Origin of the sequence: Massilia scottii (assembly GCF_030846495.1) — a bacterium.
Lineage (GTDB): Bacteria > Pseudomonadota > Gammaproteobacteria > Burkholderiales > Burkholderiaceae_D > Telluria_A > Telluria_A violaceinigra.
Genome location: NZ_JAVCWM010000017.1, coordinates 57,672 through 143,066, shown reverse-complemented (window position 1 = coordinate 143,066; position 85,395 = coordinate 57,672). Strand labels below are relative to the sequence as shown.

Sequence of the window (85,395 nt, the reverse complement as noted above, 5' to 3'; positions counted from 1 at the left end):
AGTAACGGTTTCTTCCTGCATCCATACGATGTCGGTGGTCAGCTGGGCCATCTGCTGCTCGGACAGCGCCACGCCAGGCGTGAGCTGGAACTGTCTGGCGTAGGCCACGCCCGAATCCATCAGCGCCTTGAACGCCTGTTCGTTGTTTTCGTAGCCGGACAGCTTGTTGCGGCCGGTGATGTTGATCAGCTGGTCGGCAAACGCGCGCTGCTCCACGAAACCATCGCCGTAGCGCTTCAGGGTGCGCTGTGGATCGAGGTCAAGCTGGTCCAGGAAGTAATCGCTGCCGGTCCATTTGTTTTTGTCGGTGAACAGCGGGTCGGTCTCGACCAGATAGCCGGCGCCCTCGCCCGGTTTCAGGGAGAACAGATTGCCCGTCGGCGCTTTCCAGTCGGCGTTGCTGGTCAGCGTGACGCTCGGGACGTTCGGATCGGTGGCGCGGCCGTTGACGTCTTTGGCGTTGAGGCCGAATACACCGGCATCCACTTTTTTATCGGCCACCGTCACGGGACGAGCGGCGGCGAACTTGGCGAACGAGGTCGTCAGGTCACCGATAGCGGTCTGCTGCGCCGCGCGGGCATTGCCCGCAATGACGCTGCCGGGCAAGGCATTGCCAGCCACCTGGCCCTTGACGACGGGTTGGGCGCTCGTGCCAACCGTAACGTCCGTCGCGCCGCCGCTGCCTTGTTGCTGGGCGTCCGCCGAAACCGGGCCGCGGCTCCGGTACCAGTTACTCGCGTGCCGAGCTGCGCACCGCGACCCGCACCGTGGTGCCGACCGCAGGTTCGCCGTTAATGGTTACAGGCTGGGTTGCCGCCTCCTGTACGGCGACGTTCGCGCCGACTGCGGCCACATTGACACCGTCGGTGGAAGTGCCGGGCGTAAAGCCGTTCCGCTGATGAGGCCCTGTTTGAAGGTCAGCCCTGACACCGTTCTCATGACATCGTTCCCGCAGCGGTAGCGCACATGGTAGCCGAAGTCAACTTCCACTCGAAACGACATTGGACCCCGGCAACCTGGTTTTCGTCGGCACTATGCGTATCCGAATTGGGCTTATCGTTGCGCTGTTTGCCCCGCCACATCTCCGAGAACAAATCCGCTGTTGTTTACCCATACTCGCCGTTAAATCATCTCAAATAAAAAATAATCTTCCTCGTCACTTTCTATTTGTCGAACAAATTTTGGGGAAGAATCATCATCTGCGCAGATCCAAATATTAAAATAATCACTCGGAATATAACAACGAACCTTATGTTTTTTAGCGATCTAGATTATCCGACCAACAACAACCGAGTCAGCTAATTTGTATTTGTACACCTGCAACATTTGAGAGGCATCGCCTTTAACTGGAATACACACACAAACACAATCCAATGCAAAATCATCCAACTCCTCAGTTAAAGAATTGAATTCGTCTATATCAAAAACCTCGATACGTTCAATCGAACAATCAAAAATTTGCGATAAAAAATTTTTGATCTCTAAAGATGAATGTGGATACCCCAACAAGAAATCTATCATTTTTTGACTACCTTATATACTTCAAGCGCAGCAGCTTTCGTCTCTGCAGAAACACCCATACTATTCATGATAATTCTTGCCTGAGGCGTATCCCCAAACTTGTTTAGAACTCCCAACGCCTTGTATCCGCCCCGATCCAATGTATAAAGCCCTGGGCCTGACATTGGATAGAGAGTTCCATCATGCATCCCGTAAGTACGCCCATTTGCGACGAAGGTGTCGCCATTTCTTTGCGCTTGGCCTGATCTAATAGCAGCGACATCTTCCGACATATCAACGACTGATCGGTCAACCACTGCATTAACGTTCTTCGCTACTGACGATTGCGTTACAGTGTCCGCGTAATGCCGCGTTGCCGGCGAATTCAACGACGCTAGCGATTCATCAAGGAAAGTTGTTGAACGCGGCGCCCCGCCCGTCTTCCCGCACTTTTGTAAACAATTATGAACGAATGCTTTTTGCTTTCCAGCAAAGTAAGTATGGAGGTCGGCAACAGTAAAATTATACGTGATATCAGAACGGCCAGCTAAATCAAGTCGAGCGATGGTTTGCCACCCTCACCGAAAAACAGATTCGTCGCGGTACGCACCGATCGACTCGCCAATTAGAGAATGCGATTCGCGCCTACCTCAAGATCAACAATGCCGACCCGAAGCCCTTCGTCTGGACAAAATCCGCAGACGCCATCCTGTCGAGCATCGAACGATTTTGTCTGCGAATTTCCAACTCAGAACACTAGGTGCCCTACAGATAATAATATACGAGATCTTGCAGTATGTCTTTGTCATGCACGCTAAATTGATCATTAAAATGAGGGGTAAGAGCCGCTAAGACACTCTTTACCGGGACCTCTTCGATCTCGAGAAATCCTAGCAATCGCTTTTTTTCTTCCTCGTTCTCTATAAATTTTTCAATCCAATGCTTCAAACACGCTCTCATTTCATCATTACTCATCATTCCTCCACCGCCTCACATGGCATTTTGCCCCCCGCTAGCCTTTGGGCATTAATTAGCTCCAGCTCCTGCAGCACCAGCCAACTTACACGACCACTAAAAATTGGCATAGCAGCATTAAAATTAATCATATTATTTTCTTAATTTCCATACTCAATATTTATACGTTTCGTGCCAAATGAGATACTGACCTTCCGGCTAGAGACATCACTACGTCCCTATGGCCGAGCTCTATTTACTAATACACTTTAGCGCAAATGGTTAATCAATCGCTGGACATCCGCGCTTCGAGGACTCTTGCTCGCCTCCAAATGAGTCAACAATTCTCGGAGCACGTGTTCAAAAACTCTCGGAAGCTGTACCGATAAATTATCAAGCTCACTTGCTACAATTCCGGACACGGACTTGTACGGAGAACCAAGCAAGATAATCAACGTACGTACACTTTCATCACTTTCAATGCACCCAACTGACTCAGCACATCGCTCCTGCCAATAAGCCGGCTTTGATAACACAACAGCCCGCAAATTTCCCCAATCAAGTGTCGAAAATTCGGACAGCACCTCGGCCGCGACCTGAAGATTATATTCATGCCATCCGCTGTTTTCATCACCTATAGATCTTTCAAACGCAGCACTAACTCGGTCGCTCATTTCACTTTCCCTCAGGCACTATTGGGCGCCCGCCCGTTGGAAAAGATGACGTTACAACACCATTTTCCTTGAGCACTTGCCATTGAACTCCATTATAAACACTTGTGTGCAACGTCGTTTCGACGCCGTTGATGTTGCGAAGCACAACTCCCGGAGTATTAGCTGTAAATTGTCCTGCCAGCAGTATATCCACGTTATCCCAACTTGGAGGCGCTACCGTCTGAATATTTGGCGACTTTGCTTTCGACAATCCAACTGTTCCATCTTTTCGCAGAATCGTTCCCTTAAAATCAGTAAGTGAAATCGTTCCATCCGGGTTTACGACTTGCTTCGGATTCATTTCATATAAAGGTGAAGTGAGAACCTCAGGAGAATGCCCACCTATAATTTTATTTGTTCCTGGCTTTGATGCTCCGAACAAAATCTTCGAATCAATTTCTGTCAACGGACCAATAAACTCGCTTCCACCAGGAAGAGATACATTATTGGCCCCACCATCTTTCCGTGCAGCATCGCTCGCCCCAAATCCAATCACATCGGCGTCGTTTGAACTCCCATAGGGCTGTATTCTTGCCGCATTCCCCGCTTGATCTGGACTGCCGCTTGGGTTTTTCAAACTGGCGGGGGCACTGACCTGTGCTTTTACAGTCGACACCGGCACCGGCACCGGCAGGCTTAATATATCTGGGAGACGAGTCGGTCCGTTGACGCCATTCAACATAGGAGCGGTCTCCGGAAGCACCACAATGCTGTCAAATTTAACTACGGTACCACGTGCCGCAGGTAACAGCTGCGCCGCGCCACCTGCGCCATACTGAGGATACGCACTAGTAAAGGGTTCTAGGCTCGGCCCTTTATCGCCAAGTGACATTGGCACTCTAGCATTGACCACACCGTTTGGTCCAAACAGCTGCAATGTATCAAATGTGCCCAGCAAGCGTCCATCGCTCCATGACGCGGGATTGCCTGGCTCATAGAAAATTTGAAACGCGTCCCGGACTGCAGCGCCGCTGTCCAATTTAACGGATCCGAAATAACTTAGAGGTGCAGACATCGTGGCGATGGTCTGAGCCGCATATTTGCTCCCACTATCCATATAGCGATAACCCGTCGCAGGCAAAGCTATTCCGCTTGAGTTGACGTAGTAATCCGGTGCTGCGATCCGCGCAGCTGGCGTATATTCCAGTTGGAGCGGAGCGACGTTCGCGTTGTTTGCACCCGGTTTGATCGTTGTAGACGTGCCTGGGGAACCTCCCTTGCCCGCTGGTGCCGGGAGCGCGGCCCTCGGCGCATTTGTCGTACCGGCCTCGACCACCTCGTAGATGCCTTTCGCGGGATTCCACACCACGTCGGAGACCTCAGGTGGCGTCCCTGACCACTTGCCTGCGGCCGGCTTAGATCCCGGTTTAGGTCCGACCAGCTCAGGGACGGGCTTCGGCATCACTACCTCGAGCTCGACAGCACCTGCGGCCCCCTTCGTCGTCGCTATGAAATCCTTAACCCCACCAATAATTTTGGTTGTGGCAGGCCCAGTCACAGGTGCTATTGCCACTTGGAACAACATACCGCCTATTTGTTCGCCTTCGGTTGAGTATTTAAGTACTGCCGGAACCTTAGGAATCGGTGTTAGCTCATTCCCCGTAGCGAAGTTATATATATTGTAATAACCATCGCCAACCATAATAAAAGTGTTGACTGCATCGCCCGGCAAATTAACAAGCGCCTTGCCAGATGCCACAGTTAACTCTGTGACCGCAGCCATGCCCTTTTTCGTGACGGGAATCGGCATTGCCTGATCAGCGCGGTTCTTACCAATAATGCCCAGATCCTGCTGTACTTTCTGGCAATCACTACTACCAGGCGTTTTGCAAGCCGTCACCGCAGCACTGAGCAAGACAGCCCGCTGCGCGAAGTAATTCGCATCGTCACGATTGTTGCGGCCAAGGCCACTCGCAAAGGAAACACATGCGGCATCCGAACCGCACAGACTGCGAACTTCAACGTTCGGAATATACAAGCCGCCATAAGCTTGCGATTGAGCATTCTTACAATCCTCAGGGGTTGCGCAGCTCTTCTGCGACGCATCGATCTTGGCGTACAGCGCTGTTGTCTCTTTAATGCAAGCGGGATTGCCATTGCATTGTTTCAACTTGCTGGTGAAGTCACCCATCTGTTTGTGAGACAGATAGTTGTTGGTCGCCGCATTCGCGGCAATATTGCCGCCCAATGCTGCGTCCATTAAGGATCCGCCAGTGGCGCCAGCAACCAACGATCCCACCGCCGTCGCCAAGGCAACTACGGTATTGCTTTGTTCTGCAGTCAACCGGTCAGGATGGAAACTACCGTCGGTGTCATAAGCTTGTGGATATAGTTCGCGGCTTATCGCTTGCGCCGCAGCTTCGCCCGCAACGCCTGAAGCCGCACCACCTGCCACACTGCCACCATTGGCGGCAGCCAGAACACCGCCCAATAGAGCGTGACTCAGCAACTGAAGCTTTGGATTTTCATTACCGGGCTTGGTGAAATAATCGCCGATCGCGGTCGCTGCATATGGCGCGCTGGCGTTTGCGGCAAGCTGACCAATACTCTGACCGGATAACCCGCCTACCAGCACACCCGTAACCACGCTCAATGCTTGCGAATAATCACCCTTCGGCCCCCAGTTCTTCGCGTCACCCTTCGCAGCATCTGCGACCAGCGTCGCAGTTGTCCTGATTTGCGTGGCTACAGCCAAGTCCCCTGTTGCCCGCGTGCGCTGCTCCGCTGTACTGTTCGGGTCGTTCAGCACCGCTTGCGCCCGCCCAATGCCAACGTCGGCCGCGGCAAGGTCTTTGAGCGCCTGGGTAGCGCGTTCGGCCGCCCCTTTCGCAATGTCGCCGGCGATCTGGGTACTGGTGGCAACCACCGTACTGCCTGCCGCGCCCATTGCCTTCAGATCGGCCGCCACTGCCTTCATGTCTTTCAACGGATCAATTGCCTTATTCGCGGTCGCCAGGTCGGTGTGCGCACCGAGGTCGGCCGCACTGCTCATCTCCTTGCCGCCGATGTTGATCTTGCCGTCCGTCAGCGTTGCATAGGTAGTCGAACTGTCTTTACCCTTGTCCTGCATCGGCAGGCCGGGCGTGACGTTCGGGTTGCGTGCGCCGGTACTGGTCTGCGTTTCCGGCGCGGCGCCCTTGACCGCACCGGTGGTGAATCCGCCTGACAGGCTGACCGACTGGGCCTTGTAGTCCATCTGGTTATCCAGATTCTCGAACGTGATGGCCTTCGCCGTCAGGTCCGAATTGGCCGCGTTGGTACTGCCGATTGCGCCGCCTTTCAGGGCAATCGTGTCGGCCTTGACGTGATAGCCGCCGTCGCCCGCAAACAGGCCCGACTGCTCCAGCACGACCTTGCTGCTGCCATCGGCCGAGGTATGGCCGATGTTGCCCGACGCTTCCCACGCGGTGCCGAACGACAACTGCACCCGAGCACCGATATTGGTTTGCTCGTTGTGCTGCTTGTTCGTGTCCTGCACGGACTCGATCGCCAGCTTGCCGCCCACATTGGCGGTGATGCTGTCGCCCTTGACGACCGCGCCCTTGAGCGTGGTGTCGCCTTTAGAGGCAATATTGACCGTAGCCCCGGTCAGCTTGGTATTGGTGTTGACCGTGGCGTTGTTGTCGTATTCGCCCTTGCCCACATTGGCGGTGGCGTACACATAGGTGCCGGTCTGCGCACCGACCTGAACGCCCACGCCCACCTCGACGCCGGCGTTATTGTTGCTCCCCTCGCTGCTCGTCTGGCTGGTGGCCGATTGCAGCACGATGTCGCGCGCCGAGTCGAGTTTCAGTTCCTTGCCGGCGGTTATGCCAGCGCCGGTGGCCTTGATATCGCCTTCGGTCGTGGTCAGCGTCACATTGCCGTTGGTGCCCGTGAGCGTGCTGCCGATTGCCACGCTGCCACTGCTCTGGTCGCGGCTCTTGGCGGTGGCAATGCCAATGCCAGCCTCGGCCTTGAACAAGGTGCCGCTGCCACCGATCCCCGCAGCAACCGCTTGATACGCGTTGGCAGCCGCAGCCATGTTCTGCATGGTCGACAGGCGTCCGTCGGATTCCTTGGCCGCCTTGCGGTTGTTGGCCAGGTCGATCAACGGCGAGCTGATACGCGCAAAGCCGCCGATCTTCAGGTCCGAACTGTCCTGCGCGCTATTGCTCGTATTGAGCGCCGTGCCAATCTCGATCGACTTGGCAGTCACGCTGACATCGTTTTTCGCCAGGACATTGCTGCTGGTCTGGGTGTATTTCTCCCCTGCCGTCAGGGTGATGTTGCCGTTGATGCTGGCGACGCCCGACTGCACCTGGGTGACCGCATCATTGCTGCCGTTCTTCTTGATGTTGTTGTATCCGGCAAAACGCTCGGTGTCCGACACGACCACCTTGCCGATGGCCTTGTTGTTGCTGTGGTTATCGTTCGAGACGGTATCCTGGCCGCTTTGAATGGTCAGGTTCCGGCCAGCCGCAATGTCGACATTACCCTTGTCGGCGACCACCGAAGCGGCCGTGAGAACAATGTCGCCATCCGTGCTCTTGAGCGTGGCGTTGCCGCCCACCGACAAGGTGGTGCCGCTGATCGTGTCGGCACTGCCTTTGCCGTTGTCCTTGTTGTTGAACATGCCGACCGGCAGGCTGCCGCGCGAATCGATGCTCCAGCCCTTGGCCTTGTTGTCCTGCCCTTCGCTCTCGGTGCTATGTGCGACGTCGAGGATGATGCTGTCCTTGGCGGTCAGCTTGGCATCGCCTTCGGCCTTCAGGGTCGCGCCTTCGCTGGTGATGCTGCCGCCAGTCGCGTCAATGCTCAGGTTGCCGCCCGCCTTGAGCGTGCTGACCTGGGCGGTGCTGCTGACGTGATCCCTGGTCCCGGCCGCACTGCGCGAACTGCCTTGCAACACCACGCCGCCAATTGCCGCCAGGAGGCCTTCCCCCACCCCGTCCGCGCGCTTGGTGAGTTTGCCCACGCCGCTGTCGGCGCTGTTGCCCTTTTCGCTTTCATTGCGCGCATTACTGAACGCCGCCTTCGGATCGAGCGTCACCCCAACCGAAAAGCCTTTCGATGCCGTCTTGTACGCGCTGTGCTCGTCGCTGGTATTTTGCGCCGCGAGCAGGTCGACCGTCTTGCCGCTCAGGGTCAGGTCGGTTTTGGCGTTGAGTTCCGACGCCGCCACCTTGATGCCTTCGCCGGCCGTGACGCTGACTTTGCCGGCGGTCGATTTGATGGTCGATCCGGCCTGGCTGACCAGATCAAGGTTCGACTGGCTGGAGCCGCTCGACTTGTTGTAGCCCACGCTGGCCGCGCCGCCGGCATAACCGGCCGTGAAACCGGATTGCTTCTGGACCGCGCTATTGCGCTCCTTGTAGATTTCCTCGGCCGACTTGATCGTGACGTTGCCTGCGACCGCTTTCAGCGATACGTCGTTCACGCCTGCAATCAAGCTGCCGCTGACCGTCAGGTCCTTGCCCGCCTCGGCCAGCACGCTGTCGCCAACGACCCTGCTGCCCGTCACCTGCTGCAAACTTTCCGTGCTGGTGCTGCTCGACATCCTGCTGCCGCCAAGCGTGCGGCTCTTGCTGTAGCTCTCGCGCAGACTGTCGTGCTCGGTTGTGATGGCCTGGACCGTCAGGTCGTTGTTCGCCAGCAGCTTCGCTACGCCGGTTTCGGCCACGATCGTGCCCGCGTTGAGGACGAGGTTGCCCGTACCCACCTGGGCAATCGCCTTGCCGTCCTTGTCTTTCTGGCCCGTGGCAACGCCGGTCGCGCTGATGGTGACGTTGTTGCCGGCGCTGACGACGCCGCCGCTGAGGCTTTCGTCATCGTTCATGGCACGGTTGTACTCCTTGCGGCCCGCCGTTTGAACGTCGACGAGGGTGCGGTCCTTGACCGCGGAGATGGTGACGTTGGCGCCGCCAATGCTCACGTCGTTGGCCGAGGCAACCTGGCTGCCGCTGAGCGTGACGTCGCCGGCTGCCCTGATGGTGACGTTATTGCCGGCAGTCAGATTGCTGCCGACGTTCGATACGCTCGCCTCGTTGGTGTAGCCGGTGCGGCCCATCGTGCTGCCGCCGAGCGGCACGAACAGCGCGTGCTTTTCTTCCACGCCGGCGATGTCGATGTTCTTGCCCGCCAACACAGTCAAGTTCGCGGCCGCGTCGACCTGGGCCGCGCGCGCCGTGAAATTGCCTTTGGCACTGATGAACACGTTGCCGCCGGCAATGGTGGCGACGCGGTCGATGTTGGTGCGGCTCGATGTGCTGGTGCCGTTGTTGCCGACAGTGTCAACGCTGCGCGTCTGCGTGGTGCTGGCGACGAGAATGTCGCGGCCGGCATTGAGCGTGACCCGGCTGTCGTCGGTGGCGCTGCCGTCGACGCCCTTGTTGGACAGGCCGTTAATGCGCCCGCCCACGTTGGCGATATCGTTCGCTGCCTTGATGTCGATCGCATTACCGGCGACGGTGCCGCGATTGGTGACATTCTGGGCGTCAAGCGTGACGGTGCCGTGCATGTCGGTCGGCTTCGCATTGGCGTAACCGGCCAGGATGGTGCCGCTGTTGCTGATGCCGCCGTTCTGGTTACGGATGGTGACGTTGTCGCCGGCAATCAGCGCGCCGCCGGTCGACAGGTCGCCCTGTTGCGGACGGCGCAGGTAGACCTTGGGCACCAGGGCCGTGGTCGTGCTGCCGTCCGGCAGGGTGACCGTTTCTTCCTGCATCCATACGATGTCGGTGGTCAGCTGGGCCATCTGCTGCTCGGACAGCGCCACGCCAGGCGTGAGCTGGAACTGTTTGGCGTAGGCGACGCCGGAATCCATCAGCGCCTTGAACGCCTGTTCGTTGTTTTCGTAGCCGGACAGCTTGTTGCGGCCGGTGATGTTGATCAGCTGGTCGGCGAACGCGCGCTGCTCCACAAAGCCATCGCCATAGCGTTTCAGGGTGCGCTGCGGATCAAGGTCGAGCTGGTCCAGGAAGTAATCGCTGCCGGTCCATTTGTTTTTGTCGGTGAACAGCGGGTCGGTCTCGACCAGATAGCCGGCGCCCTCGCCCGGTTTCAGGGAGAACAGATTGCCCGTCGGCGCCTTCCAGTCGGCGTTGCTGGTCAGCGTGACGTTCGGGACGTTCGGGTCAGTGGCGCGGCCGTTGACGTCTTTCGCGTTGGGGCCGAATACACCGGCATCCACTTTTTTATCGGCCACCGTCACGGGACGTGCGGCGGCGAACTTGGCGAACGAGGTCGTCAGGTCGCCGATGGCGGTCTGCTGCGCTGCGCGAGCATTGCCCGCGATGATGCTGCCAGGCAGGGCATTGCCTGCCACCTGGCCCTTGACGACGGGCTGCGCACTCGTGCCGACCGTGACGTCCGCCGCGCCGCCGCTGCCTTGTTGCTGGGCGTCGGTGGAAACCGGGCCCGCTCCGCCGGCAGTACCGGCTGCTTGCGCGCCGATCTTGGTGCCGCCTGCGGCGACGGAAGTGTCAACCGATGGCGCGCCGCCGGCGATAACGCCTTGAGCTGCGACGCCCTGCACTGCGGTATCGGCGTTGATCGCGCCGACGTTGATGCCGACGGTCGTGCTGCCGGTCGTGTAGGTGGCGACCTGGCCCGTCTTGGGTGCTGCCGCGTCGCCCGCCGCCGTGTTGCCGCTGCTTGGGGTGAGATTGCCAGCTACGCCGGTGCCAAGGGCACCGACGACCTTTGCCGGTTCGGCAGGCGTAATGACAGTATCCGCTGGTGCGAGCGGCACTGGTGCCGCCCCGCCGCTATCGTACAGAACGCCGGCGACATCGATCGAGGTCGTTGGGCCGACATCATCGAAATTGGACGTGCCCCCGTAACTACGTTTATGTTTGCAGCTTTGCCACGGCTTGCAATGATCGACGCTGGTATAGAACTCGCTTCCAGTTTCGGTAATTTGTTGCGAACCCTGGGTCGAGATATTGACACTGTCACCGACAGTCTTTTCAATGCCATTGCCAACCTCGGATCCCCCACTGATCAGTACACTGCCACCGGCGACGATTCGGCTGTCAATATTCTGCGCCGAAGCAGCATGTATAACGCCCGCAGCGGTAACCATGCCCGGGTTTGATGTGGCGATGACGCTGGCCACGGTCGTCTTCGTACTGTAGGTTCGCTGGACGTAGTTTTCGATCTTATGATCTTCGCCCGGAACTCTATAGTGGAACGTATCGTCGGCATATACCATCACCAGATCGTCCCGATCGTGCACCAGATTGGTCTGAGTGTCGGTCAGCGTCACCTTGTTTACAGGGGTTACCGTGGTGACATCGGTCAGCGACACACCGCCTTGCAGCCCGTAATTGCCGCAATCCGAGGCGCCCACGCCATTGCCGCCACCGCCGGTAACGCAGTTAATGTTACGCAGGTTGCCGACCTCGAGATTACCACCCGATTCAATCCGCGCACCGGCATTGACCACGCTGCCCAGCTTCATATTGCCAAGGCTGATCACATTCGCGCCCGGCTTATTGATCAGGAGACCGTTCACGGTGAGCATGTCGCGCGCGCCGATGGTGGCATTCGCCTCATTCGTCACCGCGCCGCCCATCACCACGTTGCCGCCGTAAATGCGCCCGCTATTGAAAGTGTTGCCACCCGTGACCGCCGTGGTACCGATCGAATTGACCACGCCGGTGCCGGCATTGTTGAACGTGCCGACATCGAGCGTGGTATTGGTCGCGCTGATCGTTCCGTAGTTATTCAGTTCCGTGGCCGACAGGCTCAGGTCCTTGGCCGCGCTGATCGTGCCGTTACTGGCGTTGGTGTACTTGCCGTTATTGAGAACAATCTCCAGATTGTTCTCGGCCGCCACCGTACCGCCGTTGGTGAAATCACCATCCATGGCCAGGCGCAGCGTGCCGGTGGACGCCATCACGCCGTCGGCGCTGAACTTCTTCATGTTCGCCGTCAGCTTGGTCATTGCATCGGTACGGCCGCTGGTATTGATGAAGTCAGCCGTGTCGATGGTGACTTCTTCGCCGCTCAGCTGGCCGCCGCTGTTGTCGATGCTTGTCGTGCCAGCCACCTTGAGGTTCTTCAGCGCCACAATCGCGCCGTTCACGTTGCCCACCGTGGCCGCATTCACGGTCACCGTGTTCGATGCCAGCAAGCCCTTGTCGAACGCACCGTTGTTGGTATTGCTGTTATCGATCGCCGCCGCATCAACCAACAGGTTGTTGTGCGCAAATACCGTACCGCCTACGTTATTCAGTACCGGCGTCTTGAGCGTCGTATCGAGCGCCGACTTGATATTGCCGCCCTGGTTATTAATGCCGCTGGACCCGGTCAGGCTCAGCGATTTCAAGGCCAGCATGGTCGAGCCGCCGGCATTGTCGATGCTGGTGCCGTCGATGGTCAGCTTGCCGTCGGCGCCAATGTAGCCGCCGTTCTGCTTCACGCTGCCGCCGGTGATCGCGATATCGCCGTGGCTGACGATCCCGCGCTCGGTGCCGCTGTGATCGTTGGTGAGGGTCTTTGCGGTGATGGCGATGCCGCCCACGCCCGACTCGATCACGCCGGCATTGTTGCTGACGCTGTCGGCATCGACCTTCGTCGATTTCAAGCCCGACAGCACGCCGCCGGCATTGTTCACGTCCTTGGCCGCCACGATCAGATCGGTACCCGAGCTGATCACGCCGTCAGCATTGTCCAGCTTGCCCTTGAGGCTGCCGAGCTTGACTTCACCCTGGCTGGCGATCCGGCCGCCCTGCATGTTCAGCAGGTCGGCGTCGGTCTTTGCCTGCACGCTCGTCACGCCATAGATATCGCCCTTCTGGTTCCAGATGCCCTTGGCCGCGTCGATCTCGACTGTCGACTTGTCGCTCTGGATCGTGCCGTCCTGGTTGATGAGGATGCCGGCGCTGCTGGTCAGCACCACCTTCTCCGTGGCGCCGATCAGGCCGCCGGTATTGTTCACGCCATTCTTGCCGATGATGGTCGCGTCGGTGCCGGCGACCAGGCTGCCGCCCTTGTTGCTCACTTCAAGTTTGGTCGTGACATCGAGCGCCGTCTTGGCACTGACCACGCCGCCATTGTTATCGAAGGTGCCGACGTTGATGGTGACCTTGTCCTTGTTGCTGACCACCTGGCCCTTGACGTTGCCCAAGGTGCCGCTGTAGAGGCTGACTTCGCCATCGGCCACGATATTGCCGCCGGCATTGTCGGCCAGGCCGATCGTCGACACATTGACCGTGTCGGCGGCGCTGATGTTGCCGCCTTTATTGAGCAGGTCGCTGCCGGCGATGCCGATCTTGCCGGCAGCGCTGGCGATGGTGCCGCCATCGTTGATCATGGCACCCATGCCCGAGTCGAGCGAGACCAGATTGTCCGCCGCGATCAGGCCGCCGCTGTTGATCATGCCGCGGGCCTTGAATTCGATCACGCCGGTGGCGGACAAGGTACCGTAGGTGTTGTCGAGTACGCCGGTGCCGGCGTCGAAGAACAGGTTGTCGCCACTGATCGCCACGCCGCCGGTACGAATGCCCATGGCTTGCACCAGCAGGTCGGTACCGAACTGATACGTGAAGTCGAGCGCGCTGAAATCGACAGCCTGCTGCCCCATGCCGAACGACAGGCGCTTGCCGGCCGCGAGCTTGGCGCCGGACGTGGCCACCAGGCCACCGCCGTAAATGGCGGCGTTATTACCAGCAGCGAACTGCCCGTTGCGGTAGTCGAGCGTATTGGATGATTGCAGGGAAATATCGCCCTGCGTACTGATGTCGATGCCGGCAGCCTGTACATCGGTGCCGCTGACATTGACGGCGGTGTTGGCCGCCAGCGCCGCGTTGTTCAAGCCCACTTTGGTGCCGGCCACGGAAATCGTATTGCCTGCCTGCAGATTGCTGCCGTTCAGGGCCACATTCGCGCCCGTCATGGTGATGTTCTTGGTGACGGCGATCTTGATGCCGTCGGCGTCCAGGCGCGAATTCGCCCCAAGCGAGTCGATGCCGAAACTGTCGCCGGCGGCAATGGTGCTGCCGGTCAAAACAGCGTCGCCGGTGGCCAGGGTCACGCCGCCATTGCTGGCAAAGCGGCCGCCCGAACCATCGAAACGCGCACCCTGGGTGTTGATCGACAGCGATTGCTGGCCGATGACCTCGCCCTTGCGGCCATCGAAGGCCGCGGTGGTGAGGCTGGCGCCGCCCTGCGCGCTGACCAGGCCGCGCACATTGTCGAAGGCGCCGGTGGTGGCGAGCAGATTGGCGCCGGTAGTGATCTTGCCGTCGGTATTATCGAAGGCGCCGACCGAGCTCAGCTTGGTGGTGCCGCCGCCGGAAATGACGCCCTTGCGGTTGTCGAACGCGCCCATGCCCGCATTGGCGGTCAGTACGCCGTTGCTGAGCATCGAACCGTTGACCGACGTGATGCCATTGGCGCTGACAGCCAGCGCGTTGGCGCCGGTCAGTTTGCCGTTGTTATTATCGAGCGCGCCGACCGCCTGGATGCTCAGTTTATTCGCCGCCACGATGCTGCCGTCGCGGTTGCCCAGCGCGCCATTGGCGACAATCGTCACGTCCTTCCCGGCCGCGATCATGCCCCCAACAGCAGGCGTGCCGGTGCCAATGGCACCATTGAGCAACTGCCCGCCCGTCAGGCTGACGCTGCCCTGCGCGCTGCGGATAGTACCGGCGCTGTTGTCGAGCGTGCCGCTGTTGTCGGCCACCAGGTTCAGGTCGCCGTTCGATGCGAGCGTGCCGCCCACGTTCTGTACGCTAGCCGCGCCCAGCGTGAGCGAGTCGCCCGCCAGCATGCTGCCGCCGCTGTTGACCAGGCTGCCGCTGCCAGCCTGCACGGTCATGCTCTTGCCTGCGCTAAGCAGCGCGCCGCTGTTGTCGATCCCCTTGCCCTGCACGGTCGCGTTCGCGCCGGCCGTGATGCGGCCCTGCGCATTGCCGAGCGCTCCCTGCGCGACGAGCGACAGGTCCTTGCCCGCGCTGATCAGGCCCTTGCTGCTGTCGATATTGCCACCGGCAATCGTCAGGTCGCCGGCCGCCACGATGGCGCTGTCCGCGCCCTGGCTGGCAATGTCGCCGGCGTCGATTGCGACCGATGCCTTGGCGCTCTGCACGATGCCGCCACGGTTGTCCAGCAGCGCCTTGCCGGCGTCGAGCACCAGATCCTGGTTGGCGATGATGATGCCGTCCACGTTGCCCAGGCCCTTGGCCGCGATGCTGGCCTTGCCGCTGGCCTGGATCTGGCCGCCCTGGTTGTCGAGCGCGCCGCCAAGGGTCTTGACGTCGACCGTCAGCTCCTGGCCTGCGCTAATCAAGCCTTTCTTGCTGGTGAGCGATGCGGCATTGATGCCGAGCGCGCCGTTGGCGATCAGCTTGCCGGCATCGTTGTCGATGCCTTTGGTCGTGCCGATCAGAATGTCGGTGCCGGCCTGGATCGCGCCGCCCTGATTGGCGACCGGACCGTTGACGCTCAAGCCGATCTGCTTGCTGGCAACGATATTGCCGGCCTTGTTGAGCAGCGCGCCCAGGATCTGCGCGTCCAGGCCCTCGCCCGCCGCGATGGTGCCGCCGCGGTTATCCAGCTCGCCCGCGCTTGCCAGGGTCATGCCGCCATCGCTGGTCAACCTGCCCTTGACGTTCGTGATGGCGCCCGCCGTACCCGTATCGATGGCCAGCTTGCCGCCGGCCGTGACCTGGCTGGCGCTGTTGTCGAGTCCCTGGGTATGCAACGTGATGTTGCCGTTACTGCCGATCAGCGCCTTGGCGCTGCTGTCGACCTTGCCGGCTGTCAGTTCGATGCCGGTGCTGCCGACCAGCGTGCCGGCGCGGTTGTCGATGTCGCCTGCCTTGATGTTCAAGCTGGTGCCGGCCTGGATCTTGCCGGCCTGGTTGTCGAGCGCCTGCACTTGCATCGCGAGCGCCGTGTTGGCCACCACGCTGCCGCCCGCGTTGCCGAGCTTGCCGGCCACGACGTCGAGCTTGCGCAGGGCGCCAATCGTGCCCTTGCTGTTTTCCAGGGTGCCGCTGACACTGTTGATGATCAGGTCGCCATTGCTGACGATGCTGCCGCCCGTGCTGTCGATGCCATTGCTGGTGAGCTTCAACGCCGGCGCATTGGCGGTGGCATCGGTGGCGAGAATGGTGCCGCCACGATTGCTCAGTACGCCGTTACCGACGTCGAGCGTGACGTTCTTGCCGATAGCCCGGCCGTCATCGAGGATGAGGCCCTGCGCTTTGACCGACAACGCGGCGTCGGTGAGGAAAGCGCCGCCCTGCGCGCCCGGCAAGGTGCTCTTGCCCAGGTCGATGCCGCCGGTAGTGACGACCGTCAGGTCCTTGAAGGCCGAATACTGGCCGCCCTTGAGCGAGGCCGCGGTCACGTCCAGCTTGCCGCCGGCGCCGATTGCCGCGTCCTGTGCGTTGATCGCCGCGCTGCTGCCGATGGCGATATCGCCCCCAGCCTGGATCTTGGCCTGGCGCGCGTCGAGCGCCGCGCTGGCAATGCTGGTGTTGGCGCCGCTGGCCAGATTGGCCTGCGCCAGGTTGGCCGTGCCTGTTTTCAGGCTCAACTGGCCCGAGGCCAGCATGTCGGAACCGCTGGCGTCGACATCGCTGCCCTTGCTGTCGATCAGCAGGTCGCCGGCGGCGGCGCTGATGGCCGTGCCTTTCGCCATGATGGCGTCGCCGGACATGGTCACGCCCTTGCCTGCGCGCAGCTGACCGCCGCTGAGGTCGATCTCGCGCGCCGTCAGGGTCAGTGCTTTCTCGCTCAGCACGCTGCCTTTGGCACCCTTGAAGTCGCTGTTGCCGAGGTCAAGCACCAGATTGTCGCCACTGGCAATTTTTCCGCCGCTATTGTCGATGCTGCCGCTGTTGATGACGGCGCCACCGACGCCGACGATCGAGCCGCCTTTGTTGTTCAAGTCGGTGGCACCGCCAGCCGCCACCGGCTTGCCCGCGATGCGGTCGAGGCCAGTACGGGTCTGCAATGTCAGTTGGTCGCGCGACAGAATGCTGCCGCCGCCATTGTCGATGCCGCCGTCGCGGGCGACCAGCTTGACCGCGCCGTTGGCGGCGATCGCGCCGCCGGCATTGTCGATGGTGGCGCCGGAGAGCGTCGCGCTGCCCATGGCCGATACCGCGCCGCCAGCAGTGCTGATGCCCTTGCCCGCGTTCAGCACCACATTGCTGCCGGAAGACACGCTGCTATTCGCGGCGTCGATCAGCCCGCTTGCATCGAGCACGATGGCGCCCTTGGCAATGAAGCCGCTGTTGGCTGCCAGCCCGGCGCTGCCGCCGGCGTGGATGTTGTTGGCCTTGACCGTGATGCCGCCAGCCTCGCTGCGATGCACGCTGCCGTCCGCTGTGTAGTCCGCGCCACGGGTATCGAGTGCGATATCGCTCTTCGCCGCCAGGGTCGCGTTGGCGGCGTCGATGCCTTTGCCGTCGATCTGCAGGCGCGCGCCGCTGGCGAGATGGCCGCCATCGAGCACAATAGCGCCAGTGCTCGCATGCAAGGTCAGGTCGCCAGCGCTCGACAGGCGGCTGGCGCCGGCATCGATGTTCGCGGCATTGATTTGCAACTCGGCGTTGGTGGCAATCTGCGTGCCCTGCAGGCTCGCGCCTTTGCCGGCCTTGACCGCCACCGCGCCGCTGGCGTTGATGTCGGCGCCGGCAAGGTTGACGCTGTCGCGTCCGTTGACGGCGATGGCGCCGTTGCTGATGATGGTCGCGCCGCCGGCTTGCACCCTGTCGGCGGACAGATCGACGCTGCCGCCGGCCTTGATGTCGCCCTTGTCCAGGTCAATGCCCTGGCCGGCGGCGATCACGATCTGCGCTTGCGACGAGATCTGCGCACCGGCCGCGTCGAGGCGCTGGGTGCTGATGCTGACCGGGCCGCCCGCGCGCAAGCTGCCGTTGGCGCTGTTGATGACACCGCCCACGCTCAGGGTCAGGTCCTTGCCGGCTGCCACGGTGCCCCCGCTGTTGTTCAGTGCACCCGCCGTCAGGCTCAGGGTCTGGTTGGCCGCGAGCTTGCCGCCGACATTGGTCAGTTCGGCTGCCGCCAGGGTCATGGCGCCCTGCGCTTCGATCAGGCCGCGGTCGTTGCCGAGGCGCTGGCCGCTCGCTTCGATGATGACATCCTTGCCGGAGCGCAGCTGGCCGTCGGTGTTATCGACATCATTGCCGCGCATGACGATGCTGCTGCCCGTGGCCACGCTGCCGAAACGGTTTTTCAGCGTACCCGCCGACAGATCCATGTCGCCGGCCACGACGATATTGCCGCCGTTGTTATCGAATACCTGGCTTTTTGCGTCGAACACGGCATGCGCGTCGGACGACAATACGCCGCGGTTGTTATCGATGCCGTTGCCGCGCACCACCAACGCTGGCGTGCCTGTGCCGCCGCCGGACTCGGCCACGACCGTGCCCTGGACGTTGCTCATGCTTTCCAGGCCGGCGTCGAGCACGATGTGCTTGCCACCCACTTGCGCCTTGTCGGTGACGATGCCTTCGGCACGCACGGCAATATCGCCGCCGGCGAGGATGGCGCCGCCGGTCAGGTCAAGCCGTTTTTCCATGCGGATATCGACATCGCCGGCGGCGGACAGCTTGCCGCCCTGCTGGCTCTGGCCGGTGATCGTCAGCTTGCCGCCGGAAATGGCGCTGCCGCCCTGCATCAGCAAATTGCCAGCGGTCAGCGTCAGGCCGCGCGCGCCGGACAGGCTGGCGTCCCGCAGATCGACGCCGTCGGCCTTGATGGCGACGCCGGCGCCGCTCTCCACCCGCAGTTGCTGGGCGTGCAGGTTGCGGCTGTTGAGGTCGATGTTGCCGTTGGCGGCAATCGCGGCCTTGTCCAGCCAGGCGTCGCCCGTGACGGCCACGTCCACATTATTAACGGAAGCCAGGGAGGCGCCGGCGGCGGACAGGTTATTTGCCTTGAGCGTCAGTGCCTGGCCGGCTTGCAGCCTGGCTGCGGTGGCCACGATGTCGCTTGCCGCAAGATCGAGCGTGCCGTTGCTGGCGAGGCTGGCGCCGCCAAGGTCGAGCGTGGCGCCCGTGACGGCGAGCTTGCCGCCGGCGCTCACCTCGCCATCGCGTCCCAGCAGACGCTGCGCATCGATGCCGATGTCCGTGGCCGCGGCGATCGCGCCTTTTGTATTGTCGAGGCGGTCCGCCTTGATCGTGACGCCTGACCCCGTGCTCTGGATGATACCGGCGGCGCTGTCGATCAGCCCGCTGGCAGTGAGCTTGACGGCCTGGCCGGCTTGAATGGCGCCGCCGGCGTTATCGAGCGACCTGCCGGTGAACGTCAGCGCGCCGGCGGTGATCAGCTTGCCTTTGTTGTTGTCGAAGGCGCCGTCCAGCACCAGGTCGCTGGTGGTGGACAGGGTTCCCTCGCGGTTGCGGATGCTGCCGACGCCGGTGAACACGGCAGCCTTGGATGCCACCGTGCCGCCCGTGTTGTCGAGCGCGCCGCCACCGGCATGCAAGGCCAGCTTGTCGGTCGCCACGATCTTGCCGCGTGTATTGTCGATGCCGACAGCGCGCACATCGATGTTGCCGGTCGCGTAGATCACGCCAGCTGTATTGTCCAGCTTGCCCTTGCCTGCATCCACCGCGATCGATGCCCCCGACACGGTCGCAGCGCCGGTGTTCACGCCCGCGCCGCGCAGATCGATTGCCTTCTTGCCAGTCAATTGACTACCCTGCACGTCCAGGGCCCCGGCGGCGTTCATGGACAGATCGGTGGCGGCCGCCAGCACGCTGTCCGACACGCGAATCTGGCCAGCCTTGACCGTGAGCGCGTCGTTGGCTGCCCACTGCTGCTGGTCGACAGCGATGCTGTCGGCCGTCACGTTCAGGGCGCGCTCAGCCTGCAGCACGCCGCCCTTGCCGTCGATGCTCTTGGCCTGCAAGGTCAGGTCGGTAGCTGAATAGATGCTGCCGCTGCTGTTGATGCGCTCGGCGGCCAGCACCAGCGTTTCGCTGGCGGACTTCTGGATCAGGCTGCCGCTGTTGTCGATGTGACGGGTGTTGAGCAATACGCCCTGCTCGGCGCGCAGCACGGCTGTGCTGTTGATGGCAACGCGCTCGGCCGCGGCAATGCGCACATCCCGGTGGGCGTTGGTCTGGCCAAGCAGGGTCACCTTGCCGCTGCTGGACAGGTCGACATCTTTCTTGCTGTAATTGTCTTTCAGGGTCAGGTCGCCCTGCGCGCTCAGGGTCAGGTTTTCCGTCAGCGATGCAATGCGGCCGGCGCTGTTGACGCCCAAACCCTTTTCCGTGGCGACCAGGTAGATCTGGTTGGCAAACATGCCGCCCAGGTCGGCGATATCGATCGCGAACCTGGGTGCGTTGCCCGTGCCATCTTGCACGGTGGCCTTGAGCGTGCCGTACAAGACCTTGTTGGCGCCAAGGACGGCCTGCAGATTTTTGGTCGAGATTTCACCTTCGATGACGATGCCGCGCGCCAGCAGGTCGAGCTGCTCGACATTGCTCGCGTTCAAACCGCCAGCGCCGATGGTAATCACGCCGCGCTGCACGTTCAGGCTGTCCAGCTGGCCGGCGCTGTTGTACTGTGGCGTACCCGTGGTGAGGGTGGCGCGGCCGGCGGTATTGAGAAACCCGCAGCCGTCGCAACTGATGCCGTTGGGGTTGGCAATCACCAGGTCGGCGCGCTGCCCTGCGACTTCGATGTAGCCGTTCAGGCGCGACGGATTGCCGGACGTGACTTCGTTGAGGATGATGCGCGCGCTGGTCGTACCAAGCTGCATGTTGCCGTTGACGATGCCACCCAGCTGGGTGCTGGTAGTGTCGCGGCTGTTGTTCAGGATCAGGCCCTGCTTGCCCACATTGAACTGGTCGTAGCGGTTGTGCGACACGCCCGCCGCACTCGGCGGCGCGATCAGCACGATCGGCACGCCGTTGGCGGCGGCATCGACCAGCGGTTTTTGCCCGGCCGGCGCGTTGCCCGCGGCCACCACCTGCGCGTATGCCGGCCCCGCTATCAATGCCGTCTGCAGAATCTGCAGCACGATCATCATCCTGGCCACAGTCCTTGTCCACGGCCGGCCGGTGCGGCCCGCGGCCTCCATCGGTTCCTCCAGCTGCGCCTGGACCAGGCGGTCGGCTGCGGTCAGGGTGGATTGTTTGCTTTTCAACAAATGGCGGATTGGTGATTTCATGAGGTCCTTGGGTGCCTGAACGGCGTCAAACGGTGTGCTGCGGGGACTAACTGACAGGAACTGCGTCGATCAGCGTGAATACGTGATCGATGCATAAGGGGTGAGCGAGCGCGTTTTGAAACGCTCCGGCTTGCTGACCGGGGTGGCGAGGCTGACATCGAACACCACGCCCTTCCATCTGCCGCGTATGCCGGCAGCGAGGCCGGCCAGCGTATCGCCGACCAGGCCAGGCGTGCTGGGACCCGACACCTTGCCGACGTCGAGTGCAATAAAGGCGCTGCTGTCGATCCCGGCGATGGATGGCAAGCCGGTCGACAGGTCGTTACGCAGGATCGCGCCGCTTTCAGCCAGCAGCACGCTGTCGCCATCGAAGCCGCGCACGCTGTAGCGCCCGCCGATGCTGATCTGGTCGGCCGACAGGGTCATGTCGCTGGTTTTCTGGAGGCGCAGGCTGGCGCTGTACTGCAGCGCGCGGCCGGCCAGCTTGAATGGCTGGCTGTACGATGCGTTGAAGCTGAAGATGCGCGGGCGCAGGGTCAGGCCGCCGTCGGCCGCGCTCGGGTAATCGTCTTCCGCGCTGCCCAGGCCGACACCTTTGCGATAGCCCAGGTCGAGGTCGAGCATGCCCTGGCCGAGGTACTGCTTCAGGGTCACGCCGCCTTGGGCGCTGGTGGTGCGGCGGCGCTGCACGACCAGTTCCACGTCATCGAGAAAACTCTGCGCGCGCCGGGTCGAGATGGCGGCATACACGCCGGCCTTGGCCGACGCCGTGCGCCACGCCAGGTAGTTCCACCTGGCCTCGGCCGTCTTGCTGCTGCCGCTGGACAGAAAGCGCGCGGTCGTTCCTTGCACGAACTGGGCGAAGCGGCTGCTGCTGTGCGACACGCTGAAGGTGTGGTAGTCCCAGGGAATACTGTAGTTGGCCGACAGGCTGTAGCTGCGATGGTCGCGCCTGGGCTGCTGGGCATTGATATTGCTGCTCAGGCTGAGGATATCGTTCAGGCCGGCAGCGTTATCGAGCGACAGCGAACCGGACAACTGCGCACGGCCCAGGGCTTCCGAGCCGGAGTTGTCCAGAGTCACGGAGGCGCGCGTGCGCTCCAGCAAGGTAGCGGCAGTGCGCTCGACCAGGACGACGCTGGTGTCGGCATCCATGCCCGGCTCGATGCGGGTGGTGACAGTCTGGCTCGGCAAGCGCTTCATCTGCTCGACGCCCTGCTCCAGGTCGCGGATGTTGAGCATGTCGCCGGCCGATAGCGGGAACGCGTTTTTCCAGGTGCCCCAGTCATTGTCCGCCACGTCGCCCGGAACCCCGGCTTTGACCATCTTGACGCCGGCGACACGGCCGATGTGCAGGGCGAACACCAGTTTGCCGTCACTCAGGTTTTGCTGGGGCAGGCTGACCCGTGTGGTGACGTAACCGAGCGCGATCAGCCTGGCGTCGAGCACGGCGGCGATCTGGCGTACACCTTGCACGCCAACGCACTGGCCGACGAACGGCGCCACGGTCGATGCCATCGAGCCGAGCTCCTGCTCGCTACCGACAGTAATGGTTTTGATGACGAAACAGGGTTTCTCGATCGGCAACTTGCTCATGTCGCTGGCAGCCTGCGCCGGTTGCAGCAGGTCGGCCTTGGTCTGCAATTGCTGCTGCTGTTCGCGCGTGCGTTCCTCCTGGCGCCGGATCCCTTCCTGCGCAATGTCGAGCGGACTGAGCGTAACCGCGCCCTGCACCGGAAGCTGTTGCGCCGAGGCGGCGGATGTCGACATGACCAATAGTGCGGTGCGCACGAGGCAACCCAAGCTGCTGCGGCGAGGGGGGAAGGAAGGCGATATTTTGGTTTGAGTGAGAAGCATGGGCTGGTGGCGACAGCCCATATACATGGCCTGCTCTATTGCACAAATCGTAACGAATCGAGCAGTTTAGCAGATGTACGTGCATTCGAGAAATTGTTTATGAACAACATCATGCCAATTTTTGATATTGATCAAAATTTACCTTGAATGCACAAAAGCACCATACGGTATAAAAATGCTACCTTCATAGGTAATTTTGATTGCAAACAGGCATTTCTTTTCTCACTTCCGTCTTTATTTTTTTGCAGCATAAATACAACACAATTTTGTAACTGCCAGTGATTTTGGCGACTTCACCGTTCAACTCATCTGTTCCGAATCTGCGGCGGAAGGCAAACCAGTGCAATCCCGGCCAAGTAGCTCCGGGTCCCAAGTCTTGTTCAAGCAGTTCTTCCCTGCCGCCTAATCGTCACCGGCGTGTTTGGCAACAAGGTTTGCTGGCGCAGCCGATCGCTCGGTCCACATGGCCGCCCCGCTCCATACGGACGGCCGCGCCGGCACGCCATCGAGCACGGCGCCGTTGGTGGCGATCACCTCGCGATAGAAATAGGCGCTGTCCTTGAGCGTGCGCTCCTGGGTCGCAAAGTTCACATGCACGATGCCGAAGCGCTTGGAGAAGCCGTGCGCCCATTCCAGGTTGTCGAGCAGCGACCAGGCGCAGTAGCCGCGCACGTCGACGCCCTTCTGGATCACCTCGTGGATCGCGCGCAGATGCTTCTGATAATAGTCCACGCGCAGCGGGTCGTGCACCCGCCCTCCTTCGGCCACCGGCGGATCGAAAAACGCCGCGCCGTTCTCGGTGATGTACAGCGGCGGATTGCCGTAGCGCGCAGCGACCCATTCGAGCGTGTCGCTCAGGCCCTTGGCGTACACCTCCCAGCCAGTTTCCGTGTAGGTGGCCTGCGGCTGGCGCACCGCCACCGCCCTGAGCGGATACGCTGTCGCTTCGTCGCGCGTGACGCTGCGCGTGTAGTAATTGACGCCAATGAAATCGAGCCGCTGGCGAATGAGCTCAAAATCTTCGGCCGGCCACTCGGGCCAGGCGTCGCCGTAGACGTCCTTCATCTTCTCGGGATAGCGCCCGAAAAACACCGGATCGAGGAACTGCCCGTTCATGTAGGCGTGGCCGCGTGCGGCCGCCTCCTGGTCGGCCGCGCTGTCGCTGGCCGGGTACTTCGGTTCCAGGTTCACCACCAGCCCGATCTCGTGCTTGCCCACCTCGCGGTAGACCTTGACCGCCGCACCATGCGCGCGCATCAGGTTGTGCGCCGCGATGGGCGCCTCGAAGCGGTTGTGGTGCCCCGGCGCCAGGGTGCCGTTCAAGTAGCCGCCGTCGGACACCACCCACGGTTCGTTCAGCGTGGCCCACGACGCGACGCGGTCGTCGAGCCGGTCGAACATCACGCGCGCATAGTCGGCGAACCAGTCGGCGCTGTCGCGATTGAGCCAGCCGCCCTGGTTATCCAGCGCTTCCGGCAAGTCCCAGTGGAACAGCGTGACCATCGGCTTGATGCCCTGCGCGAGCAAGCGGTCCACCAGCTCGTCGTAGAAACCGATCCCGATAGGATTGACCGCGCCACGCCCGGACGGCATGACGCGGCTCCACGAGATGCTGAAGCGGTAAGCCTGCAGGCCGATCTCGCGCATCAGCGCCACGTCCTGCGCGGAGCGGCGGTAATGGTCGCAGGCCACGTCGCCCGTGTCGCCATCGCGGATATTGCCGGGCGAGTGAGCGAAACGCTGCCAGATGCTCGGCCCCGCGCCATCGGCCAGCGGCGAGCCTTCGATCTGGTAGGCCGACGTCGATGCGCCCCACAGGAAGTGCTTGGGAAATTGAATTGCGTTCGTCATGGTTTTCCCTTGGTGGTCTTGACTGCGATGAAAATGGTGGCCGGTAGCGCGGCAATGCGCAGTTCGCCGGCGCGCCAGCGCGCGGCCTTGCCGTTGATGGTGGTGTGCGCCGCATGCCAGCGCGCATCCGGCGCACGCATGATCAAGCCGCCGGGCGGCACCTGCATGCTACCTGCAATCGTCATGCTAACGCCGCCCGCTTGCGCCTTCATGGTGTAGTCGAGCGGGCCGTAGGCGGTGCGCAGTCCGCGCACGTGCACGCCGGCGCCATCGAGCCACGCCGCCGGAACACCGTCAGCGACGATCAGCGATTGATCCGATTCGCGCTCATAGGCAAACAGGTCGAGCGAAGAACGGATGAAGTCCGACGAAATCCAGCCGTGCGGCATGTCGCCCACAAAGCGCGGCTCGCGCGCGTCGCGCCCGACCACTTCGGCCCACTGGTTCCAGGCGGCCGGCCGGCGGTCGCGCATGAAAAAATCGAGCAGTTCGTGCGCGCGATCGCGCCATCCCAGCCGCACAAAGGCGGCCACGTTGCGCAGTTCGTACGGGGTGTAGTCCTTCCACTCGCGCCGTCCGTCGCGCCGCGCCACCGCCTCAAGCCAATAGCGCTCGAAGGTTCCGTGCAGCAGGTCTTGCGGCAGGCGTTGTTGCAACCCGCCGGGCGAGAGCGCGATGGTGGTCGACGTGGGATCGAAGTCGCCCAGTTCCGCCGCGCCGGCAAGGTAGCCGATGCCGTGCGTGCTGGCGGTCAGGCGCAGGGATGCCAGCAGCTCGCGCTCGAACTGGTCGCCCTGCGCGCGCAAGGCCGCGGCGTCGGCGGGCTTGCCGAGCACCGCGGCCAGCATGGCCGCATCGCGATAGCCGCGCAAGCCCCAGAAATTATCCCAGTTCGAATGCATCGGCTTGGCCGAATACCCTTCATGGCTGATCGACGCCGGCAGCAAGCCATACAGCAAGCGGCGTGCCGGCGCGAGATTGGCCGCGCCGCGTTCCGACTGGCGCTGCTGCTCCATGTAGGCCGCTGCCGCCTTCACGCGCGGCCAGAGCCGCTCCACCAGTGTGCGGTCATGCGTGTAGCGCCACAACTGCGCCACCAGAAAAATGAACTCGCCCTGGCTGTCGTTCTCGGGCACCGGATCGGACCCTCGCCGGTCCACGCAGCAGGGAATTTTCCCGTTCGCGAACTGGTACGGGGCAAACCAGTTGGCGTAGTCGCGCGCGACGCTGTCGTTCCCGAGCCGCAGCAGCGCTTCCGACATCATCGCGCCGTCGCGTATCCAGGAACGCGCATACGAACGCGTGCCCGGCATCAGTGCCGCGCCGTCGCGCGTCATCAGCATGTGCGCCAGCGACGAGCGCAAGGTGTCCACCAGCGGCTGCGCCTGGGGCGGAACGCTGATCGACACACGATTGAGGCGTGCGCGCCACTGTCCCGCGACTTCCTCCTGCATCGCCGTCAGCCACTGCTCCGGCATGACGCCGGCCAGTCGGGGCGCACCCGGCTGGCCATTGAGCGGCAAGGCAAGGCCAAACACCGCCTTCGCTCCCGGCGCCAGCGTGACGTCATAGGCCAGCGCGCCGGAGGCGAAGCCGGCCTGGTCGCTTACCTGCCGCACTGCGCTCCAGCCGTCGCCAGTCAAGCGCGCCGGAATCGCGGCATTGTCGAACGAGGATACGCCGGCCAGTGCGGGGGCGGAAAGGCTCCACACGCGCGTGGCGCCATCGACGGCAAAGCTGTCGCCATTGAACGCGAGCGTGCGGATCGGGCTCACGCCGGGCGGGGTGTTCAAGAACTGCATCGGCGGATTGACCTGCAAGGGGCGCAGCGCAAGTACCAGCCGCAGCGAGATCGCCGCGGACGACGTATTGGCCACATCGTAGCGTGCAATGAGCTGGGAACTGGCTGGCGTTCCTTGCGCAAAAGCGGTCGTGCGCAGCTGCCAGCGCGGCGCCGTCCAGGCGACCGACGGTATCGGCAGGTAGCCATCCTGCAGCGACTGGGACACCGTCACATCGGCCCACGTGGCAAGCTTTCCATCGTCGACCACAAAAGGCTCGATCGTGAATCCGGCGCGCGCCGCTTCAATGGCGCCATCTTCCGATATCAGCCCCGTCTCGCGGCCGCCATCGACACCGAGCACGGTCCAGTAATTCTGCTGCCCCGACATCCCGCGCGGGTAATGGCCGCGCGGTGCATCCTTCGCCAGCGCCTGGAAGAAGCTGTTCGCCGACGCGCCGTATGCCAGGTCCTTCAGTTCGATCCGCTCCAGCCGATGCCGGTGCGCCGCCGCGTCATGCATCGTCACGCGCACGTAGCGTGTCTCCGACTCGCCCAGCAGGAGCGGATCGGCGCCGCCCGTGCCATCGACCACCTGGCGCACCGTGCGCCAGGTGTCGCCGTCGTTCGAGAACGCCACGTCGTAGCGTGCGGCGTGCAGCCCGTCGGCCCAGTGCAGCACCATGCCGCCGAATTCGCGCGGCACGCCATAGTCCACCGTCACCGCGCCTGGCGTGGCGGAGATGACGGGTTCCGGCGGCGGACCGGCGGGCGCGATGGCGCGCATGCGCAGGTCGTCGATGTAGACCGATCCGCGCCCGCCATCACGCCCGGCGCTGACCACCAGTTCCATCTGTTCGGTGCGGCGCAGCGTGCGGTCCTTGATCGGCCCCCAGGCGAAATCGATATGGCGTTTTTTGAAGGTGACCTTCTGCCATTCGCGCGACATGGCAAAGTTCGGCCGGTTAACCCACCACACGTTGTCGCCGCTGGCGTCGACCAGTTTCAGCTCGAAGTTGTTGACCGGCGCATCGGCGCGCATCCAGAACGAGATCGCATAGTCGCCGTCGAAGTCCAGCGGCAGCGCGCGCCGCGCGGCGGCGTAGCCGGCGGCGCTGCCGAAGTCGACATCGAAGCGCATGCCCTGCCCCTGCACGCCAGGCGCCGCCGATGCGGCCGCGCTCACGCCATCCGACACCACGGTCTTCCACGCGAGCGGCTGCTCGAAGTCGTCCAGGATGCGCTCTTGCGCGTGGGCGCTCATCATCGTGCACACCAGCAGCGGCCACAGTCTCATCCCTTTACGCTCCCGACCAGCAGGCCCTGAATGTAATAGCGCTGCAAGACCAGGAACAGCAGCAGCACCGGCAGGATGGTGAGCACCGACCCGGCCATCATCATTTCGTTATCCTGCACATGCTCGCGCGAGAGGGACGCCAGCGCCACCGGCAGCGTGTACAGGTCCTTGTCGGTGAGGACGATCAGCGGCCACATGAAGTCGTTCCAGCTGCCCAGGAAACTGAAGATCGCCAGCGTCACCAGAATCGGCGCCAGCAGCGGCAGCACGATCGAGCGGAAAATGCGAAATTCGCTGGCGCCATCGAGCCGCGCCGCCTCCAGCAGCGCGTCGGGAATGGTAAGCGCGTACTGGCGCACCAAAAAGATGCCGAAGATGCTGGCCGCCGCCGGCACCAGAACGCCGATGTAGGTATTTACGAGACCCATCTGCTTCATGATCAAAAACAGCGGCAGCATCGCCACCTGCCCCGGAATCACCAATGCGCCCAGCAGCAGCTTGAAGATGCGCTCGCGCCCCGCGAAGCGCAGCTTGGCGAACGCATAGCCCGCGCCCACGTTGAACGCCAGCGACAGCATGGTGGCGGCCAGCGCCAGCATCAGGCTGTTGAGGAAATAGCGCCCGATCCCGGCCTGCGAAAACAGCTCCATGTAGTTGGCCAGCGTCGCCTGGTGCGGCAGGAGCGGCGGCGGAAAGTGGCTGGCCTCGCCAGGCGCCATGAACGACACGGACGTCATCCACAGCAGCGGGAACATGGCCACCAGCGCGCACAGTGCGAGCATGGCATTCACGAATACGCGCCGGGGCGCGGTACTGGCGCGCGCGCTCATTCTTCCAGCCCGCGCCCGGCCACGCGCATCTGCAGCATGGTCACGCCGAACATCAGCAGGAACAGGATGAAGGCAACCGCCGTGGCGCTGCCCAGGTTCCACCACTTGAAGCCCTGCTCGTACATGAAGTACAACACGCTGACGGTGCTTTGCAGCGGCCCGCCTTCGGTCATCATGTACGGTTCTGCAAACAGCTGGAAGTAGCCGGCCATGGTCAGGATGCTGACCATGAACATGGTCGGCGCCAGCGCCGGCAAGGTGATATGGCGCAGCATGGCGACGCTGCGCGCACCATCGAGTTCGGCCGCCTCGTACAGGTCGCCCGGTATGCTTTGCAGGCCGGCCAGGAAGATGATCATGTTGTAGCCGAAGTTCTTCCAGACCGCGAACAGGATAATCGAGGGCATTGCGAAGCGTGGATCGCCCAGCCAGTCGACCGGCGCCAGCCCCACCAGATCGAGCCCGTAATTGATGAAGCCATAGCGCGAGTGGTACAGGTAGCGCCAGATGACGGCGACGGCAACCATCGACGTCACCACCGGTGCGAAGAACGCGGTGCGAAACAGCGGCTTGAACCACGCCAGCTGTGAATTGAGCAGCAGCGCCGCGCCGAGCGAGGCGGCAATCGAGAGCGGCACGCCGACCACCACGAAGAACAGCGTGTTACCCAGCGCTTTCCAGAACAGCGGCGTTTGCAGCAGCTCCGCATAGTTGGCCAGGCCGATGAAGCGCAGGTTCTTGAGGTCCGCCAGCGCGTACAGGTCGAAGTCGGTCATGCTCATCGCCAGCGCGGCCAGCACCGGAACGAAGAAAAACACGCCGATCACCAGCAGCGGCGGCCCCACCATCCACCACGCGGCGCGGCCGGTCTTCATGCCCTGCCCCGCTGATCGAGCATCCAGCGGCGTTTTTCCAGAATGCGGTCGGTGCGCGCGTCGAGTTCCGTCACGGCCTGCTCGATCGTCATGCGCCCCGCCACCAGCGCTTCGGTGACGATGCGCATTTCGGTGCCGATGCGCTCCCATTCCGGCACCTTGGGCGGCGATTTGGCGCGTTCGAGCTGCTCGCGGAACGCGGCCGAATACGGGTCGTCCTGCAATGCCGGATCGTTCCACGCGCTGCGGCGCGGCGGCAGGTTGCCGGTCATCTGGTAAAAACGGCGCTGCACGGCGGGCTGCGACAGGTACTCGACCACCTTCCACGCCTCTTCCTTGTGCTGCGACGCCTTGAACACCACCAGGCTGGCGCCCCCGGCCACCGACGCACCGGGGCCGCGCGGTCCCGGCAGCGGCGCCGTCATCCACGTGTGCTGCTTCTCAGGCGGCAGGCGGCGTTTGAATTCGCCGATATTCCACGGACCCGAGATATAGAACGCGAAGAATCCCTTTGCGAATTCGTCCCATACGTTTGAAATCGCCGTGGCCGACAGCCGCGGCGCCAGGCCATTCATGAACAGGTCGAGGTAGAACTGCAGCGTTGCGCGAAAATCGGCGTGACGAAAGTCGCCGAAGCGCCCTCCGTCGCGCAGCAGCGGCGCCTCCTGCTGCAGCGCCAGTGACAGCAGCTGTTCGTATTCATTGAGCGGCAGCAGCACGCCGTAGTTTTGCGGGCTGCGCTGCTTCACCGCGCGCATCGCCTCGGTCCATTCGGCCCAGCTGACAGGCGCCTTGGCGTAACCGGCATCGGCCAGCAAGTCCTTGCGGTAGTAGATCAGGCGCGTGTCCACATACCAGGGCACGCCGAATAACTGGGCGTCGATCTGATTGGACGCCCAGATGCCGGGAAAATAGTCGGCACTGGCCACGCCGTCGGGCCGGTCGATCCGGTCGCCCAGCGGCTCGATCGCGCCCAGTGCCGCGAACTGCGGTATCCACGTGTTCCCCAGCTGGCACAGGTCGGGCGTGACGTCGCCCGCGAACGCGGTGAGCAGCTTTTCCTGCGCCGACAGCCAGGGCAGCTGCTGCACCTTGATGCGGATGCCTGGATTGGCCCGCTCGAAGTCGGCCAGCAGTTCCTTGACCACCTCGCCCTCGCGCCCCATGGCCCACAGGCGCAGCTCCACCGGACCGCCGCTGCGCCGCTCGCAGCCGGCCAGCAGCAGCGCCAGCGCCGAACCGGCAACCCAGTGGCGCCGCCGCAAATTCATGGCTTGGCCTCGCTCTCCAGCCACCCGCCGGTGAAGCCCGCGCGGCGTAAGCCGGTGCGGATCACCGGATTGCCGCGCATGACGCGCCAGACCGATTCGTCGCGGTAGTTGGCGATCATGGCCAGGATCGGGCCCTGGTCGATGCCCAGGTAGTCGGTGTCGATCCAGCCGAAGCCCGGCACGCGCCGTCCGCTGGCCAGCTTGATGCCGAAGTCGAAGCTCGGATTGAAGGCGTCGAGGAAGCCGTATTTGCCGTAGATCTGCTTGCCGTAACGCGCGTGCATGTCGGTAATCGCCGGGATGGCGATCTCCGGCGCGAACGCGATCGATGCCGCCGCGCCGGTCGGGGCGATGGTGCAATCGTCGGCATGCTCCTTGCCCATGCCGCGCCCCGCATAGCTGCGGAATTTGCGCCGCTTGCCGCCGTCGGTGATGGTGGCATCGGCCGGGCCGTCGCTGGCCGTCACGCCCCACAGGTTGGCGCCGTAACCCTTGCAGCCGAGCGGATTGGCGATCGCGTAAGCCTGCTGCGCGTAGGTGGCGCGCCGGCTGTTTTCGAAGTAATCGATGCCGCGCTTGCGCATGTAGGCATCCTGGATGCCGCGGAAATCGATCCAGACGTGCGAATACTGGTGCCCGAAGTGCGAGGCGAACCCCAGGTGCTCCTGGCCCCACGAAGTGCCCCAGGTCTTGTCGTAGGTGCTGGTCCACTCGTCCCACGCCTTCGGATCGACCGGATGGGTCGGCGACGCCAGCGCCAGCACGTACACCAGCATCGCTTCGTTGTAGCCGCGCCAGTCGTAAGGCAGCATGCCGGTTTCCGGATGCCAGCCGAGGACGATGGACGGTGGCCGCGCCTGTGCCCACTGCCAGTCGACGCGCCGATACAGTTCGTCGGCCAGGCGGCGGATTTCCGCCTCTTCTTCGCCTGCCCCGTCAAAATACGACTGCACGTGCAGCACGCCGGCAATGAGCAAGGCCGTGTCGACCGTCGACAGCTCCGACTTGGAGCTGCGCGCGCCGGTTTTCATGTCCAGGAAGTGATAGAAAAAACCCTTGTAGCCGCTCATGCCCTGCGCCTGCTTGCCTTGCGGCGCATTGCGGAAAAAGCGCAGGGTGGTCAGCACGCGATCGCGCGCCTGCACCCGCGTGATGTAGCCACGCTCGATGCCGATCGGGTACGCCGTCAGGCCGAAACCGACCGCCGCGATGCTGGAGAACGACGGCGACGGATAGCGGTCGGGTACCAGCCCGTTGGCCGGATTGGCGGTCTCCCAGAAAAAGCGGAAGGTGCGTTCGGACAGGTCGTCCAGCAGCGCCGCCGCCGGACCGGTGCTGGCCGGCGAAGCTTCGGCCGGCGCCAGCGGCATCGTCGCGATGGCGCCAACCAGCGCCGCCATCGGCATCAAGCGTTTTCTCATCAACTTCCCTTATTAAAATGCGTAGCGCGCGCTCAGTTTGACCGTGCGCATCGGGCCGCCAACTTCGCCCGGCGTTCCCAGCTTGACGTTGTCGCCGCCAAGGTAGTTCGGATTGTTGGCGGTCGGTCCGCCGCCCCAGGCGTCGTAGCCGGCGTAGTTAATCGTGTTGAACACGTTCAGGACATCGAGCCGCAGCGAGACCTTGCCGAAACCGACCCCGATATCCTTGGCCATGGCCAGGTCCACTTCGCGGAACGAGCCGCCATCGCCCTTGCGCGACACGCAGGCATTGAAGCCTTTGGAGCAGTCGGTAATCCGGTACGGCAGGCCGCTGCCCAGGGTGACTTTGGACGACAGCATGATCCCGAACGGGAGCAGGCGGTCGCTCATCCCCGCCATCACCAGGCGGTGGCGCTCGACGTTGGTCGACGGATTCCACGAATGGGCATAGCGACCGTAGGTCCAGTTGAAAAGATCGTTGGTCCACTCCTTGTTGGTGGTCTCGCCCTTGGAGTAGGTGTAGGTGGCGGCCAGGCCCCAGCCGGAGGTGGTCGAAAACGGCTTGTCTCCCTTCAGGTAGGCCGACGAGGTCTTTGCCTGCGAAATGAAGTCGCCCAGGATCAGGGTGCCGTAACCGGGCACGGAGCTGAACATCGGATCGGTCGGACTGGCATTGCCCCAGCCGCCGTTGACGTCGCGGTTTCCGCCGAACCAGTTGAACTGGTTGCGGCTGCGCGACACCGTGGCGCCGGCTTCGGTATTCCACGCGCCCAGCGCCTGGCGCACGCCGATGCTGAACTGGTCGGTGTACGGCAGCTCGTGTTCGCTGCGGATCAGCCAGATTTCGCCGCCCGGCTGCGCGTTTTTTTGCAGTTCGTCCAGCGCCGCGTTGGCGATGGTGCGGTCGTAGGCGCGCCCGGCGCCGGCAAAGAAGACGGTATTGCTGTTGCCGAAAACGTCGTACGACATGCCCACGCGCGGCTGCCACGCATCCTTGAACGACTTGCGGTTCGAGCCGGTGCTGATGTAGTCGCCGATCGTCACGCCGCCCTTGGCCAGCGACTGCGCATAGGTCTGGCCCGCAGGCGCGCCCGCGCGCGGGTCCTGCTTGCCGAACAGGCCCGCACGGTCGGCCGGCGTGACGTAGCTGTCGTTGAGCATGTTCGTCTCGTAGTCCCAGCGCAGGCCGAGATTGAGTTCGAGCTGCTTCGTCACTTTCCAGTCGTCCTGCAGATAGATGCCGTACTGGCGGTCGACGTAGCTCACACCGGTGGGTGCCAGGGCGGGCAAGACTTCAAACGCGCGCGGAATGCCGGTCACGTTGTCGATCATCTCGCGCCGGATATCGATGCTGCGCGAGGTGCCATACAGGTTGAAGTCGACCTTCTTGATCTTGGCCCCGCCCTTGATCGTGTGGCCGGCCAGGCCCGTCCAGGTCAGGCTGTCGCTGAACGACAGCCCTTTCTGCATGCGGTCCTGGGAGTCCGGCGAGCCGCCGGTAAACAGCACATCGACCACGTTCTTGGTCTCGTTGCTCGGCGAGACCACGTATTTGACGTAGGGAGTCGATTGCAGCGCGCTCGGATTCCAGTGGAATTTTTCGTAGCCGATGCGCGCCTCGTTGAGGAAGTCGCCGCGTGTGAATTCGTGTTTCAGGTCGAAGCGCGTTTCGTCGTTCTTGCGGTCCTTCTCGTTGCCCGGCACCGACAGCTTGAAGTCTTCCGGCACCAGGTCGTTCTCGCGCCGGATGCGGGTGGACAGTTCGATCAGGTGGTCTTCGCCGATGCGCGTGGTGAGCTTGCCGAGCACCAGGTCTTCCTTGAATTTCGAGGTGGCCGATCCGGCCTGCGCCAGCAGGGACGGCACGATGCCGGCGTTCGGCAGCAAGTCCTGGCGCTGCGCGACGACCTGGCGCGGCGTGTCGATCCGTTTGCCTTCGTACGCGACGAAATAATGCATCACGTCTTCCCTGATCGGCCCACCGAGCGTGGCGCCGTACTGCTTCTGGGAGTAGCGCGGACGGTCCACGCCCTCTTCCTTCCGCTTCTTCTGGAATGGATCGTAGGCGGTCAGGTTGGCGCCGGTGCGGTCGAAAAACACATCGCCATGCAGCTGGTTGGTACCCGACTTGGTGATCGCCGTGATCGCGGTGGAGCTGACCTGATCGAATTCGGCCTTGTAGTTTTGCGAAACCACCTTGTACTCGGCTACCGCCGACTGCGGGAACGGGTTGCCGCGCGACGAGTTGAGCCCGGACATGCCGCCGCGCAGAATGTAGTTTTTCTGTCCGACGCCGTCGATGAAGACGTTCACGTTATCCTGGTTCTGCGAACCGCCCTGCAGGGAGCCGTAGCCGGTCTTGGCCTCGACGTCGAAGCGCACGCCCGGCGCCAGGTCGGCAAAGGCGAGGAAGTTGCGCGACACCTGCGGCAGGCTTTCAATCTGCGCGCGCGACACGCTGGTGCCCACTTCGGACGTCTTGACGTCACGGCGCGCTGCCGACCCCAAAATGACCACCTGCGCCATATTCGCCGGATCGGCGGCGCCCACCGACAGGTCGAGCGAGGCGGTCTGGCCGATCGCCAGCGTGAGCTTTTCGGTGGTCTGGCCGCCGACCTTGATCGCATACTCCCCCGGCGGCAGGCCGGTGAGCACATAGCTGCCATCGGCTGCGGTGGTGGTGCGGTAGTTGTAGCCGGTGGCCGTGTTGCTGGCGACGACCTGCGTGGCCGGCGCCGCGGGCGCACCACTCTGCGTGATTTGTCCCTTGATGGTGGCGCTGCTTAACTGCGCCTGCGCCGGCGCGGCGGCCAGCATGGCCACCGTCGACAGTCCCACCAATGCCCTGCGCAGCTCGCGCACGCCTGCTTTCATTTTCATGCGGTTCTCCAGTTGTCGTTATTCTTTGTTGTCGGTATCCGTGACGCCCTGCGCGTGCGCGCCGCACGAGCGCCGCACCACCAGTTCCGTCTGCACCACCTGCACCGTTTTCTTCGTTCCCTGCGGGTTTTCGATTTCAAAGGCCAGGCATTCAAGCGCGCGGCTGCCCATTTCGGTGATCCGTACCCGCACGGTGGTCAGCGGCGGCGTGACGAAACGCGCCGTCGGCACATCGTCGAAGCCGACCAGCGCGATATCGCGCGGCACCACCAGGCCGCCCTCGCCCAGCGCGAACAGGCAGCCGATCGCCATCATGTCGTTGGCGGCGAACACCGCGTCCGGCAGGCGTTTCAGGGCGCGCAGCTGCTGGCCCGCGCGGTAGCCCGATTCCTCGCCGAAGTCGCCGCGCAGCACGTCCGGCTCGAACGCCGGTACACCGGGCAGCAGGCGCGCCATGGTCTCGCGAAAGCCGCGCAGGCGCTCCTGCGATTCGAAGTTGTCCGCAGGCCCGGCGATCATGACGATGCTGCGGTGCCCCATCTCGACCAGGTGCTGCACCATGTCGGCGGCGCCGCCATGGTTGTCGACCGCCAGGGCGGAACAATCGTGGCCGGTGGCGCGTGTGTTGAGCAGCACGATGGGCAGGCTGTCGGCCAGGTTGTCGGCCAAAAAACCGGCGTCCACGTGGGGCGACATGACGATCAGGCCATCGACCCGGCCACTCATGGCGCGCATGGCCAGCGCCGCTTCGCCGGCGTCGCCGTGCGAACTCGATACCAGCAGATGCAGGCCGCGCCGGTGCGCCGCCATGTCGATGCCGCGAATGAGCTCCGAAAAGAACTCGCCATGCAGGTCCGGCAGCACCACGCCGATGGTCTGGGTGCGGCTGGTCGACAGGCTGCGCGCGCCGCTGTGCGGTATGTAGCGCAGACTGCGCGCGGCAGCCAGCACGAGCTTGCGCGTCTCCTCGGTGACGGTGCCGCTGCCGTTCAACGCGCGCGACACCGATGCGACCGACACATTCGCCGCCCGCGCCACATCCTTGATCGTTACCGCCATAAAAACGCCACCTTGTCATTCCTCCTGCATAGAAGTCGGGTAACCGATTACATTTTTCCTAATGTAACCCAATCGAGCTCAGCACACCGTGGTTTTTTTGTAAATTTTTCACTGAAAAAAGTACGGCGAATGGTCGAAATTCCACGGTTTCAACAAGGATGTCATGTAAAATTTATCACGATGTAACCGCTTACATTACGCTGCCACTAATGAAAACCACCGTTCCCTGCCCATGACTCCGATTCCATTCAGCCCAGCCGCCGGCGCCCGCTTTCTCTCCAACGGTCATTTGCGGGTGCTCGTCACGGCTGCGGGCACCGGCGCGACGGACCTCGGCGAGCATGCGCTGACGCGCTGGCAGGGCGACCCGGTGGAAGATGGCGACGGCTACTTCATCTACCTGCGTGACCTCGACAGCGGCGAGTTCTGGTCGGTCGGAGCCCAGCCCTGCACCGCCGCCGGCGCCCGCCATGGCTTCGGCAGCGACGATGGCGGCGCGTGGCTGACCTGCCGCCACCTCGGCATCGAAGCGCGGCTCGACATCGTTGTCGCGCCGGAGAGCGACGTCGAACTGCGCACCCTGACCTTGCGTAACACCAGCGCGAAGGCGCGCCGCATCGAGGTCACCAGCTATCTGGAGGTGGTCCTGAACAAGCGCGAGGCGGAAGCGGCGCATCCCGCCTTTTCCAAACTGTTCGTGCAGACCGAATCGGTTCCGGCATCCGGCGCTGTGCTGGCGCGGCGCCGTCCGCGCGGCGCCGGCGAGGAATGTATCTGGCTGGTGCATGCCGCCAGCGGCGGCGAGGAAGCCGGCATCGAGACCGACCGCAAACGCTTCATCGGGCGTGGCCGCAGCCTGGCCGCGCCAGCCGCGCTGGCGACAAGCGAGCCGCTGTCGGGCACCGCCGGCAATGTACTCGATCCCTCGTTCAGCCTGCGCCGCAACGTGACGCTGGCGCCGGAGGCGAATGCCGTCATCGCCTTCACGCTGGGCGCGGCGGGCAACCGCGATGCCGCACTGGCCTTGCTGGCGAGCGCACCGTCGCCGGAACTGGCAGCGCGCACGGCGGGCGAACGGCGCGCCGCCCTCCTGACCGCGCTGGCACTGGACTCCGAACAAGCCGCCTGCGCCGAAGCGCTGGCCGCCGCCATCCTGTATGGCGAGCGCGCCTTGCGCGCCCCGGGCGACGCGCGCGTGTCCGGCGATGCCGTTCCCAACAACCTGGGCCTGCCCAAGGAACGCGTGCTGTGCGTGGTGCACACGATCGGTGCACGCGACCCGCACGCGCAAGCCTTGCTCGACGCGGCGCGCTACTGGGAAGCGCTGGCCCTGCCCCTGCACCTGGTGCTGGCCGGCGCCGCCGCCGACTGGCCCGGCCTGCAAGGCCCGGTCACCCTGCTCGACCCGATGCAGGTGCTGAGCGCCGACCTGGAACGCATTGGCGCGCAGGCGCGCATGGTGGTCAAGGGCGAGCTGCCGGTATTCGCGCCGCGCGCCAGCATCCTGCGCCCGCCTCGTCCACCGCAGCGCAAGCACGCGCAGGACGACGCCGAACCGGCGCCGCTGCAGTTCTTCAACGGCGACGGCGGCTTCTCAAGCGACGGCAAGGAATACGTGATCCGGCTCGCCTGGGACGGCGCCACGGGCCTGTCACGCCCGCCCCTGCCCTGGACCAATGTGATCGCCAACGAGCAGGTTGGCGTACTGGTGAGCGAAACCGGCGCCGGCACCACCTGGAGCCGCAACAGCCGCGAACACCGGCTCACGCCCTGGTTCAACGACCCGGTGCGCGACCCGCACGGTGAAGCGCTGTACCTGCGCGACGAGGACGACGGCAGCTGGTGGTCGCCCATGCCCGGCCCGGCGCCGGCCGCCGCCGGCTACGAAGCGGTGCACGGCTTCGGCTACACCACCTTCCGCCATGCCAGCTACGGCTTCGAGCAGGAATGCACGGTGTTCGTGCCGCGCCATGACCCGCTCAAGATCGTGCGCATCCGCGTGCGCAATACCGATGCGCGCAGCCGCACCCTGTCGCTGTTCTCGTTCCAGCAGCTGGTGCTGGGCGCCACCGCGGACAGCGCGCGCCACGTGTGCACCACGTGGGACGCCGGCGTGCTGCTGGCCACCAACCGCATGGCCGGCCCGTTCGCGGACGGCGTGACCTTCGCCGCCCTGCTCGCGCCGCCGGCCAGCGCCAGCTTTCACAGCGCCGACCGCGCCGCCTTCATCGGCCCCCAGGGCACCACCGCCCGTCCGGCCGCGCTGGGCGAGGCGCGCCTGGACGGGCGCACCGGCCCCGGTCTCGATCCGTGCGCCGCGTTCCAGGCGCGCCTGACCATCGCCGCCGGCGAGCAGGTCGAATTTGCCGTGCTGCTGGGCGAAACCACCTCCAGCGAGGATGCGCAGGCGCTGGTGCGGCGTTACCGCAGCGGCGCGGCGGTCGACCAGGCACTGCTTGAGGTGCGCCAGTTCTGGCTCGACACCGTCGGCGCCATCGAAATCGCCACCCCGGTGCCGGCAATCGATCTGATGGTCAACGGCTGGCTGGCCTACCAGAACCTGAGCTGCCGCATCTGGGGCCGCTCGGCCTTTTACCAGTCGGGCGGCGCATTCGGCTACCGCGACCAGCTGCAGGACGCCAGTGCGCTGATCTACACCCTGCCCGAAATGACGCGCAAGCAGATCTGCCTGCACGCCGCGCACCAGTTCGTGGAAGGCGACGTGCTGCACTGGTGGCACCCCGCCCCGCTGGAGAAAGGGATGCGCACGCGTTTTTCGGACGACCTGCTGTGGCTCCCCTACATTACCGCCTTCTACCTGAAGTCCACCGGCGACTGGAGCGTGCTCGATGAAGTCGAAGGCTTCCTGACCGCGCCGCAACTGGAAGACGGCGAGGACGAAGTATTCCTGCAGCCGCAGCCAGCGGGCGTGAGCGCCGACGTGTACGAGCATTGCTGCCGCGCGCTGGACCGCTCGCTGACAAAAGGCGCGCACGGCCTGCCGCTGATGGGCACCGGCGACTGGAACGACGGCATGAGCCGGGTCGGACGCGAAGGCCGCGGCGAGAGTGTGTGGATGGGCTTTTTCCTGTTCCGCATCATCAGCGACTTCCTGCCTGCGTGCGAAAAGCGCGGCGACAGCGCCCGCATCGCCGCCTACAGCGCCTACCGCGACCATCTGGCCGGCGCGCTCAATGGCGACGGCTGGGATGGCGCATGGTACCGGCGCGCCTTTTACGACAACGGCGCGCTGATGGGGTCAAGCCAGAGCGACGAATGCCAGATCGACGCGCTGGCCCAGGCCTGGGCCGTGATCTCCGGCGCGGCGCCTGAAGCGCGCGCGCAGATGGCACTCGATGCGATGGAAGAGCGCCTGGTGTCGGACCGCGACGGCCTCATTCGCCTTCTTACGCCTCCGTTTGTCGACACCGTGCAGGACCCAGGCTACATCAAGGGTTACGTGGCAGGCGTGCGCGAAAACGGCGGCCAGTACACGCACGCGGCCTGCTGGGCGGTGCGCGCGGTGGCCGAAGCGGGCCGCAACGAGCGCGCCGCGCAGTTGCTCGAAATGCTCAGCCCCATCAGCCACACGCTCACGCCGGAAGCGGTGGCGCGTTATCAGGTCGAACCGTACGTGATCGCGGCCGACATCTACGGCGCCGAACCGCACGTGGGCCGCGGCGGCTGGACCTGGTACACCGGTTCGGCCGGCTGGGCTTACCGGGTCGCGCTCGAATCGGTGCTCGGTTTTACGCTGGTGGGCGGCGCGGCGATCCGCATCAAGCCGGTGGTGCCGGCGGCGTGGCCGCGATTCAGCATCCGCTACCGCCTGCCGGACGGCGCCACCAGCTACCACATCGAAGTGATCAACGATGCCATCGGCGACGGCGCGCTGGTGGTGGCCGCCTCGCTCGACGGCCAGGAAGCGCCGATCGAAGGCGGCGCGGCAATGATCCCGATGAAGGCCGATGGCGCCGCGCACCGCGTGGTCATCGTGCTGCGCGCGGCCTGAGGTCGCGCATGGCACAAGTACAGCTGACAGGCATTCGCAAGTCGTACGGAGCGCAGGCAGTCCTGCATGGAATCGACCTCGATATCGCCGATGGCGAGTTCGTGGTTTTCGTCGGCCCGTCCGGCTGCGGCAAGTCGACCCTGCTGCGCGCCATCTGCGGGCTGGAAGACATCGACAACGGCGACATCCTGATCGATGGTGCGCGCGTGAACGACGTGGCGCCGGCGCAGCGCGGGCTGGCCATGGTGTTCCAGAGCTATGCGCTGTATCCGCACATGACCGTGTACGAGAACATGGCGTTTGCGCTGAAACTGGCCGGCAAGCGCAAGGCGGAGGTTGACGACGCCGTGCGCAAGGCGGCGCACACCCTGCAGATCGAGGCGCTGCTGCAGCGCCGGCCCAAGGAACTGTCGGGCGGCCAGCGCCAGCGCGTGGCGATCGGGCGCGCCATCGTGCGCCAGCCGGCGGTATTCCTGTTCGACGAACCGCTGTCGAACCTGGACGCGTCGCTGCGGGTGCAGATGCGCATCGAACTGGCCAGGCTGCACCGTACCCTGGCCACCACCATGATCTATGTGACCCACGACCAGGTCGAGGCGATGACCCTGGCCGACCGCATCGTGGTGCTGCGCGCCGGCCGCGTGGAACAGGTGGGCGCGCCGCTGGAGCTGTATCACCGGCCCGACAACCTGTTCGTGGCAGGCTTCCTGGGCGCGCCGCCGATGAATTTTCTGCGCGGCGAGATCCGCCAGTGGAATGCGGGCCGGGCGGTGGTGGCGCTGGCCGGCGGCACGCAGCTGATGGTGTGCGTGGGCGCGCCAATGGCGCCCGGTGCGCACGTCACGTTGGGAATGCGGCCCGAGCACATCGTGACCGATGCGGCGGACGGCATCCCGGCGACCGTGTTCGCGGTCGAACGGCTGGGGGAAGGGACGTATCTGTACGCCAGCGTGGGCGGCAGCGCCGAGCAGGTGGTGGTGCGGGCCGACCCGGATGCCGCTTGGGAGGTCGGCCAGCATCTTGCGTTGGGCGCACCGCTGGCGCGTATCCACGTATTCGGCGAAAACGGCCGGCGATGTCCGCCATAGAGCGCCTATCTGTGAAAACCTTGCCGGCGGAGCTTTGCTCTCATAAGCAGTGGTTATCACCCATCAAAATCAGCGCGCCTGCGCGGGTACTCCATGGGAGCTTTCCCGGACAGCCTCCAAACCCTGCAATTGACGGACGCATGGCTTAAAATTATGACAACTCGGCGTCCTCACGGTTTATTAAGCCCCCGTACTCATCCGAGTAAACCACGTCACCAGAAAATACGCGTTTCGTGTACGACTTGAACCAGGAACCAAAACTTGGGGCTGCCAGTTCTCGCTCGCCTGAATCGTGCCACATCGTGATCACCTGTCCCAAGGATCCAGAAGCCTCTGGGGCCAGATCGAGACAAAGGTGATCGCCACAACCGTTGTGGGTAAATGGTATCCATCTGGCATTCCACCAGTCTTTCTGAACCCCGCTCGCGGGATCAGAATTAATATCTGCAAAGTCCCCACCGTCGAGCAGGCCCTTCCATACGGTCCATTGAGCCAAGATCTCATCAGTTGACAGGAATTCGGAACCGTCAAACAATCCGCCTACGTCCGGATTCTGGCCATTATGGATCTTGAGGCAGGTCACATAATCCTCTGGCAACTTGATCCCAATTGCATCCTCAAGGCTGGCTATTTGTTCATCCGTCGCCGGTGGGTTAAGGCCAGCGAGCCCTTCAGGCCAATGCTCTGATAGCCATATTTCGAATCTGGTCCACATACTGCGCATAGTGCATTTCCTGTCAAAAGCCAATAGGTATAAAGCCGACCCGACGTCAAGGTGCGGTGAAGGTCCGTTTTTTGGCGATAGCAGTCGCCGAGAATGGTTGAGTGTACGGCGTGTTTTACTTCATTGGCAAGCCCGGGGTTTGGCCGGGCATCCTCGATACGCCAGCAGCCCTGCCCGCTTCGTGCGACACTGGCGGACTTTGGTGTAATTGCATGGCAGGAATAATTCAATGTGGACTGGTGTACTGTGCGGCCTGCTGGCCGGCGCGATGTGGGGCATGGTGTTCATCGTGCCCGAATTGTTGCCGGCGTTTTCGCCGGTCGAGCTGGCCGTGGGCCGCTACATCGCCTACGGCGCCATCGCCAGCGGGCTGATGCTGCCGCGCCTGCGCACCCTGTTGGGGCGGCTCGACCGCAGCGACTGCGGCGCGCTGGTGCGTCATGCACTGGCCGGCAACATCGTCTACTACATGCTGCTGGCGCTGGGCGTCAAGCTGGCGGGCGTGGCGCCGACCTCGCTCATCATCGGCCTGCTGCCGATCACCGTCACCCTGCTCGGGCGCAAGGACCACGGCGCCATTCCCCTGTCGCAACTGGCGCTGCCATTGCTGGTGGTGGCCGCCGGCATTGCCTGTATTAATATCGATGTATTCCTGCATGCGCGCGCCAGCGGAGCGCCTCCGGGCGCGACCTTGCTGGGCGTGCTGTGCGCCTTCGGTGCGCTGCTGTGCTGGAGCTGGTACGCGCTCGACAATGCGCGCTTCCTCAAGCGCAATGCGCATTTCAGCAGTGCGGAATGGTCGGCGCTGTACGGCATGGCCAGCGGCCTGATCGCGCTGGTGATCGGCGCGCTCGCCTTTGCCATCTGGCATGGCGACGTCACCGGTGCCGCAGGCGCCGCGAGCGGGCGCAACTGGACGATGTTCTGGATCACCAACACCCTGCTGGCGCTGGGCGCGTCAGTGATCGGCAACCACCTGTGGAATATCGCCAGCCGGCGCGTGCCGGTCACCTTGTCGGGGCAATTGATCCTGTTCGAGACCCTGTTCGCGCTGCTGTATGGCTTTGTCTATCACCGCCAGTTTCCGCGTGTGCTGGAAATGGCGGCGATCGTGTTGCTGGTCGCAGGCGTGGTGTGGGCAGTGAGGATGCATGCGGTGCAGCCGCTCGCCGAGCAGACTGCCACGCACGCCTGACACGGTGCAGCCTTAACGGCGCTGCTGGCTCTGCTGCTGTATCGACAAGCTCAGCCTGGTCAAATCTTCCTTGCCCAGCATCGGCAACTGCGCCAGCAAGTGCGACAAGGTCGAGCTGCCGCTCAGTTCCAGCTCGGATGACTGCACCAGCACCGTGCCGGCGCCGGTAAAGTCGACCTGCTTTTCCTCGCCCGACAGCGTGAAGCCCGTCAGCGCGCCCACGGTCGACACGAAGCCCCTGACGTGTTCGTAATCGTAGCGGTACGACGGACTCGGGCAATCGGCCCAGCCCAGCACGGCCTGCTCGTCGACCCGGCATGGCAGTTCCAGGAAGTGCACCGGCCCGTTCGACGAGGCGATGATCTTGCCGGTCCCGAGCAGGGTGAGGTAGCCCGGCAAGGTCGACTCCTGGCAGATCACGTTCTTCGAAAAACCCAGCAGGTTCTTGGCGCGGATCGTCATGTTGGCCGCGTCCAGGTCGTAGCAGGCCAGGTCGTTGCCGTTGTCGCCCAAGATCAGCTGGCCATTGCCCTGCGCGACCACGAAGTTGTGAATGTACTTGGGCGCGTTGAAAGCGTGGCGCGCCAGCATGTCGACCACGCTGCTGCCCATGGCCTCGAAGGTCAGGTTGCCGTAGAAGGCGATCATCTTGCCCTTGCGGATGAATATCTGGTCGTTTACGTCCACCACGAAGGCAAACCGGTTCAGGTTATCGTTCTTGGGCAAGTTCACTGGATTGTAGATTGTCATGATTTACCTCTCGCTCGCTTGAATGTAGACCGTGCCCTGGCCAGTGAATTTGACTTGATACGATTCGCCCGAGGCCTGGCCGACGAAGGTCTTCCAGTTCAGATCGGTGATAATGGCCGAGCTCAACTGCCCGGTATGGCCGATATAGGCTTGCGGATCGACGCAGACCGGCACATCGGGGGTGACCGGCAAGCCGATGGCGTTGCCGTCCGACAAGATCGCCACTTCGCCCGTACCCTGGAAGGTACTGGTGAACAAACCCTGGCCCGACACGGCGCCGCGCGCCATGCCCTGGATGCCGCCCTGGTTACCGAGGAACATGGTTCCGGCGGTCAGGCGCGCATCGAAGGCGAGCACATTGTCGCTTTCCACGTACAGGGTGTCGCCGCGCACCGGGACGATGGTGACGAACAGGCCGTCGTAGGCGTAGTAGACCGAGCCGCGGCCCTTGGCCAGCATCAGCGAGTAGCCCTCGTTGGTGGCGGCGCGCATGGCCAGGGTCTGCACGCCCTGCCCCGCGAGGAAGGAACGGCTGAAGGCCACTTCGCCCTGGTACGAAATCATCGCACCCTTCTTGGCGAAGACTTCTTCGTTATTGAGTTTGACCTCAATCATTTTTTCATTGATTTGCTGGTACGCCGGCATGGCATTCTCCACTTGATTCGATTATCGGCAGCGCGTCGCGCCGCCCTGTCAGCGTTCCGCGGGCTGGATGAAAACCACGCCCTGGCCGGAGAACTTGTGCTGGTAGGATTCACCCGAGGTTTCGCCCACCATGGTGCGCCAGTTGACGTCGAACACGAATTCCTGGGTGATATTGCCCTTGTAGCCCACAAACGCGTCGGGATCGACGCGCAGCGGGGTGGAGGGCGTCACTTCCAGCATGATCAGGTTGCCGCGCGAGATGACGGCGATGTTGCCCTGCCCCTCGACCGTGGTGCTGAACAGGCCCTGGCCCGAGACCGCGCCGCGCAGGCCGGCGAAGCTGGTGCCGGTCTTGAGCGAGGTGTCGTAGGCCAGCAGGCTGCTGCTTTCGATGATCATTTTTTCGCCGGACAGCGCAATGACGGTGATTTCGGCCGCGTTCTGCGCGAAAAACACGGTGCCGGTGCCCGAGGTTTGCATCAGCTGCATGCCCTCGTTGGTCACCTTGCGCTTGAGGGCGCCGAAGATGCCCTCGCCGCCGAGAATCGATTTTTCGAATTTGATGGCGCCCGTGTAGGCGACCATGGAACCGGCGATGGCAAGTATCTTCTCGTTTTGAAGGGTCACTTCCAGCAGGCGATCGGAATTATTACGGAAACGGGTCACGGCTTACTCCTGACAATAGCGGTCGCGGCGCGGCCGCCGGCAACCAGAACGTCTCATTCTGGTTGCGTCAGGCAGGTGTGTCAAGACGGCAATGCATGCCCCGCCCAGGCGGCGTGGCAATCCGGCCGGGAGCCGTCGCGCCGGATCAGTGGTAGCGCGAGCGCGAGCGGTGCAGGCCGCCCGAATCGCTGCTTTCGCGCGCGTCCTTGATGCGGAAATCAGAGGCCGGGCTGGTGCCCGAGCGCTCGTCGTCGTTCTTGTGGCGCTGGTCGCGCTCGCGCTCGATTTCGCGTTCGATACGCGAGGCAGGCTGGGGATCGGGTTTGGTGGTTTTCATATCACACGCTCCGGCGCGAGGTGCAGCGCATAAAAATGGCGATGCTGTCATTGCGGGAAACGGTCAACTGCGGGGTAGTCATGATGTCTTTCAGTGAGAACAATTACTGCATGAACCCAGTATGCGCACGCGAACCTGCGCCGTATGTTCGACTCTTAACACTAATCATTGAAATTACGCCCCCCTTGATCCTGATAGGCCTTTCCGGTCAGGCCCAGCTGTATTTGCCAGAGCGCGCCGGCGCCCGTGATGAACAGGGTCTTGCCGTCCGCGCCGCCGAACGCCGCGTTGGTGATGTTGGCATCCACCTTGATCGTGGCCAGTTCCTTGCCGGCTGGCGAAAACACGCGCAGGCGCTGCGCCGTGTGTTCGGTCACGTAAATATTGCCCTGGCAATCGACGGTCATCCCGTCCGGCACGGCCAGGCCCGTGACCAGGTCGCGGCCCTTGCCCGGCACGCCGCCCGCGATCGGGTAGGCACGCAGCACGCCGTGCTCGCCGCCGCCATTCACATACAGGATATCGCCCGCCGGCGACAAGGCCACCCCGTTCGGGTTCGCGATGCCGCGTTCGACCACCGTTACTTTTCCACCGGGTGCCACGCGGTAGACACGGGTGGCGTCCTGCCCGCCCGGGGCGGCGTCGCGCTGGAAGGGGGGATCGGTGAAATAGATCGTGCCATCGGCGCCAATGGCGAGGTCGTTGGGCGAATTGAAGACCTGTCCGTCATAGGTGCCGGCGACCAGGGTGCGCTTGCCGCCGGGGAGAGCGAAGCGCGACACGCCCTTGTGTTTGTGGGTGCCGGCAACGATGTTGCCGCGCGCATCGACGGCCAGGCCATTGCTGCCGCTGTCGGCGATTGCCGTGCCGACCTTGCCGTCCGGCCCCAGCCGCTGGATACGCGACGGAAAACCGGGGCCGAAGGTGAAGTCGGAAAAATACAGGGAGTCGCCGATCCAGACCGGGCCCTCGTACAGGCCCGCCCCGGCATGGGCCGGCGCCGTGCCGGCCACGCGCGCGGCTGTCAGCACGCCGCTGGGGGCCACGCCGGCGCACTGGGCCGCGGCCGCGCCGTGCGGCACGGTCAAGCCAAGCGGCACGCTCAGTGCCAGGGCCACGCGCAGCGTCAGGCGCGGCAGGGAACGCAGGGGCAGGGTCGGCAGCATCAGTATCCTTGTGAAATGTTAGCGCTATCAGCATGATCATTGTAGCAGCGCTTCGTGCGCGCGGGCCGGCTTGGCGCGACTCGCCTATACTCCACGCATCGCCCTGACGCACCGTGCGCAGCGGCATCTGATCAGTGAGGAATCATGGAACGTGAACACCCGGCCGGCGGCACGCCGAGCCTGTCGCAGGAGCACCTGGCCGAATTGCAGCAAGCCAAGCGCCTGCTGGAGCATCCCGGCTACGTGGCCCGCATCACCGACGTGATCGGCATGCCGCTCGAAGCGGCCGTCAAGGCCCTGCCCGCCGCGTGGACCAGCAAGATTGCCGCCGTCACCAACGCGTCGCTGACCAAGTGCCTGAACGTGGCCAACGCCACCTTGCGCCCGTCCGGCACATCGTCGTTTCCCAAGCTGCACAGCGCGGCGGTGGCGCTGAGCGGCGCGGCCGGCGGCGCCTTCGGCATTGCCGGACTGGCGGTGGAACTGCCGGTATCCACGGTCGTCATGCTGCGCTCGATCGCCGATATCGGCCGCTCGCAGGGCGAAAACCTGGCCTCGGGCGAAGCGCAGCTGGCTTGCCTGATGGTGTTTTCGCTGGGCGGCAAGACGGCCGCCGACGATGCATCCGAATCGGGCTACTACGCGGCGCGCATTGCGCTGGCGCAGGCCATGTCCGAGGCGACCGTCTATCTGGCCAAGCACAGCCTGGCCAGCGAAAGCGCGCCGGCGCTGGTGCGCCTGATCGCCCAGATCGCCGCCCGCTTCAATGTGCACGTGTCGCAGAAGGCGGCGGCGATGATGGTGCCGATCATCGGCGCGGCCGGCGGCGCGCTGGTCAATACCTTGTTCATCAACCACTTCCAGGACATGGCGCGCGGCCATTTCACGGTGCGCCGGCTGGAGCGTCTGTACGGTCCGGATGCGGTCAGCGCCGCTTATCTGCAACTGCAAGGCTGACCGGGGCGCCGCCGCGAAGGTGCCCACACTGTTGTCTGGCGCACAGACCGGCAGTGAGCGCGACAGGCACAGTATGTCCACGACAGTTACTCATGCCGCAGGACAAACATGCCTTACGACCGCACCGCCATGCCGAACCGTATTTCCACTTACACCGAGCCGCGCACGCCCGGCTGGGGCAGCATCGCCCTGCTTGCCGCCGCCGGCCTGGCCGCCTCGGCGATGTACGTGCAAGCCAAAAAGCGCGAGGCCGAGCTGGCCAATCCCGCGCAAGGCAAGGTGATCGAGGTCGATGGCGTGCGCCTGCACTATCTTGAGCAAGGCGACGGACCACCGCTGGTGCTGCTGCACGGGAATGGACTGCATGCGGACGACTTCGCTCTCAGCGGCTTGCTGGAAACAGCGGCCGAATCGCATCGCGTGATCGCGTTCGACCGCCCCGGATTCGGACACAGCGAACGGCCCGGCAACACCAGCTGGACCCCGGAAGCGCAGGCGCGCCTTATTTACAAGGCCTTGCGCATGCTGGGGGTTGAGCGGCCGGTCATTGTGGGGCATTCCTGGGGCACGCTCGTGACCCTGGCGCTGGCGCTGGAGTATCCGCGCTACGTGCGCGGCATGACGCTGGTGTCCGGTTATTACTATCCAGGTTTGCGCCTTGACGTGCCGCTGGCGTCGGCACCCGCGCTGCCGCTGCTCGGGCAGGTGCTGCGCAACACCGTGGCGCCGCTGCTGGGCCGCCTGCTGTGGCCCGCCCTGACGCGGCGCATGTTCGGCCCGGCCGCGGTGCCGGAACGCTTCAGCGAGTTTCCGGCGTGGATGTCGCTGCGGCCGGAACAGCTGGGCGCCAGCGCCGCCGAGAGCGGCATGCTGGTGGCGGCGGCCGAGCGCCTGTCGCAGCGTTACGGCGAGCTGCGCCTGCCGATTGCCGTGCTGGCCGGCTGCGAAGACCGGGTTGTCAGCGCCGAAGGCCAGGCGGTACGGTTCCATCACGAAGTACCCCATAGCGACCTGCAGCTGGAAGAAGGCTGCGGGCACATGCTGCACTACGCTCGTCCGGACCTCATCATGGCAGCGGTTGCCAGGCTGGAGGTCGGGGCACGCGCGGGCCTGGCGCATATTCCGGCGTGGGCCCAGCACGACACCGGCGCGACGCTGCATTAAGGCGACGCCGCGCTACTCCGTTTTTTCACTGCCACAAGGAGATTTACCATGACCCAATCGAAATCAGAAGGTACGCAAAACAAACAATCGGGCAGCCCGGAAACCGAAGCGGACGTGAATTCGGCGGCCGGCAAGAAGGATGACAAAAGCAGCCACAATGCCAAAAGCAATGTAAAAGCGGGGAGCGATGAAGGTGCGGGCGGTGGGGCGAAGCAGAAGCAAAACCACTAATCTCAACACCGTCGTTTCCAACACTGTCGGAAACGACTTTCCGCCATTGGCGGAAACGACAGTGCTAACTCACCCGCGCTTTTGCGGCGTGTTTTTCGCAAGCGTCTTGCGCAACAGCGCCGCCAGTTCAATCGGCACGAACTTGGCAATATAAGCATCGGCCCCCACGCCATTGACGTGGTTTTCATTCGCCGCACCCGACAGCGAGGAATGAATGATCACAGGGATCGTCGAAAACCGGCTGTCCTGCTTGATATTGCGCGTGAGCGTAAATCCATCCATCTCCGGCATTTCCAGGTCGCTCAGCACCAGCGCCACTTTGTCGCGCGCCGTCTTGCCCTCTTTTTTCGCCGCGATATCGATCGCTTCGAGCTTGTCCCATGCCTGCTTGCCGGAATTGGTCATCACGTACTGCGCGCCCATCGCCTGCAGCGCGTTTTCGATCAGCGCGCGCGCAATCACGGAGTCGTCCGCAGCAAGAATGACCTGGCCCTCGGGCAGGTTGAGCGGCGCCCCAATCGAATCGACGTCCACATCCGGCTCATCATTGCTGTGCAACTGGCGCAAAATCGATTCCACATCGAGCACCTGGGCCAGGCGCGTATTGGGCACGTCGCCATCGACCTTGGCAATGCTGGTCACCAGCGCGCCGCTGGCCGTCTTATCGCCCGGCAGCACCGAGGTCCACTCCAGGCGCACGATTTCTTCCACCGCTTCGACCGCGAACGCTTGCGTCGTGCGGGCGAATTCGGTAATCAACAGCAGCTTGAGGCCCGCTGCCGGAATGCATCCCACCACCCCAGGAAGATTAATAACAGGAATAATCTGCTCTCGCAGATTTACAACACCCAACATGTGCGGATGAGAATCGGCAATCGGCGTGACATGCGGCATCGCGACAATTTCGCGAATCTTGAACACGTTGATCGCATACAGCTCGGAGTGGTTGCCCTCGGCATCGCCACCCAGGCGGAACAAGAGCAATTCCAGCTTGTTGAGACTGGTGAGATTGCTTCTTTCGTCGATATCCTGTTGAACGTTATTCATCGTTTCCTTTTCCCTGCGCCCGGCCCCACTGGCGGCCGGCAGCAACTGTGTTAGCGCGTCGGGCCGACGCGAACCTGGCGTTCTGATGCATCGGCGGGCTTGGGCCGACAGGCGGATCTGGGCGATCCCGGGGGATGGGGGATCGGGCAAGAGGTAAAACAGGCCGGAGGCGGCGGACATCCGCAGTCCAGTCCGGTCGATTATACGTGTAAATATTCCTGCGGCATCATCGTGATTCGCCTGAATCCCCCGGTCTGTTGCGCCGTTCGTACGTTTAATGCCATAGAGCATTAAATTTCTTTCGATGCTACAATTTGATGCATGAGCCCTGACCCGCTCGTTCCCGGCCCTGGCGGCCAGCCCGATACTGTTAGTCGGGCGGCCCCGCCTGCCTCGCCATGCGATGCCCATTCCCCGCATCCTTCCCTTGTTACCAGTGACAACGAGCGCATCGGATGGAATTGCGTTCACGATGTGGCCCAGCGCTCAGGGCAAAAAGGCATGCTTATGAACACCTGCAACGAATCCGACCGCCTGCTGGCCTTGCGCAAGCTCAATTTGCTCGACAGCGCGCCCAGCGAAGCGTTCGACCGCATCACGCGCATGGCCGCGCGCGTCTTCGGATTGCCGATCGCGGCCGTGTCCCTGACCGACAGCGACCGCCAATGGTTCAAGTCGCGCGTGGGCGTCAGCCACACCGCGATTCCCCGCGTCAAGGCGCCCTGCGCCACCGTGGCCGACAGCGGCGCCATGCTGGTCATTAACGACCTGCATGAGGATGCGTTTTTCCGCGACAGCCACCTGGCCCACAGCGGCGTGCGCTTTTACGCCGGCGCGCCGCTGATCACCAGCGACGGCTACAAGCTCGGCGCGATGTGCGTGCTGGGACTGGAACCGCGCGCCATCAGCAGTACCGAACGCGATGCGCTGACCGACCTGGCGGCCATGGTCATGGCCCAGATCGAGCTGCAGCACACCCTGGGCCGGGTCGACCCGCTCAGCGGCATGCCGAACCGCAAACAATTCATCGAAGACTATGCCGACCTGCAAATGGACCGCCCGCATGGCGAGCGGCGCGTGGCGGTGCTGGTCAACATGGCCAACCAGGAACAGCTCAACAACGCCGCGCGCGTGATGGGCGCCTCCTACTTCGACGACCTGATGGACGAGGCGATCCGCTCCTACCGCGCCGTCATGGGCGAAGAGCACAAGGTGTACCAGCTGGCCGCGACCCAGTTCATCACCATCGCCCCGCCCGGCGTCGACGACGGCGCCGAGGACGGACCTTACCGGGCGCGCCTGGCGCACTGGCTCGACAGCCGCGGCGAGTGGTGCACCTCGCGCTTCGTGACCACCCCGGCGATCGGCATGGCGCCCTTCCTGCTGGGCCGCACCGATTGCCTGGACGTGCTGCGCATCGCCCAGAACGCCATGCAGGACGCGCACCAGACCGGCCAGCTGATCGGTACCTATTCCTCCGCGCAGGACGCCGCCTACCGCCGCCGCTTCACCCTGCTCAACGCCTTCGCTGCGGCGCTCGCCGATACGCGCCAGCTACGCCTGGTCTACCAGCCCCGCATCGACCTCGGCACGGGGCGCTGCGTCGGCGCCGAAGCCCTGCTGCGCTGGCGCCATCCGGAGCTGGGCGATGTGCCGCCGGGCGAGTTCATGCCGGTGGTCGAGCAAACCTCGATGGTACGCGCCGCCACCAACTGGGTGATCCGTGAAGCGGTGCGCCAGCTGGCCGCCTGGCATGGCGCCGGCCTGCAACTGCAGATGTCGGTCAACGTATCGGCCGCCAACCTGCTGGAAATGGATTTTGTGAGCAACCTCGCCGGGCTGCTGAACCAGCACCGCATGGCGCCGGGCTGGCTGGAGCTGGAAGTGACGGAAAGCGCGATCATGGAAAACCAGGGCACGGCGCTGGCCACGCTGGCGGCGCTCGATCAAGCCGGCGTGCGCCTGGCGATCGACGACTTCGGCACCGGCTACAGCAGCCTGTCCTACCTGCAGAGCATGCCGGCGCACGTGGTCAAGATCGACCAGTCCTTCGTGCGCAACATGGCTGGCGGCGAACGCAACCGTACGCTGGTGAACACCATGATTTCACTCTCCCACGAACTGGGCTTTCGCGTGGTGGCCGAAGGCATCGAAACCGATGACGTCCGGCGGTTGCTGCGCGATCAGGGCTGCGACGAGGGGCAAGGCTACCTGTTCGCCAGGCCGCTGGCGCCGGAAGACCTGTTCGCGTGGTGCGCCCGCGAGCAAGCCGGCCAGGCCGCCGCGCGCGCGCCCTGGAAGCCTATTTGCCCGCAGACGCCTTCGCCGGCGCGTCATACTGCAACCTGAGCACCCGTCCGCTGCGGTCCTCGACCAGGAAAATCTCGCCGTCCCGGCCCTGCTTGACGTCGACCGGCGCTCCGGCCGGCTGGTTCGGCTTGGCGGTCCAGTCGCTGATCAGTTCGATTTTCTTGCCCAGCGGCGCGCCTTGCGCATCGGGCAGGAAAGCCACCAGGCGGTGGCCGTGCTCGCGGTAGCCGTGAAATCCCATGATCAGGCTATTTTTGTATTGCGCCGGGAACATGTCGCCCGTGTAAAAGGTCATGCCCAGCGGCGCTGAATGGGCCGGCAGCAGGCGCGCCGGAGCGCGGTAGCCGGCGCACTTGGCCCCCGGATACTCCGGACTGGCCACATTGTTGTCGTAGCAGTAGGGCCAGCCATAGTTGCCCTTCGCTTCGATCAGGTTCAACTCATCGTGCGGCAGATCGTTGTCGTTCTTCAATCCCTTCATCGCCGCCTGGATCGCATCGCGCGAATTTTCGCCCTGCCACAGCGCATGCGTGACCGGGTGGACCGCCAGCGCCATCGAATTGCGCAAGCCCGTGGCGTACACTTCCCAGCTCTTGACGGTGCCGGCCGGCCATTGCATCTGGTACTTGCGCAGCACGCCCAGGGCATTCGGCCCGCTGGCCTCGGCGCACGGTTTGGCCGGGTCCGGCGCCTTGCCGCCCTTGCCTTCGCAATGGTCGCTGCCCGAGCCGACGTTGACGATTAGGTCGCCTTTGGCGTCGAAGCGCAAGGCGGTCAGCGGGTGGCGGCCGATGCCGGGCAGTGCCGCCACGCCGGACTTGCCGCCGATAATGTCCTTGGTGGTGCCGTCCGGATCGCGCGGATCGAAGCGGAACACGCGCTTGATGGCGCCCACGTACACCAGCCCGTCCGGCCCCAGCACGATGCCGTTCGGACGGTCGATTTTCTTCATCAGCAATGTTTTCTGATACCCGGCCGCGCTCGGCCGCAGCGTCCAGATGCTGCCCTGGTTCGGCTGCCAGCCGCCCAGGTCGACCACCAGCACGTCGCCATTGTCCAGCGGCTGCACGCCGCGCGCGAACTTGAAGCCGCCGGCGATGATGCCCGCGCAAAAGCCCGGCGGCGTCGATACGGCAAGGCGCGGTGCACCGCCGCATTTGTCGGCCGCGGCGGCGCCGCCGGCCAGCAGTGAGAGCGCGGCGGCCAGCGCCGGGCAAAGAAGAGTGCGGGAGTCGAAAGGCGTCATGCGGCATCCAGTCAAGAAGGTGCGGGAATTATAGAGTATTGAATGCACGCAGCATTTCCAGCGGCAATGTCTGAGCGATCACTCTATTATTGATTGGTCAATTTTGATGTGCGTCAATTTTTTTGCGTTCACTGTATGCGATTCTGCATGCCTCCGGACGCATGCTGCGTCGCAACAAATGGCAGACGCCAATGTCGTCCGGAACTTGCCTGTCCGGAATACACCGGACACCGATGCACCTTTTTGGACGATCCCCACATGAACAAGAATTTACGCGCCTATCTGCTCGGCGGCGGTATCGGCTCCCTGTCGGCAGCCGCTTTTATGATCCGCGACGGCAATGTCCCCGGTGAAAACATCCGCATTTACGAAGCCGCTCCCCTGCTCGGCGGCAGCCTGGACGGCGCGGGAACGCCCGATCAGGGCTATTCGCTGCGCGGCGGGCGCATGCTCACGTTCGATAACTACGAGTGCACCTGGGATCTGTTCAAGTCGATTCCCTCGCTCGCGGACGAAAACAAGAGCGTGTTCGATGAAACCGTCGATTTCAACGAGCTGCACAAGTCCCACTCGCAAGCGCGCCTGGTCGACCAGCGCCGCGCCAAGGTGCCGGTAACGTCGATGGGCTTTTCGATGCACGACCGCGCGCAGTTGCTCAAGCTGAGCATGGCCGACGAAGAGACGCTGGGTGCGGACACGATCAGCGACTGGCTCGATCCTTCCTTTTTCGAGACTGAATTCTGGTACATGTGGGCCACCACGTTTGCGTTCCAGCCGTGGCACAGCGCGGTTGAATTCAAGCGTTATTTGCACCGCTTCATGCTGGAGTTTTCGCGCATCGAGACGCTGGCCGGCGTGCGCCGCACGGTCTACAACCAGTACGATTCGCTGGTGCGCCCGCTCCAGGAGTGGCTGCAACAGCAAGGCGTGCAGTTCATCCTCGACTGCAAGGTGACCGACATCGGCCACGCCAGCGTGGATGGCAAGTTCGTCGTCACCGGTTTTGACTGCATCCGAAGCGGCAACAGCGAGCACGTGGACGTTGCCGCGGGCGATCTGGTGTTCTTCCAGAACGGTTCGATGACCGACGCGTCGAGCCTGGGCAGCATGACCAGCGCTCCGGAAAAACTCGACAAGACCGACAGCCATGGCTGGACCTTGTGGGAAAAACTGGCGGCCGCGCAGCCCGGTTTCGGCAATCCGGCGGCGTTCAACAGCAGCATCGCCGAGTCGTACTGGGAATCGTTCACCGTGACCCAGCAGGATTCGGCCTTCTTCGACAAGATGCAGCAGTTCAGCGGCAATGAAGCCGGCACCGGCGGGCTGGTCACGTTCAAGGATTCGAACTGGTTCATGTCGATCGTGCTGGCGCACCAGCCGCACTTTGCCAACCAGCCGGCCGGCGTGAAAGTATTCTGGGGTTATGCGCTGTCACCGGACCGGATCGGCAATTTTGTCGCCAAGCCGATGTCGGACTGCACCGGCGAAGAAATCCTGCGCGAGCTGTGCGGCCACTTGCGCTTCGACCTCGATGCGGTGGAAACGGCCAATTGCATCCCTTGCCGCATGCCGTACATCACCAGCATGTTCATGCCGCGTTTGCACAGCGACCGTCCGCTGCCGGTGCCGAAGGAATCGAAAAACCTGGCGTTCATCAGCCAGTTTGTCGAGATTGCGGATGATGTAGTGTTCACGGTGGAGTATTCGGTGCGGGCCGCGCAGATGGCGGTGTACGAACTGCTCGATATCAAACGCGAAGTGCCGCCGATCAAGCAGCACGATCATGCATTGAGCACGCAGTTCGAAGCCTTGTTCAAGGCGTTGAAGTAGCGACCAGCGTCCCCGGCTTGCGCGCCGGGGACGCGCAGCACCCATGGAAAGGCAATGGTGGCCGGGAGAGCCGCATTCTACCTTGTAGCGGACAATCGCTTTTCCATCTCCATGCAGTCCAGCGCAATGCCGCACGGGTGCGCATACACCGCATTGCGCAGCACGGCAAATCCCGCCGCCGGATCGACAAACACTGCATCGACTTCGCCAACAGGATATGGCCCTTGCTGCACCAGTGATCGGCCAGATAACCGGCGCCGTATTCCACCACGCGCACGCGGATGGCGCCGAACTGGCGCGTCTGCCAATAAGCCATGCCGGTTTCGCCCGGATGCCCGGTGCGCTCCACGCCGGCCCAGTCGGTAATATCAAAGGGAATATCGGAGATGTTCATGCGCGTGCCTTGTTCAATGCCGTCATTAGAAACGGACGCTGTTTCCAGCATCCGCAACGGCATCACATAGCATGCAGGAGACATTGCGCCCGGCCCCGCCGTCGGTCGGGGGGCCTGGCAAATGAGGATGGCAGCGCGGGCGGTGATGTGCTGTCCGCGCCGCCAGGGCAACTGTTAAGCGTTGTTCCAGGCCGTATCGTGCATCTGCTCGAAACCGATCTTGCCGGCGCGGTAGCAGGTACCGGCGCAGTCTTCCAGGCCGGCGCGGTCGAGGATGGCGACGGTGCCGCGGCGATACTGGATCAGGCCGTCCGCTTGCAGCTTGCGCGCGGTCATGGTGATGGTTTCGCGGCGCACACCGAGCATGGTCGCCATGGTGTCTTGCGTGACCTTGATTTCATCCGTCAGCGAACGGTCCAGGCGGTCGAGCAGCCAGCGGCACAGCTTTTGTTCGATGGTGCAGTGGCGGCCACCGACGACGTTCTGAGCCAGCTGGGCGAACATGGCGAAGGTGTAGCGCATCAGCAGCTGGGCCATGGCGCCGCCGGAGGCGACCAGTTCGCGCAGCACGCTGCTCTTGAGGCGGTAAGCGTAGCCGGCGGTCTGCACCACGGCGCTGCAGGTAGCGCGTTCAGCTTCGTACATCGCCACCCCCAGCACGCCTTCGCGGCCGACCACGCCGATTTCGGTGGTGGCGCCGTCTTCCATGACATACATCAGCGAGACGATGGCGTTGGTCGGGAAGTATGCGTAGTCGAACTTGCTGCCGAAGTCATACAGGTGCTTACCTGCTGGCATAGGAACCAGTTCGAGGTGCGGGAACAGAGCTTCCAGGTCCGTGCGGGACAAGGCACGCAGCAACTCGTTCTGCTGTGCGCCAGCGACGCTGATCATCGGCTTCGCGACGGCGGGCTTGGCGGCGGCGCCCAGGGCGATGGAGCGGATGGCGTTGGTGGCGTTGCTGTTCGAATCGATATTGTGCGTGCGGTACATGGTATGCCTCTGTGTTGTTAGGTTCAACTCATCAATGGCTCTACTGTAAAGCTCGGTAGAAAATCCAGCCATCGGACCAGTGGATGACACGCTGTAGGCATGAACAATGACGCTTTGTCATCTATATCCTACGTGGACGATGTATCTCCCTGCGCACGCACATGGGCGGGGATGCGTCCGGGCCCCGTTTCCAGCACCCTGCGGTACTCCAGCATGCGCGCGCCGAGCGCTACCAGGTCGAGCTTGCTCTTGCGCAGGCGCGGGAACATTTTTTCCTCTTCTTCGCGCGCATGCCGCATTACCTGGTCCCACAGCACTTTGACCGTGGCGTCGAACAATTCGTTCTCCGGCTCCATCTCGCGGATGCGCCCGATCAGTTCACGCGCGCTGGCATGCTCGACAATGGCCTCGGCAACCAGGTCGGCATCCTTGAGCGCGGTCCGCACCGCCGGGTAGAAAATCTCCTGCTCCAGCAAGGCGTGGATGGTCAGGGCGTCGCAGATATCCTCGGAGATGCGTTTCTTGCTGTCTTTCGAGCGCACGCTCAGACCGCGGAACTGCTCGAACAGGGCAGTCACCTCCTCGTGTTCGATGATCAATATGTCGACGGCGTCGTCTTGCATGCTTTCACTTTCCATGTCCGGGCTCCGAAACGCTAGATATAGTCACAAAAAATGATACCAAAAGTATACGCCGACGCCGAGCGGAATTCGCCAACTGTGCGTTCAGCGTGGTGCATTCGACAATACCGCGTGATAGACTCGCCCGCATCTTGCCGTGCGACATGGTCACGGCAGCCAACGAAAGCCCCGACCTGATGAAGCCGACCTGCGCCCTGACCTTGCTGGCCCTGACCCTCGCCTGCGGGAGCGCCTGCGCCCAGGGCGCGCCGGTGTATCTGCCGCCGGCTGCCGCCGGCACGGCGCTGACGGTCACCCCGGACCGCGACGACTGGACCTATCCCATGGGTGCGCCGGCCAGCGTGCGCGTGAAACTCGCGCTCGATCCCTACCCGGCGGCGGGCGTGACGATCCGCTACCGCCTCGGTCCCGACATGCTCGAAGGCGCGGAGCGCACGGCCGTGGTACCGGCCGACGGCCTGGTGCTGCCGGTGCCCGCACCGTCCACGCCCGCCTTCATGCGCATCATCGCCAGCGCCGACGTGGGCGGACAGAACCTGACCACGCTGGCCACGCTCGGCTTCGCGCCGGACAAGATCGTGCCCACCCAGGCCAATCCGGCCGATGTCGACGCCTTCTGGGCCCGCCAGAAAGCGGCACTGGCGCAGGTGCCGCCCGATTACCGCCTCACGCCCGCGCCCGAACTGTCGAACGACAGGATCGAGGTGTCCTACCTGAGTTTCCGCAATGTCGGCGGCAACGGGGTCACCAGCCGGTTCTATGGCGTGCTGGCGGTACCGCGCGGCGCCGGCCCCTTCCCTGCCGTGCTGGAACTGCCGGGCGCGGGCATCGAAGCGCGCACCGGCGCACGCGCACTGGCCGAAAAAGGTGCCATTACGCTGCAGGTGGGCATCCACGGCATTCCATTGAACCTGGCGCCGGAGGTCTACGAGTCCCTGGCGGGCGGTGCGCTGTTCGGCTACAGCCGGATCAACCTGGACGACCGGGAGAAATACTATTTCCGGCGCGTGAATCTGGGCGTGCTGCGCGCGGCCGATTACCTGGCGACGCATCCCAAGTGGAACAGGCAGCAGTTGCTGGCCATGGGCGGCAGCCAGGGGGGCATGCTGAGCATCATGGCGGCGGCACTGGAGCCGCGCATAACGGCCGTCGTGGCCAACAATCCGGGCTTTAGCGATGTCACCGGCTATCTGAACGGTCGCGCGGGCGGCTGGCCGGCCCTGTTCAAACCAGGGCCCGATGGCGCTCCGACGGATGCGCCGGTCGCGGCCAAGGCGGCGACGACCGCGTATTACGATACCGTGAACTTCGCACGGCGCCTGCGCGTGCCGGGGTTTTACTTCTGGGGTTACAACGATGTCCTGACCCCGCCCACCTCGACCTTTGCGGCCTATAACGTGATCACGGCGCCGAAACAGCTGACCGTGGCGCCGGCGCAAGGCCATGCCATGTCGCCCGAGCAGCTGGACATGGTCCAGCAGTGGGTGCTGCGGCAACTGGGACTGGCTAAATAGCGGCGAGCCGCGCGCATGCCTGCGCCAGGCGCTGTGCCGGCGTGCCGTGCACGACCGTGAAAGGCACGCCGCGCCGGGTCAGCTCGTCCACATACCAGGCATGCTGGCGCTGGCGAAAGCCATCGTCCCGGCGCGTGCCATCCTGGACGAACGCAAAGTCGGGCGCGCACAGCAAGGTCACGTCATACGGCTGCGCGGCCAGTTCGTGCAGGGCGGCATCGGCCTGGCCGAACATCGCATCGCTGTAGAACAGGGTGGTCAGCGGGCTCGTATCGCACACCAGCCAGCGCGTGGCGTGGCGCAGCAGCGCCTGTTCGCGCGCGCGCTGGGCATGTGCGATCGCCAGCATGTCGTCGAACACCAGCGCGCCATCCTTCTCGATCCACAGTTCGCGGCCGAACTCCGGCGCCCAGACGCTGTCCAACTGTTGTGCGAGGGCCGCCGCCAGGGTGGTCTTGCCGCTCGACTCGCCACCGAGCAGGCACACCTTGCGCACGAAGCTGGCATACACCAGCGGATGGAGAAATGCGCGCAGGGCATGCGGATCGGCGCGGATCGCCGTGCCGGACACGGGCACCAGCGCACGCGCGCGGTCCACGGAGACGTGCTGTACTGGCGCGCCCGGCCCGCGCCGTTCATCGAAATAGCCGCTCAGGGCGCGCGCGAAGCCGTCGCCGTAGTCTTCGCTGGTAAAGACCGCATCGACCGTCACGCCGAGCACATCCAGGCACAGCCAGCCGCAGAAGTCGCGCTGGACCGCATCGGGCGCGTCGTTGTGGGGCACCCGCACTGCAGTGGTGCCGCCTTGGAGGGCGGCCAGGCTGGCGTCGTCGAGCACCAGCGCGCGCACCTGCGGGTACAGCGCGCACAGCCACGCCTCGCGTAGCGCCCCGCCGCAGCCGGCAAACTCCGGCTTGGTGTAGCTGATGACGATAACGTCGTCGCAGGCGGCCAGCGCGCTATCGATCACCAGCATGTGGCCGCGGTGCAGCGGACAGAACTTGCCCACCACGAGGCCGCGGCGCCACTGTTTGGCCGGTGCGTTCATGCGCCCTGGCGCGCCAGCCGGCGCCACCACAGCCACGACACGATCGCGTTGACCCAGTAGCACGCGTACAGAACCGCGGTCAGGTACAGGCCGCGGCTGGCATACAGCGGCACGGCGACCGTGTTCACGAGAATCCAGAATGCCCAGTTCTCGACTTTGCGCTGCATCAGCAGCAACTGGGCCACGACGCTGAACACCAGCACGGCCGAATCGATAAACGGCGCGTACGCATCGGTATAGTGATGCAGCAGCGCGCCATACGCGGCGGCGGCGGCCACGCCGGCAGGAACGATCCAGGCCAGCGTGCCAATCTTCGCGTGGCTGATCGGCAGCGCGCTGCCGTCATCGCCACGCCGCCATTGCACCCATCCCACCACGCTCGAGACGATAAAAAAACCTTGCAGCGCCACGTCGGCGTACAGTTTCGACTGGTAGAACAGCACGCCGAACAGGGCGCAGCCGATGATGCCGGTCCACCAGGTGTGGACGCTGTTGCGCCCGGCCAGCAGGATGGCTGCGGTAGCGCCCACGTTGGCCGCGATTTCAAGGTTGCCGGTCACGCCGCGCTTTCGTCAGCCATGCTTGCTGTTCGCTTCATGAAAGCGGTCGAACAGGCGGCAGGCCATGTCGTCGATTTCGGCACGCATGCTGATCTTGTCAAGCCAGCCTGCCGGAATCGCGTCCACGCCGTACCAGGCGCCGGCGATCTGGCCGGTGATGGCGGCCGTGGTGTCGGCATCGTCGCCCAGGTTGGCCGCGCGCAGCACGGCCGCTTCGACACTGTCGGTATGGAAGAAGCACCACAGCGCCGCTTCCAGCGAATCGACAGCGTAGCCGGTGCCCCGGATGTCGCTGTCGGCCTTGTCGAGAAACGCGCCGGCTGCTATCGCCGCCAGTTTCGGCTCGGTCGGCGTAAAGCCGGCGTTGGCCAGCAGCGCGCTTTTCGGCTGGCCGCCGAGCGCCGCGCTCAATATGCCGGCAAACAGCTGGCAGGCCTGCACCGCTTCCGGTGCGCCATGCGTGGTGCGCGAGCTGTCGGCCGCATGCTGGAGCACGCGCGCGCGGTCCGGATAGGCGAACAGCACCGCCGGCACGAGCCGCATCAGCGAGCCGTTGCCGGCGCTGCGCGGGTTGGTGGAGCCGCTGTACGGATCGCCGGTGACGGCATAGCGCGACAGGGCATCCTGCACCGTCATGCCGATGTCGAAACAGGTGCCGGTCGAACTGAGGTAGCCCCACTGCCACCAGTTGCGGTAGCGGTTGATCTGGTCGGCCGCATCGAAGTCTCCCTTTGTCAGAAAACTCTCGGCCAGGCACAGCGCCATCGAGGTGTCGTCGGTCCACTGGCCCGGTTTGAGCCTGAACGGACCGCCGCCAAGCATGTCGGTCACCGGAGCGAACGAGCCGCGCGCGGAAAACTCCACGGTGGTGCCGACGGCATCGCCGCAGGCCAGCCCCAGCAGGCTGCCGCGATAACGGTCACGTGTACCGATCATGATGGCTCCTCGCTCAGCGACAGGAACGAGTCGAGAATGTGGAAGTGGTCCTCGAAGAACTGGTCTTCCATGCCGGCCAGCTCCACGATGGGAATCCAGGCGGCGTGCGAGGCATCGTCCGACGCTTCCACCGGGGGCAGGTTCTCGGTTTGCAGATCAAAAAAGTGAGCGTGCGTGATGGTGCGCCCGCGCTGGCTGCGGTCGGGATGGTCGAACACCTTGACATCGACCAGCATGCCTTCGAGCGTGGCGCCGAGCAGCGCCAGCTTGGTTTCTTCGGCCAGCTCGCGAATCGCCGCGTGCAGCAGGCGCTCGCGCTGTTCGACGAAGCCGCCCGGAACGGCCCACTGCCCCTTTCCGGGATAGCCGCCGCGCCGGATCAGCAGCACATTGCCGCCGCTGACCACCACGGCGTCGGCCGTGGTGAAGATCGGCGGGTACGGCGCGCTTTTCCAAGCCATTTTGTAGGCCACGATGCGGCGGTGCTCTTCCACCAGCGCGGCATAGTGCGGCAGCAGCGCCCAGGCTTTCAGATACTGGCGCACCGCTGGCGGCACCATGTCATCGAGCACGCTGAGCGAAATATCGAGGTCTTCCGCCTCGAAGAACACGCGCCGCACGCAGGTGGCGTCGATGGCCCGTTCGGATTCGACGACGATGTTCTCCCATTTCGGAAAATGATTCAGGTAGTAGCTCGACGCATCCTTGAAGTGGCCCACCAGCGCCACGTGCGCCGCGTCCGGCGCGCTTTGCGCGACCGCCTTGCGCACCGCCGCAGACCACAGGGAATCGTCGTAGTAGTCGCGCACGGCGACAAAACTGACGCGTGCCCGGTCTTCCGCGCGCAGGGTGGCGCCGATCATCGCGGCGCGCTCCTCCCACGTGAACGGATTTTTCGCATTACGCGCCTGGAACGAGGAGCCGAGTACCAGCACCACGCGCGGTGCGCTCACCAGCGCGCGCTGCAGCAGCACCACGTGCCCGCGGTGGAATGGCTGGAAACGGCCGATCAGGACGGCGACGTCGGTGGAAGTTTGGTTCATTTGTGCGTTCATGGTCATCAATAGTAAGCGGCAATCGGCAATTGACGGCCGCTGCCAAAGGCGCGCGAGCGCACCCGGATAATCGGAGGCGCCTGGCGCCGTTTGTATTCATTACGCGCAACCATGCCGTGGATGCGCTTGACCAGCGCCGCACCATTCGCATCGGCCAGCAGGTCTTGGACGAACTGCTCGGCGAGCGCCGCTTCGGCGGCCGGCAGGCGGCGCCCTTCGATGTGCCACTTGAGGATTTCGTCGAGCACCTCGTACTCGGGCAGGCTGTCGGTATCCTGCTGGCCCGGCGCCAGTTCGGCCGATGGCGGCTTGGTCAGCACCGCGTCGGGAATGAGCTCGCGCCCGGCGCGCTGGTTCAGGTGGCGCGACAAGGCGTAGACTTCGGTCTTATACAGGTCGCCAATCAGGCCAAGGCCGCCGTTGGTGTCGCCATATAAAGTGCAGTAGCCGACCGAGATTTCGCTCTTGTTGCCGGTGGTGAGCAGCAAGGTGCCGGACGCATTCGAGTACGCCATCAGGATCGTGCCGCGCACGCGCGCCTGCAGGTTTTCCAGCGGCAGGCCTTGCAGCGGGCGGTCGAACGCGCCCTCGAAACCAATGCTGTACTGCTTGACCAGGTCCAGAATCGGATGCGTGTACAGCGTGATGCCCAGGTTGCGGCACAGCGCGACCGAATCGCTGACCGAGCCTTCGCTTGAAAACGCCGACGGCATGGTCACCGCGATCACATTCTCCGGTCCCAGGGCGTCCACCGCCAGCGCGAGAGTGAGGGCCGAATCGATACCGCCCGAAGAACCGACGACGACCTTGGTAAAGCCGCAGCGGCGCGCATAATCCTGCAGGCCGAGCACGATCTGGCGGCGCGCGAATTCGGCCACCGGCAAGCCGTCGGCGCCGGGCGCGGGCAGCGCGAAGCCATCGGCTGCGCTGAAGCGGCCTTGGGTAAAGCCGATGACCTGGAAATCCTCGCTGAAGCGCTGCGCCTCGAAGGCAATGCCCTGCGAGGGCGACACGGCAAACGAAGCGCCGTCGTACACCAGCTGGTCCTGCCCGCCGACCTGGTTCACGTACAGGATCGGCAATTCGTTATGGACCGACGCGGTGCGAAACAGCTTGTGGCGCAGTTCGCGCTTGCCGATATCGGACGGGCTGGCGTTGATGCTCACCACCAGATCGGGCCGGGCCTCGCGCAACGCGGTGAACGGATTGACTTTATAGTCGCGCCCTTCGTGGTTCCAGCCATCTTCGCAAATCAGAAAACCGATGCGATGGGCGCCGACCTGCAGCACGCAGGCGCCTTCCGGCCCGGGCTCGAAGTGGCGGCGGTCGTCGAACACGCCGTAGGTCGGCAACAGCTGCTTGTAGTATTCGGCGACGATGACGCCATCGCGGATCGCCAGCAAGGCGTTGAACAAGGGCTTGCCGGGGCCGTCGTTGGCGCGCACGGCGCCAACGACCGAGACCAGCCCGGGCAGGCCGCGCGAGGCATCCAATACGCGCTCCAGGCCGGCCTGCATGCGGTCCAGGAAAGCCGTTTCTTCCAGCAGGTCGCCCGGATAATAGCCGCACAGGGCCAGTTCGGTGAACACGGCCAGGTCGGCGCCCTGCCCGGCGGCGCGCTGCATGGCGGCGATGATGGCGCTGCTGTTGCCGTCGATATCACCGACGGTCGGATTCAATTGGGCGATGGCGATTTTCAGCATCGGATTCTTTCTCTTCTCAGGCGGCGGGGTGATTGAACACCTGGCGCAGATACGCCAGGAAGGTTTCGTCCTTGCACAGCGTTTTGCCTTTCGAGTCGGACAGCTTGGCCACCGGCTGGCCGTTGCAGGACATGAGCTTCATCACGATATTGAGCGGGGTGATGCCGACATCGTTCGACAGGTTGGTGCCGATGCCGAAACCGGTCATGGTGCGGTCGGCAAAGTGGCGGTACAGCGAAAACGCGGTCGGCAGATCGAGGCCGTCGGAAAACACCAGGCGGCGCGTATGGGCGTCGAGGCGCAGCTTGGCGTAGTGCGCCAGCGCTTTTTCGCCCCACTCCACCGGATCGCCCGAATCGTGGCGCAGGCCGTCGAACAGCTTGGCGAAATACAGGTCGAAGTCGCTCAGGAAGGCATCCATGCCCACCACGTCGGTCAGCGCGGTACCGAGGTCGCCCCGGTATTCCTGGACCCAGTCTTCCAGCGCGGCCTTCTGGAAGTCGCGCAGGCGCACGCCGAAGGACTGGAAGCTTTGCAGGTATTCGTGCGCCATGGTCCCGATCGGAACGAGTTTGTACTTCATGGCGAAGTACACATTCGAGGTGCCCTTGAAGTAGGCCGGCACTTCGCGCGCCAGGGTGGCGACGACTTCCTCGTGCCAGGCGCCGGAAAAGCGGCGGCGCACGCCGAAGTCGAAAAACTCGAACGGATGGCGCTTTGCAGGCTCGCTGGCCAAGTCGCGCAGCAGGGCGATCTTGGCCTGCAGGCGCTTGCGGCCCTCGGCCAGCGCGGCTTCCTGGTCGAAACGGCGGAAATACAGCTCGTTGACGATGTACAGGACGTAGATTTCAAAGCCCATCACGTGCACCTGCGGGCCGGTGGCGCGGATCTGCAGCTCGTCGCCGTCGGTTTCCACGCTCAGGAAATGGCGCTGGAAGCGGAACACGGTCAGGAAATCGGCGAAGTCGCTCTTGATGAAGCGCAGGCCGCGCAGGTACGCGATTTCCTCGGGCTTGAACGAGAGCGAACACAGATGATCGAGTTCGCGTTCCACATCGGCCTTCAGTTCGGAGAGCGGATAAGCGCTCTGGTTGCGGCAGGTGAAGGCATATTCGGCCTGGGCGGCCGGGTGGCGGTGCAACAGCGCCTGCCACATCGTGAATTTATACAGGTCGGTTTCAAGCAGACTATGGACAATCGGGACAATCGGTGTCATATGGTTCGCGTAAGAACGCGTCGGAAAAAGGAAAGGGAAACGGAAAAGGCCGGATCAGCGCCGCGCGTTGGCCAGCAGCTCGGGCATGATGTCAGCGGCTTGCGCAATCTGCAGGCCGCGCGCGCGCATGTCGCGCACGAAATCGTCGTACTGGGCATCGAAGCCGGTCACGGGACTCATGCAATCGGTCAGCAGCACCAGCTGCGACAACTGGCGCGGGTCCCAGCTGGCGACGATATGCTCGGTGGTGGCGCGCACGCAGTGGCTGCCCGCTTCGCCGGTGATATACACCTGGTCGGACCCGCGCAAGAGACTCAGGAAGGCTTGATTGACCTGGGTGCTGTCGTCATCGGCGTCCGGCACCTCGGCCTGCACCGCCGAATAGTGCTCGGTCCAGGGATTGCTGCCCTTGCTGATCTTGCCCACCATGCCCAGCGCGCTGTCTTCCCACGCGTTGTAGGCGGCGCGCACGTCGGCGTGCACGTTGTGGCCCCAGGAGCCGATCTCGCAGTGCACCGGCCAGGCCATGAGCGTATAGCGGCCCGCCGCCTCCAGCGCATCGAGGTACGCCAGCACGCGCGGCAGCGCACTCGCCTTGCGCGGCAGGTACTTGCCCTGCCTGACGTCGGCCGCCGTGATCTGGGTGAACGGGTTGATCGCGCCCTGCTGCGCATCCATCCAGAAGGAACTGTGCGCCACGTCGAAGCGGTGATGCGAGTCGAGCGTGATGCTGATCGCGGCCAGGCCATCCCGCCCGCTGCGAATCAGGTCGGCCACGCGCAGCATGTCGGCGTGCGCGCCGCTGACCGGCAGCGCCGGCGCCAGTGCGGCGTTGGCGCCCACGGGTGGCGGCAGATAGTCGGCCGGCAAATCGCAGAAATCGTTTTGCGGATCGATCACGAGCAGATGGAGGTTGCGTTTCATTACCTTGTCCTTGTGAGTACAGTACGACAAGCATAAGCTACTTAATTTACTTTTGCAACTAACTATGCAATAATTTGTTCATCCGATGCTGACCTGATCTATATGAAGGAGAAACAATGTCCGGAAAATTAATTATGAGCAATGTTCAGCGCTGCGCGACGGCGGCAGGCGCATGAGCGCGGTGATCTGCACTGTCGATATCGTGCTGCTCACCCTGGTCGGAGAAGAGCTGGCCGCCGTGCTGCTGCGGCGCGAACACACCCCCTTCCAGGGCGCGCTGGCCATTCCGGGCGGCTATGTGCATCCGGAAGACGATTTGAGCGCCCACGATGCGGCCATGCGCGTCATCAAGGACAAGACCGGCATCGTCGCTCCCTATCTGGAGCAACTGGCCACCTTCTCGGGGGCCGAGCGCGATCCGCGCGGCTGGTCGTTGTCGGTCGCTCACTATGCGCTGGTACCGTACGAGCTGCTGGCTGCGCACGATGACGCCGCCGTGCATGTCGTGCCCCTGTCGCAGCTCGGACCGTTGCCATTTGACCACAACGAAATTATCGCCACGGCGCTGGAACGCTTGCGCAACAAAAGCCAGTACTCCTCCCTGCCCTGCTTCCTGGCCGGCGACACCTTCACCCTGCCGCAATTGCAGCGTATCTATGAACTGCTGCTCGGCGAGACCCTGAACAAGGTGAGCTTTCGCCGCAAGATGAGCGAAATGGACATGCTCGACCCGGTCGACGGCCAGTTCGAAGCGGCCGGCGCCCATCGCCCGGCCCAGCTGTACCGCCTGAAAGCGGCGGTCAGAAAAACCCTGACCCTGCTCGAACGGGGCCTGTAGTGGCGTTTCATGCAACAGCAATATCCTATTATCTTGCTATCCTTGCATTGCCGTCACGTATAATTATGAGACATGACTAAACGTAAACATATAAAAGAACAATCATTTCATTTGATGAGCGACTCCAACCGTACCGTAGCAATCAGTAAATTCCTGTCCCTGATTCTCCGCCACAGCCCTGGCACCATCGGGCTCGCGCTCGACCAGAACGGCTGGGCCGATATCGACGAGCTGATGACGCGCGCCGCCAAGCATGGCAAGCGCATCACCCCCGAACTGCTGCAGGAAGTCGTTGCCGACAACGATAAAAAGCGCTTTGCCATCAGCGACGACGGCAAGCGTATCCGCGCCAACCAGGGCCACTCGGTGGCCGGGGTCGACCTGGCACTGGTGCCGGTGACCCCGCCGCCAGTGCTGTACCACGGCACCGCCACGCGCTTTACCGCGTCGATCCGCGACCAGGGCCTCATTCCCGCCTCGCGCCACCATGTGCACCTGTCGGCCGACATCGCTACCGCGATGTCCGTCGGCCAGCGCCACGGCGTGCCGGTGGTGCTGACGGTCCAGGCACTCGCCCTGCATGAACAGGGGCAGGAATTTTATCTGTCCGCCAACGGTGTGTGGCTGACCGGCCCGGTGAACAAGCGCTTTATCACTTTCCCTTGATTTTTCTCTGCGGCAATTGACCGCGGCGCCCGGACAATGGCAAGGCATGCTGGTATTCGCTTTATGAAACAACAGACAAGCATTCCTTGAGTAAATATTTGATTCCAGTTCGCATGCGCTAAGGTAGAATGGCCCCTCTATTATTCAATCACCGCGCGTATCCGGTCAGCCCCGGCCAAGTCGCCTTGCGGAGCTACGACGATGTGAGTGCAGGCGCCATTTTCCGATTCAATCCAGGCTGCATGAACACGCCGCCCGCGCCGTGCGCATTGCGCGCATGCGCGCCCAACGACACTTTCCGAACGCGACCTTCCCCGCCATGAAAGCTGATAAGCATGTACCGCCCGTGACAGACCTCGATGGCAAAAAGCGGCCGCTGATCGCTATTGCCGCGTCGTTCCTGCTCGTCGTCTGCATTTCGCTGGTGGCGGTGCAGGGCTGGAGCATCTACAGCGCGCGCGAAACCCAGCTGGCGCAAAGCGCCGCGGCAACCGCCAACATGGCGCGCGCCCTGGCCGACCACGCCGACAGCACCATCGAGCTGGTCGACACCATCCTGGCCAGCGTGGTCGAGAGCGTGCAGCACGACGGCATCACCCATTACGGCGAGCGCCTCCACCTGCACCTGATCGACCACGTCAGCCGCACGCCATCGCTGCAGGGCATGTATATCTACGATGCCAGCGGCAACTGGACCCTGCACTCGCTGCGCGAGCCGATTCCGGTCCTGAATAACGCCGACCGCGAATATTTCGTTTATCACAAGACGCACAAGGACAAGCTGGCCCATGTCGGCCCGCCGATCCGCAGCCGCTCGACCGACACCTGGGTGCTGCCGGTGTCGCGCCGCCTGGAAGACAAGAACGGCAATTTCATCGGGGTGGCCCTGGCCACGGTGCAACTGAGCTTCTTCCGCACCTTTTACGACAGTTTCGACATCGGCAAGGAAGGCAACATCACGCTCGCCCTGGATAGCGGCGCACTGGTGATGCGTCGCCCTTACGTGCAAGAAAACATCGGCATGTCGATTGCCAAGGAACCCATGTTCAAGCAGTGGCGCGCAACGCCCGCTTCGCGCGCCGTGCCGGTCGACCTCGATGCGCTCGACCGCATGTACAGCTACCGTCCCCTGCGGCGCTACCCGCTGTTCGTGGCGGTGGGCCTGTCGACCGACGAGACGCTGGCGAACTGGTGGGCCAACGCGTATATCTCGACGGCGTGGGTGGTGATCCTGCTGCTGGTCCTGATGTGGATGGGCTTGCGCCTGTTCCGCCAGGTGACCCTGCGCGACGAACTGGAAGAACAGCTGCGCAACGCCCAGCTGGCGCTGGTGACCAAGAACCGCTCGCTCAAGCTGCTGGCCCGCAACGACGGCCTGACCGGGATCGCCAACCGGCGCCTGTTCGACGCCCGTCTGGACGCCGAATTCAACCGCGCCGTGCGCGACGGCACCTCGCTCGCGCTGGTGCTGCTCGACGTCGATTTCTTCAAGAAGTACAACGATCATTACGGCCATCCGGCCGGGGACGCCTGCCTGCAGTTCATCGGCCAGTGCATCCGCACCGGCCGGCGCCGCGCCGGCAACCTGGCTGCGCGCGTCGGCGGCGAAGAGTTTGCGATCCTGCTGCCCAATACCGACCTGTATGGGGCGATCGTGGTGGCCGAGTCGGTGCGCAGGTCGATTGCATCGGCCGCACGCGAGCATCAGGCCAATCCGGCCGGCATCGTCACCATCAGCTGCGGCGTGCACGCACTGGTGCCGACCAAAGGGATGGAGTCGAAACAGCTGGTCGAAGCGGCCGACAAGGCGCTCTACCTGGCCAAGTCGACCGGGCGCAACCGGGTGTGCCCGGACGCGCCAGCGGCGTCTTCGCGGCGCGAACGCGCGTCGATCCTGGGCAGCTAGGGACGGGTCGTTCAGTCGAAAGTGCACAGCGACGCGAGCGTATGGCTTGGTCCGGTCGACGGGTAAATGTTTCTTATGGCATGTTGCCTGCCGGCTTACAGCCCCCATGCGCGGGCCGCCGCCGGCTATGAAGCGGGGCACGGCTTCGAGCAGGAATGCACGGTGTTCGTGCCGCGCCAAGACCCGCTCACGAACCGCCTGATCACGACAACCCACGCCAACCTGCCCTGGTGAAACCATCCTTTTCGTCTGGCAGGGCGACCTCCCGGCACAGGAAATCTACGCCGACAAGACCGTCCCCTACCTGTAAATGCGGCGAGGCCTGAATTGTATGGGCAGATATGCTATCACTGCGAGATTTGGACAAGAAGTCATCAGCCGAAAGCTTGCCCTGTCTGCAATGGTGAATTGTTGCAATTGCCGCTGAGCGAAAAGTAAGCTGTGCTTTATTGCAGAAACAAGTCGAGCACGTAAATCCTCCCCCACGAATACATGGCATGAACATCGTCGTGGGGCACCTCGGCACCAACCGCGAATGCCCTCAACGAGCGCCGCGCCGACCAACGCTGGGCCGACCGGCTCTACGCCACCCACCCGACAGGCTAACTTTCTGCCGGCGGCGAGCGAGTCAGAATCAGGGACACCGAATGGAAAATCATATAAAAATAGAAAAGCAGGTGGTATTGGAAGCGCTCACCGAGTTGAACTGGCTGGATACTAAATTATTCAGGCTTGGAACAGCGTTTGCCGCAACCAATCCTTCTCAACAAGAAATTGCCGCATCATTGCTGAATTTTTTCATTGAAAATGATATTGGGAATAAAATAGCAAAAATAAAAATTTCCTTAAGGGAGGCAATTAAAGCTGACCTTGATTATGATGAATCAGGCATCAGCGAACTTGACCGAATGTATGAACACCGACTCGCCGAACCCTCCCCGACTTTGAGTGAACCCAAACCGGGGGAGCTTTAAGAACGAAGGCATGTCACGGTGCCCACTAGAAACATGCGCACCATACAGTTCGTCGAAGCCGCCGATGAGATCCCCGGCCTCGTCAAGTCGACGCCGCGCAAGCGGGGCTGATCCGATGCGCCGGCCTCCTCGTTCCGCGAACGCGCCCGGGTGCGCAGCCGCCAAGTCCTACGCCTCGCCGCTGCGCCAAGCCACAATATCGGCCACCGACAGCACCGGCAAGTCCCGGGCCGCCGCAAAGCCTTCGATCTGCGCCCCGCGCATCATGGTTCCGTCCGCGTTCATCAGTTCGCACAGCACGGCGGCCGGGCGCAGGCCCGCCAATAGCGCCAGGTCGACCGATCCCTCGGTATGGCCGCGCCGCGCCAGCACGCCACCAGCCTCGGCCGCGAGCGGAAAGACATGGCCCGGGCTCACCATGTCGCCCGGCTGCGCGTCTGGCGCGACCGCCGCGCGGATCGTGGCCACCCGGTCCGCCGCCGACACCCCGGTCGTCACTCCCTCCCGCGCCTCGATCGACACGGTAAACGCCGTCCCATGCCGGCTACCGTTGCGCGCGCTCATGGGAACAAGCGCCAGCGCGCTCACCGTTTCCGGCGGCAGGCACAGACATACGATGCCGCTGCATTCGCGGATCATCAACGCCATCGTTTCCACCGTCAGCCGCTCGGCCGCCACGATCAGATCGGCCTCGTTTTCGCGGTCGTGATCGTCCATCAGGATCACCGGCACGCCCGCGCGCATCGCGCCAAGCGCGGCATGGATGCGATTGGCCAGGGCGCTGGCAGGCGCGGTATCAATGTAGTCCAACATACGTTCCAACTCCCTTAGAATAGAAAAATGATCAGGCGGGCCGGGTCGCCAGCAAGCGCAGCGCCACGAAGGCGGATGACGCCACCGCGACCGCGCCAGCCAGATACACGCTGCCCACCTCCCAGCGCATCGCCACCAGCCCCGCCAGCGGCCCGCCGAGCGCCAGCGACATATCGAGGAAAGCGACATACGCCCCCATCGCGGCGGCGCGGCTTTGCGGCGGCGCGCGGCGCACCGCCTCCACCCCGAAGCCCGGAAACGCGAGCGAGTAGCCAAACCCGGTGATGGCCGCGCCAGCGCAGGCGACCAGGGCCGACGGCGCGCTCCACATCAGCAGCTGGCCGGCCGCTTCGATCAGCACGCACACCAGCGCCACTTTCGCGCCGCCGAACGTATCGGGAAGATGGCCGAACAGCAGCCGCGCGCCGATAAAGGCCGTGCCGAACGCCGTAAACGCCAGTGCCGCATCGCCCCAGCCACGGGCGGCAAACAGCAACGCTACAAAGGCGGTAATCACGCTGAACCCCATGCTCGACAGCGCCAGTCCCAGGCCGGGCAGCCATACCGCGCGCAATACTTTATAAAACGGCACGCGCACCGTGTGCGACGGTGCCAGCGCCCTCACCGGCGCGACGATGGCCAGCGCCACCAAAGGAATCGCCACGCTGGCGAGCGCAATGCCGGCAAAGCCGTAGCGGCCGTACACGAACACGCCGAGCGGCGCGCCGGCTGCATACGCGCCGTACATGGCGATGCCGACCCACGCCATGACCTTGCCCGCGTGCTGCGGCCCGGCCAGACCCACGCCCCAACCCAGCGCACCGGTCACGACCAGGCTTTCGGCGCAGCCGAGCAGCACCCGCGCACCGATCAGGATCGCCACGGCGCCGTACCCGGCCGGCGCGCCCAGCGACGCCAGGCAAGCGATACCCGAGCATGCGCCCAGCCCCAGACCAACCACTACGGCGCGCTTGGCGCCGCGCGTATCGACCGTGTTCCCGGCCCAGGCCCGCGACAACAGCGCCGCCACGAACTGGCTGCCGACCACAATGCCGATTACCAGCGGACTCATCGACAACGCCGACTGCACATGCAGCGGCAGCACCGGCAGCGCCAGGCCCAGCGTCAGGAACGCGACGAACACGGTCAGGGTGATGGGAAAAAATTCAACGAACAGGCTGCGCGGCGCGGCGGCGCCGTACGGCTGTAACTGCATGATGGCCTCACAGGAAGACGAGCAATTGCTCGGGATGTGAGAGAATACGAGCAATTACTCATATTGAAAACTCGCATTCCAAGGACCGCATGCGCCCTCTTCCCACGCCCCGCAAAGCGCCGCGCCAGGCGCGTTCCCAGCACATGGTCGAGCAGATTTTGCAGGCTACGGCTCGCATTCTCGAAGAACGCGGCTACGCCGGCATGAACACCAATGCCGTGGCCGCCCGCGCCGGGGTCAGCGTGGGATCGGTCTACCAGTATTTTCCGAACAAGGATGCGCTGATCACGGCGCTGCACGAGCGCCATGGCGCGCAGATGTACGCCGCCATCGACGCCGTGCTGGGCGGCAAAGAGCCGCGCACCCTGCGCGAGCACCTGGCAGCCATGGTGCATGCCTGGCTGGTGGCGCACCAGGTCGAACCGGAACTGCACAAGGTACTGGAAAAGGAATTCCCTTTCTTCGATGCGCCCAGCCAGGACAGTCCGGTGGACAATAATTCCTTCCAGCGCATCCTGCACCTGCTGCAACGGCACAAGGACGAGATCGGCCAGCCCGACCCCGACCTCGCCACCTGGATGCTGCTGCGCATGATGGAGTCGCTGGTGCACGCGGCCGTGATGGACTCGCCGGCGCGCTTTGCCGGCGCCGACATCGAGCGCAGCATCGTCGACGCGCTGGAAGGCTTCCTGCGCGCCGGCGCCGCCCGTCAAGGCGCGCTGGCGTAGCCGCTATCGGCCAGGAAGCGCTGGAAATCCTTGATGTTGAGAATATCGACAATCGCCTGGCGCTTGTCCCTGGCCAGCTTGTAATACGCTTCGGTGATGCGCAAGCCCATGAAATAGCCCACCCTGCGACAGATTGCCGAATCAGCGGAACAGACCGGTCAAGACTTGCTCCCGCCCGCCTCGCGGCGGATATCGTTGAGCCGGATGGTGGTCGCCAGCCCGCGGCTCAGGTCGGCCAGGGTATCGGCATCGTCGAGATTGAAATGGATATCCAGGTCGTCATGGCTCATCACCCAGATGGTCCCGTAGAACGCGCCGTACTGGCCAATCAGCGGTGCCACCAGCGCTTCGTTAATGGCAACGCCGGTTTGCGCCATCCACGCGAAATAGCGGTGCGGCTGGAGCAGCAGCTGGGTTTTCCGGTACGAAAAGCACAGCCCGCACGGGCTGTCGGAGCGGGGGAAACGCCGGCCTTCAAACGGCCCCAGCGTCCCCACTGTGGCGGCCCAGGTCAACTCGTCCAGGTCGTCGTTGTCGAAAATGCTGATGCCGGCCGACTGCGCCGAACAGCGCAGCAGCGCCTCCTCGCAACGCGCACGCAAGGTGTCGCGCAGGCTCGCGCCATCCTGCGGCATCGCGCGCGGCACGGCGCGCACCTCCGTTCGTGCCACTCCAGTGCGCGGGCGGAGTTCGAGTTGCTCGGTTGCAATGATGTCGGACGGTGTCATGCATTTCCCGGTGGGCGGCCGCTATCGGCCTGAATACCCAGCATACGCCGATTTTGTCAACTTGACGAATCGCAAACATAACCACTTGTCGCATTTACGCATATACCTGCAGTCTAAGGCGCAGCGGTCGATGCGCGCCAAGGGTTAGACAGCGCACACTGGCGCGCTGCGCCGCGCCGGATAATGGCAGCCCACGTCGAATCAAGCGGAAAATCCATGTCCACTGCCCATGCCATTGTCGTCCACGGCGGCGCCGGTACTCCCAGGGAAAATGAAGACGGCTGCACCCTGGCCGCCGGCCTGGCGCTGGCCGCCCTGCGGCGCGGCGGCGATGCGCTTGACGCCGCCGTGGCCGCCGTCGTGTCGATGGAAGACGACGGCCGCTTCAACGCCGGCACCGGCTCGGTGCTGTGCCTGGACGGCCAGAGCATCGAAATGGATGCCGCCGTCATGGATACCCGGGGGCGCCTGGGCGGCGTGGCCTGCATCACGCAGGTGAAAAACCCGGTACTGGTCGCGCGCGCGGTGGCCGACAGCCCGCACTGGCTGCTGGCCGGCGACGGCGCCACCCGCTTCGCCCGCGCCGGCGGCCACCCGCCCTTCCGCCAGCCGACCGACAAGGCGCGCGCGGCCCATGCGCGGCTGCTTGCCTCGCTGGGCGAGCGGCCCGCGTTCGCCCGCCTGTGGAACTACGAGCGTCCGCTGGACGAGGCCGGAGAGAACGCCTGCGACACGGTCGGCGCGGTGGTGCGCGGCGCCGACGGCCACTTCGCAGTAGCAAGCTCGACCGGCGGCTCGGCCCCTTCCCTGCTCGGCCGCGTCGGCGACACGCCCATCATCGGCAGCGGCTTGTATGCCGGTCCGGAGGGCGCGGTGGCGGCCACCGGCATCGGCGAGCAGATCGTGCGCCATCTGCTGGCCTTCACGGTGTACCAGTGGATCGCGGCCGGCACGCCGCTGGAGCAGGCGCTGCAGCGCGGCATCGACCTGTTCGACCCGGCGCTAGCCGTCGGCCTGATCGCGGTAAGCAACACCGACCAGGCAACGTGCAGCAACCGCGCCATGCCACGGGCAACCATCCGGGAATTCGCGTAATCGTTGTCTTACACAAGCACAGCTTGACCACCGATACGAGGCGCGCGGGGCGGCAGCGATAATGAGGCCTCTCTGAAAAACCCACACTCCGCACCCATGTCCAACATGCAAAGCACCGCGTTCGCCACGCCACCCGTCATCGCTCCGCGCCGTTGCGCGCCTGCCGCGACCAGCTGCCGTGCGCTGTACGACACTCTCTCGCAGGCCGACGCGCCTGCCGGCGCCGCTGCCGACGCCCAGGCCTACCTGGTGGGCCAGCTGGCGCGCGCCGCGTCCCACCCGTGCGACCTGCCCGACACCGCGGCCGGCCTGAACGACTGGATCGCGCCGCGCAGCGCCGCCATCGGCGCCCAGTACCAGCAATACCTCGCCAGCCGCCGCGATGGCGCCCCGCGCCGCTTCTTCACCAGCAAGGCGCATGCGCTGTACTTCCTGCGCTGCGTGGCGCCGACCAAGCTGGTGGACGGCGCCTGGCTGTACGGCGCCCTGCAGCGCTGGCAGGAGAACGACTTCCGCCCCCTGGTCAAGACCTATGTCGAGGAACTGGGTGACGGCCTGCCCGACAAGAACCATGTGGTGCTGTACCAGCGCCTGCTCGACAACCACGGCTGCGCCGAATGGGACGACCTCGATGGCGCCCACTTCACCCAGGGCGCGCTGCAACTGGCGCTGGCGCATGCGGGCGAAAGCTTCCTGCCCGAGATGATCGGCTATAACCTCGGCTACGAACAGCTGCCGCTGCACCTGCTCATCACCGCCTACGAATTGAACGAGCTGGGAATCGACCCGTACTATTTCACCCTGCACATCACCGTGGACAATGGCTCGACCGGGCACGCACGCGACGCGGTCGACGCACTGCAACGGGTGGCCGCCCGCGCCGCCGATCCGGCCGAATTCTATCGCCGCGTACGAGAAGGCTACAAGCTCAATGAACTGGGCGAAAACACCAACTCCGTGATCGCTTCCTTCGACCTGGAAGCAGAACTGGTGCGCATCCTCGCGGCCAAGGCTGTGGTCGGACAGAACATGCACAGCGACTACTGCCGCGTGGCCGGCAAAAACATCAACGCCTGGCTGGCCGATCCGCAGCAAATCCCCGACCTGCTGCGCGCCTTTGAAAGCACCGGCTGGATCAAACGCGGCGCGGCGCCCCAGGAAAGCCGCTTCTGGGGCCTGCTGCAGGGCGACCATGCCGAGATGTTCGGCGTCTTCTCAAGCTACGAGCAGCAGGTGCTGGCCGACTGGATCGCTTCCCCGGCGCAGGCGGGCGACCCCGCCACCGGCGCGCCGCGCGTGGCCTCGTTCCGCGCGCGCCAGCGCGCGCTCGCCCCGGCCCGCGGCGCGCCGCCGAAAGCCCACGGCGCGCGCGCCCTGATCCGCTATCCGTACGCCGGCCATGCCGGCGAACATGAAGCCGAAAACGACCAGCTGCGCCGCCTCGAACAAGCCGTCGCACTGGCGCCATCGACCAGCGCCGCCATGAAACTGCTGGTGGCGCACATGGCGCCATCCAGACACCACACCGCCACCGGCCTGATGGCAACGCGCATGTTCGTGCGCCTGCTCGGCTGACCGGCAAAACCACAACGACAGGAACAGCATGAGCGCCTCCATTATCTCCATCGACGGTCACCGGCTCGACCAGGCGCCGCCCATCGGCATCGCCAGCGAGGACCGCAAGGCCGCGCTGCATGCGCTGGGCTGCGCCCTGAAGCAGCACGGCTACGCCTTCACTACCGTCACCCCGCTCACCCACAGCCGCGTCAATGCGCGCCTGGCCAGCGGCTGGGCGCATGACCTGTCGGGCATCTTCGGCTGGAGCCGCGCCTTCAAGCCGGCCGTGGTCAACGCCACGCTGATGGACCTGATGCACGACGCCGAGGTGGTCAACCACGACAACGGCATGCTGCGCAGCGTGCTGCGCGCCTCCACCCTCGACGGCCAGCTGTACCTGCATTCAGCCTATCCGACCAGCGCGGCCGACGCCGTGTTCTTCGGACCCGACACCTACCGCTTCGTGCGCGCCATGCGCATCTCGCTGGCGGCGCGCAGCGCGCCAGTCAGGCGCGCGGCGGACATCGGCTGCGGCGCGGGGCCTGGCGCCATCACGATCGCGCTGGCCCATCCCGACGCCGACGTGTTCGCGGTCGACATCAACCCGGCCGCGCTGGTGCTCGCCGAAATCAACGCCCGCATCGCCGGCGTGGCCAAGCTCACGCCCGTCGACAGCAACCTGCTGTCAAGCGTCGACGGCCAGTTCGACCTGATCGTCGCCAACCCACCCTACCTGATCGACCGCGAACAGCGCGCCTACCGCCACGGCGGCGGCGACCTGGGCGCCGGCCTGTCGGTGGCCATTGTCGACGAAGCCATCAAGCGCCTCGCGCCCGGCGGCACGCTGATGCTGTACACCGGCGCGGCCATCGTGGCCAACGCCGACCCGTTCCGCCAGGCGGTCGAACCGCGCCTGCGCGCCGCCGGTTTTCACTGGACCTACGACGAAATCGACCCCGACGTGTTCGGCGAAGAACTCGACGAAGCCCCGTACGCCTACGCGGACCGGATCGCGGCGGTGTGGCTGTGCGCCACCCGCCCCGACGGCAGCGCATGAGCGGGCCCGCTCAAGCACCCCTACCGGCCGATACGCGCTGCGGCAGCCTCCTGATCATCGGCGGCAGCGAAGACCGCGAAGACGACATGCAGATCCTGGAACGCTTCATCGCCCTGTGCGGTGGGGCGGACAAGCGCATCGCGGTGCTGACGGCGGCCAGCCGCGTGCCCGAACGCATGTGGGCCATCTACGACGCCGCGTTCGGCGGCATGAATGTGACCAGCCGCAAGCCGGTGCACATCGCCAGCCGCGCCGAGGCCAACGATGCGGCCATGGCGGCCGAGGTGGCGCAGGCGGACGGCATCTTCATCACCGGCGGCGACCAGAAACGGCTGCTGGCACTGATCGGCGGAACAAAGCTCGACGAAGCGCTGCACGCGGCCCTTGCGCGCGGGGCCTGCATCGCCGGCACCAGCGCCGGCGCGTCGGCCATGTCGGCCCACATGCTGGCCGACGGCAAAGCCGACCTGCATCCGGAAAAAGGCACGGTCAGCCTGGGCGCCGGCATCGGCTTCGTGCAGCGCGTGGTGATCGACCAGCATTTCTCCGAGCGCCAGCGCCTCGCCCGGCTGCTCACCGTGGTGGCGCAAAACCCGTATCTGCTCGGCGTCGGCATTGACGAAGACACGGCGCTGCTGATCGACGCGGGCGGCGGCATCGAGATCCTGGGCGCCGGCGCCGTCACCGTCATCGACGGCCGTCACATGGTGTCGAACGTGGCCGACATCCGCCACCGCAGCGTGCCTGAAATGGTGGATGTGCGCCTTCACTTGCTGCCGTCCGGCTCGCGCTACGGCGCCCCCGGCGACACCGCAACGCCGGCGGCCTTGTCCGACTTCTTGAAAATCGTTACCAACATCGCATAAACAACATGAACATCATCGAACAGCGCGTCCTGCGCGGCCCCAATCGCTGGTCCCGGCTGACCTGCCTGCAAACCATTGTCGATGCCGGCGAGTTGCCGGGCATCGTCCCCGCCGACCTTCCCGATTTTGCCGACGCGCTGCTTGCGCAACTGCCCGGCATGGCCGGCCGGCGCAGCTACGCCACCTTGGCGCACGCGGCCGAACAAGCGGCGCTGCAACTGCAAACCTTGGCCGGTACGCCGGTCAGCTTTGGCTTGACCGGCAAAGTCGACGAGACGCACTGGCGCATCGTGGTCGCTTACCAGCGCGAGCAGGTCGCCGTCGAGGCAATGGCCCTGGCGCTCGACATGGTGCAGGCACTGGCGCGCGGCGAGGCGCAAGACTGGAGCGGGCGTCTTGAAGCGCTTCACGAAGTGGCCGAACGCGGCGCCATCGGCACCAGCACGGCCGCCGTGGTCAGCGCGGCGCAGGCGCGCGGCATTCCCGCGGTTCGCCTGACCGACGAAGCCAATCTGTTCCAGCTTGGCTGGGGCAGCCGCCAGAAGCGCCTGCAGGCGACCATCACCGGCGACACCCCCACCATCGCGGTCGGCATCGCCAGCAACAAGCAGTTGACCAAGTCCCTGCTCGAACAGGGCGGCATTCCGGTACCCAAGGGCGGTGTGGCCGGCACGGCCGATGAAGCGGTGGCGCTGGCAACGCGCCTGCGCTTTCCCGTCACCGTCAAGCCGCTCGACGCCAACCAGGGCAAGGGCGTCACCACGCAATGCATCGATGCCGGCACGGTCCGTACCGCCTTCGATTTCGCGCGCCAGTATGGCCGCCGCATCATCGTCGAGCGCTTCATCGAAGGGCGCGACTACCGGCTGCTGGTCACCGGCGGCAGGCTCGCCGCCGCCTCGCTGCGCCGCCCGCCTTCCATCACCGGCGATGGCACATCCACCGTGCAGGACCTGGTCGATCTTGAAAACCGCAATCCGGCGCGCGGCGACGGCCACGCCAACATCCTCACGCGCCTGCGGCTCGACGACCTGGCGCTGGCGCTGCTGGCGGAGCAAGGCTACGCGCTCGATTCGGTGGTGCCAAACGGCGCCGAGGTCCAGTTGCGCGGCAACGCCAACCTGTCCACCGGCGGCACCGCCGAAGACGTGACCGACCTTGTGCACCCTGCCACGCGCGAAATGTGCATCCGCGCCGCACAGATCATCGGCCTGGACGTGGCGGGCATCGACGTGATCTGCAGCGACATTGCGCTGTGCCTGCGCGCCCAGCGCGGCGCCCTGATCGAAGTGAACGCCGCACCCGGCATCCGCATGCACGAATACCCGAGCCAGGGCCAGGCCCGCAATGCCGGCGAGTCCATCGTCGAGGCGATGTTCGGCGAGAGCGACGGCCGCATTCCCGTCATCGCCGTCACCGGCACCAACGGCAAGACCACGACCTCGCTGATGATCGCGCATGCCGCCCGCCTGGCCGGCCTGCGCACCGGCGTGACCACCACCGAGGGCGTGTTCATCGACGGCCACCAGATCATCGATGGCGACTGCGCCGGCTACCATTCGGCCCGCACCCTGCTCGCCACCCCCAGCGTCGATATCGCCGTGCTGGAAACGGCGCGCGGCGGCATCCTCAAGCGCGGCCTGGCGTTCGACCGCTGCGCGGTGGCGGTGGTGCTCAACATCTCGGCCGACCATCTGGGGCTCGATGGCGTCGAGACCGTGGCCGAACTGGCAGCGGTCAAGGCGGTGGTGGCCAATGCCGCTTCGCGCGCGGTGGTCCTGAACGCCGACGACCGGCTGTGCGTGGCGATGAGCGCCCAGGTGTCGGCCGACGTGGAGCGCATCTTCTTTTCCATGGAGCCGGAAAACCCGGTCCTGCTGCGCCACCTCGACAACGGCGGGCGCGCCGCCTGGTTCCAGGAAAATGCGCTGATCCTCGACGACGGCTCGCGCAGGCTGGAACTGCTGCGCGCAGAGCGCATGCCGGCGAGCCTGCACGGCCACGCGCGCTACAACATCGCCAATGCCCTGGCTGCGGCGGCGGCCCTGATGGGGGCGGACTTTACCCCTGCCCAGATTGTCGCCGGCCTGTCCACGTTCGTATCGGACCGCGACAACAATCCGCTGCGCTCGAACATCTACAGCGCACAGGGCGTGACCATCGTGGTCGACTACGCGCACAACCCGGCGGCCTATGCGGCCATGGCGTCGATGGCGCGGTCGCTCTCCGGCGGGCGCCGCATCGCGGTGCTCACCTGCCCCGGCGACCGGCGCGAGGCCGACCTGCTCGACATCGGCCACACCTGCGCCGAAGGTTTCGATGAACTGTTCGTGTACGAAGCCGATCCGCGCGGGCGCGCCAGCGGCGAGACGGCGCGCACCATTCTCGATGGCGCGCGCCGCGCCGGGAAAGAAGACCACCTGCTGCACGCCATCGTGCCGGTCAGCGATGCGTTCACGGCGGCGATGGCGCGCTGCCAGCCGGGCGACGTGCTGGTGTTCGCCTGTGGCTCGGCCGCCACCGCCTTGCGCGAGACGGCGCGCTACGTCGACCTGGCGCCAGGGCTGCCTGCCGCCGCGCCATCAATACATCAGGCGACCGTCCCGCTTGAATAAGGCAATGTCCACGAATTCGGACATGGTGCTCTTGCGGTCGGACGACATGATCGTCATGCCGCCGATGTCGATCGGGGTGCGGCTGGCGGCCATCGTCTGCAGGGCGCCGCGCCCGCCCGCTTCCATCTGAATCGCCTTGACCAGCGTCTTGGCGACGGCGAAGCCTTCGAGCGTGATGGAAGATACCGGCTCGTCGCGGAATTTTTTCATCATGTCGATATGCTCGGACTGCAGCCTTGAGGCGGTACTGCCCGGATTGGGCACCACCTGCGAAAACACGGTCCACTCGGTGGCACGGGCGCCGGCGATTTCGCTCAAGGTGGCCAGGTTGATCAGCGAGGTGCCGGCGACAAACGTGCTCGCATCATGCTTGCGGAAGGCCTTGAGGAACTGCGATGCGCCGATGGTATCGGCGATCATCAGCACCACTTTCGCGCCGGAGGCACTTAACTGCTTCGCATCGGCCTCGATATTGGCCGACACGCGCGCGGTACCGGCCAGGGTCATGCCGCGCTTGCGCACTTCCTCGGCCACCATCTGGTAAGTCTTCTGGTTCTGCGGCGTGTCCTGCAGGACGATGCCGACCTTCTTGAGTCCCAGCTTGTCGAAGTAGGCGAGGATGAACTGGCACTCGCGCTCCATGCTGGGACGCCAGAAAATGACGCGCCCGCGCGGCGCCGCGAAGGCGTCGGTCAGCGGCGCAAACAGCACGTGGCGCGAGTCGGCAAAGGCCGGCGCGGCCAGGATGGCCTGGGTCGACTCGGCTCCGATGGCGCCGAGCAGGAAATTGGCGCGGTCCTGCTGGATCAGGGAACTGGCCAGCCTGGCCGATTCGGCCGCCACGCCGCGGTCGTCGCGCACGGTGTAGACAATCTTCCTGCCGTTGATGCCGCCCTTGACGTTGATGCTGTCGAAATAGGTGGTGATGCCGGCCACGTAATCGCGGCCGATGCTGCCGTTGGGACCGGACAGGTCGATCGCATGGCCGACCACGATCTGCTCGGCGGCACTGGCGCGGGTGGCCAGCAGGGTTAAACAGACGCTCATTGCCAGCCACAGGGCACGGATACAGGACTTCACGGTCGACTCTCGGGGGTGAAAACCGCGATGGTACGCACGAGGTATGACAGGGTGATGACGTGCTGCAACTTTGATTTCATTTACACTTTAATCTTAACGAAATCACCATGCTTGCGGGCGCCCTGCTATAATCGGCCCTCTTCGTTGTATTGGCTGCTGCCTCTGAAGAAACCGCCTTTTCGAAGGTGCGTTTTTCTTCGTCCCCTGAAAGCAGCCAAAAATGAGCACTACCGTATCGGCCAAACGCCTGGCCAAAGCCCTTGCCTCCCACAATATCTTCGCCGAACGCGAAGGCAATATCCTGCGTGTGCAGTCGACCTTGCGGTCCGACGTGCGCGCCGAAATCCTGCTGCCCGACAGCCTGCCGCTGGAAGCGAAAGCGGTCAGCCAGCTGCTGGCATTCGCCGGCATGCGCCATCCGCATGGCGGGCATGTCTGCCGCGCCTGCGCCACGCCCGATTTCCATCCCGGCGCGCCGGTACCGGTCGGCAGCATCCTCGTCACCAACCACGACTTCGTGGTGCCCGAATCGATCGGGCGCGACATCAACTGCGGCATGCGCCTGCACGTGCTCGATGTGCCGCTCGAGCGCTTTTTGGCGCACAAGGAGCGCCTGGTCGCCCTGCTCAAGGGCGACCTGCTGGAGGCGGCGCGCAACGTGCCGACCACGCCGGCGGCCATGACGGCGCTGTTTTCCGACGGCCTGGGCGCTTTCTGGCGCGCCATGCGCAACACGCGCGAGGGCCTGTTCGCGCACATCGACTTCGCCCAGGTCGAAGCGGAAACGGCGCGCCTGTTCGCGGCCTCGCACATCGCCGGCAACGCGCACTATGCGCCCGAAGCGCTGCAGGATACCCGCCGCGGCCTGCTGCGCGATCCGGGCCTGGCCACGCTGGGCGCCGGCAATCACTTCTGCGAGTTCCAGTACGTCTCGCAAGTGCTGGACCGCCACCGCGCCTTCGAGCTGGGCGTGCGGCCGGGCCAGCTGGCGCTGATGGTGCACAGCGGCTCGCGCGACGTCGGTTCGTACATCGGCACGCGCTGGATGGACCGCGCCAGGGCCGAGTGGCCATCGGGCGTCAAGCATCCGGAGTCCGGCCTGTACGGCCTGTGCGGGCCGCTGGCCGCCGAATACCTGACGGCCATGCACGCCGCCGCCCATTACGCCGACGCCAACCGGGCGCTGATCGTGGAACTGGTGCGCCAGCGCATCCGCCAGGTGTTCGGCGACCAGTCGATGCCGCTGGTGTGCGACGTGCCGCACAACATCGTGCTCAGTGAAGCGGGCGGCAATGTGCACCGCAAGGGCGCCACGCCCGCGCATGCCGGGCAGCCGCTGCTCATTCCCGGTTCGATGGGCGACGACTCGTACCTGCTCGACGGCCTCGGTCACGAACGCTGGGCCAGTTCGGCCAGCCATGGCGCGGGACGGGCGGTGTCGCGCATGGAGATGGCGTGGAAGTCGAAGCACGACGCGGGCGCGGGCACGCAGCGCCAGTTCGAGTGCATCACGCTGCGGGAGGAGCGCCGCATCGAAGAAGCGCCCGGGGCCTACAAGCCGATCGGACCGGTGATCGAATCGCAGGTGGAAGAAGGACTGGTGCGCCCGGTCGCCAAGCTGTCCCCGCTGCTGACCTTCAAGGCATGAACGTGGCGCCGAACCATTCGCCGCCGCCGCGATCCAAACAGGATCGCCTTGCAGGACTGTCATATGAACTACGCCAGCCACCCTCCTCCCGGCAGCGACGCCGCCGTCTACACCTGTCCGATGCATCCGCAGATTCGCCAGAGCGGGCCGGGCACCTGCCCGATCTGCGGCATGGCGCTCGAACCGCTCATGCCGACGCTGGACGACGACAATCCCGAGCTGCACGCCATGCAGCGGCGCTTCTGGCTGTCGCTGCCCCTGACCGTGCTGCTGGTAATCGTGGCCATGGGCGGGCACCGGCTGCTGCCGCCCGGATGGCCGCAGCACTGGATCGAACTGGTCCTGAGCACGCCGGTGGTGCTGTGGGCCGGCTGGCCCTTCTTCGTGCGCTGGCGCGACTCGCTGCGCAACCGCAGTCCGAACATGTGGACCCTGATCGGCACCGGCGTGGCGGCCGCCTACGGCTACAGCGTGGCGGCGACGGTCGCGCCGGGCATTTTTCCGGCCGCGCTGGCGGCCGATGGCATGGCTGGCGTGTATTTCGAGGCGGCGGCGGTGATCGTCTCGCTCACCTTGCTCGGCCAGGTACTCGAACTGCGCGCGCGGGCCCGGACCTCGCTGGCGATCAAGGCGCTGCTGGGGCTCGCCCCCGCCAGCGCGCACCGCCTGCGCGAGGACGGCGCCGAAGACGAGGTGCCGCTGGCCGATGTGCGGGTGGGCGACCGCCTGCGCGTGCGTCCCGGCGACAAAGTTCCGGTCGACGGGGTGGTGCTCGAAGGCGAGAGCGCCGTCGACGAATCGATGCTCACGGGCGAAC

Annotated in this window: 57 protein-coding genes and 2 pseudogenes (1 of these 59 cut by a window edge); 23 read left to right on the top strand and 36 right to left on the bottom strand. The window is 64.2% G+C overall.

Annotated elements, in window-relative coordinates; genetic code table 11:
* Positions 1 to 606: S-layer family protein (locus tag RBA41_RS22490; RefSeq protein WP_306626477.1), on the bottom strand; the 606-nt coding region annotated here is incomplete at its 3' end.
* Between the two features lie 660 nt (positions 607 to 1,266).
* The gene (locus tag RBA41_RS22485) at positions 1,267 to 1,521 is read right to left on the bottom strand and encodes a hypothetical protein (RefSeq protein ID WP_306626476.1); all 255 of its coding nucleotides are present in this window, start codon (positions 1,519 to 1,521) and stop codon (positions 1,267 to 1,269) included.
* 526 nt (positions 1,522 to 2,047) lie between these two features.
* On the opposite strand from RBA41_RS22485, the pseudogene RBA41_RS22480 reads away from it, so the two are divergent.
* A pseudogene (locus RBA41_RS22480) lies at positions 2,048 to 2,260 on the top strand (IS630 family transposase); the annotation flags it as partial.
* Between the two features lie 463 nt (positions 2,261 to 2,723).
* Here RBA41_RS22480 and RBA41_RS22475 read toward each other — a convergent pair.
* From RBA41_RS22475 to RBA41_RS22425, 11 genes are all read right to left on the bottom strand, one after another.
* Positions 2,724 to 3,128 carry a hypothetical protein gene (locus tag RBA41_RS22475; protein WP_306626475.1) on the bottom strand — a complete coding sequence of 135 codons (405 nt, stop codon included), beginning with the start codon at positions 3,126 to 3,128 and terminating at the stop codon, positions 2,724 to 2,726.
* A 1-nt stretch (position 3,129) separates the two neighbouring features.
* A complete protein-coding gene (locus RBA41_RS22470; RefSeq protein ID WP_306626474.1) occupies positions 3,130 to 21,318 on the bottom strand; it encodes a hemagglutinin repeat-containing protein in 18,189 nt (6,062 codons plus the stop codon).
* A 69-nt stretch (positions 21,319 to 21,387) separates the two neighbouring features.
* Complete coding sequence (locus RBA41_RS22465; protein WP_306626473.1) at positions 21,388 to 23,088, bottom strand: ShlB/FhaC/HecB family hemolysin secretion/activation protein; 1,701 nt, start codon at positions 23,086 to 23,088, stop codon at positions 21,388 to 21,390.
* Between the two features lie 489 nt (positions 23,089 to 23,577).
* Positions 23,578 to 25,026: a GH1 family beta-glucosidase gene (locus tag RBA41_RS22460; RefSeq protein ID WP_306626472.1), complete on the bottom strand. Its 1,449-nt coding sequence runs from the start codon at positions 25,024 to 25,026 to the stop codon at positions 23,578 to 23,580.
* Complete coding sequence (locus RBA41_RS22455; RefSeq protein ID WP_306626471.1) at positions 25,023 to 28,103, bottom strand: discoidin domain-containing protein; 3,081 nt, start codon at positions 28,101 to 28,103, stop codon at positions 25,023 to 25,025. Before RBA41_RS22455 ends, RBA41_RS22460 begins: the two co-directional genes overlap by 4 nt.
* Positions 28,100 to 28,933, bottom strand: a complete 834-nt coding sequence (locus RBA41_RS22450; RefSeq protein ID WP_306626470.1) for a carbohydrate ABC transporter permease — start codon at positions 28,931 to 28,933, stop codon at positions 28,100 to 28,102. The genes RBA41_RS22455 and RBA41_RS22450 overlap by 4 nt, the downstream gene beginning before the upstream one ends.
* Entirely contained in the window at positions 28,930 to 29,808 is an 879-nt protein-coding gene (locus tag RBA41_RS22445) for a carbohydrate ABC transporter permease (RefSeq protein WP_099877599.1), read from the bottom strand. Before RBA41_RS22445 ends, RBA41_RS22450 begins: the two co-directional genes overlap by 4 nt.
* Positions 29,805 to 31,079 carry a sugar ABC transporter substrate-binding protein gene (locus RBA41_RS22440; RefSeq protein ID WP_306626469.1) on the bottom strand — a complete coding sequence of 425 codons (1,275 nt, stop codon included), beginning with the start codon at positions 31,077 to 31,079 and terminating at the stop codon, positions 29,805 to 29,807. The genes RBA41_RS22445 and RBA41_RS22440 overlap by 4 nt, the downstream gene beginning before the upstream one ends.
* Positions 31,076 to 32,500 carry a glucoamylase family protein gene (locus RBA41_RS22435; protein WP_306626468.1) on the bottom strand — a complete coding sequence of 475 codons (1,425 nt, stop codon included), beginning with the start codon at positions 32,498 to 32,500 and terminating at the stop codon, positions 31,076 to 31,078. Before RBA41_RS22435 ends, RBA41_RS22440 begins: the two co-directional genes overlap by 4 nt.
* 12 nt (positions 32,501 to 32,512) lie before the next feature.
* On the bottom strand, positions 32,513 to 35,380 hold the full coding sequence (locus tag RBA41_RS22430) for a TonB-dependent receptor (RefSeq protein WP_306626467.1): 2,868 nt from the start codon (positions 35,378 to 35,380) through the stop codon (positions 32,513 to 32,515).
* A gap of 18 nt (positions 35,381 to 35,398) precedes the next feature.
* Positions 35,399 to 36,439 (bottom strand): LacI family DNA-binding transcriptional regulator, encoded by a 1,041-nt coding sequence (locus RBA41_RS22425; protein WP_306626466.1) that lies wholly within the window; start codon positions 36,437 to 36,439, stop codon positions 35,399 to 35,401.
* Between the two features lie 232 nt (positions 36,440 to 36,671).
* Between RBA41_RS22425 and RBA41_RS22420 the strand changes: the two genes are divergently transcribed.
* Both RBA41_RS22420 and RBA41_RS22415 read left to right on the top strand, forming a co-directional pair.
* Positions 36,672 to 40,451: a GH36-type glycosyl hydrolase domain-containing protein gene (locus RBA41_RS22420; RefSeq protein WP_306626465.1), complete on the top strand. Its 3,780-nt coding sequence runs from the start codon at positions 36,672 to 36,674 to the stop codon at positions 40,449 to 40,451.
* Between the two features lie 8 nt (positions 40,452 to 40,459).
* The gene (locus tag RBA41_RS22415) at positions 40,460 to 41,539 is read left to right on the top strand and encodes an ABC transporter ATP-binding protein (RefSeq protein ID WP_306626464.1); all 1,080 of its coding nucleotides are present in this window, start codon (positions 40,460 to 40,462) and stop codon (positions 41,537 to 41,539) included.
* A 151-nt stretch (positions 41,540 to 41,690) separates the two neighbouring features.
* Here the strand turns inward: RBA41_RS22415 and RBA41_RS22410 are convergent, their stop codons facing one another.
* Positions 41,691 to 42,263, bottom strand: a complete 573-nt coding sequence (locus tag RBA41_RS22410; RefSeq protein ID WP_306626463.1) for an SMI1/KNR4 family protein — start codon at positions 42,261 to 42,263, stop codon at positions 41,691 to 41,693.
* Between the two features lie 229 nt (positions 42,264 to 42,492).
* On the opposite strand from RBA41_RS22410, the gene RBA41_RS22405 reads away from it, so the two are divergent.
* Entirely contained in the window at positions 42,493 to 43,458 is a 966-nt protein-coding gene (locus RBA41_RS22405) for a DMT family transporter (RefSeq protein ID WP_306626462.1), read from the top strand.
* Between the two features lie 12 nt (positions 43,459 to 43,470).
* Here the strand turns inward: RBA41_RS22405 and RBA41_RS22400 are convergent, their stop codons facing one another.
* The 5 genes from RBA41_RS22400 to RBA41_RS22380 form a co-directional block, all read right to left on the bottom strand.
* The gene (locus tag RBA41_RS22400; protein WP_306626461.1) at positions 43,471 to 44,208 is read right to left on the bottom strand and encodes an AIM24 family protein; all 738 of its coding nucleotides are present in this window, start codon (positions 44,206 to 44,208) and stop codon (positions 43,471 to 43,473) included.
* A gap of 3 nt (positions 44,209 to 44,211) precedes the next feature.
* Positions 44,212 to 44,853, bottom strand: coding sequence for an AIM24 family protein (locus RBA41_RS22395; protein ID WP_306626460.1), 642 nt, complete (start codon positions 44,851 to 44,853; stop codon positions 44,212 to 44,214).
* 48 nt (positions 44,854 to 44,901) lie between these two features.
* Positions 44,902 to 45,519 carry an AIM24 family protein gene (locus tag RBA41_RS22390; protein WP_306626459.1) on the bottom strand — a complete coding sequence of 206 codons (618 nt, stop codon included), beginning with the start codon at positions 45,517 to 45,519 and terminating at the stop codon, positions 44,902 to 44,904.
* 145 nt (positions 45,520 to 45,664) lie between these two features.
* On the bottom strand, positions 45,665 to 45,856 hold the full coding sequence (locus RBA41_RS22385; RefSeq protein ID WP_306626458.1) for a hypothetical protein: 192 nt from the start codon (positions 45,854 to 45,856) through the stop codon (positions 45,665 to 45,667).
* Between the two features lie 161 nt (positions 45,857 to 46,017).
* Entirely contained in the window at positions 46,018 to 47,022 is a 1,005-nt protein-coding gene (locus RBA41_RS22380; protein WP_306626457.1) for an SMP-30/gluconolactonase/LRE family protein, read from the bottom strand.
* A gap of 144 nt (positions 47,023 to 47,166) precedes the next feature.
* Here RBA41_RS22380 and RBA41_RS22375 point away from each other — a divergent pair, with 144 nt between their 5' ends.
* The 3 genes from RBA41_RS22375 to RBA41_RS22365 all read left to right on the top strand — a co-directional run bounded on the left by RBA41_RS22375 (position 47,167) and on the right by RBA41_RS22365 (position 49,374).
* The gene (locus RBA41_RS22375; RefSeq protein ID WP_306626456.1) at positions 47,167 to 47,979 is read left to right on the top strand and encodes an EcsC family protein; all 813 of its coding nucleotides are present in this window, start codon (positions 47,167 to 47,169) and stop codon (positions 47,977 to 47,979) included.
* Positions 47,980 to 48,087: 108 nt separating this feature from the next.
* A complete protein-coding gene (locus RBA41_RS22370) occupies positions 48,088 to 49,143 on the top strand; it encodes an alpha/beta fold hydrolase (protein WP_306626455.1) in 1,056 nt (351 codons plus the stop codon).
* 48 nt (positions 49,144 to 49,191) lie between these two features.
* Positions 49,192 to 49,374, top strand: coding sequence for a hypothetical protein (locus RBA41_RS22365; RefSeq protein WP_306626454.1), 183 nt, complete (start codon positions 49,192 to 49,194; stop codon positions 49,372 to 49,374).
* A gap of 69 nt (positions 49,375 to 49,443) precedes the next feature.
* Here the strand turns inward: RBA41_RS22365 and RBA41_RS22360 are convergent, their stop codons facing one another.
* The gene (locus RBA41_RS22360; RefSeq protein ID WP_306626484.1) at positions 49,444 to 50,421 is read right to left on the bottom strand and encodes a chemotaxis protein; all 978 of its coding nucleotides are present in this window, start codon (positions 50,419 to 50,421) and stop codon (positions 49,444 to 49,446) included.
* A gap of 507 nt (positions 50,422 to 50,928) precedes the next feature.
* Between RBA41_RS22360 and RBA41_RS22355 the strand changes: the two genes are divergently transcribed.
* Positions 50,929 to 52,770: a putative bifunctional diguanylate cyclase/phosphodiesterase gene (locus RBA41_RS22355; protein WP_306626453.1), complete on the top strand. Its 1,842-nt coding sequence runs from the start codon at positions 50,929 to 50,931 to the stop codon at positions 52,768 to 52,770.
* Here RBA41_RS22355 and RBA41_RS22350 read toward each other — a convergent pair.
* Complete coding sequence (locus tag RBA41_RS22350) at positions 52,724 to 53,977, bottom strand: PQQ-dependent sugar dehydrogenase (RefSeq protein ID WP_306626452.1); 1,254 nt, start codon at positions 53,975 to 53,977, stop codon at positions 52,724 to 52,726. The genes RBA41_RS22355 and RBA41_RS22350 overlap by 47 nt on opposite strands.
* A 258-nt stretch (positions 53,978 to 54,235) precedes the next feature.
* Here RBA41_RS22350 and RBA41_RS22345 point away from each other — a divergent pair, with 258 nt between their 5' ends.
* The gene (locus tag RBA41_RS22345) at positions 54,236 to 55,807 is read left to right on the top strand and encodes an oleate hydratase (protein ID WP_306626451.1); all 1,572 of its coding nucleotides are present in this window, start codon (positions 54,236 to 54,238) and stop codon (positions 55,805 to 55,807) included.
* A 211-nt stretch (positions 55,808 to 56,018) separates the two neighbouring features.
* Here the strand turns inward: RBA41_RS22345 and RBA41_RS22340 are convergent.
* The 3 genes and pseudogenes from RBA41_RS22340 to RBA41_RS22330 form a co-directional block, all read right to left on the bottom strand.
* Positions 56,019 to 56,201: pseudogene (locus RBA41_RS22340) on the bottom strand (DHCW motif cupin fold protein); the annotation flags it as partial.
* A gap of 174 nt (positions 56,202 to 56,375) precedes the next feature.
* A complete protein-coding gene (locus RBA41_RS22335) occupies positions 56,376 to 57,194 on the bottom strand; it encodes a Crp/Fnr family transcriptional regulator (protein WP_374709587.1) in 819 nt (272 codons plus the stop codon).
* Positions 57,195 to 57,322: 128 nt separating this feature from the next.
* Positions 57,323 to 57,832, bottom strand: a complete 510-nt coding sequence (locus tag RBA41_RS22330; protein ID WP_306626450.1) for a hemerythrin domain-containing protein — start codon at positions 57,830 to 57,832, stop codon at positions 57,323 to 57,325.
* Positions 57,833 to 57,978: 146 nt separating this feature from the next.
* Here RBA41_RS22330 and RBA41_RS22325 point away from each other — a divergent pair, with 146 nt between their 5' ends.
* Positions 57,979 to 59,349 carry an acetylxylan esterase gene (locus RBA41_RS22325; protein WP_306626449.1) on the top strand — a complete coding sequence of 457 codons (1,371 nt, stop codon included), beginning with the start codon at positions 57,979 to 57,981 and terminating at the stop codon, positions 59,347 to 59,349.
* Here RBA41_RS22325 and RBA41_RS22320 read toward each other — a convergent pair.
* From RBA41_RS22320 to RBA41_RS22290, 7 genes are all read right to left on the bottom strand, one after another.
* Positions 59,342 to 60,397, bottom strand: coding sequence for an AAA family ATPase (locus RBA41_RS22320; protein WP_306626448.1), 1,056 nt, complete (start codon positions 60,395 to 60,397; stop codon positions 59,342 to 59,344). The genes RBA41_RS22325 and RBA41_RS22320 overlap by 8 nt on opposite strands.
* Entirely contained in the window at positions 60,394 to 60,957 is a 564-nt protein-coding gene (pnuC, locus tag RBA41_RS22315; RefSeq protein WP_306626447.1) for a nicotinamide riboside transporter PnuC, read from the bottom strand. The genes RBA41_RS22320 and pnuC overlap by 4 nt, the downstream gene beginning before the upstream one ends.
* Before the next feature lie 12 nt (positions 60,958 to 60,969).
* Positions 60,970 to 61,893 (bottom strand): ADP-ribosylglycohydrolase family protein, encoded by a 924-nt coding sequence (locus tag RBA41_RS22310; protein WP_306626446.1) that lies wholly within the window; start codon positions 61,891 to 61,893, stop codon positions 60,970 to 60,972.
* Positions 61,890 to 62,936: a bifunctional nicotinamide-nucleotide adenylyltransferase/Nudix hydroxylase gene (locus tag RBA41_RS22305; RefSeq protein ID WP_306626445.1), complete on the bottom strand. Its 1,047-nt coding sequence runs from the start codon at positions 62,934 to 62,936 to the stop codon at positions 61,890 to 61,892. The genes RBA41_RS22310 and RBA41_RS22305 overlap by 4 nt, the downstream gene beginning before the upstream one ends.
* Positions 62,937 to 62,953: 17 nt before the next feature.
* Positions 62,954 to 64,651 carry an NAD+ synthase gene (locus RBA41_RS22300; RefSeq protein WP_306626444.1) on the bottom strand — a complete coding sequence of 566 codons (1,698 nt, stop codon included), beginning with the start codon at positions 64,649 to 64,651 and terminating at the stop codon, positions 62,954 to 62,956.
* A gap of 16 nt (positions 64,652 to 64,667) precedes the next feature.
* The gene (gene pncB, locus RBA41_RS22295) at positions 64,668 to 65,858 is read right to left on the bottom strand and encodes a nicotinate phosphoribosyltransferase (RefSeq protein WP_306626482.1); all 1,191 of its coding nucleotides are present in this window, start codon (positions 65,856 to 65,858) and stop codon (positions 64,668 to 64,670) included.
* A 63-nt stretch (positions 65,859 to 65,921) separates the two neighbouring features.
* A complete protein-coding gene (locus tag RBA41_RS22290) occupies positions 65,922 to 66,791 on the bottom strand; it encodes a cysteine hydrolase family protein (protein ID WP_306626443.1) in 870 nt (289 codons plus the stop codon).
* A gap of 172 nt (positions 66,792 to 66,963) precedes the next feature.
* Here RBA41_RS22290 and RBA41_RS22285 point away from each other — a divergent pair, with 172 nt between their 5' ends.
* From RBA41_RS22285 to RBA41_RS22265, 5 genes are all read left to right on the top strand, one after another.
* Positions 66,964 to 67,629 carry an NUDIX hydrolase gene (locus tag RBA41_RS22285; RefSeq protein ID WP_306626442.1) on the top strand — a complete coding sequence of 222 codons (666 nt, stop codon included), beginning with the start codon at positions 66,964 to 66,966 and terminating at the stop codon, positions 67,627 to 67,629.
* Positions 67,630 to 67,743: 114 nt separating this feature from the next.
* Positions 67,744 to 68,295: an RNA 2'-phosphotransferase gene (locus RBA41_RS22280; RefSeq protein WP_306626441.1), complete on the top strand. Its 552-nt coding sequence runs from the start codon at positions 67,744 to 67,746 to the stop codon at positions 68,293 to 68,295.
* A 346-nt stretch (positions 68,296 to 68,641) separates the two neighbouring features.
* Complete coding sequence (locus RBA41_RS22275) at positions 68,642 to 70,201, top strand: sensor domain-containing diguanylate cyclase (RefSeq protein ID WP_306626440.1); 1,560 nt, start codon at positions 68,642 to 68,644, stop codon at positions 70,199 to 70,201.
* 66 nt (positions 70,202 to 70,267) lie between these two features.
* Positions 70,268 to 70,435, top strand: coding sequence for a hypothetical protein (locus tag RBA41_RS22270; protein ID WP_306626439.1), 168 nt, complete (start codon positions 70,268 to 70,270; stop codon positions 70,433 to 70,435).
* 413 nt (positions 70,436 to 70,848) lie between these two features.
* A complete protein-coding gene (locus RBA41_RS22265) occupies positions 70,849 to 71,175 on the top strand; it encodes a hypothetical protein (protein WP_306626438.1) in 327 nt (108 codons plus the stop codon).
* 168 nt (positions 71,176 to 71,343) lie between these two features.
* Here RBA41_RS22265 and ribB read toward each other — a convergent pair whose 3' ends face one another.
* Together ribB and RBA41_RS22255 are read right to left on the bottom strand one after the other, a co-directional pair.
* Positions 71,344 to 71,988, bottom strand: a complete 645-nt coding sequence (gene ribB / locus RBA41_RS22260) for a 3,4-dihydroxy-2-butanone-4-phosphate synthase (protein WP_306626437.1) — start codon at positions 71,986 to 71,988, stop codon at positions 71,344 to 71,346.
* A 31-nt stretch (positions 71,989 to 72,019) separates the two neighbouring features.
* Complete coding sequence (locus tag RBA41_RS22255) at positions 72,020 to 73,204, bottom strand: arabinose transporter (RefSeq protein WP_306626436.1); 1,185 nt, start codon at positions 73,202 to 73,204, stop codon at positions 72,020 to 72,022.
* An 89-nt stretch (positions 73,205 to 73,293) separates the two neighbouring features.
* On the opposite strand from RBA41_RS22255, the gene RBA41_RS22250 reads away from it, so the two are divergent.
* Positions 73,294 to 73,932 (top strand): TetR/AcrR family transcriptional regulator, encoded by a 639-nt coding sequence (locus tag RBA41_RS22250; RefSeq protein ID WP_306626435.1) that lies wholly within the window; start codon positions 73,294 to 73,296, stop codon positions 73,930 to 73,932.
* On the opposite strand, the gene RBA41_RS22245 is transcribed toward RBA41_RS22250, so the two are convergent.
* Together RBA41_RS22245 and RBA41_RS22240 are read right to left on the bottom strand one after the other, a co-directional pair.
* Positions 73,914 to 74,042, bottom strand: a complete 129-nt coding sequence (locus RBA41_RS22245; protein WP_306626434.1) for a hypothetical protein — start codon at positions 74,040 to 74,042, stop codon at positions 73,914 to 73,916. The two genes, RBA41_RS22250 and RBA41_RS22245, sit on opposite strands and share 19 nt — an antisense overlap.
* Before the next feature lie 48 nt (positions 74,043 to 74,090).
* The gene (locus RBA41_RS22240; RefSeq protein WP_306626433.1) at positions 74,091 to 74,660 is read right to left on the bottom strand and encodes a hypothetical protein; all 570 of its coding nucleotides are present in this window, start codon (positions 74,658 to 74,660) and stop codon (positions 74,091 to 74,093) included.
* A gap of 216 nt (positions 74,661 to 74,876) precedes the next feature.
* Here RBA41_RS22240 and RBA41_RS22235 point away from each other — a divergent pair, with 216 nt between their 5' ends.
* From RBA41_RS22235 to cphA, 5 genes are all read left to right on the top strand, one after another.
* Positions 74,877 to 75,755 carry an isoaspartyl peptidase/L-asparaginase gene (locus RBA41_RS22235; protein ID WP_306626432.1) on the top strand — a complete coding sequence of 293 codons (879 nt, stop codon included), beginning with the start codon at positions 74,877 to 74,879 and terminating at the stop codon, positions 75,753 to 75,755.
* Between the two features lie 96 nt (positions 75,756 to 75,851).
* On the top strand, positions 75,852 to 77,330 hold the full coding sequence (locus tag RBA41_RS22230) for an iron-containing redox enzyme family protein (protein ID WP_306626431.1): 1,479 nt from the start codon (positions 75,852 to 75,854) through the stop codon (positions 77,328 to 77,330).
* A 28-nt stretch (positions 77,331 to 77,358) separates the two neighbouring features.
* A complete protein-coding gene (locus RBA41_RS22225) occupies positions 77,359 to 78,369 on the top strand; it encodes a methyltransferase (protein WP_306626430.1) in 1,011 nt (336 codons plus the stop codon).
* Entirely contained in the window at positions 78,366 to 79,235 is an 870-nt protein-coding gene (locus RBA41_RS22220; protein ID WP_306626429.1) for a cyanophycinase, read from the top strand. The genes RBA41_RS22225 and RBA41_RS22220 overlap by 4 nt, the downstream gene beginning before the upstream one ends.
* Positions 79,236 to 79,240: 5 nt before the next feature.
* The gene (gene cphA / locus RBA41_RS22215; RefSeq protein WP_306626428.1) at positions 79,241 to 81,850 is read left to right on the top strand and encodes a cyanophycin synthetase; all 2,610 of its coding nucleotides are present in this window, start codon (positions 79,241 to 79,243) and stop codon (positions 81,848 to 81,850) included.
* On the opposite strand, the gene RBA41_RS22210 is transcribed toward cphA, so the two are convergent.
* A complete protein-coding gene (locus RBA41_RS22210; RefSeq protein WP_306626427.1) occupies positions 81,818 to 82,930 on the bottom strand; it encodes an ABC transporter substrate-binding protein in 1,113 nt (370 codons plus the stop codon). The genes cphA and RBA41_RS22210 overlap by 33 nt on opposite strands.
* Before the next feature lie 220 nt (positions 82,931 to 83,150).
* Between RBA41_RS22210 and RBA41_RS22205 the strand changes: the two genes are divergently transcribed.
* Both RBA41_RS22205 and RBA41_RS22200 read left to right on the top strand, forming a co-directional pair.
* The gene (locus tag RBA41_RS22205) at positions 83,151 to 84,578 is read left to right on the top strand and encodes an RtcB family protein (RefSeq protein WP_306626426.1); all 1,428 of its coding nucleotides are present in this window, start codon (positions 83,151 to 83,153) and stop codon (positions 84,576 to 84,578) included.
* A 63-nt stretch (positions 84,579 to 84,641) separates the two neighbouring features.
* Positions 84,642 to 85,395, top strand: partial view of a copper-transporting P-type ATPase gene (locus RBA41_RS22200; protein ID WP_306626425.1) — the 5' end (the start) only. It continues 1,376 nt past the right edge of the window; the window shows 754 of its 2,130 coding nt (coding positions 1-754); it begins with the start codon at positions 84,642 to 84,644; the stop codon falls past the right edge of the window.

Coding starts and splice junctions, on each gene's coding strand:
- RBA41_RS22485 (WP_306626476.1), bottom strand. CDS start 1,521: ATGATAGATTTCTTGTTGGGGTATCCACATTCATCTTTAGAGATCAAA.
- RBA41_RS22475 (WP_306626475.1), bottom strand. CDS start 3,128: ATGAGCGACCGAGTTAGTGCTGCGTTTGAAAGATCTATAGGTGATGAA.
- RBA41_RS22470 (WP_306626474.1), bottom strand. CDS start 21,318: ATGAAATCACCAATCCGCCATTTGTTGAAAAGCAAACAATCCACCCTG.
- RBA41_RS22465 (WP_306626473.1), bottom strand. CDS start 23,088: ATGTCGACATCCGCCGCCTCGGCGCAACAGCTTCCGGTGCAGGGCGCG.
- RBA41_RS22460 (WP_306626472.1), bottom strand. CDS start 25,026: ATGACGAACGCAATTCAATTTCCCAAGCACTTCCTGTGGGGCGCATCG.
- RBA41_RS22455 (WP_306626471.1), bottom strand. CDS start 28,103: ATGAGACTGTGGCCGCTGCTGGTGTGCACGATGATGAGCGCCCACGCG.
- RBA41_RS22450 (WP_306626470.1), bottom strand. CDS start 28,933: ATGAGCGCGCGCGCCAGTACCGCGCCCCGGCGCGTATTCGTGAATGCC.
- RBA41_RS22445 (WP_099877599.1), bottom strand. CDS start 29,808: ATGAAGACCGGCCGCGCCGCGTGGTGGATGGTGGGGCCGCCGCTGCTG.
- RBA41_RS22440 (WP_306626469.1), bottom strand. CDS start 31,079: ATGAATTTGCGGCGGCGCCACTGGGTTGCCGGTTCGGCGCTGGCGCTG.
- RBA41_RS22435 (WP_306626468.1), bottom strand. CDS start 32,500: ATGAGAAAACGCTTGATGCCGATGGCGGCGCTGGTTGGCGCCATCGCG.
- RBA41_RS22430 (WP_306626467.1), bottom strand. CDS start 35,380: ATGAAAATGAAAGCAGGCGTGCGCGAGCTGCGCAGGGCATTGGTGGGA.
- RBA41_RS22425 (WP_306626466.1), bottom strand. CDS start 36,439: ATGGCGGTAACGATCAAGGATGTGGCGCGGGCGGCGAATGTGTCGGTC.
- RBA41_RS22420 (WP_306626465.1), top strand. CDS start 36,672: ATGACTCCGATTCCATTCAGCCCAGCCGCCGGCGCCCGCTTTCTCTCC.
- RBA41_RS22415 (WP_306626464.1), top strand. CDS start 40,460: ATGGCACAAGTACAGCTGACAGGCATTCGCAAGTCGTACGGAGCGCAG.
- RBA41_RS22410 (WP_306626463.1), bottom strand. CDS start 42,263: ATGCGCAGTATGTGGACCAGATTCGAAATATGGCTATCAGAGCATTGG.
- RBA41_RS22405 (WP_306626462.1), top strand. CDS start 42,493: ATGTGGACTGGTGTACTGTGCGGCCTGCTGGCCGGCGCGATGTGGGGC.
- RBA41_RS22400 (WP_306626461.1), bottom strand. CDS start 44,208: ATGACAATCTACAATCCAGTGAACTTGCCCAAGAACGATAACCTGAAC.
- RBA41_RS22395 (WP_306626460.1), bottom strand. CDS start 44,853: ATGCCGGCGTACCAGCAAATCAATGAAAAAATGATTGAGGTCAAACTC.
- RBA41_RS22385 (WP_306626458.1), bottom strand. CDS start 45,856: ATGAAAACCACCAAACCCGATCCCCAGCCTGCCTCGCGTATCGAACGC.
- RBA41_RS22380 (WP_306626457.1), bottom strand. CDS start 47,022: ATGCTGCCGACCCTGCCCCTGCGTTCCCTGCCGCGCCTGACGCTGCGC.
- RBA41_RS22375 (WP_306626456.1), top strand. CDS start 47,167: ATGGAACGTGAACACCCGGCCGGCGGCACGCCGAGCCTGTCGCAGGAG.
- RBA41_RS22370 (WP_306626455.1), top strand. CDS start 48,088: ATGCCTTACGACCGCACCGCCATGCCGAACCGTATTTCCACTTACACC.
- RBA41_RS22365 (WP_306626454.1), top strand. CDS start 49,192: ATGACCCAATCGAAATCAGAAGGTACGCAAAACAAACAATCGGGCAGC.
- RBA41_RS22360 (WP_306626484.1), bottom strand. CDS start 50,421: ATGAATAACGTTCAACAGGATATCGACGAAAGAAGCAATCTCACCAGT.
- RBA41_RS22355 (WP_306626453.1), top strand. CDS start 50,929: ATGAACACCTGCAACGAATCCGACCGCCTGCTGGCCTTGCGCAAGCTC.
- RBA41_RS22350 (WP_306626452.1), bottom strand. CDS start 53,977: ATGACGCCTTTCGACTCCCGCACTCTTCTTTGCCCGGCGCTGGCCGCC.
- RBA41_RS22345 (WP_306626451.1), top strand. CDS start 54,236: ATGAACAAGAATTTACGCGCCTATCTGCTCGGCGGCGGTATCGGCTCC.
- RBA41_RS22335 (WP_374709587.1), bottom strand. CDS start 57,194: ATGTACCGCACGCACAATATCGATTCGAACAGCAACGCCACCAACGCC.
- RBA41_RS22330 (WP_306626450.1), bottom strand. CDS start 57,832: ATGGAAAGTGAAAGCATGCAAGACGACGCCGTCGACATATTGATCATC.
- RBA41_RS22325 (WP_306626449.1), top strand. CDS start 57,979: ATGGTCACGGCAGCCAACGAAAGCCCCGACCTGATGAAGCCGACCTGC.
- RBA41_RS22320 (WP_306626448.1), bottom strand. CDS start 60,397: ATGAACGCACCGGCCAAACAGTGGCGCCGCGGCCTCGTGGTGGGCAAG.
- RBA41_RS22310 (WP_306626446.1), bottom strand. CDS start 61,893: ATGATCGGTACACGTGACCGTTATCGCGGCAGCCTGCTGGGGCTGGCC.
- RBA41_RS22305 (WP_306626445.1), bottom strand. CDS start 62,936: ATGAACCAAACTTCCACCGACGTCGCCGTCCTGATCGGCCGTTTCCAG.
- RBA41_RS22300 (WP_306626444.1), bottom strand. CDS start 64,651: ATGCTGAAAATCGCCATCGCCCAATTGAATCCGACCGTCGGTGATATC.
- RBA41_RS22290 (WP_306626443.1), bottom strand. CDS start 66,791: ATGAAACGCAACCTCCATCTGCTCGTGATCGATCCGCAAAACGATTTC.
- RBA41_RS22285 (WP_306626442.1), top strand. CDS start 66,964: ATGAGCGCGGTGATCTGCACTGTCGATATCGTGCTGCTCACCCTGGTC.
- RBA41_RS22280 (WP_306626441.1), top strand. CDS start 67,744: ATGAGCGACTCCAACCGTACCGTAGCAATCAGTAAATTCCTGTCCCTG.
- RBA41_RS22270 (WP_306626439.1), top strand. CDS start 70,268: ATGTTTCTTATGGCATGTTGCCTGCCGGCTTACAGCCCCCATGCGCGG.
- RBA41_RS22265 (WP_306626438.1), top strand. CDS start 70,849: ATGGAAAATCATATAAAAATAGAAAAGCAGGTGGTATTGGAAGCGCTC.
- ribB (WP_306626437.1), bottom strand. CDS start 71,988: ATGTTGGACTACATTGATACCGCGCCTGCCAGCGCCCTGGCCAATCGC.
- RBA41_RS22255 (WP_306626436.1), bottom strand. CDS start 73,204: ATGCAGTTACAGCCGTACGGCGCCGCCGCGCCGCGCAGCCTGTTCGTT.
- RBA41_RS22250 (WP_306626435.1), top strand. CDS start 73,294: ATGCGCCCTCTTCCCACGCCCCGCAAAGCGCCGCGCCAGGCGCGTTCC.
- RBA41_RS22245 (WP_306626434.1), bottom strand. CDS start 74,042: ATGGGCTTGCGCATCACCGAAGCGTATTACAAGCTGGCCAGGGACAAG.
- RBA41_RS22240 (WP_306626433.1), bottom strand. CDS start 74,660: ATGACACCGTCCGACATCATTGCAACCGAGCAACTCGAACTCCGCCCG.
- RBA41_RS22235 (WP_306626432.1), top strand. CDS start 74,877: ATGTCCACTGCCCATGCCATTGTCGTCCACGGCGGCGCCGGTACTCCC.
- RBA41_RS22230 (WP_306626431.1), top strand. CDS start 75,852: ATGTCCAACATGCAAAGCACCGCGTTCGCCACGCCACCCGTCATCGCT.
- RBA41_RS22225 (WP_306626430.1), top strand. CDS start 77,359: ATGAGCGCCTCCATTATCTCCATCGACGGTCACCGGCTCGACCAGGCG.
- RBA41_RS22220 (WP_306626429.1), top strand. CDS start 78,366: ATGAGCGGGCCCGCTCAAGCACCCCTACCGGCCGATACGCGCTGCGGC.
- cphA (WP_306626428.1), top strand. CDS start 79,241: ATGAACATCATCGAACAGCGCGTCCTGCGCGGCCCCAATCGCTGGTCC.
- RBA41_RS22205 (WP_306626426.1), top strand. CDS start 83,151: ATGAGCACTACCGTATCGGCCAAACGCCTGGCCAAAGCCCTTGCCTCC.